The organism is Citrobacter sp. RHB35-C21 (assembly GCF_013816515.1).
GTDB classification, from domain to species: domain Bacteria; phylum Pseudomonadota; class Gammaproteobacteria; order Enterobacterales; family Enterobacteriaceae; genus Citrobacter; species Citrobacter braakii.
In genome coordinates this window covers 5,057,260-5,152,141 of record NZ_CP057147.1, presented here as the reverse complement: position 1 = coordinate 5,152,141, position 94,882 = coordinate 5,057,260, and the positions used below count along the sequence as shown (strand labels likewise).

General features: G+C 52.4%; 81 protein-coding genes, 7 tRNA genes and 3 rRNA genes (1 of these 91 cut by a window edge). 54 read left to right on the top strand and 37 right to left on the bottom strand.

All coding sequences use genetic code 11. From position 1 onward, the window contains the following. The first annotated feature begins 606 nt into the window (after positions 1 to 606). The 9 genes from rpmH (at position 607) to HVZ39_RS24835 (ending at position 8,295) form a co-directional block, all read left to right on the top strand. On the top strand, positions 607 to 747 hold the full coding sequence (gene rpmH, locus HVZ39_RS24875; protein WP_003023858.1) for a 50S ribosomal protein L34: 141 nt from the start codon (positions 607 to 609) through the stop codon (positions 745 to 747). A gap of 17 nt (positions 748 to 764) precedes the next feature. Continuing rightward, positions 765 to 1,124 carry a ribonuclease P protein component gene (gene rnpA, locus HVZ39_RS24870; RefSeq protein WP_003844432.1) on the top strand — a complete coding sequence of 120 codons (360 nt, stop codon included), beginning with the start codon at positions 765 to 767 and terminating at the stop codon, positions 1,122 to 1,124. Continuing rightward, entirely contained in the window at positions 1,088 to 1,345 is a 258-nt protein-coding gene (gene yidD / locus HVZ39_RS24865; protein ID WP_003023846.1) for a membrane protein insertion efficiency factor YidD, read from the top strand. Before rnpA ends, yidD begins: the two co-directional genes overlap by 37 nt. A 2-nt stretch (positions 1,346 to 1,347) precedes the next feature. Beyond that, positions 1,348 to 2,994 (top strand): membrane protein insertase YidC, encoded by a 1,647-nt coding sequence (gene yidC, locus HVZ39_RS24860; protein ID WP_181547000.1) that lies wholly within the window; start codon positions 1,348 to 1,350, stop codon positions 2,992 to 2,994. 136 nt (positions 2,995 to 3,130) lie between these two features. Continuing rightward, positions 3,131 to 4,495, top strand: a complete 1,365-nt coding sequence (mnmE, locus tag HVZ39_RS24855; protein ID WP_016155071.1) for a tRNA uridine-5-carboxymethylaminomethyl(34) synthesis GTPase MnmE — start codon at positions 3,131 to 3,133, stop codon at positions 4,493 to 4,495. A 180-nt stretch (positions 4,496 to 4,675) separates the two neighbouring features. Continuing rightward, positions 4,676 to 5,857, top strand: a complete 1,182-nt coding sequence (locus tag HVZ39_RS24850; RefSeq protein WP_181633080.1) for an MFS transporter — start codon at positions 4,676 to 4,678, stop codon at positions 5,855 to 5,857. After that, a complete protein-coding gene (gene yidZ, locus HVZ39_RS24845; RefSeq protein WP_016155073.1) occupies positions 5,826 to 6,785 on the top strand; it encodes an HTH-type transcriptional regulator YidZ in 960 nt (319 codons plus the stop codon). The genes HVZ39_RS24850 and yidZ overlap by 32 nt, the downstream gene beginning before the upstream one ends. Positions 6,786 to 6,951: 166 nt before the next feature. Beyond that, positions 6,952 to 7,698 carry a 4'-phosphopantetheinyl transferase superfamily protein gene (locus HVZ39_RS24840; protein ID WP_016155074.1) on the top strand — a complete coding sequence of 249 codons (747 nt, stop codon included), beginning with the start codon at positions 6,952 to 6,954 and terminating at the stop codon, positions 7,696 to 7,698. Positions 7,699 to 7,728: 30 nt separating this feature from the next. Next, positions 7,729 to 8,295: an NADPH-dependent FMN reductase gene (locus HVZ39_RS24835; protein ID WP_003827046.1), complete on the top strand. Its 567-nt coding sequence runs from the start codon at positions 7,729 to 7,731 to the stop codon at positions 8,293 to 8,295. Positions 8,296 to 8,410: 115 nt separating this feature from the next. On the opposite strand, the gene adeP is transcribed toward HVZ39_RS24835, so the two are convergent. After that, positions 8,411 to 9,748: an adenine permease AdeP gene (gene adeP / locus HVZ39_RS24830; RefSeq protein WP_016155075.1), complete on the bottom strand. Its 1,338-nt coding sequence runs from the start codon at positions 9,746 to 9,748 to the stop codon at positions 8,411 to 8,413. Positions 9,749 to 9,915: 167 nt separating this feature from the next. Between adeP and yieH the strand changes: the two genes are divergently transcribed. Then, positions 9,916 to 10,581, top strand: a complete 666-nt coding sequence (gene yieH, locus HVZ39_RS24825; protein WP_016155076.1) for a 6-phosphogluconate phosphatase — start codon at positions 9,916 to 9,918, stop codon at positions 10,579 to 10,581. A gap of 83 nt (positions 10,582 to 10,664) precedes the next feature. Here yieH and phoU read toward each other — a convergent pair whose 3' ends face one another. The 20 genes from phoU to asnC all read right to left on the bottom strand — a co-directional run bounded on the left by phoU (position 10,665) and on the right by asnC (position 31,266). After that, positions 10,665 to 11,390: a phosphate signaling complex protein PhoU gene (gene phoU / locus HVZ39_RS24820; RefSeq protein ID WP_047498806.1), complete on the bottom strand. Its 726-nt coding sequence runs from the start codon at positions 11,388 to 11,390 to the stop codon at positions 10,665 to 10,667. 14 nt (positions 11,391 to 11,404) lie between these two features. Then, complete coding sequence (gene pstB, locus HVZ39_RS24815) at positions 11,405 to 12,178, bottom strand: phosphate ABC transporter ATP-binding protein PstB (protein ID WP_003023821.1); 774 nt, start codon at positions 12,176 to 12,178, stop codon at positions 11,405 to 11,407. Between the two features lie 106 nt (positions 12,179 to 12,284). Then, entirely contained in the window at positions 12,285 to 13,175 is an 891-nt protein-coding gene (pstA, locus tag HVZ39_RS24810) for a phosphate ABC transporter permease PstA (RefSeq protein ID WP_016155077.1), read from the bottom strand. After that, positions 13,175 to 14,134, bottom strand: a complete 960-nt coding sequence (gene pstC, locus HVZ39_RS24805; protein ID WP_016155078.1) for a phosphate ABC transporter permease PstC — start codon at positions 14,132 to 14,134, stop codon at positions 13,175 to 13,177. Before pstC ends, pstA begins: the two co-directional genes overlap by 1 nt. Before the next feature lie 192 nt (positions 14,135 to 14,326). Continuing rightward, complete coding sequence (pstS, locus tag HVZ39_RS24800) at positions 14,327 to 15,367, bottom strand: phosphate ABC transporter substrate-binding protein PstS (RefSeq protein WP_016155079.1); 1,041 nt, start codon at positions 15,365 to 15,367, stop codon at positions 14,327 to 14,329. A 333-nt stretch (positions 15,368 to 15,700) separates the two neighbouring features. Beyond that, positions 15,701 to 17,530, bottom strand: coding sequence for a glutamine--fructose-6-phosphate transaminase (isomerizing) (glmS, locus tag HVZ39_RS24795; protein ID WP_016155081.1), 1,830 nt, complete (start codon positions 17,528 to 17,530; stop codon positions 15,701 to 15,703). Between the two features lie 223 nt (positions 17,531 to 17,753). Further along, on the bottom strand, positions 17,754 to 19,124 hold the full coding sequence (gene glmU / locus HVZ39_RS24790; RefSeq protein ID WP_181633079.1) for a bifunctional UDP-N-acetylglucosamine diphosphorylase/glucosamine-1-phosphate N-acetyltransferase GlmU: 1,371 nt from the start codon (positions 19,122 to 19,124) through the stop codon (positions 17,754 to 17,756). Positions 19,125 to 19,781: 657 nt separating this feature from the next. Next, complete coding sequence (locus HVZ39_RS24785; RefSeq protein ID WP_003023809.1) at positions 19,782 to 20,201, bottom strand: F0F1 ATP synthase subunit epsilon; 420 nt, start codon at positions 20,199 to 20,201, stop codon at positions 19,782 to 19,784. A 20-nt stretch (positions 20,202 to 20,221) separates the two neighbouring features. Further along, complete coding sequence (gene atpD / locus HVZ39_RS24780; protein ID WP_003023806.1) at positions 20,222 to 21,604, bottom strand: F0F1 ATP synthase subunit beta; 1,383 nt, start codon at positions 21,602 to 21,604, stop codon at positions 20,222 to 20,224. Positions 21,605 to 21,630: 26 nt separating this feature from the next. Then, entirely contained in the window at positions 21,631 to 22,494 is an 864-nt protein-coding gene (gene atpG / locus HVZ39_RS24775; RefSeq protein ID WP_016155083.1) for a F0F1 ATP synthase subunit gamma, read from the bottom strand. A 50-nt stretch (positions 22,495 to 22,544) separates the two neighbouring features. Continuing rightward, complete coding sequence (atpA, locus tag HVZ39_RS24770; protein ID WP_003023802.1) at positions 22,545 to 24,086, bottom strand: F0F1 ATP synthase subunit alpha; 1,542 nt, start codon at positions 24,084 to 24,086, stop codon at positions 22,545 to 22,547. A 12-nt stretch (positions 24,087 to 24,098) separates the two neighbouring features. Continuing rightward, positions 24,099 to 24,632: a F0F1 ATP synthase subunit delta gene (atpH, locus tag HVZ39_RS24765; RefSeq protein ID WP_006687767.1), complete on the bottom strand. Its 534-nt coding sequence runs from the start codon at positions 24,630 to 24,632 to the stop codon at positions 24,099 to 24,101. 14 nt (positions 24,633 to 24,646) lie between these two features. Further along, positions 24,647 to 25,117 (bottom strand): F0F1 ATP synthase subunit B, encoded by a 471-nt coding sequence (gene atpF, locus HVZ39_RS24760; protein WP_003827022.1) that lies wholly within the window; start codon positions 25,115 to 25,117, stop codon positions 24,647 to 24,649. A 59-nt stretch (positions 25,118 to 25,176) separates the two neighbouring features. After that, positions 25,177 to 25,416 (bottom strand): F0F1 ATP synthase subunit C, encoded by a 240-nt coding sequence (gene atpE, locus HVZ39_RS24755; protein ID WP_003023794.1) that lies wholly within the window; start codon positions 25,414 to 25,416, stop codon positions 25,177 to 25,179. A 46-nt stretch (positions 25,417 to 25,462) separates the two neighbouring features. Continuing rightward, positions 25,463 to 26,278 carry a F0F1 ATP synthase subunit A gene (gene atpB / locus HVZ39_RS24750; protein ID WP_003023792.1) on the bottom strand — a complete coding sequence of 272 codons (816 nt, stop codon included), beginning with the start codon at positions 26,276 to 26,278 and terminating at the stop codon, positions 25,463 to 25,465. 7 nt (positions 26,279 to 26,285) lie between these two features. After that, a complete protein-coding gene (gene atpI / locus HVZ39_RS24745) occupies positions 26,286 to 26,666 on the bottom strand; it encodes a F0F1 ATP synthase subunit I (protein ID WP_181633078.1) in 381 nt (126 codons plus the stop codon). A gap of 614 nt (positions 26,667 to 27,280) precedes the next feature. Continuing rightward, complete coding sequence (gene rsmG / locus HVZ39_RS24740) at positions 27,281 to 27,904, bottom strand: 16S rRNA (guanine(527)-N(7))-methyltransferase RsmG (protein ID WP_019077993.1); 624 nt, start codon at positions 27,902 to 27,904, stop codon at positions 27,281 to 27,283. 103 nt (positions 27,905 to 28,007) lie between these two features. After that, positions 28,008 to 29,897, bottom strand: coding sequence for a tRNA uridine-5-carboxymethylaminomethyl(34) synthesis enzyme MnmG (gene mnmG / locus HVZ39_RS24735; protein WP_016155085.1), 1,890 nt, complete (start codon positions 29,895 to 29,897; stop codon positions 28,008 to 28,010). Positions 29,898 to 30,269: 372 nt separating this feature from the next. Beyond that, positions 30,270 to 30,719, bottom strand: coding sequence for an FMN-binding protein MioC (gene mioC / locus HVZ39_RS24730; RefSeq protein ID WP_181633077.1), 450 nt, complete (start codon positions 30,717 to 30,719; stop codon positions 30,270 to 30,272). An 88-nt stretch (positions 30,720 to 30,807) separates the two neighbouring features. Then, positions 30,808 to 31,266, bottom strand: coding sequence for a transcriptional regulator AsnC (asnC, locus tag HVZ39_RS24725; protein ID WP_003023780.1), 459 nt, complete (start codon positions 31,264 to 31,266; stop codon positions 30,808 to 30,810). A gap of 151 nt (positions 31,267 to 31,417) precedes the next feature. Between asnC and asnA the strand changes: the two genes are divergently transcribed. Further along, the gene (gene asnA, locus HVZ39_RS24720) at positions 31,418 to 32,410 is read left to right on the top strand and encodes an aspartate--ammonia ligase (RefSeq protein ID WP_181633076.1); all 993 of its coding nucleotides are present in this window, start codon (positions 31,418 to 31,420) and stop codon (positions 32,408 to 32,410) included. Between the two features lie 3 nt (positions 32,411 to 32,413). Here asnA and viaA read toward each other — a convergent pair whose 3' ends face one another. Both viaA and ravA read right to left on the bottom strand, forming a co-directional pair. Further along, the gene (viaA, locus tag HVZ39_RS24715; RefSeq protein WP_181633075.1) at positions 32,414 to 33,865 is read right to left on the bottom strand and encodes an ATPase RavA stimulator ViaA; all 1,452 of its coding nucleotides are present in this window, start codon (positions 33,863 to 33,865) and stop codon (positions 32,414 to 32,416) included. After that, positions 33,859 to 35,355: an ATPase RavA gene (gene ravA, locus HVZ39_RS24710; RefSeq protein ID WP_181633074.1), complete on the bottom strand. Its 1,497-nt coding sequence runs from the start codon at positions 35,353 to 35,355 to the stop codon at positions 33,859 to 33,861. The genes viaA and ravA overlap by 7 nt, the downstream gene beginning before the upstream one ends. Before the next feature lie 330 nt (positions 35,356 to 35,685). Here ravA and kup point away from each other — a divergent pair, with 330 nt between their 5' ends. The 7 genes from kup (at position 35,686) to rbsR (ending at position 43,632) form a co-directional block, all read left to right on the top strand. Next, positions 35,686 to 37,554, top strand: coding sequence for a low affinity potassium transporter Kup (kup, locus tag HVZ39_RS24705; RefSeq protein WP_003023768.1), 1,869 nt, complete (start codon positions 35,686 to 35,688; stop codon positions 37,552 to 37,554). Positions 37,555 to 37,746: 192 nt separating this feature from the next. Continuing rightward, positions 37,747 to 38,166, top strand: a complete 420-nt coding sequence (gene rbsD / locus HVZ39_RS24700; RefSeq protein WP_016155090.1) for a D-ribose pyranase — start codon at positions 37,747 to 37,749, stop codon at positions 38,164 to 38,166. A gap of 7 nt (positions 38,167 to 38,173) precedes the next feature. Further along, entirely contained in the window at positions 38,174 to 39,679 is a 1,506-nt protein-coding gene (gene rbsA / locus HVZ39_RS24695; RefSeq protein ID WP_181629525.1) for a ribose ABC transporter ATP-binding protein RbsA, read from the top strand. A gap of 5 nt (positions 39,680 to 39,684) precedes the next feature. Beyond that, on the top strand, positions 39,685 to 40,650 hold the full coding sequence (gene rbsC / locus HVZ39_RS24690; protein WP_003023762.1) for a ribose ABC transporter permease: 966 nt from the start codon (positions 39,685 to 39,687) through the stop codon (positions 40,648 to 40,650). Positions 40,651 to 40,674: 24 nt separating this feature from the next. Continuing rightward, positions 40,675 to 41,565, top strand: a complete 891-nt coding sequence (rbsB, locus tag HVZ39_RS24685; RefSeq protein ID WP_003023760.1) for a ribose ABC transporter substrate-binding protein RbsB — start codon at positions 40,675 to 40,677, stop codon at positions 41,563 to 41,565. 141 nt (positions 41,566 to 41,706) lie between these two features. Continuing rightward, positions 41,707 to 42,636, top strand: coding sequence for a ribokinase (rbsK, locus tag HVZ39_RS24680; RefSeq protein ID WP_016157826.1), 930 nt, complete (start codon positions 41,707 to 41,709; stop codon positions 42,634 to 42,636). A 3-nt stretch (positions 42,637 to 42,639) separates the two neighbouring features. Beyond that, a complete protein-coding gene (gene rbsR / locus HVZ39_RS24675) occupies positions 42,640 to 43,632 on the top strand; it encodes a ribose operon transcriptional repressor RbsR (protein WP_094761515.1) in 993 nt (330 codons plus the stop codon). On the opposite strand, the gene mdtD is transcribed toward rbsR, so the two are convergent. Together mdtD and HVZ39_RS24665 are read right to left on the bottom strand one after the other, a co-directional pair. Beyond that, positions 43,598 to 45,025: a multidrug transporter subunit MdtD gene (gene mdtD, locus HVZ39_RS24670; RefSeq protein WP_181633073.1), complete on the bottom strand. Its 1,428-nt coding sequence runs from the start codon at positions 45,023 to 45,025 to the stop codon at positions 43,598 to 43,600. The two genes, rbsR and mdtD, sit on opposite strands and share 35 nt — an antisense overlap. Position 45,026: 1 nt before the next feature. After that, positions 45,027 to 45,731: a FadR/GntR family transcriptional regulator gene (locus tag HVZ39_RS24665; protein WP_016157828.1), complete on the bottom strand. Its 705-nt coding sequence runs from the start codon at positions 45,729 to 45,731 to the stop codon at positions 45,027 to 45,029. Between the two features lie 454 nt (positions 45,732 to 46,185). Here HVZ39_RS24665 and HVZ39_RS24660 point away from each other — a divergent pair. From HVZ39_RS24660 to HVZ39_RS24635, 6 genes are all read left to right on the top strand, one after another. After that, a 16S ribosomal RNA gene (locus tag HVZ39_RS24660) occupies positions 46,186 to 47,727 on the top strand. Positions 47,728 to 47,812: 85 nt separating this feature from the next. Continuing rightward, positions 47,813 to 47,888, top strand: a tRNA-Glu gene (locus HVZ39_RS24655). A gap of 220 nt (positions 47,889 to 48,108) precedes the next feature. Continuing rightward, positions 48,109 to 51,015 (top strand): 23S ribosomal RNA (locus HVZ39_RS24650). Between the two features lie 94 nt (positions 51,016 to 51,109). After that, positions 51,110 to 51,225, top strand: a 5S ribosomal RNA gene (rrf, locus tag HVZ39_RS24645). The 16S, 23S and 5S rRNA genes sit together here with 3 tRNA genes alongside, the layout of an rRNA operon. Before the next feature lie 55 nt (positions 51,226 to 51,280). Further along, positions 51,281 to 51,357, top strand: a tRNA-Asp gene (locus tag HVZ39_RS24640). A 52-nt stretch (positions 51,358 to 51,409) separates the two neighbouring features. After that, positions 51,410 to 51,485, top strand: a tRNA-Trp gene (locus HVZ39_RS24635). Positions 51,486 to 51,585: 100 nt separating this feature from the next. On the opposite strand, the gene hdfR is transcribed toward HVZ39_RS24635, so the two are convergent. Then, positions 51,586 to 52,431, bottom strand: coding sequence for an HTH-type transcriptional regulator HdfR (gene hdfR, locus HVZ39_RS24630; RefSeq protein ID WP_094761725.1), 846 nt, complete (start codon positions 52,429 to 52,431; stop codon positions 51,586 to 51,588). Between the two features lie 106 nt (positions 52,432 to 52,537). On the opposite strand from hdfR, the gene maoP reads away from it, so the two are divergent. Continuing rightward, on the top strand, positions 52,538 to 52,876 hold the full coding sequence (gene maoP / locus HVZ39_RS24625; RefSeq protein WP_003018025.1) for a macrodomain Ori organization protein MaoP: 339 nt from the start codon (positions 52,538 to 52,540) through the stop codon (positions 52,874 to 52,876). A gap of 25 nt (positions 52,877 to 52,901) precedes the next feature. Here the strand turns inward: maoP and HVZ39_RS24620 are convergent, their stop codons facing one another. Next, entirely contained in the window at positions 52,902 to 54,422 is a 1,521-nt protein-coding gene (locus HVZ39_RS24620) for a YifB family Mg chelatase-like AAA ATPase (RefSeq protein WP_181633072.1), read from the bottom strand. A gap of 353 nt (positions 54,423 to 54,775) precedes the next feature. Here HVZ39_RS24620 and ilvL point away from each other — a divergent pair, with 353 nt between their 5' ends. The 6 genes from ilvL (at position 54,776) to ilvA (ending at position 61,425) form a co-directional block, all read left to right on the top strand. Then, the gene (ilvL, locus tag HVZ39_RS24615; protein ID WP_001311244.1) at positions 54,776 to 54,874 is read left to right on the top strand and encodes an ilv operon leader peptide; all 99 of its coding nucleotides are present in this window, start codon (positions 54,776 to 54,778) and stop codon (positions 54,872 to 54,874) included. A 139-nt stretch (positions 54,875 to 55,013) separates the two neighbouring features. Beyond that, positions 55,014 to 56,660, top strand: coding sequence for an acetolactate synthase 2 catalytic subunit (ilvG, locus tag HVZ39_RS24610; RefSeq protein ID WP_016157831.1), 1,647 nt, complete (start codon positions 55,014 to 55,016; stop codon positions 56,658 to 56,660). Beyond that, entirely contained in the window at positions 56,657 to 56,920 is a 264-nt protein-coding gene (gene ilvM, locus HVZ39_RS24605) for an acetolactate synthase 2 small subunit (protein ID WP_003018017.1), read from the top strand. The genes ilvG and ilvM overlap by 4 nt, the downstream gene beginning before the upstream one ends. A gap of 17 nt (positions 56,921 to 56,937) precedes the next feature. Then, complete coding sequence (locus HVZ39_RS24600) at positions 56,938 to 57,867, top strand: branched-chain amino acid transaminase (protein ID WP_003829030.1); 930 nt, start codon at positions 56,938 to 56,940, stop codon at positions 57,865 to 57,867. 157 nt (positions 57,868 to 58,024) lie between these two features. After that, positions 58,025 to 59,875, top strand: coding sequence for a dihydroxy-acid dehydratase (ilvD, locus tag HVZ39_RS24595; RefSeq protein WP_016157832.1), 1,851 nt, complete (start codon positions 58,025 to 58,027; stop codon positions 59,873 to 59,875). Between the two features lie 5 nt (positions 59,876 to 59,880). After that, complete coding sequence (gene ilvA, locus HVZ39_RS24590) at positions 59,881 to 61,425, top strand: threonine ammonia-lyase, biosynthetic (protein ID WP_016157833.1); 1,545 nt, start codon at positions 59,881 to 59,883, stop codon at positions 61,423 to 61,425. 63 nt (positions 61,426 to 61,488) lie between these two features. Here ilvA and fabV read toward each other — a convergent pair whose 3' ends face one another. Both fabV and ilvY read right to left on the bottom strand, forming a co-directional pair. After that, on the bottom strand, positions 61,489 to 62,682 hold the full coding sequence (gene fabV, locus HVZ39_RS24585) for an enoyl-ACP reductase FabV (protein WP_016155101.1): 1,194 nt from the start codon (positions 62,680 to 62,682) through the stop codon (positions 61,489 to 61,491). Between the two features lie 175 nt (positions 62,683 to 62,857). After that, positions 62,858 to 63,760: an HTH-type transcriptional activator IlvY gene (ilvY, locus tag HVZ39_RS24580; RefSeq protein ID WP_016155102.1), complete on the bottom strand. Its 903-nt coding sequence runs from the start codon at positions 63,758 to 63,760 to the stop codon at positions 62,858 to 62,860. A gap of 152 nt (positions 63,761 to 63,912) precedes the next feature. Here ilvY and ilvC point away from each other — a divergent pair, with 152 nt between their 5' ends. Further along, the gene (gene ilvC / locus HVZ39_RS24575) at positions 63,913 to 65,388 is read left to right on the top strand and encodes a ketol-acid reductoisomerase (RefSeq protein ID WP_003844614.1); all 1,476 of its coding nucleotides are present in this window, start codon (positions 63,913 to 63,915) and stop codon (positions 65,386 to 65,388) included. A 54-nt stretch (positions 65,389 to 65,442) separates the two neighbouring features. On the opposite strand, the gene ppiC is transcribed toward ilvC, so the two are convergent. After that, positions 65,443 to 65,724, bottom strand: a complete 282-nt coding sequence (gene ppiC / locus HVZ39_RS24570; protein ID WP_016155104.1) for a peptidylprolyl isomerase PpiC — start codon at positions 65,722 to 65,724, stop codon at positions 65,443 to 65,445. Between the two features lie 145 nt (positions 65,725 to 65,869). Here ppiC and rep point away from each other — a divergent pair, with 145 nt between their 5' ends. Then, positions 65,870 to 67,891 (top strand): DNA helicase Rep, encoded by a 2,022-nt coding sequence (rep, locus tag HVZ39_RS24565; protein WP_016157836.1) that lies wholly within the window; start codon positions 65,870 to 65,872, stop codon positions 67,889 to 67,891. 47 nt (positions 67,892 to 67,938) lie between these two features. On the opposite strand, the gene gppA is transcribed toward rep, so the two are convergent. Beyond that, entirely contained in the window at positions 67,939 to 69,423 is a 1,485-nt protein-coding gene (gppA, locus tag HVZ39_RS24560) for a guanosine-5'-triphosphate,3'-diphosphate diphosphatase (protein WP_016157837.1), read from the bottom strand. An 8-nt stretch (positions 69,424 to 69,431) separates the two neighbouring features. Then, entirely contained in the window at positions 69,432 to 70,700 is a 1,269-nt protein-coding gene (gene rhlB / locus HVZ39_RS24555; protein ID WP_003829013.1) for an ATP-dependent RNA helicase RhlB, read from the bottom strand. A 143-nt stretch (positions 70,701 to 70,843) separates the two neighbouring features. Between rhlB and trxA the strand changes: the two genes are divergently transcribed. The 18 genes from trxA (at position 70,844) to HVZ39_RS24465 (ending at position 86,045) form a co-directional block, all read left to right on the top strand. Next, positions 70,844 to 71,173 (top strand): thioredoxin TrxA, encoded by a 330-nt coding sequence (trxA, locus tag HVZ39_RS24550; protein WP_181633071.1) that lies wholly within the window; start codon positions 70,844 to 70,846, stop codon positions 71,171 to 71,173. 130 nt (positions 71,174 to 71,303) lie between these two features. Next, a complete protein-coding gene (locus HVZ39_RS24545) occupies positions 71,304 to 71,423 on the top strand; it encodes a rho operon leader peptide (RefSeq protein WP_049259789.1) in 120 nt (39 codons plus the stop codon). Between the two features lie 87 nt (positions 71,424 to 71,510). Further along, the gene (rho, locus tag HVZ39_RS24540; RefSeq protein WP_002437993.1) at positions 71,511 to 72,770 is read left to right on the top strand and encodes a transcription termination factor Rho; all 1,260 of its coding nucleotides are present in this window, start codon (positions 71,511 to 71,513) and stop codon (positions 72,768 to 72,770) included. A gap of 239 nt (positions 72,771 to 73,009) precedes the next feature. Continuing rightward, positions 73,010 to 74,113 (top strand): UDP-N-acetylglucosamine--undecaprenyl-phosphate N-acetylglucosaminephosphotransferase, encoded by a 1,104-nt coding sequence (gene wecA / locus HVZ39_RS24535; protein WP_016155107.1) that lies wholly within the window; start codon positions 73,010 to 73,012, stop codon positions 74,111 to 74,113. A gap of 12 nt (positions 74,114 to 74,125) precedes the next feature. After that, complete coding sequence (gene wzzE, locus HVZ39_RS24530) at positions 74,126 to 75,172, top strand: ECA polysaccharide chain length modulation protein (RefSeq protein ID WP_181633070.1); 1,047 nt, start codon at positions 74,126 to 74,128, stop codon at positions 75,170 to 75,172. Positions 75,173 to 75,227: 55 nt separating this feature from the next. Further along, positions 75,228 to 76,358, top strand: coding sequence for a UDP-N-acetylglucosamine 2-epimerase (non-hydrolyzing) (gene wecB / locus HVZ39_RS24525; protein ID WP_029139774.1), 1,131 nt, complete (start codon positions 75,228 to 75,230; stop codon positions 76,356 to 76,358). Next, entirely contained in the window at positions 76,355 to 77,617 is a 1,263-nt protein-coding gene (wecC, locus tag HVZ39_RS24520) for a UDP-N-acetyl-D-mannosamine dehydrogenase (protein ID WP_047358756.1), read from the top strand. Before wecB ends, wecC begins: the two co-directional genes overlap by 4 nt. Further along, entirely contained in the window at positions 77,614 to 78,291 is a 678-nt protein-coding gene (gene rffC / locus HVZ39_RS24515; protein WP_181633069.1) for a dTDP-4-amino-4,6-dideoxy-D-galactose acyltransferase, read from the top strand. The genes wecC and rffC overlap by 4 nt, the downstream gene beginning before the upstream one ends. Positions 78,292 to 78,295: 4 nt before the next feature. Then, the gene (gene rffA / locus HVZ39_RS24510; RefSeq protein WP_016155114.1) at positions 78,296 to 79,426 is read left to right on the top strand and encodes a dTDP-4-amino-4,6-dideoxygalactose transaminase; all 1,131 of its coding nucleotides are present in this window, start codon (positions 78,296 to 78,298) and stop codon (positions 79,424 to 79,426) included. Position 79,427: 1 nt separating this feature from the next. Next, the gene (wzxE, locus tag HVZ39_RS24505) at positions 79,428 to 80,678 is read left to right on the top strand and encodes a lipid III flippase WzxE (protein ID WP_019078442.1); all 1,251 of its coding nucleotides are present in this window, start codon (positions 79,428 to 79,430) and stop codon (positions 80,676 to 80,678) included. Continuing rightward, positions 80,675 to 81,754, top strand: coding sequence for a TDP-N-acetylfucosamine:lipid II N-acetylfucosaminyltransferase (locus HVZ39_RS24500; protein WP_181633068.1), 1,080 nt, complete (start codon positions 80,675 to 80,677; stop codon positions 81,752 to 81,754). The genes wzxE and HVZ39_RS24500 overlap by 4 nt, the downstream gene beginning before the upstream one ends. After that, on the top strand, positions 81,751 to 83,106 hold the full coding sequence (gene wzyE, locus HVZ39_RS24495) for an ECA oligosaccharide polymerase (RefSeq protein ID WP_016155117.1): 1,356 nt from the start codon (positions 81,751 to 81,753) through the stop codon (positions 83,104 to 83,106). Before HVZ39_RS24500 ends, wzyE begins: the two co-directional genes overlap by 4 nt. Then, positions 83,106 to 83,846 (top strand): lipopolysaccharide N-acetylmannosaminouronosyltransferase, encoded by a 741-nt coding sequence (wecG, locus tag HVZ39_RS24490; RefSeq protein ID WP_101701053.1) that lies wholly within the window; start codon positions 83,106 to 83,108, stop codon positions 83,844 to 83,846. Before wzyE ends, wecG begins: the two co-directional genes overlap by 1 nt. 278 nt (positions 83,847 to 84,124) lie before the next feature. Then, positions 84,125 to 85,510 (top strand): amino acid permease, encoded by a 1,386-nt coding sequence (locus HVZ39_RS24485; protein ID WP_181633067.1) that lies wholly within the window; start codon positions 84,125 to 84,127, stop codon positions 85,508 to 85,510. Positions 85,511 to 85,612: 102 nt separating this feature from the next. Further along, positions 85,613 to 85,689, top strand: a tRNA-Arg gene (locus tag HVZ39_RS24480). Between the two features lie 56 nt (positions 85,690 to 85,745). Then, positions 85,746 to 85,821: transfer RNA gene (locus tag HVZ39_RS24475), tRNA-His, on the top strand. Between the two features lie 20 nt (positions 85,822 to 85,841). Beyond that, positions 85,842 to 85,927: transfer RNA gene (locus tag HVZ39_RS24470), tRNA-Leu, on the top strand. 41 nt (positions 85,928 to 85,968) lie between these two features. Next, positions 85,969 to 86,045 (top strand) — tRNA-Pro (locus tag HVZ39_RS24465). Positions 86,046 to 86,504: 459 nt separating this feature from the next. Here the strand turns inward: HVZ39_RS24465 and hemY are convergent. Genes hemY through hemC form a run of 4 tightly spaced genes read right to left on the bottom strand, consistent with a single transcriptional unit; the run spans position 86,505 to position 90,582 of the window. Next, positions 86,505 to 87,704 (bottom strand): protoheme IX biogenesis protein HemY, encoded by a 1,200-nt coding sequence (gene hemY / locus HVZ39_RS24460; protein ID WP_016155120.1) that lies wholly within the window; start codon positions 87,702 to 87,704, stop codon positions 86,505 to 86,507. Between the two features lie 2 nt (positions 87,705 to 87,706). After that, positions 87,707 to 88,882: a uroporphyrinogen-III C-methyltransferase gene (gene hemX / locus HVZ39_RS24455; RefSeq protein ID WP_019078439.1), complete on the bottom strand. Its 1,176-nt coding sequence runs from the start codon at positions 88,880 to 88,882 to the stop codon at positions 87,707 to 87,709. 21 nt (positions 88,883 to 88,903) lie between these two features. Next, positions 88,904 to 89,644 carry a uroporphyrinogen-III synthase gene (hemD, locus tag HVZ39_RS24450; protein ID WP_016155122.1) on the bottom strand — a complete coding sequence of 247 codons (741 nt, stop codon included), beginning with the start codon at positions 89,642 to 89,644 and terminating at the stop codon, positions 88,904 to 88,906. Continuing rightward, a complete protein-coding gene (gene hemC, locus HVZ39_RS24445; RefSeq protein ID WP_181633066.1) occupies positions 89,641 to 90,582 on the bottom strand; it encodes a hydroxymethylbilane synthase in 942 nt (313 codons plus the stop codon). Before hemC ends, hemD begins: the two co-directional genes overlap by 4 nt. Before the next feature lie 395 nt (positions 90,583 to 90,977). Between hemC and cyaA the strand changes: the two genes are divergently transcribed. Next, positions 90,978 to 93,524, top strand: coding sequence for a class I adenylate cyclase (gene cyaA, locus HVZ39_RS24440; RefSeq protein ID WP_019078435.1), 2,547 nt, complete (start codon positions 90,978 to 90,980; stop codon positions 93,522 to 93,524). 40 nt (positions 93,525 to 93,564) lie between these two features. Here cyaA and cyaY read toward each other — a convergent pair whose 3' ends face one another. Next, positions 93,565 to 93,885, bottom strand: coding sequence for an iron donor protein CyaY (gene cyaY / locus HVZ39_RS24435; RefSeq protein ID WP_181633065.1), 321 nt, complete (start codon positions 93,883 to 93,885; stop codon positions 93,565 to 93,567). A 138-nt stretch (positions 93,886 to 94,023) separates the two neighbouring features. On the opposite strand from cyaY, the gene HVZ39_RS24430 reads away from it, so the two are divergent. Continuing rightward, positions 94,024 to 94,227, top strand: a complete 204-nt coding sequence (locus HVZ39_RS24430; protein ID WP_003017937.1) for a lipoprotein — start codon at positions 94,024 to 94,026, stop codon at positions 94,225 to 94,227. Between the two features lie 48 nt (positions 94,228 to 94,275). Beyond that, positions 94,276 to 94,882: the 5' portion of a diaminopimelate epimerase gene (gene dapF / locus HVZ39_RS24425; RefSeq protein WP_016155126.1), read on the top strand. Its footprint extends 218 nt past the window's final position; only the first 607 of its 825 coding nucleotides appear in the window; the start codon lies at positions 94,276 to 94,278; its stop codon lies beyond the right edge, outside the window.

The following is a 94,882-nucleotide window of genomic DNA, read 5'->3' as shown; positions in this document are numbered from 1 at the left end:
GGCGGACTCCACTCGAACAAAAGTCGATAAATGACAAAGGCTGAAACATTCATGATTGTTGACGCACATCGACAAGACCCTATGCAAAGGGTGACGTGCGAATTGCTATCTGCAATTTTTACCCGATCAGGATCCATTGAAACGATCAGGACCGCGGATCATAGCGTAAACTGAGAAAGAGATCTTCTGTTTCTCACAGATTCTTCCCGATTTATCCACAGGATGATCCAGAATCGGCTAAGTGTAAACGATCCTGGAGAAGTGCTGCAGGTTTTAGCGCGCATATTGAAAAAATTAATGAGTAAAGATGCTTTACTGCTTAAACGATCTAATAAAGATCCCGAGCGATCCTTGCGCTTTATCCGCCAGCCCGTATAATTCTTACCCCCAGCGAGTAACGGTCGCCTTACGGCGTCAACGCTGCCTGTTTTATACGCGAAACCATGCGGAAAAAAGCGGGAAATAAGGAAAGAGAATTGACTCCGGAGTGTACAATTATTACAATCCGGCCTCTTTAATCACCCACACTGTGGCGTAAGTCGTTCGAAATTCGTTCGGGTATACGCAAAAGTCAGTGAATTTATTCAAGTTTAGGTAGAAATCGCCATGAAACGCACTTTTCAACCGTCTGTACTGAAGCGCAACCGTTCTCACGGCTTCCGTGCTCGTATGGCTAATAAAAATGGTCGTCAGGTTCTGGCACGTCGTCGTGCTAAAGGCCGTTCTCGTCTGACCGTTTCTAAGTAATAAAAGCTAGCCCCTGAGTGGTTAAGCTCGCATTTCCCAGGGAGTTACGTTTGTTAACTCCCACTCATTTCACATTCGTCTTCCAGCAGCCACAACGGGCTGGCACGCCGCAAATCACCATCCTCGGCCGCCTGAATTCGCTGGGGCATCCCCGCATCGGTCTTACCGTCGCCAAGAAAAACGTTAAACGCGCGCATGAACGCAATCGGATTAAACGTCTGACACGTGAAAGCTTTCGTTTACGTCAGCACGAACTTCCAGCAATGGATTTCGTGGTGGTGGCGAAAAAAGGGGTTGCTGACCTCGATAACCGTGCTCTCTCGGAAGCGTTGGAAAAATTATGGCGTCGCCATTGTCGCCTGGCTCGCGGGTCCTGATAGCCCTTATTCGGGTCTATCAACGCCTGATCAGTCCGCTGCTTGGGCCGCATTGCCGTTTCACTCCAACCTGTTCGAGCTACGGAATTGAGGCATTGCGCAGGTTTGGAGTGATAAAAGGCAGTTGGTTGACGGTGAAACGCGTATTAAAATGCCACCCTTTACACCCTGGTGGTGACGATCCCGTCCCGCCCGGACCATTTGATACCAGAGAACACTAACGATGGATTCGCAACGCAATCTTTTAGTCATCGCTTTGCTGTTCGTGTCTTTCATGATCTGGCAAGCCTGGGAGCAGGATAAAAACCCGCAACCTCAGGCCCAACAGACCACGCAGACAACGACCACCGCAGCGGGTAGCGCCGCAGACCAGGGCGTACCGGCCAGTGGCCAGGGGAAACTGATTACGGTTAAAACTGACGTGCTTGATCTGACCATCAACACCCGTGGTGGTGATGTGGAACAGGCTTCACTGCCAGCTTACCCGAAAGAACTCGGTTCTACCGAACCGTTCCAGTTACTGGAAACCACGCCACAGTTCATCTACCAGGCACAGAGTGGCCTGACAGGTCGTGACGGCCCGGATAACCCGGCTAACGGCCCGCGTCCGCTGTACAACGTCGAAAAAGACGCGTTTGTACTGGCTGACGGTCAGAACGAACTGCAGATCCCGATGACCTATACTGACGCAGCGGGTAACACATTCACTAAAACGTTTGTACTCAAGCGCGGTGAATATGCTGTCAACGTTAACTACAGCGTGCAGAACTCCGGCGAAAAACCGCTGGAAGTCTCCACCTTTGGTCAGCTGAAGCAATCCATCAATCTGCCATCTCATCGCGACACCGGTAGCAGCAACTTTGCGCTGCACACCTTCCGTGGCGCGGCGTACTCCACGCCGGATGAGAAGTATGAGAAATACAAATTCGACACCATTGCTGAAAACGAAAACCTGAACGTCAATGCTAAAGACGGCTGGGTCGCAATGCTGCAACAGTATTTCGCAACGGCATGGGTTCCGCGTAACGACGGCACCAACAACTTCTATACCGCTAACCTGGGTAACGGCATTGCCGCTATCGGCTATAAATCACAGCCGGTGCTGGTTCAGCCTGGCCAGACTGGTGCGATGACCAGCACCCTGTGGGTCGGCCCGGAAATTCAGGATAAAATGGCGGCAGTTGCACCGCACCTGGATCTGACCGTGGATTACGGCTGGTTGTGGTTCATCTCTCAGCCGCTGTTCAAACTGCTGAAGTGGATCCATAGCTTCCTGGGTAACTGGGGCTTCTCCATCATCGTTATCACCTTTATCGTTCGTGGCATCATGTACCCGCTGACTAAAGCGCAGTACACCTCCATGGCGAAGATGCGTATGCTGCAGCCGAAGATTCAGGCTATGCGTGAGCGTCTGGGCGATGACAAACAGCGTCAGAGCCAGGAAATGATGGCCCTGTACAAAGCTGAGAAGGTTAACCCGCTGGGCGGCTGCTTCCCGCTGATCATCCAGATGCCAATCTTCCTGGCGTTGTACTACATGCTGATGGGCTCCATTGAACTGCGTCATGCGCCGTTCGCTCTGTGGATCCATGACCTGTCTGCACAGGACCCGTACTACATCCTGCCGATCCTGATGGGCGTGACGATGTTCTTCATTCAGAAGATGTCTCCGACCACCGTGACCGACCCGATGCAGCAGAAGATCATGACCTTTATGCCGGTCATCTTCACCGTGTTCTTCCTGTGGTTCCCGTCAGGTCTGGTGCTGTACTATATCGTCAGCAACCTGGTAACCATTATTCAGCAGCAGCTGATTTACCGTGGTCTGGAGAAACGTGGCCTGCATAGCCGCGAGAAGAAAAACTCCTGATACTAGTCGCAGGTGCGTTGGCTGCATTTGCTTGCCGCCTTCCTGCAACTTGAATTATTTCGAGTATTCACGGTAAAGTTAATGCCAGAGAAGGCGGTCATTAGACCGCCTTTTTTACATTTACAAGAGAGCTATCATGAACCATAACGACACCATCGTCGCTCAGGCCACCCCACCGGGACGTGGTGGCGTGGGTATCCTGCGCATCTCCGGCCTGAAGGCGCGCGAGGTTGCAGAAACCGTACTGGGGAAACTACCAAAACCGCGCTATGCCGACTATCTGCCGTTTAAAGACGCGGATGGCAGCACGCTGGATCAAGGAATTGCCCTGTGGTTCCCAGGCCCGAACTCCTTTACCGGTGAAGATGTTTTAGAGCTTCAGGGCCACGGCGGTCCGGTGATTCTCGATCTGCTGCTCAAACGTATTCTGACCATTCCCGGGCTGCGCATTGCCAGACCGGGTGAATTCTCCGAGCGTGCGTTTCTCAATGATAAGCTTGATCTGGCCCAGGCAGAGGCAATTGCCGACCTGATCGATGCCAGCTCAGAGCAAGCCGCTCGCTCGGCGCTGAACTCGTTGCAGGGCGCATTTTCTGCACGGGTAAATCATCTTGTGGAAGCGCTCACTCACCTGCGCATCTACGTGGAAGCGGCGATCGACTTTCCGGATGAAGAAATCGACTTCCTGTCTGATGGCAAGATTGAAGCACAGCTCAACAACGTTATCAGCGATCTCGATGCCGTTCGTGCCGAAGCGCGTCAGGGCAGCCTGCTGCGCGAAGGGATGAAGGTGGTCATTGCCGGTCGCCCAAATGCCGGGAAATCAAGCCTACTGAACGCGCTGGCAGGTCGTGAGGCGGCCATTGTGACCGACATTGCGGGTACGACTCGCGACGTACTGCGTGAGCATATTCATATCGACGGTATGCCGCTGCACATCATCGACACTGCCGGTCTGCGCGATGCCAGCGATGAAGTTGAACGCATTGGTATCGAACGCGCGTGGCAGGAAATTGAACAGGCCGACCGCGTTCTGTTTATGGTTGATGGCACCACCACCGACGCCGTGGACCCGGCTGACATCTGGCCAGACTTTATTGCCCGTCTGCCAGCCAAACTGCCGATTACCGTGGTGCGTAACAAAGCGGATATTACCGGTGAGACGCTGGGCCTTAGCGAAGTAAATGGCCACTCACTGGTTCGCCTATCCGCGCGTACCGGTGAAGGCGTTGACGTGCTGCGTAACCATCTCAAACAGAGCATGGGCTTTGAAACCAATATGGAAGGCGGCTTCCTGGCGCGCCGTCGTCACCTGCAGGCGCTGGCAGAAGCGGCGGAGCATCTCGAGCAGGGTAAAGCCCAACTGCTCGGAGCATGGGCCGGAGAATTGCTGGCAGAGGAACTACGTCTGGCGCAGCAGAACCTCAGTGAGATCACCGGGGAATTTACCTCCGACGATCTGCTGGGAAGGATTTTCTCCAGCTTCTGTATTGGCAAATAACGTTGTGTTGCCCGGTGGTGCGATGCCTACCGGGCCTACAGTACCCGTAGGTCGGATAAAGCAAATCGGCTATCCGGCTACAAGTAATTTCCCATATGGAAATCACTGTTGTCCAAATGGCAACTCGTGCAGTTGACTCTCTGCCCGTATGCTTAGCGCCACATTCCTCATGAGGTCGCTATGACACGCTTTCTAATCTGCAGTTTCGCCCTGGTGTTACTCTATCCCGCGGGTATTGATATGTATCTGGTGGGGCTGCCCCGTATTGCTGCCGATTTACAGGCCAGCGAGGCGCAACTGCATATCGCGTTTTCGGTTTATCTGGCGGGAATGGCGACGGCGATGCTGTTTGCCGGGAAAATTGCCGACCAGTCAGGACGCAAACCCGTCGCTATTGTCGGCGCCCTCATCTTTATTTTCGCCTCTGCGCTGTGTTCATTCGCCGAAAGCGGTACGCCGTTTCTCACAGGCCGCTTTATTCAGGGCGTAGGCGCAGGCTGCTGCTATGTGGTGGCTTTCGCCATCCTGCGCGATACGCTCGACGATCGCCGCCGGGCGAAGGTACTGTCGCTGTTGAACGGTATCACCTGTATCGTGCCGGTACTGGCACCGGTGATGGGGCATCTGATTATGCTCAAATACCCGTGGCAGAGCCTGTTCTACACGATGATCGGTATGGGGGTGGCCGTTTGCTTGCTGTCAGTGTTTATCCTGCGAGAATCGCGCCCAGAGACGCTCCCGGCATCTGCAGAGAAGAACCACCTTTCTGAATCGCTGGTGAACCGTTTTTTCTTAAGCCGTCTGGCCATCACCACTCTCAGCGTGTCGGTGATCCTGACCTTCGTGAATACTTCGCCGGTGCTGTTGATGGAAGTGATGGGCTTTGACCGTGGAGAATACGCCACCACGATGGCCATGACCGCAGGCATCAGTATGGCGGTCTCGTTCTCTACGCCATTCGCCCTGAGCGTGTTTAAACCTCGTGTTCTGATGCTGACCTCACAAGTGCTGTTTCTGTCTGCTGGTGTGGTGTTAACCCTGGCCAGTACGCACATGGTGACGCTGTTTGGGCTGACTTTAATCTGTGCCGGGTTCTCCGTCGGCTTCGGTGTCGCGATGAGCCAGGCGCTGGGACCTTTCTCGCTGCGTGCGGGCGTTGCCAGCTCGGCGTTAGGTATTGCGCAGGTTTGCGGTTCCTCGCTGTGGATATGGCTGGCGGCGGTGCTCGGTCTTGATGCGCTGAATATGCTGATCGGGATTCTGATTGGCTGTAGCATAGTGAGTATCATGCTGATTATCACTGTTGCCCCTAACCGGTCCACGCCAACTCATGAAGAAATCCCTCAGCAGTCTCGATCTTAATTTATTGCTCTGCCTGCAGCTGTTGATGCAGGAACGCAGTGTTACCAAAACTGCCAAACGGATGAACGTCACGCCGTCGGCGGTCAGCAAGTCGCTGTCGAAACTGCGGGCCTGGTTTGACGATCCACTGTTTGTAAACACCCCGCTGGGGCTAACGCCAACACCGCTGATGGTCAGCATGGAACAGAATCTGGCAGAGTGGATGCAGATGAGCAACCAGTTGCTGGATAAACCACACCATGAAGCGCCGCGCGGGCTGAAGTTTGATCTGGTGGCCGAAACGCCGCTGGTGATGATCATGTTCAACGCGCTCTCCCGACAGATCTATCAGCGTTATCCCCAGGCGACGATCAAAATACGCAACTGGGACTATGATTCGCTGGATGCAATTATTCGCGGCGAAGTGGATATCGGCTTTACTGGCCGGGAAAGCCATCCGCGTTCGCGTGAACTGTTGAGTTTGCTGCCGTTGTCGATCGACCATGAAGTGCTGTTTTCCGATCTCCCCTGTGTCTGGCTACGTGAAGATCATCCGGCATTGCAGGAAGAGTGGAATCTGGACACATTTCTACGCTATCCGCACATCAGCATTAGCTGGGAGCAAAGTGATACCTGGGCACTGGATGAAGTCCTGCAAGAGATGGGGCGTGCGCGCAATATTGCGTTATGTCTGCCCGGTTTTGAGCAGTCGCTGTTTATGGCCGCCCAGCCGGATCACGCGCTGATAGCCACAGCTCCGGTTTATTGCCAGCGTTATAACCAACTCCACCAGCTTCCGCTCGTGGCGCGTCCTATGCCTTTTGATGCCGCGCAGCTGGAAAAAATGCGCGTACCGTTCACCCTTCTTTGGCACAAACGTAACAGTCATAATCCTAAGATCGTCTGGTTGAAAGACACCATCAAGGCGCTTTATCGCGACATGTCCTGACGTTGCACCGCCACTTTGTTGCTAAATCGACTATTCTGGCAACAGAAATGTAAATATCGCGTAATGTATTCTATTTCAGCTTACTTTTTGGGCAGCAAAGCCTGCCTGGATGCCGCGTAAATGTTACTCTGGTAATTATCACGGACCATTAATCACGGAGCGAAAAATGGCGACACATTTTGCCAGAGGGATTCTTACGGAGGGACACCTGGTTTCAGCTCGCCTCCCTTCTCCATGTCATATCGAAGCAAGAGATCTCCCCGCTCATCGCCGAACACGTTTCCTGGCTTCCCGAAGTTTACTCGCTGAACTGATGTTTATGCTTTACGGCACCAGTACGCTGCCCGAGATTGTTACTCAGGCCAAAGGTAAGCCCATTTTTCGCGATAAGAACCTGCCGGGATTTTCGATTTCTTATGCCGGGAATATCGTTGGCGTTGCGCTAACAACTGAAGGAACGTGCGGGCTGGATATGGAACTGCAGCGAGCTACCCGCAGCTTTCACCATCCGCATTCAACGGAAACATGGCGCTTCTCCAGCAACGAAAATCTGTGGATCAATAACCAAAACGACCCCAACGAAGCACGCGCGCAGCTCATTACGTTGCGCCAGAGCGTACTCAAACTCACCGGCGATGTAAGCAATGATGATCCGCACGAACTCCAGCTTTTACCCGGCGCAGGACGTCTGAAATGTGCCCATGTTGCGCAGGTTGAAGCCATTTGCGATGCGGAAGATGTTCTGGTGTGGTCGGTTGCGGTTACGCCAACCATTGAAAAACTCAAGGTTTGGGAGTTTGATGGTAAACAGGACTGGAAAAGTTTGCCTGATATCCAGACCCGCGCCAATGAGCCTACGGGTCGTCTGATCCGGTTCTCTCAATTATGCGCAGCGAAGAGCCATACGCTTTGATTTAACCTTTATGATGAAACAGGAGTCACCATGTCAGAAACATTGAATGTTGTTACGTTACTGGGAAGTCTACGCAAAGGTTCGTTTAATGGAATGGTTGCCCGTACGCTGCCCAAGATTGCTCCAGCAGGAATGGAAGTCAACGCGTTGCCATCAATTGGTGATATCCCACTGTACGATGCCGACCTCCAGCAGGAAGAAGGTTTTCCGGCAAGCGTAGAAGCGCTGGCAGAGCAAATCAGGAAGGCTGACGGTGTCGTCATCGTGACACCGGAATATAACTATTCCGTGCCTGGCGGACTGAAGAACGCCATCGACTGGCTGTCCCGCCTGCCGGATCAGCCATTATCGGGTAAGCCGGTGCTGATCCAGACCAGCTCCATGGGCGCCATTGGCGGCGCGCGCTGCCAGTACCATCTGCGTCAGATCCTGGTGTTCCTCGACGCCATGGTAATGAATAAACCGGAATTTATGGGCGGCGTGATTCAGAACAAAGTGGACCCGCAGACAGGTGAAGTGATCGACCAAAGTACGCTGGACCATCTAACCGGCCAACTGACCGCATTTGGCGACTACATCCAGCGTGTGAAAGCCTAAAAGAAAAAGCCCGCTGGCTGCAATGCCTGGCGGGCCGTATCCGGTTATCAAATTTGCCTGATGGCGCTGCGCTTATCAGGTCTACACGCCTCGCGCAGCACCGTCTCAGCGGCAATTAATGCGCGTCGATAAACACAATCTTCAACACAAACAGCAGTGCGACAACGATGACGCATGGGCTGAGATCGCGGAAACGTCCGGTACCGATTTTCATCACACAGTAGGAAATAAAGCCCAGCGCGATACCTTCGGTAATCGAGAAGCTAAACGGCATCATCACGGCGGTAATAAACGCCGGAACGGCTTCAGTCAGGTCATCCCACTTCACGCGTGACAGGCTTGATGTCATCAGGACGCCAACGTAAATCAGCGCACCAGCGGCCGCATATCCCGGTACCATTCCCGCCAGCGGCGACAGGAAGATAACCAACAGGAACAGCAGGCCGACAACTACCGCGGTCAGGCCAGTACGTCCACCGACAGAAACCCCGGAAGAAGACTCGATATACGCGGTAACGGAAGAAGTACCGATAAACGCACCAGCAACCGATGACACGCTATCCACATACAGCGCCTGCTTCATACGCGGAAACTTACCCTTCGCATCCGCCAGACCGGCTTTATCCGTGACGCCAATTAGCGTACCGGAGGAGTCGAACAGGTTGACCAGCATGAACGAGAAAATTACGCCCGCAAGACCAATGTTAAACGAACCAGCCAGATCAACATGCCCGATAACGGACATTACGCTCGGCGGCGCGGAGACGATCCCGTTGTAATGGACATCGCCCAGCATCCAACCCAGCAGCGTGGTCACAATGATAGAGATCAGTACCGCCGCATGGATGTTACGTGAAGCCAGAATCGCGATGATAAAGAAGCCCAGAATACCGAGCAGTACGCTGTGGGACGTCAGGTTGCCAATAGACACCAGGGTGTCTTGGTTGGCGACGATAACACCAGCGTTTTTCAGCCCCATCATGCCGATGAACAGACCAATACCGCTGGTGATCCCCACGCGCAAACTAACCGGGATGTTGGCAATCATCCAGTAACGTACGCGGAAAATCGTCAGTAGCAGCAGACCTACCGCGCCCCAGAAGATTGCGCCCATACCGATCTGCCATGACAGGCCCATCGCGCCAACGACCACGAAGGCGAAGAACGCATTCAGACCCATAGCAGGCGCAAGTGCGACCGGCAGGTTGGCAAACAGGCCCATCAGGATGCTACCAAATGCAGCAATCAGGCAGGTGGTCACAAAGACGGCGCTGGTATCCATGCCAGCCACGCCAAGAATTTGTGGGTTAACAAAAACGATATACACCATCGTCAGGAAGGTGGTTAAACCGGCGATCACTTCGGTCCGTGCCGTCGTGCCATGTTCGCGCAGTTTGAACACGCGTTCCAGCATCCCCTGGCCAGAAGCCTGGGTTGTGTGTTGTTGACTCATTATCAATTTCCGAACAAGGAGGGAAAATTCGTCGCTATCCTATACCAAAATGCGACAATAGGGTTGGGTTATGAGCAACTTTTTTCATTGATTTTGCTTATACGGCAACGATTGCGTCGCCCAATAATGCATTACGAAAACGTTAAACTTGTTAAAACGGAAATGACATGTCCCAGATAGAAGCCGTATTTTTTGACTGTGACGGTACCCTTGTCGACAGTGAAGTGATTTGTTCTCGCGCGTATGTCAGCATGTTCCAGGCGTTCGGCATTACGCTCGATCTTGAAGAAACTTTTAAACGCTTCAAGGGGGTAAAGCTGTACGAGATCATCGACATTATCAACGAAGAGCACGGTGTCGAACTGGCAAAAGCCGAATTAGAACCGGTTTACCGCGCAGAGGTCGCACGTCTGTTCGATACGGAACTGGAGGTGATTGCCGGAGCCAATGCGCTGCTGGACAGCATGACCGTCCCTATGAGCGTGGTATCTAACGGTCCGGTCAGCAAAATGCAGCACTCGCTGGGTAAGCTGGGTATGTTGCACCATTTCCCTGATTTACTGTTCAGCGGCTACGATATTCAACGCTGGAAACCCGATCCGGCCCTGATGTTCCATGCGGCGAAAGCGATGGACGTTAACGTTGAGAACTGCATTCTGGTTGATGACTCCAGCGCAGGTGCGCAGGCGGGGATTGCTGCAGGGATGGAAGTGTTTTACTTCTGCGCCGATCCGCATAACAAACCAATCGATCATCCTAAAGTGACGACGTTTACCGATCTGGCGCAGTTGCCAGCGTTATGGAAGGCGCGGGGTTGGAATATTACGCGATAACTGAAAGGCCGGATGGCGCTAACGCTGATCCGGCCTGCATGTCTCGTAGAGCGGGTAAACGTTAGCGCCACCCGCCACAAAAATCACTCTTTCGGATCTTTGCCCGCCAGCAGCTTATCCAGCTCATCACCGCCCACGTGACGGAAGTCTTGTCCCTTCACGAAGTAGAAGATGTATTCGCAGATATTCTGGCAACGGTCACCGATACGCTCGATGGAGCGCGCGCAGAGCAGCGCGGTCAGCACGCTTGGAATGGTACGCGGGTCTTCCATCATGTAGGTCATCAGCTGACGCACGATACCTTCATACTCCTGGTCGACTTTCTTATCTTCGCGATAAATACGTACCGCTTCGTCAAGATCCATACGCGCAAACGCATCCAGCACGTCATGCAGCATTTGTACGGTGTGGCGACCCAGTGATTCCAGGCTTACCAGCAACGGCTGATGCTGTTGAGAAAATTTCTCCAGCGCGGTGCGGCAAATTTTATCCGCAACGTCGCCAATACGTTCCAGCTCAGCGATCGTTTTGATAATCGCCATCACCAGACGCAAGTCACTGGCGGTCGGCTGACGCTTGGCAATGATACGCACGCAGGCCTCGTCGATCGCCACTTCCATCATATTGACGTTCTTATCGCCCTCAATGACGCGCTTCGCCAGCTCACTGTCCTGATTGTGCATGGCGGTAATCGCATCAGAAAGCTGCTGCTCGACCATGCCGCCCATGGTCATCACCTGGGTACGGATGCTTTCCAGCTCTGCATTGAACTGGCCGGAAATATGTTTATTAAGGTTAAGATTATCCACAACAAGCTCCTGAATCAGCCGTAACGACCGGTGATGTAGTCTTCAGTTTGTTTCTTCGCGGGCTTGGTGAACAGATCGTCCGTGTTACTGAACTCAATCAACTCGCCCAGGTACATAAATGCCGTGTGATCGGAACAACGCGCAGCCTGCTGCATGTTGTGGGTAACGATAACGACGGTGTAATCCTCTTTCAGCTCAGTGATCAGCTCTTCGATACGCCCGGTAGAAATAGGGTCGAGCGCTGAGCACGGCTCATCAAGCAGAAGCACTTCCGGGCGAATGGCGATCCCACGCGCAATACACAGACGCTGCTGCTGACCACCGGAGAGAGAGTACCCGCTCTGGTGTAATTTATCTTTGGTTTCGTTCCACAGCGCGGCCTTGGTCAATGCCCACTGCACACGCTCGTCCATATCCGCACGAGAGAGTTTCTCAAACAGACGCACGCCAAAAGCGATGTTGTCGTAGATGGACATCGGGAACGGCGTCGGCTTCTGGAATACCATGCCCACTTTGGCACGCAGCAGAGCGATATCCTGAGTGTTGGTGAGAATATTGTCGCCATCCAGCAGGATTTCGCCTTCCGCACGCTGTTCCGGGTACAGTTCAAACATTTTATTGAACGTACGCAGCAACGTCGATTTACCACAGCCTGACGGCCCGATAAACGCCGTTACCTGGTTTTTGGCAATATCCAGGTTGATGTTCTTCAGGGCATGGAACTTGCCATAGTAGAAGTTCAAATCACGAACCTGAATCTTACCCGGGGCAGTATCAACCATACTCATTTCTATCTTTTCCTCATCATGCCTGATGGCGCGCAGCTTTCAGGCCTACAAATGTCTTCAATCGTAGGCCGGATAAGGCGTTTACGCCGCCATCCGGCACTTCGTCTTAACCGTGTTTCTTCTTCGCGAAAATGACGCGCGCCAGAATGTTCAGCAGCAGTACGCACAGGGTAATAATCAGTACCCCGGCCCAGGCCAGTTGCTGCCACTCAGCAAACGGGCTCATCGCAAACTTAAAGATAGTGACCGGCAGGTTGGCGATAGGCTGCATCATGTCGGTGCTCCAGAACTGATTGGAGAGCGACGTAAACAGCAGCGGAGCCGTTTCACCTGCGATACGTGCAATAGCCAGTAAAACGCCTGTAATGATGCCTGAGACAGAGGCCTTCAGGGTGATCGCAGAAATCATCTTCCATTTCGGCGTACCCAGCGCATAGGCGGCTTCACGCAGGCTATCCGGTACCAGCTTGAGCATGTTCTCCGTGGTACGAATAACAATGGGCACCTGCAGCAGCGCCAGCGCGATAACGCCCGCCCAGCCGGAGAAGTGCTCCATTTTTGCTACCACGATGGTGTAAACGAACAGACCGACCACGATTGATGGCGCAGAAAGCAGGATGTCGTTGATAAAGCGGATCACCTCAGCCAGCCAGGACTTACGTCCGTACTCTGCCAGGTAGATACCCGCCATAATACCAAGCGGTGTACCAAACACGGTCGCCCACAGAATTAACAGTCCGCTACCGGCCAGGGCATTCGCCAGACCACCACCAGCCGTATTCGGCGGAGGTGTCATTTCGGTGAACAGCGCCAGTGACATACCGTCAATACCGCGGGTGATCGTGGACATCAGGATCCAGATAAGCCAGAACAGACCAAATGCCATGGTCGCCATAGAGAGCGTCAGCGCGATGCGGTTCTTCAGACGACGACGCGCCTGCATTTTACGGCGGGATTCCGCAAGCGCAGCGGTGTTTTGCATTTCAAGCGTAGCCATTAGCGTGCCCCCTCGTTCTTCGCAAGGCGCATGATCATGAACTTAGACGCCGCCAGCACGATGAAGGTAATCACAAACAGAATCAGGCCCAGTTCCATCAACGCGGCAACGTGCAGTCCTGATTCCGCTTCGGCGAATTCATTCGCCAGCGCAGAAGTAATACTGTTGCCCGGCATGTACAGCGAGGCACTATCGAGCTGGTAGGTGTTACCGATGATGAACGTCACCGCCATGGTTTCACCCAGCGCGCGGCCCAGACCGAGCATCACGCCGCCGATCACGCCGTTTTTGGTGAACGGCAGGACGATGCGCCAGATAACTTCCCAGGTAGTACAACCGATGCCGTAGGCTGACTCTTTCATCAGCACCGGCGTTTGTTCGAACACATCGCGCATAACCGCCGCAATGTACGGGATGATCATGATGGCGAGGATCACGCCAGCGGCCAGAATACCGATACCAAACGCCGGACCCGCAAACAGCGCGCCAACAAACGGAATGTTGGAAAGGATGTTCCCGACCGGCTCCTGGAAGTAAGTCGCAAACAGCGGGGCAAAGATAAACAGGCCCCACATGCCGTACACGATACTCGGAATTGCCGCCAGCAATTCAATAGCGATACCCAGCGGGCGACGCAGCCAACCAGGAGCAAGTTCAGTCAGGAATAAGGCAATGCCAAAACTCACCGGAACGGCGATCAGCAGTGCGATAAGCGAGGTGACCAGCGTACCGTAAATCGGTACTAATGCACCGTAGATATCGTTTGGCGCATCCCATTCTTTAGTCCACAGAAAGGAGAAGCCAAATTTCTGAATGCTTGGCCAGGAGGAGATAACCAGAGAGACAATAATGCCACCCAACATCAATAGCACAATCAGCGCAGCCAGTTTTACCAGCGCGCTGAATATCATGTCACCTTTTTTACCCGGTGGGTTCAAAGCAGGCTTGGTTGCAGCCATAAATCACTCTTTAAGTTTGGGCCAGGAAGCACGCATTTTATCGTGCTTCCCGGCTAACGTAATGCCATACCCTAAATAATTCGAGTTGCAGCAAGGCGGCAAGCTTGTGAATACCCAGGAGCATAGATTCACTATGTGACTGGGGTGAACAAGCACAGCCAACACAGCTGCGGCTCGAAGTATGACGGGTATTTAGTACAGCGCTTTACCGCTGCTGTCCTTCACGTTGGTCTTCCATGCAGCACGAATCTGCTCAACCACGCTGTCCGGCAGGCTGGCGTAATCCAGGTCATTAGCCTGTTTGCCGCCATTTTTGTACGCCCAATCGAAGAACTTCAGCACTTCAGCGCCCTGCTCAGGTTTCTTCTGCTCTTTATGCACCAGGATGAAGGTGGTGGAAGTGATCGGCCACGCATCGTCACCTTTCTGGTTAGTCAGATCCTGAGCGAAGGTTTTGCTCCAGTCAGCGCCTTTTGCAGCGTTGGCAAAGTTTTCTTCGGTCGGACTTACCGGTTTGCCATCAGCAGAGACCAGCTTGGTGTACGCCAGGTTGTTCTGCTTAGCGTAAGCGTACTCAACGTAGCCGATAGAACCCGGCAGACGCTGTACGAACGCAGCGATACCGTCGTTACCTTTACCGCCCAGACCGGTCGGCCAGTTAACGGTAGAGCCGGAACCAATTTTAGATTTCCACTCTTCGTTCACTTTCGCCAGGTAGCTGGTGAAAACGAAGGAAGTACCGGAACCGTCAGCACGACGCACAACGGCGATATTCTGAGAAGGCAGCTTCAGACCCGGGTTCAGTTTGGTGATGGCTTCATCATCCCACTTCTTAATTTTACCGAGGTAGATGTCGCCCAGCGTTTTACCGTCCAGCACCAGTTCGCCGGATTTCAGGCCAGGGATGTTCACCGCCAGCACCACACCACCGATAACAGTCGGGAACTGGAACAGGCCTTCTTGCGCCAGTTTCTCGTCAGACAACGGTGCGTCAGAGGCGCCGAAATCAACGGTATTGGCCGTAATTTGTTTTACACCACCGGAGGAGCCGATACCCTGGTAGTTTACTTTGCTACCAGTCTCTTTCTGATAGGTATCTGCCCATTTGGCATACACTGGCGCAGGGAAGGTTGCACCTGCACCTGTCAGGCTCGCTGCTGCAAACGCAGAAAACGCGCTCATGGATAAGGTCGCGGCGACAACAGTTGCGACAGTGGTACGCATAACTTTCATAATGTCTCCTGCACGGTTTTCGTAAATCGTTGTTTGAGTTGCTACTGTGAGCAAAATAGGACAAACAGGTGACAGTTAAATGTACGAAATATGACAGTTTTATGACAATGAAAAACTTGGGAAGTTTTTTATCTAAAAATACATTTAAAACAGAATGTTAATCACCATGATGACAATAACATTTCGCTGAAATTTTCTTTTTATGACACTGAAAACAGTAGTTGAAGATGACGGTTTGTCACATAAAACAGGCGGGATAATTGATTAAAAACAGAACAAGCTAAAAAAATGCCCCGCTTGCAGCAGGGCATTTTCAGTTCAGTTAAGTGCGGATTACTCTACGGTAACCGACTTTGCCAGGTTACGCGGCTGGTCCACGTCGGTGCCTTTAATCAGCGCCACGTGATACGCCAGCAACTGCAGCGGAACGGTGTAGAAGATCGGTGCAATCACCTCTTCCACATGCGGCATCTCAATGATGTGCATGTTTTCGCTGCTGGTAAAGCCAGCATCCTGGTCCGCAAAGACGTACAACTGACCGCCACGAGCGCGAACTTCTTCAATGTTGGATTTCAGTTTTTCCAACAGTTCGTTGTTCGGTGCAACTACGATAACCGGCATATCGGCATCAATCAGCGCCAGCGGACCGTGTTTCAGTTCGCCTGCAGCATAAGCTTCAGCGTGAATATAAGAGATCTCTTTCAGCTTCAGCGCGCCTTCCAGCGCAATCGGGTACTGATCGCCACGGCCCAGGAACAGCGCATGGTGTTTGTCTGAGAAACCTTCCGCCAGAGCGGCAATGCGTTTGTCCTGAGACAGCATCTGCTCAATACGGCTAGGCAGCGCCTGCAGACCGTGAACGATCTCCTGCTCAATAGACGCATCCAGGCCTTTCAGACGAGACAGTTTCGCCACCAGCATCAGCAGAACGGTCAGTTGGGTGGTAAATGCTTTCGTCGAGGCCACACCGATTTCGGTACCGGCATTGGTCATCATCGCCAGGTCGGATTCGCGCACCAGAGAAGATCCCGGTACGTTACAAATAGCCAGCGAGCCCAGATAGCCCAGCTCTTTAGATAAGCGCAGACCCGCCAGGGTATCCGCCGTTTCACCGGACTGGGAAAGGGTAATCATCAGGCTGTTACGACGCACGGCGGATTTGCGATAGCGGAACTCGGAAGCGATTTCGACATCACAAGGAATACCAGCCAGCGATTCAAACCAGTAGCGGGACACCATACCGGAGTTGTAGGACGTACCACAGGCGATAATCTGGATATGCTCAACCTGAGACAGCAACTCGTTGGCACGTGAACCCAGCTCGCTTAAATCCACTTCACCGTGACTAATGCGACCGGTCAGCGTATTTTTAATTGCGTTCGGCTGTTCGTAGATCTCTTTCTGCATGTAGTGGCGATAAATACCTTTTTCGCCCGCGTCATACTGCAGATTCGATTCGATATCCTGACGCTTCACTTGTGCGCCAGACTTGTCGAAAATAGAGACAGAACGACGGGTCACTTCTGCGATGTCACCTTCTTCCAGGAAGATAAAGCGACGGGTTACCGGCAGCAACGCCAGCTGATCGGAAGCGATAAAGTTTTCCCCCATCCCCAGACCAATCACCAGCGGGCTACCTGAACGGGCCGCCAGCAGAGTTTCCGGGTTACGGGTATCCATGATCACCGTGCCATAGGCACCGCGCAACTGTGGAATAGTACGCAGTACGGCTTCACGCAGCGTACCACCCTGTTCCAGTTCCCAATGCACCAGGTGAGCAATCACTTCGGTGTCGGTTTCAGAAACAAAGGTGTAACCACGGGTTTTCAGTAGTTCACGCAGAGGTTCATGGTTTTCAATGATGCCGTTATGCACCACAACAATGTGTTCAGAAACATGGGGATGCGCGTTCGCTTCTGAAGGTTCACCGTGTGTCGCCCAACGGGTATGAGCGATACCTGTACCACCATGCAGCGGATGTTCTTCCGCAGCAGCAGTCAGCATCTGCACTTTACCCAGACGACGCAGACGGGTCATGTTGCCTTCAGCATCGACAACGGCCAGACCAGCAGAGTCATAACCACGATATTCCAGACGACGTAAACCTTCGAGAAGGATTTCAGCTACATCACGCTGCGCGATAGCGCCAACAATTCCACACATATTTTTTGATTCCGAATTTAGGCATTTGCCTGTCGTTGTCGCTGACCTGTATTTGCCCTTTCCGGGCGCCCCGAGCCTTGTAGAGAGTGGGGTTATTTTTATGGTACTGCTTGTTGAGCGGAGGATTATGTTATCCCCTCATCTCTTGTCTGCCTGATGGCGCTTACGCTTATCAGGCCTACAGAACGTCACCGCACGTAGGCCGCCATCCGGCAAAAATCACTTACTTCTTCTTCACCGGACGCTGCCAGCCCTGTTTATGGACCTGAGGTACACGGCTTAATACCAGTTCGTTATCGGCGACATTACGCGTTACGGTGGTTCCGGCGGCAATCGTCGCACCTTTACCCACGGTGACAGGCGCCACCAACTGAGTATCAGAACCCACAAACACATCATCACCAATAATGGTTTTAAACTTATTGGCACCATCGTAGTTGCAGGTAATCGTACCCGCGCCGATATTCACGTTATCGCCGATTTCCGCATCGCCCAGATAGGTCAGATGACCGGCTTTAGAACCTTTACCCAGACGCGCTTTTTTCATTTCGACGAAGTTACCCACGTGCGCGCCTTCCTGCAGCTCAGCACCCGGGCGCAGACGCGCGAATGGACCGATGGTGCAAGCGGCTTCCAGATGGGCATCTTCCACCACACTGTATGGGCTAAGCTCACAACCTTCACCAATCACGCTGTTTTTGATGATACAGCCAGCACCAATCTTGACGCGATCCCCAACGGTTACGTTACCTTCAATGATAACGTTAGTATCAATTTCAACATCGCGCCCGTGAATAAGCGTACCGCGAAGATCAAAACGTGCAGGATCGCGCAGCATCACGCCCGCCAACAACAGTTTCTCTGCTTGCTCAGACTGATAAACACGCTCCAGACGGGATAACTGAAGACGGTTATTCACCCCTTCCGTTTCGCTAATACGTGCCGGATGTACCGCAGCAATTTCGCGTCCTTCCTGATACGCCATCGCAATGATATCGGTGATGTAGTATTCACCCTGCGCATTGTTATTGGTGAGTTTGGACAGCCAGCGCTTCATATCAGCACCATTGGAAATCAGAATACCGGTGTTGATTTCCTGGATTTGGCGCTGCTCGTCAGTTGCATCTTTATGCTCGACGATACCGGTAACGTTACCGTTCTCACGCGTAATACGCCCATAGCCGGATGGATCATCCAGTTTTACCGTTAACAGGCCGATGCCGCCCTGCGGTTTAGCATCACGCAGGCTACGTAAGGTATCGGTAGAGATCAGCGGCACATCGCCATAGAGCATTAAAATGTCTTCGTCATCACCAAAGAATGGCGCTGCCTGCTGCATTGCATGGCCGGTCCCCAACTGCTCTGCCTGCAGAATCCAGTTTAGATTGCCATCTTTCAGCGTCTGCTTAAGCAAATCACCACCGTGCCCGTAGACCAGATGTACGTGAGTCGCACCTAATTCATTAGCGGCATCAATGACATGCTGAACCATCGGCTTTCCTGCGAGGGTATGCAGCACTTTAGGGAGATCGGAATACATACGCGTGCCTTTGCCTGCGGCAAGGATCACGACGCTCATAGCATTATTCAACATACACGTCCTGACTGTAATTTGAGAACGAATTTATACCGTTTCACATTGAAAATACTACATTTTTTTCATCGTGAAATGGACCGAAAATAAAACGTTCAATCGGGAAAATTTCCCCTCTGATAACACTCTATTTTCGTCTATTTCGGCGTCTTTTGTCTCCCAAAACCAGGAGTCTGCTCTTATTAAAGCCTTAGGTTAATGTTTTTGCTATTTTTTTACTGCATGAATAAAGAGTTACAAAAGAAAAGTACAATATTATTAATGTGATCAGCTAGAAGCAGAAAAATACTGTTTTAAAAGGGAAGAGGACAAACGATCAAGCGGAGGAGTGGGATTTAATAACAGCTGGCGCGTGCTGATAACCGTATGAAGCATCGCGCCACAGAGCAGGTCGGGAAGACTAAACTTCCATGCTGCTGAAAAGGGCGATGATTTTATTAATCAGTTTCATGTTGGTATCCTGTTTTTATCTGAGTTAATTATGTGACACACATCACACAAAAAAGAGTCTACGCCTCATTTTTTAACCGATCAATATTTTTGTGACACAAATCACAAAAATATAAAACAGCTTTTTAGTTCCACTTTCACTGAAACAAAACCATAAAAAAAGCCAGCCTGGCAACCAGACTGGCTTTTGTGCTTTTCAAGCCGGTGTTACATCGCTTTTTTGGTCAACTCGATAACGCGCAGTTTCGCGATCGCTTTGGCCAGTTCCGCAGATGCCTGAGCGTAATCCACGTCACCATGAGAGCTCTTAATGTGCTCTTCAGCCTTACGCTTCGCTTCCAGGGCTCTCGCTTCATCGAGATCCTGTCCGCGAATCGCGGTATCAGCCAGAACGGTCACGCTGCCAGGCTGCACTTCGAGAATGCCGCCGGACAGATAGATAAACTCTTCATGACCGAACTGTTTAACGATGCGGATCATACCAGGCTTAATGGCGGTGAGCAGCGGTGCGTGACCCGGGAAAATACCCAGTTCACCTTCACTACCCGTTACCTGGATTTTTTCGACCAGACCAGAGAACATTTGCTGCTCTGCGCTGACGACGTCCAGGTGGTAAGTCATTGCCATATCACCCTCCGATTAAGGCGTTAAAGTTTTTTGGCTTTTTCCACGGCTTCGTCGATAGAACCAACCATGTAGAACGCCTGCTCTGGCAGGTGGTCGTATTCGCCTTCCATGATGCCTTTAAAGCCACGGATGGTGTCTTTCAGGGATACGTATTTACCCGGAGAACCGGTGAATACTTCCGCAACGAAGAACGGCTGGGACAGGAAGCGCTGAATTTTACGTGCGCGTGCTACCACCAGTTTGTCTTCTTCAGACAGTTCATCCATACCCAGGATGGCGATGATGTCTTTCAGTTCCTGATAACGCTGCAGCAGAGACTGTACGCCACGCGCGGTGTCGTAGTGTTCCTGACCAACAACCAGCGGATCCAGCTGACGGCTGGTGGAGTCCAGCGGGTCAACTGCCGGGTAGATACCCAGAGAGGCGATCTGACGGCTCAGTACCACGGTTGCATCTAAGTGAGCAAAGGTGGTTGCTGGGGATGGGTCAGTCAAGTCATCCGCAGGTACGTATACCGCCTGAACGGAGGTGATAGAACCGGTTTTGGTAGAGGTGATACGTTCCTGAAGAACACCCATCTCTTCCGCCAGGGTCGGCTGGTAGCCTACCGCTGATGGCATACGACCCAGCAGTGCGGATACTTCTGTACCGGCCAGGGTGTAACGATAGATGTTATCAACGAACAGCAGAACGTCACGACCTTCGTCACGGAACTTCTCTGCCATGGTCAGACCGGTCAGAGCAACGCGCAGACGGTTTCCCGGCGGCTCATTCATCTGGCCATATACCAGGGATACTTTGTCCAGAACGTTGGAGTCAGTCATTTCGTGGTAGAAGTCGTTACCCTCACGAGTACGTTCACCCACGCCCGCAAACACGGAGTAACCGGAGTGTTCGATCGCGATGTTACGGATCAGCTCCATCATGTTTACGGTTTTACCTACACCCGCACCACCGAACAGACCAACTTTACCGCCCTTAGCGAACGGACACATCAGGTCGATAACTTTAATGCCGGTTTCCAGCAGTTCCTGAGAGCTGGACAGCTCTTCATAGGAAGGTGCCGCGCGGTGGATAGCCCAACGCTCTTCTTCACCGATATCGCCTTTCATGTCGATCGGGTGACCCAGGACGTTCATGATACGACCCAGAGTTGCTTTACCTACCGGGACTTCGATCGGGTGCTCGAGATCTTTAACTTCCAGACCACGACGCAGACCGTCGGAAGAACCCATGGCGATGGTACGTACGATACCGCCGCCGAGCTGCTGCTGAACTTCCAGCACCAGGCTCTCTTTACCATTCATAACCTCAAGAGCATCGTACACGCGCGGTACGGCATCCTGAGGGAATTCGACGTCAACCACGGCGCCGATTACCTGGACAATTTTTCCAGTAGCCATCTTGAATCCTCTACGAATTAACCTGGTTATACCGCGGATGCACCACCGACGATTTCGGTGAGTTCCTGAGTAATGCTGGCCTGACGAGCTTTGTTGTATACCAACTGCAGCTCTTTAATCAGGCTGCCGCCATTGTCGGTCGCGGCTTTCATCGCCACCATACGTGCGGCCTGCTCGCTGGCCAGGTTTTCTACCACGCCCTGATAAACCTGAGACTCGACATAACGACGCAGCAGGGTATCCAGCAGCGCTTTCGGGTCTGGCTCATACAGGTAATCCCAGGATTTACGCTTCAATTCATCATCATCTGATGCCGGCAGAGGCAGCAGTTGGGTGATGGTTGGCGTCTGAGACATGGTGTTAATAAATTTGTTGCTGACAACGTACAGTCTGTCCAGACGACCTTCATCGTAGGCCTGCAGCATCACTTTAACCGGACCGATCAGTTCGGACAGGGAAGGGTTATCCCCCATACCGGTTACCTGAGCAATCACATTACCGCCAACGGAGTTAAAGAAAGACACGCCCTTAGAGCCGATCATTGCGATATCGCACTGAACGCCTTTATCGGACCATGCTTTCATATCCGCCAGCAGCTTTTTGAACAGGTTAATGTTCAAGCCACCGCACAGACCACGGTCGGTCGACACCACCAGGTAGCCCACGCGCTTAACGTCGCGTTCTTCCAGGTAAGGGTGCTTATATTCCAGATTACCATTCGCAAGGTGACCAATCACTTTGCGCATGGTCTCTGCATAAGGACGGCTGGCCGCCATGCGATCCTGCGATTTACGCATTTTGGAAGCGGCGACCATCTCCATCGCTTTAGTGATCTTCTGCGTGTTCTGGACGCTTGCGATCTTACTACGTATCTCTTTTGCGCCGGCCATGAGCTTCTCCTCAATGCCTTGCGGTCCGCCCTAAAGCAGACCGCCAGACGTTACCAGGACTGGGTTGCCTTGAAGGAATCGAGGATAGCTTTCAGCTTACCTTCGATTTCATCGTTATAGCCACCGGACTGGTTGATCTCTTGCATCAGCGGAGCGTGGTCACGGTCAACGTAAGCCAGCAGAGCGGCTTCGAAGCTACCGATTTTCGCCAGTTCCACATCTTCGAGGTAACCGCGTTCAGCCGCAAACAGCACCACACCCTGCTGTGCTACAGACATTGGGGCGTACTGTTTCTGCTTCAGCAGTTCAGTTACTTTCTGACCGTGGCTCAGCTGCTTACGAGTAGCTTCGTCCAGGTCGGAAGCGAACTGAGAAAACGCTGCCAGTTCACGATACTGCGCCAGTGCGGTACGAATACCACCGGACAGTTTCTTGATGATCTTGGTCTGCGCTGCGCCACCTACACGAGATACGGAGATACCCGGGTTAACTGCCGGACGAATACCGGAGTTGAACAGGTTGGTTTCCAGGAAGATCTGACCATCTGTAATGGAAATTACGTTGGTCGGAACGAACGCAGAAACGTCACCCGCCTGGGTTTCGATAATCGGCAGAGCGGTCAGGGAGCCGGTTTTACCTTTAACTTCACCATTGGTGAACTTCTCAACGTATTCCGCGTTTACGCGGGATGCGCGCTCCAGCAGACGGGAGTGGAGGTAAAATACGTCGCCCGGGAATGCTTCACGTCCTGGTGGACGACGGAGCAGCAGGGAAACCTGACGGTAAGCAACAGCCTGTTTAGACAGGTCATCGTAAACGATCAGCGCGTCTTCACCGCGGTCACGGAAGTATTCGCCCATTGCGCAACCGGCATATGGCGCCAGGTATTGCAGAGCAGCAGATTCAGACGCGGTCGCCACAACAACGATGGTGTTGGACAGTGCGCCGTGTTCTTCCAGTTTACGAACCACGTTAGAAATGGTGGACGCTTTCTGGCCGATAGCCACGTACACACATTTGATACCGGAATCACGCTGGTTGATGATGGCGTCGATTGCCATCGCGGTTTTACCTGTCTGACGGTCACCGATGATCAGCTCACGCTGGCCACGACCGATTGGGATCATGGCATCAACAGATTTATAACCTGTCTGTACTGGCTGGTCGACGGACTGACGTTCGATTACGCCTGGTGCGATAACTTCGATTGGCGAGAAGCCATCGTTATCAACCGGACCTTTACCGTCAATTGGGGAACCCAGAGTGTTCACCACACGACCCAGCAGGCCACGGCCAACCGGAACTTCCAGAATACGACCCGTACACTTAACCTTCATGCCTTCGGCGAGGTCAGCGTATGGACCCATCACAACGGCACCTACGGAGTCGCGCTCCAGGTTCAGTGCGATAGCGTAACGGTTACCCGGCAGGGAAATCATCTCACCCTGCATACAATCGGCCAGGCCGTGAATGCGGATAACACCGTCACTTACAGAAACAATAGTACCTTCGTTGTGAGCTTCGCTCACAACATTGAACTGAGCAATGCGCTGCTTGATCAGTTCGCTGATTTCGGTGGAATTCAGTTGCATGCTCCAGTCCCCTTAAGACTGCAAGACGTCTGCAAGGCGCTCAAGACGGCCGCGTACGCTGCCATCAATGACCATATCACCCGCTCGGATGATTACGCCAGCCATTACAGACTTATCGATTTTGCAATTCAGCTTAACTTTGCGTGACAGACGTTTTTCCATCGCTGCACTAATCTTCGTAAGCTGTTCATCACTCAGTGCATTGGCAGAAGTGACTTCTACCTCAGAGATAGCCTCACTGGCTGCACGCAGATGAATAAACTGCTCAAGAACATCCGGGAGCGCATTCAGACGGTTATTTTCAGCCATTACCCTAATCAGGTTTTGGCCGCTTTCGTCCAGCTGCTCACCGCACACGGCGATAAACGACTCAGCGAGCGTTTCCGGCGCCAGCGCGCCAGAGAGAAGCTCTGCCATTTGTTCGTTTTTCGTCACCTCAGCGGCAAACGTCAGCATATCCTGCCAACGGTCAACGCTTTGGTGCTCAACGGCAAAGTCAAAAGCTGCTTTGGCGTAGGGGCGAGCTACCGTAATAAATTCAGACATCAGCCCCTCCCTCCTTACAGTTCAGCGACAAGTTTGTCCACGATGTCGCTATTAGCAGCTTCATCCACGGAACGTTCGATGATCTTCTCGGCGCCAGCAACAGCCAGGATAGCAACTTGCTTACGCAGTTCTTCGCGAGCACGTTTACGCTCGGCGTCAATTTCCGCCTGCGCCTGTGCCACGATTTTAGTACGTTCCTGCTCTGCTTCAGTTTTAGCTTCGTCCAGGATCTGAGCACGGCGTTTGTTCGCCTGCTCGATGATTACCTGAGCTTCCGCCTTCGCTTTTTTCAGCTGGTCGGTCGCGCTGGCCTTTGCAAGGTCAAGATCCTTATGTGCTCGTTCTGCAGAAGCAAGGCCGTCAGCAATTTCTTTTTGACGTTTTTCGATGGCAGCCATTAAAGGCGGCCATACGTACTTCATGCAGAACAGAACGAACAGGACAAACGCGATGGCCTGGCCGAGGATTGTTGCGTTAAGATTCACAGCACAATGCCTCTATCTAGTTAACGTTCTGATATTGCTCTTAATTCAAGCAACGCTTACTACGCGACAGCAAACATCACGTACAGACCCAGACCTACAGCGATCATTGGGATTGCATCCACCAGACCCATAACGATAAAGAACTGAGTACGCAGCAGAGGAATCAGATCCGGTTGACGCGCTGCGCCTTCCAGGAATTTACCCCCGAGGATGCCGATACCGATCGCAGCACCGATTGCCGCCAGACCCATCATCACAGCGGCAGCAATGTACAGCAGATCCATATTCAGGTTTTCCATGACAGTCTCCAGTTTGTTTCAGTTAAAACGTAGTAGTGTTGGTAAATTAATGCTCTTCAGATGCCATCGACAGATAGACAATCGTCAGAACCATAAATATGAAGGCTTGCAGCGTGATAATCAGTATGTGGAAAATGGCCCATGGCACATTCAGGATCCACTGTGACCACCACGGCAACAGACCAGCAATCAGAATGAAAATCAGCTCACCGGCATACATGTTGCCGAACAGTCGCAGACCAAGAGAAATTGGTTTGGACAGCAGGCTTACCCCTTCAAGGATTAAGTTGACAGGGATGAACGCCCAGTGATTGAACGGCTGCAGCGTCAACTCTTTCGCGAAGCCGCCGATGCCTTTCATTTTGATGCTGTAGAACAGAATGAGGATAAATACGCCCAGCGCCATCGACAGGGTGATGTTCACGTCAGCAGACGGAACCACACGCAGAGCCGGCAGGCCAAAGATATGCTCACCGATGTACGGCAGCAGGTCGATAGGCAGTAAATCCATCAAGTTCATCAGGAATACCCAGACGAAAATCGTCAGGGCCAGCGGAGCAATCAGCTTGCTTTTGCCATGGTACATGTCTTTCACGCTACCATGCACAAAGCCGATTACCAGCTCAATCGCGGTCTGAAATTTACCTGGTACGCCGCTGGTCGCCTTTTTAGCTACGCTACGGAACATAAGCAGGAACAACAGACCCAGAACCACCGAGAAGAAAATGGAGTCAATATTGAGCGTCCAGAAGGTGGCTGGGGGGTTGTGCGGATCCACCAGCGAGAATGTACGTAGGTCCAACTGAAGGTTATTCAGATGGTGTCCTATGTAATCCTGCGGCGTCATATTTTCTGAAGCCATGATGCCTTTACCCTTTGTTGTTAATTACAGCCGGCGCCAGTATCTGAACCACCAGCACCAAAACCCACGTAACGATCAGCGGCATGAATACCGCTTTCAAAACAGCCAACGCCACCACCAGCAAAACCAGCATAGCTAACACCTTGAAGGCTTCGCCGAAGGCGAACGTCCAGGCTACTCGGCCTTTAGCTGGTGTATGCGCCAGGTGACGCCAGGCAAATATCATAAACAACACATTAGGCAGTAACACTGCCAATCCACCGCACAATGCGGAGATGCCCCAGAAAGGGTCTTTGAGGCTAAACAGCAATCCACTTGCTATTACCGCCAGAAACTGTGTGAGCAAAAGCTTACGAGCAACGTTTCGACTCAAGAGCGACATAGACATCACGTTTTTACTCCTGCTCCCTTCGAGGTATGCCGCGTGTCGTATAAAACGTTCTTTATGGCTTAGAGTCAAGCATCAAAAAGCGGTCAAATTATACGGTGCGCCTTCGTGATTTCAAACAATAAGTAGCTAAAAAGTGAATAAATGTTTAAATATTTTTCGCTACCCCACATTTATCACTTTTAAGCAAACTGTGAACGATCATGCAAAACTGCAAATGCCGCGTAAATACTGGCGGCAAAGCGTGCACCAGATCACATATTGAACATATTCACCTTCGCATAATTTATTTACGTGGCAAATGATGCCTTTTCATCTTTTTGATATTTAAGCGTAAAAATAGCCACTATTTCAAAAACAACAGCTAACAACAAAAAAACCACGCATTGACATTTATAATAAAAAATTAACACAACGGGTGGTTCTTACGTTCTATTTTTAGCAGACTGATATTTTCACAGCTGACTTGTTTCGCTTTTAACAAAAAACGGTACGTTATAGTTATGATACAAAACCGTAAGGCGCTAGTGAATTGTAACGACATTTAACCACACTATTCCCTATGACTTTTAACACCTGAATAGCCGTTTTTTTTCTATTTTTTTTGATAAAAATTAAATTTTGTTTGGCTTAATAACCACCAGATGACGTTCACCATCCAGTTGCGGAACGCGTAATTTTTCGACCGACTCGACGCTGAATTCTGCAGGCAACGAAGCAATTTCGTCTTCTGGCAACAGCCCTTTTAGAGCATAAAAACGCCCATCCTGGCCAGGCAAATGATGGCACCAACTCACCATATCAGTAAGTGACGCGAACGCACGGCTAATGACCCCATCGAACGGCGGCTCTGAAGGGAATTCTTCAACGCGACTTTGCACAGGAGTGATGTTAGTAAGCGCAAGCTCATGCTGCACCTGACGCAAGAAACGGACGCGTTTTCCCAGACTATCCAGCAGTGTGAAATGCGCTTCTGGGCGCACGATAGAGAGAGGAATACCCGGCAGGCCCGGTCCCGTACCCACGTCGATAAAACGCTCCCCCTTCAGATACGGCGCGACGACAATACTGTCCAGAATATGGCGCACCAGCATTTCGTTGGGATCCCGTACCGACGTCAAGTTGTACGCTTTGTTCCATTTGTGCAGCATATCGACATACGCAATCAGCTGATTTTTCTGGTGATCGGTAAGAGAAATACCAGCATCAGCCAGCAGACGAGAGAGTTTGTTGAGCACGGTCGTTACCTGTTCATAATCAATTTCCCGATGCGCTATAGCTTATCGGAACTACAAATTTGTAGGGCGGGCAGGCGAAGCACCCGCCGCCAAAATAGTGTTATCAAGCGCTGCGGCGCAGCATACCTTGTTTCTTCAGCCATACCAGCAGAATGGAGATGGCGGCAGGCGTAACGCCAGAAATACGCGATGCCTGGCCGATCGATACCGGTTTGTGATCGTTCAGCTTGGCGATAACTTCATTCGACAAGCCTGAGACCTGACGATAATCCAGCGTTGCAGGCAACAGGGTGTTCTCATTACGCTGTTGTCTTTCGATTTCTTCCTGCTGACGGGCGATATACCCTTCGTATTTCACCTGAATCTCAACCTGTTCCGCGGCCTGAGCATCGTCGAGCGCTGGTGCGAACGCAGATAAAGAGGTCAACTGAGCATAGGTCATATCCGGGCGGCGCAGGAGATCTTCACCGCTGGCTTCACGTGACAAAGGCGTAGCCAGGTGAGCATTCACTTCTGCTGCAGATTCCGCTAACGGATTTACCCAGGTTGATTTGAGACGCTGACGTTCCTGTTCGATACGCTCCAGCTTCTCGTTGAAACGAGCCCAGCGCTCGTCGTCCACCAGACCCAGTTCACGACCAATTTCGGTCAGACGCAGGTCGGCGTTATCTTCGCGCAGCATCAAACGGTATTCTGCGCGTGAGGTGAACATACGGTACGGTTCTTTGGTGCCAAGCGTACACAGATCGTCCACCAGTACACCAAGATAAGCCTGATCGCGACGCGGTGCCCAACCGTCTTTCTCAGCAGACAAGCGTGCGGCGTTCAGACCTGCTAGCATCCCTTGCGCGGCAGCTTCTTCGTAACCGGTAGTACCGTTAATCTGGCCCGCAAAGAACAGACCTTGGATGAATTTGCTTTCCAGAGTGGGTTTCAGGTCGCGCGGATCGAAGAAATCATACTCAATCGCGTAGCCAGGACGGACGATTCTGGCATTTTCCATTCCCTGCATAGAGCGGACAATTTGCATCTGCACATCGAACGGCAAGCTGGTGGAGATACCATTCGGATAAATTTCATTAGACGTCAGTCCTTCCGGTTCGAGGAAGATCTGATGCTGATTACGATCGGCAAAGCGCATCACTTTGTCTTCGATCGACGGGCAGTAGCGCGGACCGATACCTTCGATCACGCCTGCGTACATCGGGCTACGATCGAGGTTATTGCGGATCACGTCATGGGTTCTCTCATTGGTATGCGTGATGTAACACGGCATCTGACGCGGATGTTGAGAAGCATCGCCCAGGAATGAGAAGACCGGCATCGGGTTATCGCTGTTTTGTTGGCCGAGCACGCTGAAATCAATAGTGCGTGCATCGATACGCGGCGGCGTACCGGTTTTCAGGCGGCTGACGCGTAACGGCAGTTCACGCAGACGGCGTGACAGCGGGATAGACGGCGGATCGCCAGCACGGCCGCCGCTGTAGTTGTCCAGACCAATATGAATTTTGCCGTCAAGAAAAGTCCCTACGGTTAACACAACCGCTTTGGCACGGAACTTCAGTCCCATTTGGGTCACTGCACCCACAACACGATCGTTTTCAACAATCAGATCTTCAACCGCCTGTTGGAAGATCATCAGATTGGGTTGATTCTCGAGTGCGGTGCGTACAGCCTGGCGATAGAGCACACGGTCGGCCTGAGCTCGGGTAGCACGAACGGCTGGCCCTTTGCTGGCGTTTAGTATCCTAAACTGGATACCTGCATGGTCGATCGCTTTTGCCATCAACCCACCAAGCGCATCCACTTCTTTTACCAGGTGTCCCTTCCCAATACCGCCGATCGCCGGGTTGCAGCTCATCTGTCCCAGAGTGTCGATATTGTGTGTCAAAAGCAGAGTCTGTTGACCCATTCGCGCCGCGGCCATTGCGGCCTCGGTGCCTGCATGACCCCCGCCAATGATGATGACGTCAAAAGGATCCTGATAAAACATGGTAATTGCCTCGCATAACGCGGTGTGAAAGTGGATTGAAGCCCGGGCCGTGGATTCTACTCAACTTTAGTCGATCGAGAAAGCCCTGGGATCCTGGGTATTAAAAAGAAGATCTTTTTATTTAGAGATCTGTTTTATTGTGATCTCTTATTAGGATCGCAACTTTCTGTGGATAAGGGCGATCCTTTGAATAAGATCAACAGGTTGTTGAGGATCATTAGCTGTGAATGATCGGTGATCCTGGCCCGTATAAGCTGGGAGCAGAATGAAGGGTTATACACAACTCAAAAACTGAACAACGGTTGTTCTTGGGATAACTACCGGTTGATCCAAGCTTTTAACCAGAGTTATCCACATAAAAAAGTACGATCTTTACAAATCTCTGAGCAATGGATGCCAGGATCCCAGCCAAATTTCAGCCGGATCTTCCGGAATTTCATGTTCCAGTACGTTGATCCTGAGCGTTTCGCCGATCTGTTTTGCCCCGCAGGCTTTCAGTTCGGCTTCCAGCTTGTCGATTGCGCCGCAAAAGGTGTCATACTCACGACTGCCGATCCCGATTGCACCAAAGTGCACTTGTGAAAGGTCCGGTTTTTGCTCGCATAAGGCATCATATAAAGGCTGCAGGTTGTCAGGAATGTCTCCCGCACCGTGTGTGGAGCTAATAATCAGCCAGATCCCATTCGTCGGGACCTCTTCAAGCGTTGGCCCATGCAGTATTTCGCTGGAAAAACCCGCGTCGTCCAGTTTTTCAGCCAGATGCTCTGCTACATATTCCGCACTGCCAAGCGTGCTGCCGCTGATAAGAGTGATTTCTGCCATGATCGCCCACCTTTATAAAGAGGGCGTATTGTACGCTGTGAGCGAGCTGGGATCTACCTGTGGAAAAATAGGGGATTAAAAAAAGCGATCATGGCTTGATGGTACGCATGATCGGGTTTTGCAGGACGATCAGGGTCTCCGTGGACTGAATTTCATCAATTGTTTGGATCTTGTTGATAAGTACCTGCTGTAACGCGTCGATCGACTTGCACATCACCTTTATAAAGATGCTGTAGTGCCCGGTGGTGTAATACGCTTCGGTCACCTCATCGAGGCTTTCCAGTCTGGCCAACGCTGACGGATAGTCTTTCGCACTTTTCAGGATGATGCCGATAAAGCAGCCGACGTCATAGCCCAACTGTTTGGGACTAACATCAATCCGTGCGCCGGTAATAATCCCGGCCTGCTTCATCTTCTCTACGCGAACGTGAATTGTCCCCGGGCTAACGCCGAACTGTTTGGCCAATTCGGCATAGGCCGTTCGGGCATTTTCCATCAGGGCGTCAAGAATGCCGCGGTCCAGATTGTCGATCTGATAATTTTCCATAGGTTTTTCTTATGTAGATTAATGATTCCCTCTATTTTAGACGTTAATTTTAACGAATCAAAATCGAAGACGGCTTTTTGTTTGTTGATTATTGAATATTACCTACATTCTGTTGCTTAATCATAGGCAACAGGACACAGGAGTACACATAATGAAAACCGCTTACATTGCCAAACAACGTCAAATTAGCTTCGTAAAATCTCATTTTTCTCGTCAGCTGGAAGAGCGTTTAGGTCTGATCGAAGTTCAGGCTCCGATCCTCAGCCGCGTAGGAGATGGCACGCAAGATAACTTGTCGGGCTGTGAAAAAGCGGTGCAGGTGAAGGTTAAAGCATTGCCAGACGCTCAATTCGAAGTGGTTCATTCACTGGCGAAGTGGAAGCGTCAAACATTAGGACAACACGACTTTAGCGCAGGCGAAGGGCTGTACACGCATATGAAGGCCCTGCGTCCTGATGAAGATCGCCTTTCCCCGCTGCACTCCGTGTATGTTGACCAGTGGGACTGGGAGCGCGTGATGGGCGACGGCGAGCGTCAATTCTCCACTCTGAAAAGCACGGTAGAGGCTATCTGGGCGGGAATTAAGGCTACTGAAGCTTCGGTGAGCAAAGAGTTTGGTCTGGCACCGTTCCTGCCAGAGCAGATCCACTTTGTTCATAGCCAGGAACTGTTATCTCGTTATCCTGGTCTTGACGCAAAAGGTCGTGAACGTGCGATCGCTAAAGAGCTGGGCGCGGTATTCCTGGTGGGGATCGGCGGCAAGCTCAGCGACGGTCACCGCCATGATGTACGTGCGCCGGATTATGATGACTGGAGTTCAGCGTCCGAGCTGGGTCACGCCGGTCTGAACGGTGATATTCTGGTCTGGAACCCGGTACTGGAAGATGCGTTTGAGCTGTCTTCTATGGGGATCCGTGTGGATGCTGACGCTCTGAAACATCAGCTGTCTCTGACCGGAGATGAAGATCGTCTGAGTCTGGAATGGCACCAGGCGCTGCTGCGCGGTGAAATGCCACAGACGATTGGTGGAGGAATTGGGCAGTCGCGTCTGACCATGCTGTTGCTGCAATTACCACACATTGGTCAGGTTCAGTGTGGCGTATGGCCGGCACAGGTACGTGAAAGCGTCGCCTCTCTGTTGTAAGAATTAACGCCGCCAGCGTCTGAGCAGGCGGCTTCGCATCCCGGTATCAAAGCGCCAGATATGATCGAAAATGCGCATGATACCGGGTTTACCATGTGCTGACATCGCCACCGCGTGAAAACGGTGTTGGTGCACCCGCTGTAATTCCCCCACTTTGCTGACAACCTCATCGGGCAATCGCTGAGCGATAAAATCTGAGATCACCACCGCATCAGCATCAAACCATTCCCGACCCTGCATGCGCTCAGTAATGGCGCGAAAACAGCTGGCAATATCGGTACCGCCGCGAAAGCGCTGACTTAAAAAACGGATCGCCTGTTCGATGCCCTCCGGGCCGGATAGCTCATAGCGCACTACTTCTGTTGAAAACAGCATGATGAAACAGCGTCGGTTATCGGCAAGGGCGACGCGCATTAGCGCCAGGCAAAAGGCTTTCGCACACTGCTCATTAAAGCCGCCCATCGATCCCGAAGTATCAACGCAGACGATAAACGGTCCGCGCGGTTGCTCGTCAAAATCCTGATGCACCACAGGGCGTTCCGTGACTTTCTCACGCCATGCTTCGCCGTGCAGGCGATAGGTCAACAGCTGCTTTTCCACCAGTCGTCGGTAGAACTCGTATTCCAGTTCGGTAATGCCCAGCGTGGCCAGTTCCGGCGGCAGCAGGCGCAGGATATCGTCGCTTTGCTGGATGCCATCTACTTGCTCCGGGACGGTTGCCGGTTCGCGCACCAGGGTACGGAAGGTTTCCATTGGCGCATCTTTTCGCGGTACGGATTTCGCTTCTCTGGAACGTCCTAACTGCTCAGCCAGACGCTGGAGTTCAGGTTGTTGCGTCAGGAATTCGCCATATTTCACCATCAACTGATAATCACCGCGCTTGATTTGACCTGCGCTCATATCCCACAACCGGCCTGCGGCGTTGTCATTTTCTGCCAGTACGGGTTCCAGTTGCCCGCTAAGGGTCATCCGTTCCTGTACTTCACTGAGCAAATGCTCGCGCTCTTCTTCCAGCAGTTGCTGATTCAGCGTTGTGGTTTGCACCACCAGGCTGAGGCGCCAGCGCTGGAGAAAAAGCGTATGTAGGGCAGGCGTAAACGCGCTGTTGTCATTGACCAACTGCTGCGCTTGTCCGGCCCATGGCGAATGGAGGTGGTGCAATAGCGACAATATTTGCGGTAGCTGGACGATAAACTGCGCATGAGAGAGGAGCTGGCTTTGTTGATAGCATATAACCTCTTCCGCTAACTCCGGCGGTACATGGGTATCTTTGAGGCGGCTACGCAAAGATTCACGCCAGCGGGGAATATCGTCAGTGATCGCTTTTTTAAGGCGAGGGAATTTGTTAAAAAATACCACCATCTTTGGAGAAGTCAGCAGGGCGACGATCATCTCTTCGATCATCGCTTCTTCACTGACTGCCAGCATGATGTTGAGTGTATCAAGGGTCAGCATTGTTGCGCCTGGCGGATTTGCGCCCCGACATCCTGCAGGCTGGCCTCAATGCGGCCTAACCAGTCGCTATGAATAAACAGACATTTTTGCTGCTCGCTAAATGCGCTGTGCTGCTGATGCCACTCGTTATCGAGCGCTTCAAGCTCCTGTTTTATTTCAGCGGGCATACTCTCTTGTGATGTACCGGGCAATGCCAGACGAGAGCCTTGTAAGCTGACGTCGCGTACAACCAGGTGCTGCGCGCTATCCACTTCCATGTTCAGCGTCTGGGCAAAACCGATGCCGTTTAATTTTCCGCGGATCTCACCACCTTTGGTTAACCACAGTTCCAGCGCGCTACGTTCGAAAGCAATATGGATTACTTCCATATCATGCAGCTTTAAGGGCTTTTGCAGTAGTAATGTCACGACGGATGACGTGGCCTCCGGCGGTAAATCATAATGAGGACGACGGCTGAACATGCCGCCCTGACGGATCACGGTGAATGCTGTTTTATCGCTTTGCTGCTGCTGGAGCTGAATGCGGCGCTGCACAATACTGGCCAGACGGGTCAGCATGGCTTGCTGTTGCCATGCGTGTCCGGTCATCAATATTTCCAGCTGCTGCTGCATCAGATTCAGACTTTGTGCGTCGTACCACAGGCAGTCTTTCAGCAGGATCAGGTCGATGGGAACTACCGCATCACGTCCGCTAAAGAAGGCGCTGGCCTGGAGCAAGCGAATGGCTTTTTTCCAGCGACGATCGGACACATAGGGGGCATTCGGTAGCGTGTCCAACTGCTGGCGCAGCATGAAAATAAGCTCAAACACGCGATCGGGAAGCGTGATGGCGCCAATGTCCTTTTGCCACTGGTAATATTCTTCATCCGTTACCTGTAACGATGCCGGGACCGGATTGTCGCTTTCATCCTGCTGACTTAACAGCATCGAGCGGAAGTTGGCCTTGTCCTGGACTTTATCCAGCCACAGACGAATCAGCATACGGTCGTACAGCGCTTCCAGGCTGCTGTCTGCTTCAGGCAGTTCGTTGGAGGCTGCCACCAGCAGGCGCATCGGGATTTTCTCTTCATGCGCGCCGTTGCGGAAGTGGCGTTCGTTGATGGCGGTCAGCAGGGTGTTAAGAATCGCCGGTCCCGCCTTCCAGATTTCATCGAGAAAGACGATTTCAGCTTCAGGGAGATAGCCTGCCGTTAAGCGTTCATAGCGACCTTCGTCTTTTAACGCCTGAATGGACAGCGGGCCGAAAACCTCTTCCGGCGTAGAGAAGCGCGTCATCAGATATTCGAAGGCGCGAGCATTTTGAAAGGCAAATTTCAGTCTGCGGGCAATTAAGCTTTTCGCGATCCCGGGAGGACCTAATAAGAAAACGCTCTCGCCGCTAAGCGCAGCCAGCAGACACAGACGAATGGCGTGGCTACGTTCATAAAGTCCCTTTTCCAGCGCATTGCTCAGACGGGAAATTCTTTCCGCTAATAAATGTGGGTGAGCCATAATGAAGTGGCGTCCTTTCGCCAAATGTACTGCATAAACAGCGAGTATAGATGCTTCACACCAGTGCAGTAATAGACTGAAGGTGCGCTTATTTTTCTTTGAGCCAGATTAATCTGGTCTCATTTAGGGGTACGATTTTGCGATTAATCGTGCATACTGTGCGCCTTTTTGTGGGCCAAGGGACGACGCACACATTTCTTATATATACACCAAATCAATCAAGCTGCACCAAGGCGGCAATGGAGTTTTCTTCTGGGATGGGGGGAATAACGAATGCAGCCCACGCGGAGGTGGCTTGAAAGATGATGTGTATAAACGAAAGACGAGTCTATGAGCACTGATAATAAACAATCATTGTCTGCGATTACCCTTGCGGCCATTGGGGTTGTCTACGGTGATATTGGTACCAGCCCACTTTATACGCTTCGTGAATGTTTGTCCGGCCAGTTTGGTTTTGGCGTTGAACGTGACGCCGTATTTGGCTTTCTCTCGCTGATTTTCTGGCTGCTGATCTTTGTTGTCTCCATTAAATACCTGACGTTTGTCATGCGCGCGGATAACGCCGGAGAAGGCGGGATCCTGACGCTGATGTCATTGGCCGGGCGTAATACTTCAGCACGAACAACCTCCATGCTGGTGATTATGGGGTTGATTGGCGGCAGCTTCTTCTATGGAGAAGTGGTGATAACGCCTGCTATCTCGGTAATGTCGGCGATTGAAGGTCTGGAGATCATTGCTCCGCAACTGGATACCTGGATTGTTCCGCTCTCGATAATCGTACTGACCCTGCTGTTTTTGATTCAAAAACACGGTACCGGCATGGTCGGTAAGCTGTTTGCGCCGATTATGCTGTTGTGGTTCCTGACGCTGGCGGTGTTAGGCGTGCGCAGTATTATTGGCAATCCGGAAGTGCTGCAGGCGCTCAATCCGTATTGGGCGGTGCATTTCTTCCTCGAATTCAAAACGTTGTCCTTTATTGCGCTGGGTGCGGTGGTGTTGTCGATTACCGGTGTTGAAGCGCTGTATGCGGATATGGGCCACTTCGGTAAGTTGCCGATTCGCCTGGCATGGTTCTCCGTGGTATTGCCTTCGCTGGTACTGAACTATTTTGGTCAGGGGGCGTTGCTGTTAAAGCATCCTGAAGCGATTAAAAACCCGTTCTTCCTGCTGGCGCCGGACTGGGCGCTGATACCGCTCCTGATCCTCGCCGCGCTGGCAACGGTTATCGCTTCACAGGCGGTTATCTCCGGCGTCTTCTCACTGACGCGTCAGGCCGTGCGTCTGGGGTATTTATCGCCGATGCGTATCATCCATACCTCGGAAATGGAATCGGGCCAGATCTACATTCCTTTCGTTAACTGGATGCTCTATTTTGCAGTGGTTATTGTGATTGTGAGCTTTGAACACTCCAGCAATCTGGCTGCGGCGTACGGGATTGCGGTGACGGGGACGATGGTGCTGACCTCAATTCTGTCGACCACCGTGGCGCGCAAAAACTGGCACTGGAATAAATACTTCGTCTTCCTGATCCTGGTGGCGTTCTTGTGCGTCGATGTTCCGCTGTTCTCCGCGAACCTCGATAAACTGATTTCCGGCGGTTGGCTGCCTCTGACGCTGGGTCTGGTGATGTTCACCATCATGACCACCTGGAAAAGCGAGCGTTTCCGTCTGCTGCGTCGCATGCATGAGCACGGCAACTCTCTGGAGGCGATGATTGCCTCTCTGGAGAAATCACCACCGGTACGCGTGCCGGGAACGGCGGTGTACATGTCTCGTGCATTGAACGTCATCCCGTTTGCGCTACTGCATAACCTCAAACATAACAAGGTCCTGCATGAACGCGTTATTCTGCTGACGCTGCGCACGGAAGATGCGCCATATGTTCACAATGTGCGTAGGGTGCAGATTGAGCAGTTATCGCCCACCTTCTGGCGCGTGGTGGCCAGCTACGGTTGGCGCGAAACGCCGAACGTTGAAGAAGTGTTCCATCGCTGCGGTCTGGAGGGCTTAAGCTGTCGGATGATGGAAACCTCGTTCTTCATGTCGCACGAGTCGTTGATTGTTGGCAAACGACCATGGTATCTGCGTTTGCGCGGCAAGCTGTATCTGCTACTACAACGCAATGCGCTGCGCGCCCCGGACCAGTTTGAAATCCCACCGAACCGGGTTATTGAGCTCGGTACTCAGGTCGAGATTTAATCTCATCGACGCCCTCTTTCATCGCGAAAGGGGGCGTTTTGTTTTGTCCCTCCCAGTTTTCATTTCATCGAATGATAATCCTTGCGAAACGTTTCGATGACGATCACATTTTCGTAACTTCGCGGTGGTTTTATCTCCACTCTTCGCTCTACACTTATCTTCAGCGAAACGTTTCGCTAGTGGGGAAAGAAAATGAAGAAAGGCACGGTACTCAACTCTGAAATTTCATCGGTGATCTCCCGTCTGGGGCATACCGATACGCTGGTGGTGTGTGATGCAGGTTTACCCATCCCGAATAGCACAACGCGTATCGATATGGCATTAACCCAGGGCGTACCTTCTTTTATGCAGGTACTGGATGTGGTGACACGTGAAATGCAGGTCGAGGCAGCCATTCTCGCGACGGAAATTAAACAACATAATCCGCAACTCCACGAAACGTTGCTCAGCCACATTGAGCAACTGCAACAACACCAGGGAAACACCATAGAAATTCGTTACACCACGCATGAACAATTCAAAAAACAAACCGCAGACAGTCAGGCGGTAATTCGCAGCGGAGAGTGTTCTCCGTATGCGAATATCATTCTCTGTGCTGGCGTCACGTTCTGAGGCCATCATGAACGCATTACTGCAACTCAAAGGGATCGATAAAGCGTTCCCGGGCGTAAAAGCGCTATCCGGCGCCGCGCTGAATGTCTACCCAGGCCGCGTAATGGCGCTGGTGGGCGAAAACGGCGCGGGCAAATCCACCATGATGAAAGTGCTGACCGGGATCTATACCCGTGATGCCGGTTCTTTATTGTGGTTGGGAAAAGAGACCACCTTTAACGGCCCTAAATCCTCCCAGGAAGCCGGAATCGGTATCATCCACCAGGAGCTGAATTTGATCCCGCAACTCACTATCGCCGAGAACATTTTTCTTGGCCGTGAGTTCGTTAATCGCTTTGGCAAAATTGACTGGAAGAAGATGTACGCCGAAGCCGATCTGCTGCTTGCCAAACTGAATCTGCGCTTTAAAAGCGACAGACTGGTCGGTGAACTGTCGATTGGCGATCAGCAGATGGTTGAAATTGCCAAAGTGCTGAGCTTTGAATCGAAGGTCATCATTATGGATGAACCGACGGATGCGCTCACCGATACCGAAACCGAATCCCTGTTCCGCGTCATTCGCGAACTGAAATCCCAGGGACGCGGTATTGTCTATATTTCTCACCGCATGAAAGAGATCTTCGAGATTTGTGACGACGTGACCGTTTTTCGCGACGGGCAGTTTATTGCCGAGCGTGAAGTCGCCTCGCTGACCGAAGACTCGCTGATTGAAATGATGGTGGGACGTAAGCTGGAAGATCAATACCCGCGCCTGGAAAAAGCGCCGGGTGATATTCGCCTGAAGGTCGATAACCTGTGCGGCCCTGGCGTAAACGATGTTTCATTCACGCTACGTAAAGGCGAGATCCTTGGCGTATCGGGGCTGATGGGTGCCGGACGTACCGAGCTGATGAAAGTGTTGTACGGCGCATTGCCGCGCATCAGCGGTTACGTCACGCTTGATGGCCATGAAGTGGTCACCCGTTCGCCGCAGGATGGGTTGGCTAACGGCATCGTCTATATTTCTGAAGACCGTAAACGCGATGGTTTAGTGCTGGGCATGTCGGTGAAAGAGAACATGTCACTAACCGCGCTGCGTTATTTCAGTCGCGCTGGTGGAAGCCTTAAACATAAAGACGAGCAGCAGGCGGTAGGTGATTTTATTCGTCTGTTCAATGTTAAAACGCCATCGATGGAACAGGCTATCGGCCTGCTTTCTGGCGGTAATCAGCAGAAAGTGGCGATTGCGCGCGGTCTGATGACCCGACCAAAAGTCCTGATCCTCGATGAACCGACGCGCGGTGTTGACGTTGGGGCTAAGAAAGAAATCTATCAGCTTATCAACCAGTTTAAGGCCGATGGGCTGAGCATCATTCTGGTCTCCTCTGAGATGCCAGAAGTATTGGGCATGAGCGATCGAATTATCGTTATGCATGAAGGGCATCTCGGCGGTGAGTTCACTCGCGAGCAGGCCACTCAGGAAGTATTAATGGCTGCCGCTGTGGGCAAGCTTAATCGCGTGAATCAGGAGTAAAAAAGATGACTACCCAGGCTGTTTCTGGTCGCCGTTATTTCACTAAAGCATGGCTTCTGGAGCAAAAGTCGCTCATCGCTCTGTTAGTGCTGATCGCGATTGTTTCCACCATGAGCCCTAACTTTTTTACCGTTAATAACCTGTTCAACATCCTCCAGCAAACGTCGGTGAACGCCATCATGGCCGTTGGCATGACGCTGGTTATCCTGACGTCGGGGATCGATCTGTCTGTCGGTTCTTTGCTGGCGCTTACCGGTGCGGTTGCGGCTTCCATTGTAGGGATTGAAGTCAATGCGCTGGTGGCTGTCGCTGCGGCTCTGGCGCTTGGTGCTGCTATTGGCGCGGTAACCGGGGTGATTGTCGCGAAAGGCCGGGTACAGGCGTTTATCGCGACCCTGGTGATGATGCTGCTGCTGCGTGGTGTGACCATGGTATACACCAACGGCAGTCCGGTTAATACCGGGTTTACTGACAATGCCGATCTGTTTGGCTGGTTTGGTATTGGTCGTCCGTTAGGCGTCCCTACGCCTGTGTGGATTATGGGGATTGTCTTCCTCGCGGCGTGGTACATGCTGCACCACACTCGTCTGGGTCGTTATATCTATGCGCTGGGCGGTAACGAAGCGGCAACGCGCCTGTCCGGTATCAGCGTAAGTAAAATCAAAATTATCGTTTACTCCCTGTGTGGGCTGCTGGCATCGCTGGCGGGCATCATTGAAGTAGCGCGCCTCTCCTCTGCGCAACCGACGGCAGGTACTGGCTATGAGCTGGATGCTATCGCCGCGGTGGTGTTAGGTGGTACCAGCCTGGCGGGTGGTAAAGGACGTATTGTTGGGACGCTGATCGGCGCATTGATTCTTGGTTTCCTCAATAATGGTTTGAATTTGTTAGGTGTATCCTCCTATTACCAGATGATCGTCAAAGCGGTGGTGATTTTGCTGGCGGTACTGGTAGACAACAAAAAGCAGTAACAACGATTACAGGACATCTTAAATATGAACATGAAAAAACTAGCTACCCTGGTTTCTGCTGTTGCGCTGAGCGCCACCGTGAGCGCGAATGCGATGGCGAAAGATACCATTGCGCTGGTGGTCTCCACCCTCAACAACCCGTTCTTTGTTTCTTTGAAGGACGGGGCGCAAAAAGAGGCTGATAAGCTGGGCTACAACCTGGTGATTCTGGACTCACAGAACAACCCGGCGAAAGAGCTGGCTAACGTTCAGGATTTAACGGTTCGTGGAACTAAAATTCTGTTGATTAACCCGACAGACTCCGATGCTGTTGGTAACGCTGTGAAGATGGCTAACCAGGCGAAAATTCCGGTTATCACCCTTGACCGCGTTGCGTCCAAAGGCGAAGTGGTAAGCCATATTGCATCTGATAACGTGCTGGGCGGTAAGATTGCGGGCGATTACATCGCGAAGAAAGCGGGTGAAGGCGCGAAAGTTATCGAACTGCAGGGTATTGCCGGTACTTCAGCGGCGCGTGAGCGTGGCGAAGGTTTCCAGCAGGCTGTTGCGGCACACAAATTTAACGTACTGGCCAGCCAGCCGGCCGACTTCGACCGCACCAAAGGTCTGAACGTCATGCAGAACCTGCTGACCGCGCATCCTGACGTGCAGGCCGTATTTGCCCAGAACGATGAAATGGCGTTGGGTGCGCTGCGCGCACTGCAAACTGCGGGTAAATCTGATGTGATGGTGGTTGGATTTGACGGTACTCCAGATGGCGAAAAAGCAGTAAATGATGGCAAACTGGCTGCGACCATTGCTCAGCTGCCGGATCAGATCGGCGCGAAAGGCGTTGAGACTGCGGATAAAGTCCTGAAAGGCGAGAAGGTTCAGGCTAAATATCCGGTTGACCTGAAGCTGGTCATCAAGCAGTAATACCGATTCAGGTCGCTCGCGGCCTGATGGAGACATAAAGACGCCATCCCCGTATCGGGTTTTGGGGATGAAAGCGTAAAAAGAAAAGCAGGGCACGCGCCACCCTAATCCGGTGGCGCACTTTGACTTGGAACACCAAATATGAAAACCGCAGGCAACCTCGTTGTTCTTGGCAGTATCAATGCCGATCACATCCTCAACCTTAACTCTTTCCCGACACCTGGTGAAACCGTAACCGGTAACCATTATCAGGTCGCATTTGGTGGTAAAGGCGCGAATCAGGCTGTTGCTGCGGGGCGTAGTGGCGCGAATATCGCATTTATTGCCTGTACGGGTGATGATGATATTGGCGAAAGTGTTCGTAAACAGTTAGCCAAAGATAATATCGATATTGCGCCGATTAGCGTAATTTCGGGGGAATCGACCGGTGTGGCGTTGATTTTTGTGAATGGTGAAGGTGAGAACGTCATCGGCATTCATGCTGGTGCGAACGCGGCACTTTCGCCTGCGCTGGTGGAAGCTCAGCATGAGCGTATTGCTCAGGCGTCTGCCTTACTGATGCAGTTAGAGTCGCCGATCGAAAGCGTACTGGCTGCGGCAAAGATTGCACATCAAAATAAGACCACGGTAGCCCTTAACCCGGCCCCGGCACGTGAGCTTTCTGACGAACTGCTGGCGCTGGTGGATATTATTACCCCGAATGAAACCGAGGCTGAAAAGCTCACGGGGATCCGGGTTGAAAACGATGAAGACGCGGCCAAAGCTGCGCAGGCATTGCACGCGAAGGGGATCCATACTGTACTGATTACCTTAGGCAGTCGCGGGGTGTGGGCTAGCGTAAATGGTGAAGGTCAGCGTGTGCCTGGGTTTAAAGTGGATGCCGTTGATACCATCGCCGCTGGGGATACCTTTAACGGCGCGTTAATTACAGCGTTACTGGAAGAGACTCCGCTGCCTGAAGCGATCCGATTTGCACATGCCGCTGCGGCGATTGCTGTCACCCGTAAGGGCGCACAGCCTTCCGTTCCATGGCGCGAAGAAATAGAAGCGTTTTTAAGTCAACAGAGGTAACGCTTGGCTACAATGAAGGACGTCGCCCGCCTGGCGGGGGTTTCCACGTCGACGGTTTCTCACGTCATTAATAAAGATCGCTTTGTCAGTGAGTCTGTCACTGACAAAGTTGAAGCGGCGATTAAAGAGCTTAACTACGCGCCCTCAGCGCTGGCGCGTAGTCTCAAGTTAAACCAGACCCACACTATTGGCATGTTAATCACTGCCAGTACCAACCCCTTTTATTCCGAGCTGGTGCGCGGCGTTGAACGTAGTTGTTTTGAACGCGGTTACAGCCTGGTGCTGTGCAATACCGAAGGTGATGAACAGCGCATGAACCGTAATCTGGAAACGTTAATGCAAAAACGGGTGGACGGCTTGCTGCTGCTCTGCACGGAAACACATCAACCTTCCAGGGAGATCATGCAACGCTATCCTTCTATACCGACCGTCATGATGGACTGGTCGCCTTTTGATGGTGAAAGCGATCTGATCCAGGATAACTCCCTGTTGGGCGGGGATTTAGCCACTCAACATCTTATCGAAAAAGGTTTTACGCGCATTGCCTGCATCACCGGGCCGCTGGATAAAACCCCGGCGCGTTTACGTCTGGAAGGATATCGGGCGGCAATGAAGCGGGCGGGGCTGCCGGTCCCGGAAGGTTACGAGATTACCGGTGACTTTGAGTTCGGCGGCGGCTTTGAAGCTATGCAAACGTTGCTGTCGCATAAACAGCGACCGCAGGCCGTTTTTACCGGCAATGATGCCATGGCGGTTGGCGCGTATCAGGCTCTGTACCAATCGGGATTGCGCATTCCGCAGGATATGGCGGTGGTGGGTTATGATGATATCGAGCTGGCGCGCTATATGACGCCGCCGCTGACGACCATCCATCAACCAAAAGATGAACTGGGCGAACTGGCCATCGATGTATTAATCCACCGGATGGCGCAGCCCACATTACAGCAACAGCGCCTGCAACTTACTCCTGTTTTGATGGAGCGGGGGTCGGTTTAGGATTATGTCTCTCTTTAATCAGGTTACGTCCATCTTTTGCTTTTAGCAGCATGAACATCAGCGCAGACACTACCGTGATAGCGCCCATCGTCATAAAGGTGTAGTGGAACTGCTCGACCGTATTGGTTCCTTCTATACCTTCATAGATACGCAGAACGGCAGCGCTGATGGCGACCCCTAAACTGATTGATAACTGCTGAGTAACGGCCAGCACACTGTTGCCGCTGCTGGCGTTTTCATCGGTCAGGTCTGCCAGAGTGATGGTATTCATGGAGGTAAACTGGGTGGACATCGCCATACCCAAAATGAACAACGGCAGGATCAACATCCAGACCGGCATGGCGGGAGATTGCAATGCGAACTGCGCAATCATCAGGCCGATAAATACCGTAACACCCACCAGTGTGGTTCTGTAGCCGAGCCGGCGCAGCACCTGCGTCACCATTGATTTCGCCAGTATTGATCCCAGCGCCGTTGGCGCCATCATGCAACCGGCTATCAGCGCCGGGTATCCAAAGCCTACCTGCAACATCAGCGGCATTAAGAAGGGCACGCACCCTGTACCCAGACGAGTGGCAAGGTTTCCGGCGATCCCGACGGAAAAAGTTCGGGTCTTAAATATAGGAAGCGATATTAGCGGCGTTGGGTGACGACGCGCGTGGCGAATGTAGGCGAGCAGTAACAGAATACTGGCAAGAATAATGCTGAGTGCTATCCAGGTCTCGACAAGCTTCTCACCGAACAGCTCTACCCCGCTGGAAAACAACACCAGGCTCAAACCAAACAGAAAGAAACCGGTCATATCAAAACCGCGGCGCGGCGTGGTGAAGTTCGGCATATATTTGCGGGCATAGAAGATACCGGCAACCCCAATTGGAATATTAATCAGGAAGATCCAGTGCCAACTGGCCCACGTGACCAGTACACCGCCCAATACTGGACCTAAAATCGGCCCCACAAGTCCAGGCATGGTTACGAAGTTAAGCACCGGAAGCAGTTCGCTGCGGGGGTAAGCACGTAATAATGCCAGACGGGCAACGGGCATCATCATAGCGCCGCCAATGCCCTGAATGATGCGGAAAATCACCAGTTCGCTTAGGGAGCTGGACAGCGCACAGGCCAGCGAACCCAGCGTAAACAGGCTAACAGCTATCATAAAGACGCGCCGGGTACCGAACCTGTCTGCCAGCCATCCACTCACCGGGATCAGCATCGCGACCGTCAGGGTGTAGCTGATAATGGCCGACTGCATGGCGAGCGGAGAGCGGTTAAGGCTGTGTGCTATTGCGGGTAAGGCGGTATTGAGGATCGTGGCGTCTAGTGCCTGCATAAAAAAGGCCATGGCTGCTATCCACGGTAGCCCGGCCATACTGCGTGATTTCTTTTCTGACATATTATTTATCCGGTAGCACGTTCGGTGCTATCAGCAATGCCTGACAGGCAGCGAAGGCGCGATCGCCATCACTCTCATCTATTGCGTCGACAATGGCCTGGTGTAAATCCAGCTTGACCACGTCGTTATAGGTAATAGAGGTAAAGTAGGTCTGGTAAACGGAATGGAAGAGTGACGCGAAGGAGATAAGGAACGGGTTCGCACTCATTTCATAGATGTGTTCATGCCAGGCGATATCAACCTCAATCCAACGCTCGCGTCTGAAGTTTCTTTTCAGCTCGACCATTTCTTCCATCAGCGTGTTGAGATGCGCTTTCTGTTCTGCCGTACCTATAGTCGCCGCCAGTAAACACGCCTGAGGCTCCAGGCTGATACGCATCACCAGAAAATGTTTAATGACCTGAGAGAAATTATCTTCTGTCATCCACCAGGTGAGCAGCTCCTGGTCGAGGAAGTTCCAGTTTGCCTGCGGCATGACGCGTGTACCAATACGCGGGCGCGGTAATACCATACCTTTTGCCGTTAACGTCTTTACCGCTTCTCTTACCGCGGTACGACTCACGCCAAACTGATCACCCAGCTCTATTTCGCCAGGCAATATAGCGCCCGGTGCGTATTCACCTTTTAATATTCGCTGAGCCAGCTTTTCGGCCAGAACGTAGGACAGGTTTTTCTGTGCGGCTAGCTGTTGGGCATTTAACGGCATGAATGGTTTTCCTTACTTTATTTCTTATTCATTAGTATGCCACCTGGAAGTGTTATTGCGGCTGCAAAAACGGCAATTTGCTTATTTTATGGCATGTTAATGGTGGTTTTGCTGAAAAAACACGCACTCGGAAAGTTATTTTAAATTTCCCCTTGTCAGCCTGAAATAACTCCCTATAATGCGCCTCCACTGACACGGAACAACGGATTACAAACCGCCGGGTCAGCGGAGAAAAGCGAAAATAAACGCTTGACTCTGTAGCGGGATGGCGTAATATGCACACCCCGCGCCGCTGAGAAAAAGCGAAGCGGCACTGCTCTTTAACAATTTATCAGACAATCTGTGTGGGCACTCGAAGATACGGATTCTTAACGTCGCAAGACGAAAAATGAATACCAAGTCTCTGAGTGAACACGTAATTCATTACGAAGTTTAATTCACGAGCATCAAACTTAAATTGAAGAGTTTGATCATGGCTCAGATTGAACGCTGGCGGCAGGCCTAACACATGCAAGTCGAACGGTAGCACAGAGGAGCTTGCTCCTTGGGTGACGAGTGGCGGACGGGTGAGTAATGTCTGGGAAACTGCCCGATGGAGGGGGATAACTACTGGAAACGGTAGCTAATACCGCATAACGTCGCAAGACCAAAGAGGGGGACCTTCGGGCCTCTTGCCATCGGATGTGCCCAGATGGGATTAGCTAGTAGGTGGGGTAACGGCTCACCTAGGCGACGATCCCTAGCTGGTCTGAGAGGATGACCAGCCACACTGGAACTGAGACACGGTCCAGACTCCTACGGGAGGCAGCAGTGGGGAATATTGCACAATGGGCGCAAGCCTGATGCAGCCATGCCGCGTGTATGAAGAAGGCCTTCGGGTTGTAAAGTACTTTCAGCGAGGAGGAAGGTGTTGTGGTTAATAACCGCAGCAATTGACGTTACTCGCAGAAGAAGCACCGGCTAACTCCGTGCCAGCAGCCGCGGTAATACGGAGGGTGCAAGCGTTAATCGGAATTACTGGGCGTAAAGCGCACGCAGGCGGTCTGTCAAGTCGGATGTGAAATCCCCGGGCTCAACCTGGGAACTGCATCCGAAACTGGCAGGCTAGAGTCTTGTAGAGGGGGGTAGAATTCCAGGTGTAGCGGTGAAATGCGTAGAGATCTGGAGGAATACCGGTGGCGAAGGCGGCCCCCTGGACAAAGACTGACGCTCAGGTGCGAAAGCGTGGGGAGCAAACAGGATTAGATACCCTGGTAGTCCACGCCGTAAACGATGTCGACTTGGAGGTTGTGCCCTTGAGGCGTGGCTTCCGGAGCTAACGCGTTAAGTCGACCGCCTGGGGAGTACGGCCGCAAGGTTAAAACTCAAATGAATTGACGGGGGCCCGCACAAGCGGTGGAGCATGTGGTTTAATTCGATGCAACGCGAAGAACCTTACCTACTCTTGACATCCAGAGAAGTTTGCAGAGATGCGAACGTGCCTTCGGGAACTCTGAGACAGGTGCTGCATGGCTGTCGTCAGCTCGTGTTGTGAAATGTTGGGTTAAGTCCCGCAACGAGCGCAACCCTTATCCTTTGTTGCCAGCGGTTCGGCCGGGAACTCAAAGGAGACTGCCAGTGATAAACTGGAGGAAGGTGGGGATGACGTCAAGTCATCATGGCCCTTACGAGTAGGGCTACACACGTGCTACAATGGCATATACAAAGAGAAGCGACCTCGCGAGAGCAAGCGGACCTCATAAAGTATGTCGTAGTCCGGATTGGAGTCTGCAACTCGACTCCATGAAGTCGGAATCGCTAGTAATCGTGGATCAGAATGCCACGGTGAATACGTTCCCGGGCCTTGTACACACCGCCCGTCACACCATGGGAGTGGGTTGCAAAAGAAGTAGGTAGCTTAACCTTCGGGAGGGCGCTTACCACTTTGTGATTCATGACTGGGGTGAAGTCGTAACAAGGTAACCGTAGGGGAACCTGCGGTTGGATCACCTCCTTACCTTAAAGAAACGTTCTTTGTAGTGCTCACACAGATTGTCTGATGAAAAGTAAATAGCAAGGCGTCTTGCGATTGAGACTTCAGTGTCCCCTTCGTCTAGAGGCCCAGGACACCGCCCTTTCACGGCGGTAACAGGGGTTCGAATCCCCTAGGGGACGCCACTTGCTGGTATGTGTGAGTGAAAGTCGCCGACCGAAGTATCTCAAAACAGACTTTCGAGTCTCGTTTGAGATATTTGCTCTTTAAAAATCTGGATCAAGCTGAAAATTGAAACGACACACTGTTTCATTTCTCCGTAAACAAGAAATGAAAAGCGGTGTGTTCGAGTCTCTCAAATTTTCGCAACACTGAAGTGTTTTACGAAACATCTTCGGGTTGTGAGGTTAAGCGACTAAGCGTACACGGTGGATGCCCTGGCAGTCAGAGGCGATGAAGGACGTGCTAATCTGCGATAAGCGTCGGTAAGGTGATATGAACCGTTATAACCGGCGATTTCCGAATGGGGAAACCCAGTGTGATTCGTCACACTATCATTGCGTGAATACATAGCGTAATGAAGCGAACCGGGGGAACTGAAACATCTAAGTACCCCGAGGAAAAGAAATCAACCGAGATTCCCCCAGTAGCGGCGAGCGAACGGGGAGCAGCCCAGAGTCTGAATCAGCATGTGTGGTAGTGGAACGGTCTGGAAAGTCCGACGGTACAGGGTGATAGTCCCGTACACAAAAGTGCATGTGTTGTGAACTCGAAGAGTAGGGCGGGACACGTGGTATCCTGTCTGAATATGGGGGGACCATCCTCCAAGGCTAAATACTCCTGACTGACCGATAGTGAACCAGTACCGTGAGGGAAAGGCGAAAAGAACCCCGGCGAGGGGAGTGAAAAAGAACCTGAAACCGTGTACGTACAAGCAGTGGGAGCCTCTTTATGGGGTGACTGCGTACCTTTTGTATAATGGGTCAGCGACTTATATTCTGTAGCAAGGTTAACCGAATAGGGGAGCCGAAGGGAAACCGAGTCTTAACTGGGCGTTAAGTTGCAGGGTATAGACCCGAAACCCGGTGATCTAGCCATGGGCAGGTTGAAGGTTGGGTAACACTAACTGGAGGACCGAACCGACTAATGTTGAAAAATTAGCGGATGACTTGTGGCTGGGGGTGAAAGGCCAATCAAACCGGGAGATAGCTGGTTCTCCCCGAAAGCTATTTAGGTAGCGCCTCGTGAACTCATCTTCGGGGGTAGAGCACTGTTTCGGCTAGGGGGTCATCCCGACTTACCAACCCGATGCAAACTGCGAATACCGAAGAATGTTATCACGGGAGACACACGGCGGGTGCTAACGTCCGTCGTGAAGAGGGAAACAACCCAGACCGCCAGCTAAGGTCCCAAAGTCATGGTTAAGTGGGAAACGATGTGGGAAGGCACAGACAGCCAGGATGTTGGCTTAGAAGCAGCCATCATTTAAAGAAAGCGTAATAGCTCACTGGTCGAGTCGGCCTGCGCGGAAGATGTAACGGGGCTAAACCATGCACCGAAGCTGCGGCAGCGACACTATGTGTTGTTGGGTAGGGGAGCGTTCTGTAAGCCGTTGAAGGTGTGCTGTGAGGCATGCTGGAGGTATCAGAAGTGCGAATGCTGACATAAGTAACGATAATGCGGGTGAAAAACCCGCACGCCGGAAGACCAAGGGTTCCTGTCCAACGTTAATCGGGGCAGGGTGAGTCGACCCCTAAGGCGAGGCCGAAAGGCGTAGTCGATGGGAAACAGGTTAATATTCCTGTACTTGGTGTTACTGCGAAGGGGGGACGGAGAAGGCTATGTTAGCCGGGCGACGGTTGTCCCGGTTTAAGCATGTAGGCGGAGATTCCAGGTAAATCCGGAGTCTTGTTAACGCTGAGGTGTGATGACGAGGCACTACGGTGCTGAAGTAACAAATGCCCTGCTTCCAGGAAAAGCCTCTAAGCATCAGGTAACACAAAATCGTACCCCAAACCGACACAGGTGGTCAGGTAGAGAATACCAAGGCGCTTGAGAGAACTCGGGTGAAGGAACTAGGCAAAATGGTGCCGTAACTTCGGGAGAAGGCACGCTGATATGTAGGTGAAGTGATTTACTCATGGAGCTGAAATCAGTCGAAGATACCAGCTGGCTGCAACTGTTTATTAAAAACACAGCACTGTGCAAACACGAAAGTGGACGTATACGGTGTGACGCCTGCCCGGTGCCGGAAGGTTAATTGATGGGGTTATCCGTAAGGAGAAGCTCTTGATCGAAGCCCCGGTAAACGGCGGCCGTAACTATAACGGTCCTAAGGTAGCGAAATTCCTTGTCGGGTAAGTTCCGACCTGCACGAATGGCGTAATGATGGCCAGGCTGTCTCCACCCGAGACTCAGTGAAATTGAACTCGCTGTGAAGATGCAGTGTACCCGCGGCAAGACGGAAAGACCCCGTGAACCTTTACTATAGCTTGACACTGAACACTGGTCCTTGATGTGTAGGATAGGTGGGAGGCTTTGAAGTGTGGACGCCAGTCTGCATGGAGCCAACCTTGAAATACCACCCTTTAATGGCTGGTGTTCTAACGTAGACCCGTGATCCGGGTTGCGGACAGTGTCTGGTGGGTAGTTTGACTGGGGCGGTCTCCTCCTAAAGAGTAACGGAGGAGCACGAAGGTTAGCTAATCCTGGTCGGACATCAGGAGGTTAGTGCAAAGGCATAAGCTAGCTTGACTGCGAGAGTGACGGCTCGAGCAGGTGCGAAAGCAGGTCTTAGTGATCCGGTGGTTCTGAATGGAAGGGCCATCGCTCAACGGATAAAAGGTACTCCGGGGATAACAGGCTGATACCGCCCAAGAGTTCATATCGACGGCGGTGTTTGGCACCTCGATGTCGGCTCATCACATCCTGGGGCTGAAGTAGGTCCCAAGGGTATGGCTGTTCGCCATTTAAAGTGGTACGCGAGCTGGGTTTAGAACGTCGTGAGACAGTTCGGTCCCTATCTGCCGTGGGCGCTGGAGAATTGAGGGGGGCTGCTCCTAGTACGAGAGGACCGGAGTGGACGCATCACTGGTGTTCGGGTTGTCATGCCAATGGCATTGCCCGGTAGCTAAATGCGGAAGAGATAAGTGCTGAAAGCATCTAAGCACGAAACTTGCCCCGAGATGAGTTCTCCCTGACCCTTTAAGGGTCCTGAAGGAACGTTGAAGACGACGACGTTGATAGGTCGGGTGTGTAAGCGTAGCGATACGTTGAGCTAACCGATACTAATGAACCGTGAGGCTTAACCTTACAACGCCGAAGGTGTTTTGGCGAAAGAGACATCATTTTCAGTTTGATACAGATTGCATCGACATGCGAAAAGCGTGTTGATAAACAGAATTTGCCTGGCGGCTGTAGCGCGGTGGTCCCACCTGACCCCATGCCGAACTCAGAAGTGAAACGCCGTAGCGCCGATGGTAGTGTGGGGTCTCCCCATGCGAGAGTAGGGAACTGCCAGGCATCAAATTGCAGTAAACCGGGATGAATAATCCGGGTAGTGACAAAGAAATTCGGTGGAGCGGTAGTTCAGTTGGTTAGAATACCTGCCTGTCACGCAGGGGGTCGCGGGTTCGAGTCCCGTCCGTTCCGCCACTTATTAGAAAATTAAGCCTGCTACCAAGCAGGCTTAATGATAAGAAAATTTAGGGGCGTAGCTCAGTTGGTAGAGCACCGGTCTCCAAAACCGGGTGTCGCGAGTTCGAGTCTCTCCGCCCCTGCCAGAAATAATCCTTAGCATTTTTGCTAAGGATTTTTTTTTACCTGCAATTTGAATTGTGCCTTCCTGCTGTTTTACTCCCGGCATCCTTGCCTATATTTTCTTTAATTTTCCAGAATATTTGTTCTCAGCAGATCGCAAATTAGTCCATTTTTATCGCTGTTTTGCAGCCAAACTGCATATAAAGGACGTGAAAGCGTTGTACTGTCGGTAACCGTATGGAGATCGCTTTTGGTTTTGGCCCAGTTGACGGGAAGCCAGCTAAAGCCCTTAATCACTGAAAGTTGCTGCCTGGCCAATTCTGCCGAACTGGTGGTGAGTACCGGCACTTCATCTCCCGCTATTAGTCCCGCTTCGTGTTGTTGAAAATCGGGTCCCCATTCCAGGCGTAAATAATTCAGCTCATCTTTGGTTTGCGACGGAGAGCTGCAATAGAGCGCCAGCGTGAAATATCCCAACAGTTGGCTGCTAAATTCGTCCATTTTGGGTGTTTCGGTAGTAATCAGTAGATCAAGCTGTCGTTCATGAAGCTGTTTTACTAACGATTGGCGTTGAGCGATCCTCGCTTCAAACTGCAGGCTGGATTGTGGCTCCTGAGATTGATACAAACGCTTCAACCAGTCATTAAGCATGCACTCCCAGAGAGATGCGCTGGCACCGATAGAAAACTCGTTATGCCGCGAGGTATTCGCGACTTCCTTACGTGCTGCCTGCCACGTATTCATCAACGTTTCGGCGTAAGGCAATAATTTTTCACCTGCAGCGGTTAAACGGATATTGTTTCTGTGTCGGGTGAACAGGTTTACACCCAATTGATTTTCCAGTTGTCTGATCCGGAAACTAACCGCTGATTGGGTCAGGTAGAGCGCTTCAGCAGCCCTGCCAAAGTGGCGTGTCCGGCTAACTTCCAGGAAAGTTTTTAACAATTCCGTATCCACAACTCGCTCCATAAAATTATTTGTCGTTATGATTTAAATCTTTTGTTTGACGCTCTGTCAAGCGTAACTAATACTCCGCGCCATAAATAGCTCGGCCAAAGAATTAGGAGCGTGCAGGATGGCGGAAAGCTTTACGACGACTAATCGATATTTCGATAATAAATATTATCCCCGCGGATTCTCCCGTCATGGTGATTTCACCATTAAAGAAGCACAACTGCTTGAGCGTCACGGTTATGCTTTCAACGAGCTGGATCTGGGCAAGCGTGAGCCGGTAACTGAAGAAGAAAAACTGTTTGTTGCGGTATGCCGTGGTGAACGTGAGCCGGTTACCGAAGCTGAACGTGTGTGGTCTAAATACATGACGCGTATTAAGCGTCCAAAACGCTTCCACACCTTATCGGGTGGGAAACCTCAGGTGGAAGGCGCAGAAGACTACACCGAATCTGATGATTAATAAAAAAAGGGCGAAAGCCCTTTTTTTATGTCAGTAGTTTCTGCAGATGAATGAGTAACCTGTCTATCGCTCGGTACCCAACGGCCTCCTGTAAATGCTGGCGAGAGATGTGATCACATTGTTCGATATCCGCAATCGTTCGAGCGACCTTAATCAGGCGCAGCCAGGCGCGGATAGACAATCCGAGATGCGCGAGCGTTTCTTCAAGCCACTGTGCATCGTCGCTACGCAGTAGGCAGTATTTATGAATATCCTGACTGTCCAGATGTGCGTTTAACTTATTTTGCCGCTGATACTGACGCTCTCGCGCTGCCATAACACGTTGCTTCACCGTTGCGCTATTTTCCCCTTTCATTGCGCTCTGGCTGAGTATACCGGGCGGCGGTAAGGGAATTTCGAGGGAGAGGTCGAAGCGGTCAAGAAATGGACCTGACAATCGATTTAGGTAGCGCAGCGTCTGTTCTGGGGTACAGCGGTTATGGTTCCCCTGATAATGGCCCGTCGGGCTGGGATTCATCGCAGCTATGAGTTGAAAGCGTGCGGGATAGGTTATTTTTGCTCTGGTGCGGGATAGATGGATCTGCCCGGACTCGATGGGTTCGCGCAGTGCATCCAGCGTGCGCCGCTCAAACTCGGGTAGTTCATCCAGAAACAGTATGCCGTTGTGCGCTAAAGAGATCTCTCCTGGCGCAGGAATAGAGCCTCCACCGACCATGGCGGTTAATGAAGCACTGTGATGTGGCGAGCGAAAAGGGCGTTGCTTCCACTGTTTTTGTATCGTGTCGGAATGGATCAGACTGAGTATCGCGGCACTTTCCAGCGCTTCATCGTTGCTAAGTGGAGGGAGCAGCCCTCTGAGTCGACTGGCTAGCATAGTCTTTCCCGTACCCGGCGGGCCGATGAGCAAGAGATTGTGGCCGCCTGCTGCGGTAAGCTCCAGCCCGCGTTTACCCTGTTCCTGGCCGATAACATCGCTCAGATCATCAGCTAATGCGTTAGGCGTAAAATCTGCGGATGATGGCCTGTCTAAATCATGCTTACCTTCGAGAAATGCGCATACGGTCTGCAGGTGATCGGCGATCAGGCACCCTTCGCCGTGTATCAGTCCAACTTCAGCGGCATTCTCTTTTGCGACAATAATTCGCCTGCCTGCACGAATGGCCTCGGTTGCGCTTGATATCACGCCGGGAACGCCGCGTAGCGCGCCTGTAAGCGCTAATTCACCTACCAGCTCGTAGGTGTCGAGATTGTGGGGTGTAAGCTGCTCAGAAGCGGCCAGAAGCGCAACCGCGATAGGTAAATCATATCGCCCCCCTTCTTTCGGGAGATCGGCCGGAGCGAGGTTTATAGTTATCTTCTTTGCCGGGAATTCATAACCGCTATTAATAATCGCACTGCGTACCCGATCGCGAGCCTCTTTCACCGTCGTTTCGGGCAGCCCCACCATGGTTAAACCAGGCAGACCGTTGCTGATATGTACCTCGATGGTAATGGCTGGCGCATTCACGCCTAGCGCGGCGCGTGTGTGAACAATCGATAGTGACATAATCCCTCCTGATAAAAGTATTATGTCGTAATACATCGCGGCAAGATTTCATATAATTACGGTTTTTAGATGCTGATTCCCGTATTTTTGCGCAACGTATAACTGCTTACATTAAGCCTGGAATGACGCCCGCAAATGCTTTTGAATGGTGTTTGTATTGGGGATCGGGTTACCGATGATCGCCTGAAGCGTGAAATATTTTCATTTTTGATTTTTTTGTATAAAAAACAACGGTATTTATCTAAACCGTTAACGACGTCAGAAAAACGAATAAAAAAATATCTTGTGTCATTTGCAAATTCTATGGTAACTCTTTAGGTATTCCTTCGAACAAGATGCAAGAAAATACAAAAATGACAGCCCTTCTACGAGTGATTAGCCTGGTCGTGATTAGCGTGGTGGTGATTATTATCCCACCGTGCGGGGCTGCACTTGGACGAGGAAAGGCTTAGAAAACAAGCCTTAACGAACTAAGACCCCCGCACCGAAAGGTCCGGGGGTTTTTTTTGACCTTAAAAACATACTCGAGGAGCAGAAAGTGAACGGTAGCATAAAATTCTGTTTCTCAAGATTTACGGCGGGGATGTAACTATGAATGGGGCACAGTGGGTGGTACATGCGTTGCGTGCACAAGGGGTTCAAACCGTCTTTGGTTATCCTGGCGGCGCAATTATGCCGGTTTACGATGCGTTGTATGACGGCGGCGTAGAGCACCTGTTGTGCCGACACGAGCAGGGTGCGGCAATGGCGGCGATTGGCTATGCCCGTGCGACCGGTAAAACCGGCGTTTGTATCGCTACCTCCGGCCCTGGCGCAACCAACCTGATCACGGGCCTTGCCGATGCGCTGTTAGATTCTGTTCCAGTGGTGGCGATCACCGGTCAGGTGGCATCACCTTTCATCGGAACGGATGCGTTCCAGGAAGTGGACGTGCTGGGGATGTCTCTGTCCTGCACCAAACACAGCTTCCTGGTACAGTCACTCGAAGAACTGCCGCGTATCATGGCTGAGGCTTTCGCCGTGGCGAATTCCGGTCGTCCGGGTCCGGTTCTGGTTGATATCCCGAAAGACATCCAATTAGCCAGCGGTACGCTGGAGCCATATTTTACGACCGTCGAAAACGTAGAGACGTTTCCGCACGCTGACGTTGAGCAGGCACGTAAAATGCTGGCGCAGGCGCAAAAGCCCATCCTGTACGTAGGTGGTGGCGTAGGTATGGCGCAGGCGGTCCCGGCCCTGCGTGAATTTATCGCGATAACCCAAATGCCGGTCGCCTGCACGCTGAAAGGTCTGGGCGCAGTAGATGCTGACTACCCGTACTATTTGGGGATGTTGGGAATGCACGGTACTAAAGCCGCGAATTTCGCGGTGCAAGAGTGCGATTTACTGATTGCGGTTGGCGCACGTTTTGATGACCGGGTGACTGGCAAGCTGAATACCTTCGCACCGAACGCCAGCGTAATCCACATGGATATCGACCCAGCGGAAATGAACAAACTGCGCCAGGCACACGTGGCGCTGCAGGGGGATTTAAATTCTCTTCTGCCAGCATTACAGCAATTGATGAAGATTGACGAATGGCGTCAGCACAGCGCTGAACTGCGCGCAGAACATACCTGGCGCTACGACCATCCGGGGGAAGCTATCTATGCGCCACTGTTGTTAAAGCAGTTATCCGATCGCAAACCTGCGGATAGCGTAGTGACAACGGATGTTGGCCAGCATCAGATGTGGTCGGCACAGCATATGACCTACACTCGCCCTGAAAACTTCATCACGTCGAGCGGTCTGGGGACGATGGGCTTTGGCCTGCCAGCAGCGGTTGGCGCGCAGGTTGCTCGCCCGAATGATACGGTAATCTGTATCTCCGGTGACGGTTCCTTCATGATGAATGTACAGGAATTGGGCACCGTAAAACGCAAGCAGTTGCCGCTGAAGATAGTTTTACTCGACAACCAGCGGTTAGGCATGGTGCGACAATGGCAGCAGCTGTTTTTCCAGGAACGTTATAGCGAAACCACCCTTACCGATAACCCCGATTTCCTCATGTTGGCCAGAGCCTTCGGCATTCCTGGTCAACACATCACCCGTAAAGACCAGGTTGAAGCGGCACTCGACACCATGCTGAACAGCGAGGGGCCATACTTGCTTCATGTCTCAATCGACGAACTTGAGAATGTCTGGCCTCTGGTGCCACCTGGCGCCAGTAACTCAGAAATGCTGGAGAAATTATCATGATGCAACATCAGGTCGCCGTTGAGGCTCGTTTCAATCCGGAAACGTTAGAACGTGTTTTACGCGTGGTACGCCATCGTGGTTTTCAGGTGTGCTCCATGAATATGGAAGCCGCCAGCGATGCGCAGAATATAAATATCGAATTGACCGTTGCCAGCCCCCGGTCGGTCGACTTACTGTTTAGTCAGTTAAGTAAACTGGTAGATGTTGCACATGTTGCTATCTGCCAGAGCACAACCACATCACAACAAATCCGCGCCTGAGCGCAAAAGGAAGAAAAATGACGACGAAAAAAGCTGATTACATTTGGTCTAATGGCGAGATGATTCGTTGGGAAGACGCGAAGGTCCACGTGATGTCCCACGCGCTGCACTACGGTACTTCTGTATTTGAAGGGATCCGTTGCTACGATTCTCACAAAGGGCCGGTAGTGTTCCGTCATCGCGAACATATGCAGCGTCTGCGTGATTCAGCCAAGATCTATCGTTTTCCCGTATCTCAGAGCGTTGATGAGCTGATGGAAGCTTGCCGTGAGGTGATTCGTAAAAACAACCTGACCAGCGCCTATATCCGTCCGCTGGTGTTTGTTGGCGACGTAGGGATGGGCGTTAACCCGCCTGCGGGATATACCACTGATGTGATAATCGCCGCGTTCCCATGGGGGGCTTACCTCGGTGCTGAAGCGCTGGAGCAGGGGATCGACGCGATGGTTTCTTCCTGGAACCGCGTTGCGCCGAACACGATTCCTACCGCTGCTAAAGCAGGTGGTAACTATCTGTCTTCGCTGCTGGTGGGTAGTGAAGCGCGTCGTCATGGCTACCAGGAAGGCATTGCGCTGGATGTGAATGGCTACATCTCCGAAGGCGCGGGCGAAAACCTGTTTGAAGTAAAAGACGGCATTCTGTTTACCCCGCCGTTTACCTCTTCCGCGCTGCCGGGTATCACCCGTGACGCGATCATTAAGCTGGCGAAAGATCTCGATATCGAAGTGCGTGAGCAGGTGCTGTCTCGTGAATCGCTGTACCTGGCCGACGAAGTGTTCATGTCCGGTACCGCGGCCGAAATCACCCCAGTACGCAGCGTCGATGGTATTCAGGTGGGCGAAGGCCGCTGCGGTCCGGTCACCAAACGCATCCAGCAGGCCTTCTTTGGCCTCTTCACCGGTGAAACGGAAGATAAATACGGCTGGTTGGATTCAGTAAACCAATAACAAAATTAATATTTCCCCAAAATAGTTCACGTTGCAGGAAGACGGCAACGCAGCGAGTCCCCAGGAGCTTACTTTAGTAGGTGACTGGGGGGAGCGAGGCAGTCCTCAGCTGCGGCGTGAAATATGCAGGGGAAAGACAGACGGGAGTTAATCAAGCATGCCTAAGTATCGTTCTGCCACCACCACCCACGGCCGCAATATGGCGGGTGCCCGCGCACTGTGGCGCGCCACCGGGATGACCGATGATGACTTCGGTAAACCGATTATCGCTGTGGTGAACTCCTTTACCCAGTTTGTGCCGGGCCACGTCCACCTGCGCGATCTCGGTAAGCTGGTTGCCGAACAAATCGAAGCCTCAGGCGGCGTGGCGAAAGAGTTCAACACCATTGCCGTGGATGATGGTATCGCCATGGGTCATGGCGGCATGCTTTATTCACTGCCGTCGCGTGAGCTGATCGCCGATTCAGTGGAATATATGGTTAACGCCCACTGCGCCGATGCGATGGTCTGCATCTCTAACTGCGATAAAATCACCCCCGGGATGTTAATGGCCTCTCTGCGGCTGAATATTCCGGTGATCTTTGTTTCCGGCGGCCCAATGGAAGCCGGGAAAACCAAGCTCTCTGACCAAATCATCAAGCTTGATCTGGTTGATGCGATGATTCAGGGGGCAGACCCGAAAGTCTCCGACTCGCAGAGCGAGCAGGTTGAACGTTCGGCCTGTCCGACCTGCGGCTCGTGCTCCGGGATGTTCACCGCCAACTCGATGAATTGCCTGACCGAAGCGCTGGGTCTGTCGCAGCCGGGTAACGGTTCGCTGTTGGCGACTCACGCCGACCGTAAAGAGCTGTTCCTCAACGCAGGTAAACGCATCGTTGAGCTGACCAAACGCTACTACGAGCAGGATGACGCTTCAGCCCTGCCGCGCAACATTGCCAGCAAGGCGGCGTTTGAGAACGCCATGACGCTGGATATCGCGATGGGCGGCTCCACCAACACCGTTCTGCACCTGCTGGCGGCCGCGCAGGAAGCGGAAATCGACTTCACCATGAGTGATATTGATAAGTTGTCCCGCAAAGTCCCGCAGCTGTGTAAAGTTGCGCCGAGTACGCAGAAATACCATATGGAAGACGTGCATCGAGCGGGCGGCGTACTGGGCATTTTAGGCGAGCTGGATCGCGCCGGGCTTCTGAACCGCGACGTGAAAAACGTGCTGGGGCTGACTCTGCCGCAAACGCTCGATAGTTATGACGTTATGCTGACCAAAGACGACGCGGTGAAAAAAATGTTCCGCGCAGGTCCGGCTGGCATCCGTACCACCCAGGCGTTCTCACAGGATTGTCGTTGGGACACCCTGGATGATGACCGCGCAGAAGGTTGCATTCGCTCGTTGGAACATGCTTACAGCAAAGACGGCGGCCTGGCAGTCTTGTACGGTAACTTCGCGGAAAACGGCTGTATCGTAAAAACTGCTGGTGTGGATGACAGCATCCTGAAATTCACCGGCCCGGCAAAAGTGTATGAAAGCCAGGACGATGCGGTTGAAGCTATCCTCGGCGGTAAAGTGGTTGCCGGCGACGTGGTGGTGATTCGCTACGAAGGGCCGAAGGGCGGGCCAGGCATGCAGGAAATGCTCTACCCAACCACCTTCCTGAAATCGATGGGTCTCGGTAAGGCCTGCGCGCTGATTACCGACGGTCGTTTCTCTGGCGGTACTTCGGGGCTTTCCATTGGTCACGTTTCTCCTGAAGCGGCCAGCGGCGGTAATATCGCAATTATCGAAGATGGCGACATGATTGCTATCGATATCCCGAATCGTGGCATTCAACTGCAACTGAGCGATGCGGAAATCGCTGCGCGCCGTGAAGCGCAAGAAGCTCGTGGTGACAAAGCCTGGACGCCAAAAGATCGTCAGCGTCAGGTCTCCTTTGCGCTGCGCGCTTACGCCAGCCTGGCAACCAGCGCCGACAAAGGTGCGGTGCGCGATAAGTCGAAACTAGGGGGATAATGACCATGGCGGATTCTCAACCCCTCTCCGGCGCTCCAGAAGGCGCCGAGTATCTCAGAGCAGTGCTGCGTGCGCCGGTATACGAAGCGGCGCAGGTCACACCGCTACAAAAAATGGAAAAACTCTCTTCGCGCCTCGATAACGTGATTCTGGTGAAGCGCGAAGACCGTCAACCCGTTCACAGCTTCAAGCTGCGCGGTGCCTATGCCATGATGGCCGGTCTGACCGAAGAGCAAAAAGCGCATGGCGTAATCACCGCATCGGCAGGTAATCATGCTCAGGGCGTAGCTTTCTCTTCTGCGCGATTAGGCGTGAAGGCGCTGATTGTCATGCCTACGGCTACCGCCGATATCAAAGTCGATGCCGTTCGCGGTTTCGGTGGTGAAGTACTGCTACACGGCGCGAATTTTGATGAAGCCAAAGCCAAAGCGATTGAGCTGTCGCAGCAGCAGGGTTTTACCTGGGTTCCTCCGTTCGACCATCCGATGGTGATTGCCGGGCAGGGCACGCTGGCACTGGAGTTATTGCAGCAGGATGCCCACCTTGATCGTGTATTCGTGCCTGTGGGTGGTGGCGGATTAGCGGCAGGTGTGGCGGTGCTGATCAAACAGTTGATGCCGCAGATCAAAGTGATTGCCGTTGAAGCTGAAGACTCAGCCTGCCTGAAAGCGGCGCTGGATGCCGGTCAACCGGTCGATCTTCCGCGTGTTGGCCTCTTTGCTGAAGGCGTGGCGGTGAAACGTATCGGCGACGAAACCTTCCGTTTGTGCCAGGAGTATCTCGACGACATCATCACTGTCGATAGCGACGCTATCTGCGCGGCAATGAAAGATCTGTTCGAGGATGTGCGCGCGGTGGCGGAACCATCCGGTGCGCTGGCGCTGGCGGGGATGAAAAAGTACATTGCCCAGCACAACATTCGCGGCGAACGTCTGGCGCATATCCTTTCCGGCGCTAACGTTAACTTCCATGGCCTACGTTATGTTTCCGAACGTTGCGAGCTGGGCGAACAGCGCGAAGCGTTGCTGGCCGTAACTATTCCGGAAGAAAAGGGCAGCTTCCTGAAGTTTTGCCAGCTGTTGGGAGGACGCTCGGTTACCGAGTTTAACTACCGATTTGCTGATGCGAAAGACGCCTGTATTTTTGTTGGCGTCCGTCTGAGCCGTGGGCTGGAAGAGCGTAAGGAAATCCTCCAGTTGCTTAACGAGGGTGGCTACAGCGTAGTGGATTTGTCCGACGACGAAATGGCGAAGCTGCACGTGCGCTACATGGTCGGTGGGCGCCCGTCGAAACCCTTGCAGGAGCGGCTGTACAGCTTCGAATTCCCGGAATCTCCGGGGGCGTTGCTCAAATTCCTGCATACCCTGGGGACGCACTGGAATATTTCGTTGTTCCACTATCGTAGTCACGGAACCGATTATGGTCGCGTACTGGCGGCGTTTGAGTTGGGTGAGCACGAACCTGATTTCGAAACGCGACTGAACGAACTGGGTTATGACTGTCATGATGAAACGCATAACCCGGCGTTCAGGTTCTTCCTGGCGGGTTAGCGGCAGCCATTAAAAAAGGGTTCATGTAAAAAAATGAACCCTTTTTGCAACTGTATCAGCAGATTACAGCGTGATGACTTCGAATTCGACTTCGGTGTTTACATCCGCATCGTAATCCACTTCGTCGAGACCAAAACCGAACAGATTCAGGAATTCCTGCTTATATCCTGCATAGTCCGTTTTTTGCGCCAGGTTTTCGGTGGTGATCAGCGGCCACAGATCGCGGCATGCCTGCTGAATGTCTTCACGCAGTTCCCAGTCATCCATACGGATACGCTGGTTGTCATCAAGCGCCACTTTATCGCCGTACAGGCTGGTGGTCATCAGACGGTTGATCTGCTCGATGCAGCCTTCATGAATGCCTTGTTCTTTCATCAGCTTGAAGACCATGGAGATGTACAGCGGCATCACCGGAATAGCAGAAGAGGCCTGCGTGATAACGGATTTCAGTACAGCAACGTTAGCGGAACCGTTCAGCGGAGCCAGTTGATTACGCAGCGCGCCTGCCGCGCGGTCGAGATCTTCTTTTGCTTTGCCCAGCGCGCCGTGCCAGTAGATTGGCCAGGTCAGGTCAGTACCGATGTAGGAGTAGGCAACGGTTTTCACGCCGTCAGCCAGCACGCCTGCTTCGCTCAGCGCGCCCATCCACAGTTCCCAGTCTTCGCCGCCCATGACGGTGACGGTGTTCTGAACTTCTTCTTCGGTTGCCGGCTCAATGCTGGCGGTTATGATCTGATCTTTGTTGGTATCGATCGCTTTAGAGGTATAAACCTCACCGATTGGCTTCAGCGCAGAACGGACGATTTCACCGGTTTTCGGCATTTTACGTACCGGAGATGCCAGTGAGTAAACCACCAGGTCAATCTGACCCAGGTCTTCTTTGATCAGTTTGATAACTTCGTCGCGACACTCGTCGGAGAACGCGTCGCCGTTGATGCTTTTGGAATACAGACCTTCACGTTTTGCGGCCTCATCGAAGGCTGCAGAGTTATACCAGCCCGCGGAACCTGGCTTGGTTTCCGTGCCTGGTTTTTCGAAAAATACGCCGATAGTGGCGGCTCCGCTGCCAAACGCGGCGGAAATTCTGGAAGCAAGGCCGTAACCGGTGGAAGCACCGATGACCAGCACGCGGGAAGGGCCGTTAGCGATTTTCCCGTTTTTCTTCACATAATCGATCTGTTTTTCCACATTGACTTTGCAGCCAGTCGGATGGGTCGTTGTACAGATGAATCCACGAATTTTTGGTTTGATTATCATAATGATGGCTAATTAAGTTTGTATTTTCGCTGTCAAGTGCGCAATGACACCGTCTGTTCTGGCTTGCTAAACGTGATGGTTAACAAGCCCCCCACATCTATTATGGCACGGGACATTATACAGAAAAGGAGTGCCAATACTGAATCTACCACTGATTTTAGGCCTGATGCTGGCGCTACTCGGCGGATTTACGCTCCAGAACAATCTTCCAGAACGCGTCTATGAGCGGCTCATGCAGCCGTTTTTTCGGCGCGCAGACACCCAGCTCGAACGGTGTTTTTTCGTCGCTGCGTTCTAAAATCATCACGCGATTCCGTACCGGCTCCGGGCTATTTTCCAGCACCACTTCCGGCAGCAGAGCCACGCCGCAACCCAGCGCCACCATCGAGACCATCGCTTCGTGCCCCCCGACCGTGGCGTAAATCGATGGGTTGCTGATTTTGTGACGGCGGAACCACAACTCGATGCGGCGGCGTACCGGCCCCTGGTCGGCCATGATAAACGGCACCGTCGACCAGTCCGGCTTATCGACCGAAACCTGATTCCGTACCGGGCAAGGCAATGCTGGTGCGATCAACACTACCGTTAAATTCTCCAGCATCGAGAATGCTACTGCGCCGGGCAGCGTCTCCGGCTTACCCGCTATTGCCAGATCGGCCTCTCCGGTGACCACTTTGTCCATTGCGTCAGCGGCATCGCCGGTGGTGAGCTTAATTTCAACCGAGGGGTGCTCGGCGCGAAAGCGGTCGAGAATTGGCGGCAGGTGGCTGTAGGCGGCGGTAACCGAGCAGAAGATATGCAGCTCACCCGACAGCGACGGTCCCTGTTGATCGAGGGTGTGGCGCAATTGTTGATACTGCAACAGCGTCTGCTGGGCAAACACTCGCAGCTCTTCGCCTGCTTCGGTCAGCGTGACCGTACGGTTATCGCGCACAAACAGCGCCTGGCCGAGATCTTCTTCCAGCCGTTGGATCTGGCGTGAGAGTGTGGAGGGGCTGACGTGCATTGCCCGCGCACTGCGGCCAAAGTGGCGGCTTTCCGCCAGATGCAGGAACATTTTCAGATCGCGTAAATCCACGGACGAGCCTCCGATTTTCTACGTTGCAGATATTGCAATGTGATGTTGTGAATATATCAATTTCCGCAATAAATTTCCTGTTGTAATGTGGGTTCATTCTCGCTGAAACGCGAACCGAACAATAAGACAGTACAACATCACGAGGTATCACCATGGCTAACTACTTTAATACACTGAACCTGCGTCAGCAGCTGGCGCAGCTGGGCAAATGTCGCTTTATGGGTCGCGACGAATTCGCCGATGGCGCAAGCTACCTTCAGGGTAAAAAAGTGGTCATCGTCGGGTGTGGTGCTCAGGGGCTTAACCAAGGCCTGAACATGCGCGACTCCGGTCTGGATATCTCCTACGCCCTGCGTAAAGAAGCGATTGCTGAGAAGCGCGCTTCGTGGCGCAAAGCGACCGAAAATGGCTTCAAAGTAGGTACTTATGAAGAACTGATCCCGCAGGCAGATCTGGTGGTTAACCTGACTCCGGACAAACAGCACTCCGACGTTGTACGTTCCGTACAGCCGCTGATGAAAGATGGCGCGGCGCTGGGCTACTCCCACGGTTTCAACATCGTCGAAGTAGGCGAGCAGATCCGTAAAGATATCACTGTGGTGATGGTTGCGCCGAAGTGTCCGGGTACCGAAGTGCGTGAAGAGTACAAACGTGGTTTTGGTGTTCCAACCCTGATCGCCGTTCACCCGGAAAACGATCCGAAAGGCGAAGGCATGGCGATTGCCAAAGCATGGGCTGCGGCCACTGGCGGTCACCGTGCAGGCGTGCTGGAATCGTCCTTCGTTGCGGAAGTGAAATCTGACCTGATGGGCGAGCAGACAATTCTGTGCGGTATGCTGCAGGCTGGCTCTCTGCTGTGCTTCGACAAGCTGGTGGAAGAGGGTACTGACCCGGCTTACGCCGAAAAACTGATTCAGTTCGGCTGGGAAACCATCACCGAAGCGCTGAAGCAGGGCGGTATCACCCTGATGATGGATCGTCTGTCTAACCCAGCGAAACTGCGTGCTTATGCGCTGTCCGAACAGCTGAAAGAGATCATGGCGCCACTGTTCCAGAAACACATGGATGACATTATCTCCGGTGAATTCTCTTCAGGCATGATGGCTGACTGGGCCAACGACGATAAGAAACTGCTGACCTGGCGTGAAGAGACCGGCAAAACCGCGTTCGAAACCGCGCCGCAGTTTGAAGGTAAAATTGGCGAGCAGGAGTACTTCGATAAAGGCGTGCTGATGATCGCGATGGTGAAGGCTGGCGTTGAGCTGGCGTTTGAAACCATGGTGGATTCCGGCATCATCGAAGAGTCTGCTTACTACGAATCACTGCACGAACTGCCGCTGATCGCGAACACCATCGCCCGTAAGCGCCTGTACGAAATGAACGTTGTCATTTCCGATACCGCAGAATACGGTAACTACCTGTTCTCTTACGCATGCGTACCGCTGCTGAAAGAGTTCATGACCACCCTGCAAACCGGGGATCTGGGCAAAGCGATTGCCGAAGGTGCGGTAGACAACGCGCAGCTGCGCGACGTAAACGATGCTATTCGCAGCCATGCTATCGAGAAAGTGGGCCAGAAATTGCGTGGCTATATGACTGATATGAAACGCATTGCTGTAGCTGGCTAAGAGGCTGCAATTTGGCAAAAAAAAGCCCGGTGTTTTAACACACCGGGCTTTCTATTAGTTACGGTACAGCACTTTAATGATGTGGTAACCGAACTGAGTGTGCAGTGGGCCGGTTGGCTCCAGCACCGGGCAGGAGAACACCACTTTATCAAACGCCGGAACCATCTGGCCCTGACGGAATTCGCCTAAATCGCCGCCGCGTTTGCCCGACGGGCAGATAGAGTGTTTCTTCGCCAGTTTACCAAAATCGGCGCCATTTTTGATTTGTTCCAGAAGATCGAGAGCCAGTTTCTCTTCTTTAACAAGGATATGCACTGCTGATGCTGTTTTTGCCATGGTTTGTGCTCTGAGTTGAGTGATAAATCAGGGCGCAATAGTAGCATGTAATCCATGGTCTTCGGCGATGGGCTATGACCGATCCCCCTGGCGTCACTTTCTGCTACAATCCACATCCCCGTGTTTACAGATTGAGCAATCCTCTATGCGTTTGAACCCCGGACAACAACAAGCCGTCGAATTCGTCACCGGACCTTGCCTGGTGCTGGCGGGAGCGGGTTCCGGTAAGACGCGTGTTATCACTAACAAAATCGCACATCTGATCCGTGAATGTGGCTATCAGGCACGACATATTGCGGCAGTAACCTTTACCAATAAGGCTGCGCGCGAGATGAAAGAGCGTGTGGCGCAAACGTTGGGTCGTAAAGAAGCGCGCGGGTTGATGATCTCTACTTTCCACACTCTGGGACTGGATGTCATTAAGCGTGAATACGCCGCGCTAGGGATGAAGTCGAACTTCTCGTTGTTTGATGATACTGACCAGGTGGCCCTGCTTAAGGAATTGACCGAAGGGCTAATTGAAGACGATAAGCTTATCCTTCAACAGTTGATTTCAACGATCTCCAACTGGAAAAACGATCTGATGACCCCAGCGCAGGCGGCAGCCAGTGCAAAGGGTGAACGCGATCGTATTTTTGCCCACTGCTATGGTCTGTATGACGCGCATATGAAGGCGTGTAACGTCCTCGATTTTGACGATCTGATCCTGCTCCCCACGCTGCTGTTGCAGCGCAATGAAGAAGTACGTGAGCGTTGGCAAAATCGAATCCGCTACCTGCTGGTGGATGAATATCAGGATACCAACACCAGCCAGTACGAGTTGGTGAAGTTGCTGGTGGGGAAACGCGCGCGCTTTACCGTCGTGGGTGATGACGATCAGTCGATCTACTCCTGGCGCGGTGCACGTCCGCAGAACCTGGTGCTGTTAAGCAAAGATTTTCCGGCGCTGCAGGTGGTGAAGCTGGAGCAAAACTATCGTTCATCAGGGCGTATCCTGAAGGCGGCGAACATCCTTATTGCTAACAACCCACACGTCTTTGAAAAACGGCTCTTTTCTGAGCTGGGCTACGGCGCTGAGCTGAAGGTGTTGAGTGCGAATAATGAAGAGCACGAAGCGGAACGCGTGACCGGGGAACTGATTGCCCATCACTTTGTGAACAAGACGCAGTATAAAGACTACGCCATCCTGTACCGCGGTAATCATCAGTCGCGAGTGTTCGAAAAGTTTCTGATGCAGAACCGCATCCCATACAAAATTTCCGGCGGGACGTCGTTCTTCTCACGTCCGGAGATTAAAGATCTGCTGGCCTATCTGCGCGTGCTCAGCAACCCGGATGATGACAGTGCATTTTTGCGCATCGTAAACACCCCTAAGCGTGAAATCGGTCCGGCCACGCTGCAAAAGCTGGGGGAATGGGCGATGACGCGTAATAAAAGCCTGTTTACCGCCAGCTTTGATATGGGACTTAGCCAGACGCTAACCGGGCGCGGATATGATTCTCTGACCCGCTTTACGCACTGGCTGGGTGAAATTCAACGTCTGGCGGAGCGCGAGCCGGTTGCCGCCGTGCGCGATCTGATCCACGGCATTGATTACGAATCCTGGCTGTATGAAACCTCGCCGAGCCCGAAAGCGGCCGAAATGCGTATGAAAAACGTCAACACGCTGTTCAGCTGGATGACGGAGATGCTGGAAGGTAGTGAGCTGGAAGAGCCAATGACCCTGACTCAGGTCGTTACCCGCTTTACCCTGCGCGACATGATGGAGCGCGGAGAGAGCGAAGAAGAGTTGGATCAGGTGCAGTTAATGACGCTGCATGCTTCAAAAGGACTGGAGTTCCCGTACGTATTTATGGTGGGAATGGAAGAAGGATTTTTGCCGCACCAGAGCAGCATCGATGAAGACAACATCGACGAAGAGCGTCGTCTGGCTTACGTCGGGATTACACGTGCGCAGAAAGAACTTATCTTCACGCTGTGTAAAGAGCGCCGTCAGTACGGTGAACTGGTACGACCGGAACCGAGCCGTTTCCTGTTGGAACTACCACAGGATGACGTTATCTGGGAACAGGAGCGTAAAGTGGTGAGTGCCGAGGAGCGGATGCAAAAAGGGCAGGCCAGCATTGCTAATATTCGGGCAATGATGGCGAAAGCCAAAGAGAAATAAGTATTTTGTAGGCCGGATAAGTGTAAGCGCTATCCGGCAGCCAGCATCTAATGCACTTCCAGCGGCCAGTGGACATAGCTTTGCCACTGTATTTCCTGATCGATTAACTCTGTACCTAATGGATGATGTTCCAGCCAGCCTTCCGGTAGCGTTAACGTCAGATTCTCATCCTGAGCTTGCAGGGTGATATGTGGCACTAAATCGTCGCGACGGCGAGCGGCGAAAATGATCGCCAGGCGTAGCAAACGGCAAAGGTGCTCCGCGATGCGTGGTGGCACAGCGTTTTGCTGGTGGAGTGAAGAGAGATCGACCGGATTAGTTTGGTTGAGCAACAGCGTGGCTAACAGTTTTTTCTGCGCGGGAGTAAAGCCCGGGAGATCGAGATTACGTACCAGCCAGGCGGCATGCAGCGGCGCCTGCTTATACTCTACGCTCAGTCCTATTTCATGCAACTGACAGGCACTTTGCAGCAGTTCACGACTAATGGCTTCAAGATGCCACTCATCTTTCACCTGTTCGAGTAAATGTACAGCCAATTGCGTGACGCGATTCGCCTGATCGGTGTCGACCATAAATCGACGCTGAATATTACGCAGCGTACGGCTGCGAATGTCCTGATCAACCGGCAAGTGCAGCATGCCGTAGACCAGACCTTCGCGTAGTGCGCCGCCGGCCAGAGTCATGCATTGAATATTCAGTTCGGTGAAAATGGCGATCAGAATGGCCAGTCCGCTGGGAAAAACCAGTGCGCGTTCCAGCGTTAACCCTTCTATTTCCAGCTCTTCCAGACGACCACAATGAATGGCGCGCTGTTTAAGCTGCTGAAGCTTGGCCAACGTAATGCGCTCATCCATGCCTTGCGCCATCATGATTTCCTGTAACGCCTGGACGGTGCCAGAGGCACCAACGCAAACTTTCCAGCCATGAAAACGCAGTTTGTCGGCGACTGGGCGCAGAACTTCGCGAGCCGCTTTCTCTGCTTCGTCAAAGTTTTCCTGTGCCAGATTACGATTGGTGAAATACCTTTCGAGCCAGGTGACGCAGCCCATTGACAGGCTGAACAGAGAGGTGGTTTGCGCGCCGGAGCCGGTAACCAGTTCAGTGCTGGCTCCGCCAATATCAACGACCAGACGCTGATCGGCGCCGCCGGTGGTGTGGGCAACACCTTGATAAATCAGCCGCGCTTCTTCTTCGCCGCTGATGACCTGGACAGGACAGCCGAGGATCTCTTGCGCTTTGGCGATAAACTCATCGGCGTTTACCGCGATGCGTAATGTTGCCGTGGCGACCACGCGGATTTGCGGCTGAGGGATATCCTGCAGACGTTCAGCAAACAGGCGCAGGCATTGCCAGCCGCGCTCCATAGCTTCAGCGGAAAGAACGTTGTCGCTGTTGAGACCAGCGGCCAGACGCACCTTGCGTTTAATACGCGTGAGCGTCTGAATGCTTCCCGCCACCTCGCGTACAACCAGCATATGAAAACTATTCGAGCCTAAATCAATTGCGGCGTACAGCGAAGTGGTTGTGAGCATATCTAACGTTAACCTGAACGACGACGATTACGCGGAGCACCACCGGTACGGCGTGGGCCATTGCCTGTGCGCGGACGCGTTAAGCGTAACGGCTTCGGCAGATCGGTCATCAGTGCATCCGGGTTGTACTTGCTGACCGGGATCGAGTGACCGATATAGGTCTCGATTGCTGGTAAATTCAGCGCATATTCTTCACACGCCAGGCTGATAGAGTGACCGCTTGCTCCGGCGCGACCGGTACGACCGATACGGTGAACGTAATCTTCACAGTCATCCGGCAGGTCATAGTTAAATACGTGCGTTACGGCTGGGATATGCAGACCACGCGCGGCGACATCCGTCGCAACGAGAATGTCGAGATCGCCACGGGTGAACTCATCAAGGATACGCAGACGTTTTTTCTGCGCCACGTCACCGGTCAGCAGACCGACGCGATGACCGTCAGCGGCAAGACTACCCCAGATATCTTCACAACGATGCTTGGTGTTAGCAAAGACGATGGCGCGATCTGGCCACTCTTCTTCAATCAGCGTTTGCAGCAAACGCATTTTCTCTTCGTTGGAAGGATAGAAGAGCTCTTCTTTAATACGGTGACCTGTCTTCTGTTCCGGTTCGACTTCAACGTACTCGGCGTTATTCATCTGTTCGAACGCCAGTTCGCGAACGCGGTAAGAGAGGGTAGCAGAAAACAGCATGTTCAGACGTTGGGTGGTTGGCGGCATACGACGGAACAGCCAACGGATATCTTTGATAAAGCCCAGATCGTACATACGATCGGCTTCATCCAGCACCACGACCTGAATCGCGCCCAGGTTAATGTGGTTCTGTTTTGCATAGTCGATGAGACGACCGGTCGTGCCGATAAGAATATCGACGCCGCTTTCCAGCACTTTCAGCTGTTTGTCATAACCGTCGCCGCCATAAGCCAGGCCTAATTTCAAACCGGTGGTCTGTGCCAGCGGCTCGGCGTCAGCGTGGATCTGCACGGCTAACTCACGCGTTGGCGCCATAATTAACGCACGCGGTTGGTTCACCTTGCGATCGGCAATCGCGGGATGAGAGAGAAGATAATGAAACGTTGACGTCAGGAACGCCATCGTTTTTCCGGTACCGGTTTGCGCCTGCCCTGCAACATCACGACCTGCCAGCGTTAGCGGCAGCGCGAGGGCCTGAATGGGCGTGCAGTTATGAAAGCCTTTATTTTCAAGGGCTTCTATCACCTTTGGGTGCAGGGCGAAGTCGGAAAACTTCTGTTCTGTTAAATGTGTTTTGCTCATAGTGTGGTAGAATATCAGCTTACTATTGCTTTACGAAAGCGTATCCGGTGAAATAAAGTCAACCTTTAGTTGGTTAATGCTACATCAACACGTCGTTGATTAAGAGTACACCAACGCACCAGGCTTATTCCTGTGGAGTTAATATGAGCGATAAAATTATTCACCTGACTGACGACAGTTTTGACACGGATGTACTCATAGCGGACGGAGCTATCCTCGTTGATTTCTGGGCAGAGTGGTGCGGTCCGTGCAAAATGATCGCTCCAATTCTGGATGAAATCGCTGACGAATATCAGGGCAAATTGACGGTTGCTAAACTGAACATTGACCAAAACCCAGGCACCGCGCCGAAGTATGGTATCCGTGGCATCCCGACCCTGCTGCTGTTTAAAAACGGCGAAGTTGCGGCGACTAAAGTCGGCGCGCTATCCAAAGGTCAGTTGAAAGAATTCCTCGACGCTAATTTAGCGTAAGGAAGTCTCATGATCGGGCGACCATACTTCGAAATGATTCGGATGACTGGACGCCCGACTTGAGTCGTGCTAAGTTAGTGTTGACTTCGTATTAAACATACCTTATTAAGTTTGAATCTAGTTATATCCAATACTTCCCGTTGTTTCTCGCGCGAGAAGTGGACAGATTCCTGGCTTGTCACTCAATCCGTCTTGTCGTTTCAGTTCTGCGTACTTTCCTGTGACCAGACAGCGAACAGACATGAGTTGATGGCCGTAAACAGGCATGGATGACCCTGCCATACCATTCACAACATTAAGTTCGAGATTTACCCCAAGTTTAAGAACTCACACCATTATGAATCTTACCGAATTAAAGAATACGCCGGTTTCTGAGCTGATCACTCTCGGCGAAAATATGGGCCTTGAAAACCTGGCTCGTATGCGCAAGCAGGACATTATTTTTGCCATCCTGAAGCAGCACGCAAAGAGTGGCGAAGATATCTTTGGTGACGGTGTGCTGGAGATATTGCAGGATGGATTTGGTTTCCTCCGCTCTGCAGACAGCTCCTACCTCGCCGGTCCTGATGACATCTACGTTTCTCCCAGCCAAATCCGCCGTTTCAACCTCCGCACTGGTGATACCATCTCTGGTAAGATTCGCCCGCCGAAAGAAGGTGAACGCTACTTTGCGCTGTTGAAAGTTAACGAAGTTAACTACGACAAACCAGAAAACGCCCGTAACAAAATCCTCTTTGAGAACTTAACACCGCTGCACGCAAACTCTCGTCTGCGTATGGAACGTGGTAACGGTTCTACTGAAGACTTAACGGCGCGTGTACTGGATCTGGCATCACCGATCGGTCGTGGCCAACGTGGTCTGATTGTTGCTCCGCCGAAAGCAGGTAAAACCATGCTGCTGCAGAACATCGCGCAGAGCATTGCTTACAACCATCCGGACTGCGTGCTGATGGTGCTGCTGATTGACGAACGTCCGGAAGAAGTTACCGAGATGCAGCGTCTGGTAAAAGGTGAAGTGGTTGCGTCTACCTTTGACGAACCAGCCTCCCGCCACGTTCAGGTTGCGGAAATGGTTATCGAGAAGGCGAAACGTCTGGTTGAACACAAGAAAGACGTTATCATTCTGCTCGATTCCATCACCCGTCTGGCGCGTGCTTACAACACCGTGGTTCCGGCTTCCGGTAAAGTTCTGACCGGTGGTGTTGATGCCAACGCCTTGCATCGTCCGAAGCGTTTCTTCGGTGCGGCGCGTAACGTGGAAGAGGGCGGTAGCCTGACCATCATCGCGACTGCCCTGATCGATACCGGCTCTAAAATGGATGAAGTTATCTACGAAGAGTTTAAAGGTACCGGCAACATGGAACTGCATCTCTCTCGTAAGATTGCTGAAAAACGCGTCTTCCCGGCTATCGACTACAACCGTTCCGGTACCCGTAAAGAAGAGCTGCTCACCACTCAGGAAGAGCTGCAGAAAATGTGGATCCTGCGCAAAATCATCCATCCGATGGGTGAAATTGATGCCATGGAATTCCTCATTAACAAGCTGGCGATGACCAAGACTAACGACGACTTCTTCGATATGATGAAGCGTTCGTAATTCAGGTCTCATCCGAAAACGCCACGTTTTTACGTGGCGTTTTGCTTTTGTGGCTGTAATCTTAACGACACAATAACGATAATACGGTATGAAGTACCAACAAGTAGAAAAAGATTCGTAATCTGTTTCTTGTGGTTGATAATTATACAAAACCATTGGGTATGAAGTCGGGTTTCCCTTCTGAATATAGGTCTTCGTGGTTATACTTCTGCTATTAATATTCTCTGAGAGCATGCATTGTGAATTTACTGACAGTAAGCACTGATCTCATCAGTATTTTCTTATTCACAACACTGTTTCTTTTCTTTGCCCGCAAGGTCGCAAAAAAGATTGGTTTAGTGGATAAACCCAACTTCCGTAAACGGCATCAGGGATTGATTCCGTTGGTTGGAGGGATTTCGGCTTACGCAGGTGTATGTTTTACGTTTGCCATTGCTGACTACTACATCCCGCATGCTTCTCTCTTTCTGGCCTGTGCTGGTGTATTAGTTTTGGTCGGCGCGTTAGACGATCGCTTTGATATCAGTGTAAAAATCCGTGCGATTATCCAGGCCGCGATCGGCATTATTATGATGTCGGTTGGCAAACTCTATCTTCTTAGCCTTGGGTATATTTTTGGCCCCTGGGAGATGGTGCTCGGTCCGTTCGGTTATTTACTCACCCTGTTTGCCGTCTGGGCGGCAATAAATGCCTTCAATATGGTGGATGGGATTGATGGTCTGCTAGGTGGGTTGTCCAGCGTTTCATTTGCGGCGATGGGATTCATTTTGTGGTTTGATGGTCAGACGAGTCTGGCTATCTGGTGTTTTGCCATGATCGCCGCCATTCTGCCTTATATCCTGCTAAATTTGGGCATCCTTGGACGTCGCTATAAAGTTTTTATGGGTGACGCGGGCAGTACACTGATTGGCTTCACCATTATTTGGATCCTGCTGGAGACTACGCAGGGCAAAACTCACCCCATTAGCCCGGTAACTGCACTGTGGATTATTGCCATTCCATTGATGGATATGGTGGCAATCATGTACCGACGTTTGCGAAAAGGCATGAGCCCTTTCTCCGCGGATCGTCAACACATACATCATTTGGTGATGCGGGCAGGGTTTACTTCCCGACAAGCATTTGTTCTGATTACGCTGGCTGCGGCGGTACTGGCGTCTATCGGCGTGTTGGCTGAATATTTTCGCTTAGTCCCTGAATGGGCCATGTTGTTGCTTTTTTTACTGGCCTTTGGCCTCTACGGTTACTGTATCAAGCGTGCCTGGAAGGTAGCGAGATTTATCAAGCGAGTGAAGCGCAGATTGCGAAGAATTCGTGAAGGCAAACCAAACTTAACCAAGTAAATTGAGGATGCGATGAGACAACCATTACCGGGGGAAGACGCCGTGAGCGCTGAAAATGAACTGGATATCCGTGGGTTGTTTCGTACCTTGTGGTCAGGGAAGGTGTGGATCGTCGGTATGGCTCTCGCCTTCGCGATAGCGGCCCTCGCCTATACGTTTTTTGCGCGTCAGGAGTGGAGCGCCACGGCGATTACTGACAGGCCAACGGTCAATATGTTGGGTGGCTTTTACTCTCAACAACAGTTTTTACGCAACCTGGATATTAAGGCCAGTCTTGCGTCCACGGACCAACCGTCAGTAATGGATGAGGCCTATAAAGAATTCATTATGCAGCTTGCCTCCTGGGATACACGCCGAGAATTCTGGCAGCAGACTGATTACTATAAGCAGCGTATGGTCGGTAATAGCAAAGCCGATGCGGCGATGCTGGATGAACTGATCAATAACATTCAGTTTTTACCTGGCGATGCGCTGCGTAATACCAATGACAACGTGAAGCTGATTGCCGAGACGGCTCCTGATGCCAACAATTTGCTGCGCCAGTACGTCGCGTTTGCCAGCCAACGCGCGGCACGTCATCTGAACGATGAGTTAAAAGGCGCATGGGCTGCACGCACTGTGCAGATGAAAGCGCAGGTCAAACGTCAGGAAGAAGTGGCAAAATCCATTTTCTCTCGCCGCGTCCACAGCATTGAACAAGCGCTTAAAATTGCTGAGCAGCATAATATTTCGCGTACTTCCACAGATGTTCCAGCTGATGAATTACCGGATTCAGAATTGTTCTTACTCGGACGTCCTATGTTGCAGGCGCGACTCGAGAATCTGCAGTCAATTGGTCCGGATTTCGATCTGGACTATTTCCAGAACAGGGCAATGCTGAACACCCTGAACGTTGGACCAACTTTAGATCCGCGTTTTCAGACCTATCGTTATTTGAGAACGCCGGAAGAGCCGGTAAAACGTGACAGCCCTCGTCGCGCCTTCCTGATGATTATGTGGGGTATCGTTGGGGCTCTGATCGGTGCTGGTGTCGCGTTAACCCGTCGCCGTACGATTTAGCAATGCCGTTGCAGTGAGGGGCTGGGCCCTCGCTGCCAATCCGAAGAGAATCGATGTGAAAGTACTGACTGTATTTGGTACGCGACCGGAGGCCATTAAGATGGCTCCTCTGGTCCATGCGCTGGAAAAAGATCCTGATTTTGAGGCGAAAGTTTGCGTTACGGCGCAGCATCGGGAGATGCTCGATCAGGTGTTGAATCTTTTTTCCATTGTACCTGACTACGATCTCAATATTATGCAGCCAGGTCAGGGACTAACAGAAATAACCTGCCGCATCCTAGAAGGGTTAAAGCCTATTTTGGCTGAATTCAAACCCGATGTGGTGTTGGTTCATGGTGATACCACAACCACGATTGCTACCAGTCTGGCCGCTTTCTATCAGCGCATCCCGGTGGGGCATGTAGAGGCTGGTTTACGTACAGGCGATCTCTATTCACCATGGCCGGAAGAGGCTAATCGTACGCTGACCGGGCGTCTGGCAATGTATCATTTTGCCCCAACAGAAAACTCGCGGCAAAATCTGTTACGAGAAGCTATCCCTGATGATCGTATTTTCGTCACGGGTAATACGGTTATTGACGCGTTGATCTGGGTTCGGGATCGCGTACTGGGAAATGAGACGCTGCGTGCGGATCTGGCCGAACGTTATCCTTTCCTGGATGCTGATAAAAAGATGATCCTGGTGACCGGTCATCGTCGGGAAAGCTTCGGTCGCGGTTTTGAGCAAATCTGTCATGCCCTGGCGGAAATAGCCGCGTCTAACCAAAATGTGCAGATTGTCTATCCGGTACACCTGAACCCTAACGTCAGTGAGCCGGTCAATCGCATCCTGGGTCACGTTGAAAACGTGGTGTTGATTGAACCGCAGGACTACCTGCCATTCGTATGGCTGATGAATCACGCCTGGCTGATCCTTACTGATTCCGGCGGGATTCAGGAAGAAGCGCCGTCTCTGGGGAAACCTGTGCTGGTGATGCGTGAAACAACGGAGCGCCCGGAAGCTATTACCGCAGGGACTGTACGTCTGGTAGGTACAGACCCACAGCGGATTGTTGAAGAAGTCACGCGTTTACTGCATGACGACAATGAATATCAGATCATGAGCCGCGCCCATAATCCGTATGGAGACGGGCTGGCATGTGACCGCATTTTAGATGCATTAAAAAATAATCGGATATCGCTATGAGTTTTACGACCATTTCTGTCATTGGGCTGGGTTATATCGGACTGCCAACGGCGGCTGCCTTTGCTTCCCGTCAAAAACACGTAATTGGCGTAGATATAAATCAACATGCGGTGGATACCATTAATCGCGGTGAAATTCACATCGTTGAGCCCGATCTGGGTGCGGTGGTGAAAACGGCGGTCGAAAATGGGTTTTTACGTGCTAGCGCGACACCCGTAGATGCTGATGCGTATCTGATTGCAGTGCCTACCCCGTTCAAGGGAGATCATGAACCCGATATGGTCTACGTAGAAGCCGCGGCGAAATCTATTGCGCCAGTTTTGAAAAAAGGCGCATTGGTGATTCTGGAATCCACTTCACCTGTCGGGGCAACTGAACAGATGGCCGCATGGCTTGCAGAAATGCGGGCTGACCTGACTTTCCCGCAGCAGGTCGGTGAACAGGCGGACGTTAACATTGCTTATTGCCCAGAGCGCGTACTGCCGGGTCAGGTAATGGTCGAACTGATTAAAAACGATCGGGTGATTGGAGGAATGACCTCCGTCTGTTCCGCGCGCGCCAGCGAGTTGTACAACATCTTTCTCGAAGGCGAATGTGTGGTAACCAACGCCCGCACCGCAGAAATGTGTAAGCTGACGGAAAATAGCTTTCGCGATGTCAATATCGCCTTCGCCAATGAACTGTCGCTGATTTGCGCCGATCAGGGGATCAACGTCTGGGAACTGATTCGCCTGGCAAACCGCCATCCACGCGTGAATATTTTGCAGCCCGGCCCTGGCGTAGGTGGACACTGTATCGCGGTCGATCCGTGGTTTATCGTGGCGCAGAACCCGCAGCAGGCGAAATTGATCCGTACTGCACGTGAGGTAAACGATGGTAAACCGCATTGGGTGGTCGATCGGGTGAAGGCTGCCGTAGCCGACTGTCTGGCGGATACCAACAAACGGGCTAGCGAAGTGAAAATTGCCTGTTTTGGTCTGGCATTCAAACCCAATATTGACGATTTGCGTGAAAGCCCGGCGATGGGAATTGCGCAGAATATTGCGCAATGGCACAAAGGCGAAATGCTGGTGGTGGAACCGAACATCCATCAACTGCCGAAAAAACTGGATGGTCTTTGCCAACTGGCGACGCTGGACGATGCTCTGGCACGTGCTGATGTGTTGGTCATGTTGGTTGACCATAATGAATTTAAAGGCATCAAAGGCGATGCGGTTCAACAGCAGTACATCGTTGATACCAAAGGGGTCTGGCGGTGAAAATCCGCGCCAGTATTGAGCCGCTTAGCTGGGAAAATACGTTCTTTGGCGTGAATAGCGCCATTGTCCGTTTTGACCAACGCGCGCCGGTTCTAACCGCGGATGCGTTGCTGCCCTGGTCGCGTGTACAAGCAAAAATACTTGCCGCAAATAGCCATGAATTAGATGCTCTGCAGCATTTGGGGTTCTCACTGGTAGAAGGTGAAGTCGATTTTGTACTGCCGGTAACGTGTGCCAGCGGCGACCCCGGTGCGCAGGTTGCGCAAACTACGGATATCCCGGTATTACGCCATCTGGCAGGACAGGCATTTGCGCAAAGCCGTTTTCGCGTCCCATGGTATGCCGAAGATGCCAGCGCGCGTTTCTACGCACAGTGGATTGAAAACGCGGTGCTGGGGACGTTTGATCATCAATGCCTCATTTTTCGTAAACCGACTGGTGAGATTCGTGGCTATGTCTCGCTGCGTGAACTGAATGCGACCGAGGCGCGAATTGGCCTGCTGGCCGGGCGTGGTGCGGGTGCAGAACTGATGCAGGCCGCGCTTTGTTGGGCACAGGCCCGCGGTAAAACAACATTGCGCGTGGCGACCCAAATGGGTAACACCGCCGCGCTTAAACGTTATATACACAGTGGTGCGAATGTGGAAAGCACCGCGTATTGGTTATACAGGTGACACGATGATTCCATTTAATGCACCGCCGGTGGTGGGAACTGAACTCGATTACATGCAGTCTGCGATGAATAGCGGCAAACTGTGTGGTGACGGTGGCTTTACCCGTCGCTGTCAGCAGTGGCTGGAGCAGCATTTTGGCAGCGAGAAAGTGCTGCTGACGCCTTCCTGCACCGCATCGCTTGAGATGGCGGCATTGTTGCTGGACATCCAGCCTGGCGATGAAGTCATTATGCCGAGCTACACGTTTGTCTCTACGGCCAATGCCTTCGTGTTGCGCGGCGCGAAAATCGTCTTTGTTGATATCCGCCCGGATACCATGAACATTGACGAAACGCTGATTGAAGCGGCGATCACCGATAAAACCCGCGCTATTGTGCCGGTACATTACGCGGGCGTGGCCTGCGAAATGGATACCATCATGGGGCTGGCCACTAAACATAACCTGTATGTGGTGGAAGATGCCGCCCAGGGCGTCATGTCGACCTACAAGGGGCGTGCGCTGGGTACGATAGGTCACATCGGCTGCTTTAGCTTCCATGAGACCAAAAACTATACCGCAGGCGGGGAAGGTGGAGCGACGCTGATTAATGATAAAAAATTAGTCGAGCGTGCAGAAATCATCCGTGAAAAAGGGACTAACCGTAGTCAGTTTTTCCGCGGCCAGGTAGATAAGTATACCTGGCGTGATATCGGTTCCAGCTATTTGATGTCCGATCTGCAGGCGGCTTATCTGTGGGCGCAGTTGGAAGCGGCTGATCGTATTAACCAGCAGCGTCTGGCGCTGTGGCAAAAGTATTACGATGCCCTGGAACCGCTGGCGCGTGCCGGACGTATTGAGCTGCCTTCGATACCGGAGGGTTGCGTACAGAATGCCCATATGTTTTACATCAAACTGCGTGATATCGACGATCGCACGGCGTTGATTAACTTCCTGAAAGAAGCTGAAATTATGGCGGTGTTCCACTATATCCCGCTGCATGATTGCCCGGCTGGCGATAAATTCGGCGTGTTTGCCGGTGTTGATCGTTACACCACCAAAGAGAGCGAACGCCTGCTGCGTTTACCGCTGTTCTACAATCTGTCGCCGGTGAACCAGCGAACAGTCATTACGACCTTACTCAACTACTTCGCCTGATATGTCGCTTGCAAAAGCGTCCTTATGGACGGCGGCCAGTACGCTGGTAAAAATTGGTGCAGGTTTGCTGGTTGTGAAGTTGCTGGCGGTGTCGTTTGGACCGGCAGGCGTGGGGCAGGCGGGTAACTTCCGCCAGATGGTCACCGTGCTTGGCGTGTTGGCGGGGGCCGGCATTTTCAATGGCGTCACGAAATACGTTGCGCAGCATCATGACGATCCGGCCCGGCTCCGTAAGGTGGTCGGTACATCTTCCGCGATGGTGCTGGGATTCTCTACGCTGATGGCGGTGATTTTTTTGCTGGCGGCCGCACCTATCAGTCAGGGATTATTTGGTCATACTCATTATCAGGGGCTGGTTCGACTGGTTGCGCTGGTGCAGATGGGCATTGCCTGGGCGAACCTGCTGCTGGCGCTGATGAAGGGCTTCCGCGATGCGGCGGGTAACGCGCTGTCGTTGATTGTGGGGAGCCTGGTGGGCGTAGCGGCTTATTATGGCTGTTATCGCCTGGGAGGGTATGAAGGCGCCTTGCTGGGCCTGGCGCTGGTACCTGCGCTGGTCGTTATCCCTGCCGCTATAATGCTGATTAAGCGTGGGACTATCCCCCTGCATTACCTGAAACCCTCGTGGGATAACGGTCTGGCAGGGCAGTTAAGCAAGTTTACGCTGATGGCGCTGATTACCTCCGTAACGCTGCCAGTGGCATATGTGATGATGCGAAACCTGTTGGCGGCGCAGTACAGCTGGGATGATGTGGGGATCTGGCAGGGGGTGAGCAGTATCTCCGATGCTTATCTGCAATTTATCACCGCCTCATTCAGCGTTTACTTGCTGCCGACGTTGTCGCGTTTGACTGAAAAGCGCGACATTACACGCGAAGTGATCAAGTCGTTGAAATTCGTGCTGCCGGCGGTTGCTGCCGCAAGCTTTACCGTCTGGCTACTGCGCGATTTTGCTATCTGGCTGCTTTTCTCCGCTAAATTCACCGCCATGCGCGACCTGTTCGCCTGGCAACTGGTCGGTGATGTGCTGAAAGTCGGCGCCTATGTTTTCGGTTATCTGGTGATCGCGAAAGCGTCGCTGCGGTTTTATATCTTGGCAGAAATTAGCCAGTTCATGTTATTGACGGCGTTTGCACATTGGCTGATCCCTGCACATGGTGCGCTGGGCGCGGCGCAGGCTTACATGGCAACGTACATTGTCTATTTCTCTCTTTGTTGTGGCGTGTTTTTACTCTGGCGTAGGCGGGTATGACTGTACTGATTCACGTTCTGGGATCGGATATCCCTCACCATAACCAAACCGTGCTGCGGTTTTTCAACGACTCGCTGGCCGCGACGAGCGAGCACGCGCGCACGTTTATGGTTGCAGGTCAGGATGCCGGATTCAGTGAGAACTGCCCGGCGTTATCGCTAAGCTTCTATGGTGGGAAAAAGGCGCTGGCTGAAGCGGTTATCGCGAAAGCAAAAGCGGATCGCCAACAGCGTTTTTTCTTCCACGGTCAGTTCAACACCAGCCTGTGGTTAGCGCTGCTGAGCGGGGGAATTAAACCGGAGCAGTTTTACTGGCATATCTGGGGCGCGGATTTATATGAAGTCTCCAGTGGACTGAAATTTCGCCTGTTTTACCCCATTCGCCGTATGGCGCAGAATCGTGTGGGCTGCGTATTTGCCACGCGGGGTGATTTGAGCTATTTCGCCGAACAGCATCCGCGCGTGCGTGGCGAGTTGCTCTATTTCCCAACGCGGATGGATCCCTCGCTCAATAATATGAGCAATGCGTGTCAGCGCAGCGGCAAGATGACGGTGCTGGTTGGCAACTCTGGCGATCGCAGCAATGAGCATATTGCCGCGCTACGCGCCGTCCATCAGCAGTTCGGCGACACGGTGAATGTGATTGTGCCGATGGGGTACCCCGCCAATAATACGGCTTATATCGACGAGGTTCGTCAGGCCGGCCTGGCATTGTTTAGCGCTGAGAATCTGCAAATTTTAAGTGAAAAGCTGGAATTTGATGCCTATCTGACATTATTACGTCAGTGTGATTTGGGTTACTTTATTTTTGCCCGTCAGCAGGGGATCGGTACCCTGTGTTTGCTGATTCAGGCCGGTATCCCGTGTGTGCTCAACCGTGAAAATCCCTTCTGGCAGGATATGGTGGAACAGAATCTCCCGGTGTTATTTACCACTGATGAACTCAATGAAGGCGTCGTACGCGAAGCGCAGCGCCAGTTGGCATCGGTAGATAAAAATACAATCACCTTCTTTAGCCCGAATTATCTGCAGCCGTGGCACAACGCGCTGCGCATTGCTTCAGGAGAAACCATATGAGCCTGATGCAATTTAGCGGTCTGCTGGTGGTATGGCTGCTCTCCACCTTGTTTATCGCCACGCTGACCTGGTTTGAATTCCGCCGCGTACGTTTTAACTTCAATGTTTTCTTCTCACTGCTGTTTTTGCTGACGTTCTTCTTCGGGTTCCCGTTGACCAGCATACTGGTGTTCCGTTTTGATGTGGCAGTGGCTCCGCCGGAGATCCTACTGCAGGCCTTGCTGTCAGCCGCCTGTTTCTATGCCGTCTACTACGTGACGTATAAAACACGCCTTCGCAAGCGAGTCGAGGATAAGCCACGCAGGCCGCTATTTACCATCAATCGCGTTGAAGCGCATTTGACCTGGGTTATCCTGATGGCGATTGCATTGGTGAGCGTGGGCGTCTTCTTTATGCACAACGGATTCCTGCTGTTCAGACTGCAATCCTACAGCCAAATTTTTTCCAGTGAAGTCTCTGGCGTCGCTCTGAAGCGTTTCTTCTACTTCTTCATTCCGGCAATGCTGGTGGTCTATTTCCTGCGTCAGGACAGCAAAGCGTGGTTATTCTTCCTGGTGAGTACCGTCGCGTTTGGTTTGCTGACTTATATGATTGTTGGCGGGACGCGCGCCAATATCATCATTGCGTTTGCCATCTTCTTGTTTATCGGCATCATTCGCGGCTGGATTTCGCTGTGGATGTTGGCCGCCGCGGGCGTGCTGGGTATCGTCGGGATGTTCTGGCTGGCGCTGAAGCGCTATGGGATGAACGTTAGCGGCGACGAGGCGTTCTATACCTTCCTGTACCTCACGCGCGACACCTTCTCGCCGTGGGAGAATCTGGCGCTGTTGCTGCAAAATTACCACAATATTGAGTTTCAGGGGCTGGCGCCGATTGTCCGTGACTTCTACGTCTTTATCCCCTCCTGGCTGTGGCCTGGGCGGCCGAGTATTGTCCTCAACTCAGCGAACTACTTTACCTGGGAAGTGTTGAACAACCACTCAGGTCTGGCGATTTCGCCGACGTTAATTGGTTCACTGGTGGTGATGGGCGGGGCGCTGTTTATCCCGTTAGGCGCGATTGTCGTTGGACTCATCATCAAGTGGTTTGACTGGCTGTATGAGTTAGGCAACCGCGAAACCAATCGCTACAAGGCGGCGATTCTGCACAGTTTCTGTTTTGGCGCTATTTTCAATATGATCGTGTTGGCACGTGAAGGGCTGGATTCGTTTGTCTCGCGAGTGGTCTTTTTCCTCGTGATTTTCGGCGTGTGTCTGCTGGTGGCAAAACTGCTGTTTTGGCTATTCGATAGTGCGGGACTCATCCATAAACGAATCAAATCGCTGCCCCGGACACAGATTGAAGGATCGTAATGACAGATAACACAACTGCGCCACTCTACTCGCTGCGCGGGCTACAATTGATTGGCTGGCGCGATATGCAGCATGCGCTAAATTACCTGTTTGCCGAGGGACATCTCAGGTCAGGAACGCTGGTGGCAATCAACGCTGAGAAGATGCTGACGGCAGAAGATAACCCTGAAGTGCGGGATCTGATCAACGCCGCTGACTTCAAATATGCGGATGGGATTAGTGTGGTGCGCTCAGTGCGCAAAAAATTCCCGCAGGCGCAGGTTTCACGCGTGGCAGGGGCTGATCTTTGGGAAGCGCTTATGGCGCGAGCCGGGCAGGAAGGAACGCCTGTCTTCCTGATTGGTGGCAAGCCTGAAGTTCTGGCGCAAACGGAAGCCAAACTGCGTGCCCAGTGGCGCGTGAACATTGTAGGCAGTCAGGACGGTTATTTTACCCCGGACCAGCGTCAGGCATTGTTTGAACGTATCCACGACAGCGGTGCGCAGATTGTGACGGTGGCGATGGGCTCGCCGAAACAAGAGATCTTTATGCGTGACTGCCGGAAGATTCACCCTGAAGCGCTTTATATGGGCGTGGGTGGTACCTACGACGTCTTTACCGGTCACGTTAAGCGTGCGCCGCGAATCTGGCAGAGTCTGGGGCTGGAGTGGCTGTATCGCTTATTGTCGCAGCCAAGCCGTATCACTCGTCAACTTCGCTTATTACGCTATCTCCGCTGGCACTATACCGGCAATCTCTGACGCCCTCCCTCCTTTGATAAGTAGCGTGATCTGCTAATTACGCTACTTATTCACAACATAATCGCTGCTTTCTCGCACAATCTATTTATTTTTTGAATGCTTTAATTGCCATTTAAGCGATTTTAGGAAACCATTCGCAACAATCATTGCAGTGCCGTGGTGTTTTTGACGCCAACCGTTAAGCGGTCGGTGCCGTATGGCCTGTTATGGCATAACAAGATGTACCCATAACGAGAACCGGTAATACCGGACAGTATGCAAACACAACAAGAGGATTTATGGCCGAGAACAAACCTGAGCTACAGCGTGGGCTGGAGGCTCGTCACATCGAATTAATTGCCCTTGGGGGGACTATTGGCGTCGGGCTATTTATGGGGGCCGCCAGTACCCTGAAATGGGCGGGACCTTCGGTTCTGCTGGCATACATCGTCGCCGGGCTGTTCGTCTTTTTCATTATGCGTTCTATGGGGGAGATGTTATTCCTCGAGCCGGTTGCCGGTTCATTTGCTGTTTACGCCCATCGTTACATGAGCCCCTTCTTTGGTTATCTCACTGCCTGGTCATACTGGTTTATGTGGATGGCGGTGGGGATATCAGAGATTACCGCCATCGGGGTGTACGTCCAGTTCTGGTTCCCGGAAATGGCACAATGGATACCCGCACTGATAGCTGTCGGACTGGTTGCGTTGGCAAATCTCGCCGCGGTTCGCCTGTATGGTGAAATTGAGTTCTGGTTTGCCATGATTAAAGTGACCACCATCATTGTGATGATCGTCATTGGATTAGGGGTGATTTTCTTCGGTTTTGGCAATGGCGGTCAGGCGATCGGCTTTGGCAACCTGACCGAGCACGGCGGCTTCTTTGCTGGTGGTTGGAAGGGCTTCCTGACGGCATTGTGTATTGTCGTGGCTTCTTACCAGGGCGTGGAGCTGATCGGCATTACTGCGGGTGAAGCGAAGAATCCGCAGGTCACGCTGCGGAGTGCAGTAGGGAAAGTGCTGTGGCGTATTCTGATTTTCTACGTCGGTGCGATTTTTGTTATCGTCACTATTTTCCCGTGGAATGAGATTGGCAGTAACGGTAGCCCGTTTGTTCTCACCTTTGCCAAGATTGGTATTACCGCCGCGGCAGGGATTATTAACTTTGTGGTCCTGACGGCGGCGCTGTCGGGCTGTAACAGTGGGATGTACAGTTGTGGGCGTATGCTTTACGCGCTGGCAAAGAATCGCCAGCTACCTGCCGCTGCTGGAAAAGTTTCGCGCCAGGGCGTGCCGGTTGCCGGCGTGGCTATTTCTATCGCGATCCTGCTGGTTGGTTCGTGCCTGAACTACATCATTCCCAACCCGCAGCGTGTGTTCGTTTATGTCTATAGCGCCAGCGTGCTGCCGGGGATGGTGCCGTGGTTTGTGATCCTGATAAGCCAGATACGTTTCCGTCAGGCGCATAAAGCGGCGATCGCCAGTCATCCCTTCCGCTCGATTCTGTTCCCGTGGGCGAACTATTTGACGATGGCGTTCCTGATTTGCGTATTAATCGGCATGTACTTTAATGAAGATACCCGAATGTCGCTGTTTGTTGGCATTATCTTCTTACTGGCCGTGACGCTCATTTATAAGGTTTTTGGCCTGAATCGTCATGGCATAGCCCAAAAATTGCAGGAATAAGCGACAAAACGCACAAACCATGACCAAACGATAATTTATTTTAAAAAAGCACTAGACAGCAGACCGAGACCTCCGTAATATCCAGCCCCGCAACGGCGCTAAGCGCCCGTAGCTCAGCTGGATAGAGCGCTGCCCTCCGGAGGCAGAGGTCTCAGGTTCGAATCCTGTCGGGCGCACCATTTAGTAAGGTGCCGGAGCTGCGGTGGTTTTAATACCGCGTAAAAGATTTGCAGTGGTGGCTATAGCTCAGTTGGTAGAGCCCTGGATTGTGATTCCAGTTGTCGTGGGTTCGAATCCCATTAGCCACCCCATTAATTTAAAGTTGTGAAATGCGAAGGTGGCGGAATTGGTAGACGCGCTAGCTTCAGGTGTTAGTGTCCTTAGGATGTGGGGGTTCGAGTCCCCCCCCTCGCACCACGACTTAAAGAATTGAACTAAAAATTCAAAAAGCAGTAAAACGGCGAGTAGCGCAGCTTGGTAGCGCAACTGGTTTGGGACCAGTGGGTCGGAGGTTCGAATCCTCTCTCGCCGACCAATTTTGAACCCCGCTTCGGCGGGGTTTTTTGTTTTCTGATTTTCCCTTCTCAGCCTTTATTTCCCCGAATTTCCTGATGTCTTAAAAAGTCCGGTTCCATTGTTTTTGCAGTGCAATCGTGGCATGCCTTGTGCAATAATATACGGGTAGATGCTCATTCCATCTCTTATGTTCGCCATCTGGCCTCATAAACTCAGGAATGATGCAGAGCCGTTTACGGTGCTTATCGTCCACAGACAGATGTCGCTCTGGCCTCATCAAACACCATGGACATAACGTTGAGTGAAGCACCCATTTATGTTGTCATACAGACCTGTTTAACGCCTGCTCCAAAAGAGCGGGCGTTTTTTTATGCATATACACCTCATCCTTCAAGTCGCCTCGAAGCATCTCGAATGATTTGATGTATATGAAATAACGGTAGGCCCGGTAAGCGAAGCGTCACCGGGCAAGAGGGAATTACTGCGGGGGATTGTTGTTCTGCAGCGTCAACATCAGGCCATCACGACGCATGGTGGCGGCTTCTTCCGGCTGATGCAGTCTGTCCAGCGCGTCAGCAAGCCAGGCGTAGTCATAGGCATCTGGACGCTGTTTGAGAGCGGCACGGAAGGCGAACGTGGCTTCCTGCCATTCGCCGTGCTTCATTAGCGACTGGCCCAGCGTGCTCCACAGTAATGGGCGATCGCCGACGGCTTTAATCTGCTGGCGCAACACTTTTTCTATCTGTTCCGGGTTGTTGGTTTTCAGACGCGGGATCGGCAGCACCAGGCGGTCGTCATACTGGCGTTTAAGACCATCAATGATGACCTGCTGTGCCGTATCGTGATCGTCACACTCAATCAGATGTTCAGCCATTGCCACCTGCAGGGCAACCTGGTGACGGGTTTTACGGTTCTGGTTTTTCCACCATGCACGTAGCCCCTCGCTGCCCTGATCGGCGCGAACCTGATCCATCAGACCAACCCATGCTTGTTGTTCCAGCATCGCACGGTGCTCGTCATCACCCACGTGCGCTTTTGCCATGGATGGAATGATATCCAGTAACGAACTCCATGCACCGGTACGAATGTAGGCCTGTTCAGCCAGACGCAGCACTTCCGGATGACGTGGCGTCACTTCCAGCAGTTTATCTACGCTGTGGCGCGCGGCGTGATTTTCATTACGCGCCAGCTGCAGGCGAACGCGAGTGATTTCTACCGGGATCGTATCATTTCCGGCCAGTTCGGCAGCACGCTCAAGGTGTTGGTTGGCACGAGCTTCGTCACCGCGCTGTTGAGCAGCTTCTGCCGCCAGCAGGTAATTCACTACCGGCTGTTCTGCATGATCGGCGTTTTTCGACATCAGCTTTTCAACCTGCTGATAATCGCCTTCTGCCAGCTTGAGCAGCGCCTGCTCGGTCTGCTTACGGGCGCGACGACGCTTCCGACCGACAAACCATCCGCGGGTATGCGCGCCAGTGCGGAAAATTCGGCGCAGCAGCCATTCAATCGCAAACAGGACGACCATTGCGACGATCAGAATGATCACCAGACCCGTCACGCTGGTTTCGATATTGTAATTATCCGTCTGGATCAGTACGTAGCCCTGATGACCGGCAATCATTGGACCGACAACGATCCCGGCGATCAATAGCACAAAGAGCAATAATACTTTTAGCATCATTATTCTCCTTGCGGCGCAGTTGCCGGAGTTTCAGCTGAAGGCGCAGGAGCTGCTGCAACCGGCGCTGTGGCAGGCTGTGCCAGTAAATTACGTACGCGGGTCTGCATGAGCTTGTCGAGAAGCGCCTGGCTCTGCAGCGTTTCCGGTACGTCCATGCTGATGCTTTGTTGGCTCAGTTGGTCTACCTCTTCAAGGAAAGCTTTGGTGGCTGCATCGTCGGTGTCGTAGTAGGCGCGCACCCAGGTGGAGACGTTTTCCAGCGCCTGGCGATATGTTTCCTCCTGATGACGCGGCACGGCCTGGGCGGCCACTAACAGGCGAGAACGGATGTTTTCACGTAAGTAAACGTCCTGGTTCGGTGCCAGCAGCGGGACGGCGGTTTCATCGCGACGGCGAACGGTGATAAAGCTGTCCATAAAGTTCTGCCAGCTTTTTTGCAGATTGACGCGCCATTCGCTGATCGAGCTGGAAAGCTCGCTGCTGTCGGAATCCATCGGCGAATCATCGGTGTCGTTGTCGGCCAGACGCAGGTTATCAATCTGGTTAGAGAGCTGATTCACTTTCAGGATAATGCCGTCATAGTCGACCTGAGTCACCGCAGAGAGGCTCGCGATATCGTCGGTAATCGCACGACGGGCGGTAATCAGGCTTGGGTCATTCATATCCGCCAGGCTGGCGTCCGCGCTTTTTAGCAGCGCCGCGGCGGTAGTAACGTCCTGATCGCTCCATAATTTGCGACCGGCCAGTTTCACCAGAAAATCAGCCTGCGCCAGCAGCCATGTCCCGGCATCGCTGCCGGAGATAGTGGCGACTTTTTGCTGGACTTCGTCAAGCTGTTTGACCAGCGCGGCCTGCTGGCGAGCGGCTTCATCCAGCTGCGTTGCCTGCTGCTTAATAATGCCTTCCAGCTCAGCTTTTTGGCTTTCTTGCGCTTTTTGCAACGCCGTAAGCTGGTTCGCCAGCGCATCGCTGGTTGCTGTCTGCGTTGTTGCCTGCTGTTTCCCCCAACCGTACAGCCCAACGCCTGCAGCCAGCGCAATAGCAATCGCCACTGCGCTCAGAATCAGCGCCGTGCTGTTCTTACTCTTTTTTTCAGTATTGACTGGCTGTGACGTGGTTTCCACGGCCTCCCTGGTCTCTTCAACCACGGCGGAGGATTTTTCTTGTTCCGTCATTATGGCATCCCATTATGAGAGTTATTGTAATGCGCGTAGTAGCGCATCGTTGTCGGCGTTATCAGCGACCTTAATATCTTGCCAGCCCAGTTCCCGGGCGAGGTGCGCCAGACGCTCACTGACGACCAGCAGCCGACAGCGTAGTAACCAGTGCTCACGATACCACTGCGGAATGAGCGACCAGAGCTGTTGTAGCATCTCTCCGCTGGTGACAACCACCGTGGTCACACCACGAGATTGCCAGCGCATCGCTTCTTCTGCACCATCGTAATATTTTGCACTGCGTTGATAACATTCACAAAAATCGACATCAGCTCCGCGTGCTGTCAGGGTTTCACCTATCAGCTCACGGCCACCATTGCCGCGTAATATAAGCGCGCGTTTTCCCGCAATATTTTGTAATTCAGGTAATTGTAGCAAGACTTCGCTAATTTCCCGATCCAGAGGGTAGTGAATATTGAAACCGCTAACGGTATGCAGCGCCAGCGCCGTTGTGCGACCAATGGCAAAATAACGCGGAAGGGAGGGCCAGCTTTTCCCCTGTTGCTGAAGCTCGGCATCTGCAAAGGTGACGGCGTGCTGCGAGAGGGCGAAGACCAGATCGTTTTCCGTCAGCGCCGACAGTCGGGAAGCAAGCGTTGCCAGTTCCCGACCGGGCGAAAACTCGATGAGCGGAAAGCTCCAGGCCACCTGCCCCAGTGTGCGCAGACGGCTCACTAACTCTTCCCCTGCGGGAGACGGGCGGGTGACCAGAATACTCATGCGGGGGCTTCTCCGTTGTAAACTTCAGCCAGAATGGTGCGCGCGCCGTTCTCCAGCAGCTCTTCAGCCAGAGAGATGCCCATCTGTTCAGCTTCCTGCGCGGCGCCGCGACGTTCTCCGCATACCATCTGCGAACCGTCAGGCGCGCCGACCAGCGCCCGCAGCCAAATCTCACCGTTAATGAGTTCTGCATAACTGCCGATAGGGACCTGACATCCCCCTTCCAGGCGGGTATTCATGGCGCGTTCGGCTTTGACGCGCAGCGCCGTCTCTTCATGGTTGAGCGGCGCTAACAGCGCCTGAGTGCGCATATCATCCAGTCGACATTCTATGCCAACTGCGCCTTGCCCGACAGCGGGTAGGGAGACTTCCGGCGGCAGAGCGGTGCGGACTCGCGACTCAAGACCTAAACGTTTTAATCCGGCGACCGCCAGAATAATGGCGTCATAATCGCCGCTATCCAGTTTGCTCAGACGCGTACCTACGTTGCCGCGCAGCGAACGGATGACGAGATCCGGGCGACGCTTTGCCAACTGGCACTGGCGACGCAAACTGGATGTCCCGACGATACTGCCTGCCGGGAGTTCATCCAGCGTGTTGTACTTATTTGAGACGAAAGCATCACGCGGATCCTCTCGCTCGCAAATGGTGACCAGTCCAAGACCGTCAGGGAACTCAACCGGCACATCCTTCATGGAATGCACGGCGATATCGGCGCGTTTTTCCAGCAGCGCGACTTCCAGCTCTTTAACAAACAACCCTTTCCCCCCGACTTTCGCCAGCGGGGTATCAAGGATCACATCGCCACGGGTTACCATCGGAACCAGTTCCACGATCAGACCGGGGTGGTTTGCCATTAAGGCGTCTTTGACATAATGTGCCTGCCAGAGCGCAAGGGGGCTTTGGCGTGTGGCAATTCTCAAAACATTGTCTAACATGCTTGTTACCGTCATTATCAATCATTGACCATCCTAACATCCTTATCAAAGGGATGTCAGCGTTACGCTCAAACGTGAGTGAGAGGAAAAGGCGCTGCATCATCACTGGCAGTGAATAATGACGAGAAACCTCCCGACCGTATGAAGGAATTTACACGTAACGAACGGTGCTACACTTGTATGTAGCGCATCTTTCTTTACGGTCAATGAGCAAGGTGTTAAATTGATCACGTTTTAGACCATTTTTTCGGCTGTACAGCATAAAAAAATATGGGCGAAAAAACAGGTAACGGTTATTTTTGACATACGGTTTATCCGAATTGATGACGATTATTGTGAGCGCTTGTGCCGCAGCAATCGACAACATGACGGATAGCAACATCAGGCGATACGTCTTGTACCTCTATATTGAGACTCTGAAACAGAGACTGGATGCCATAAATCAACTGCGTGTGGATCGCGCGCTTGCTGCCATGGGACCTGCCTTCCAGCAGGTATACAGTCTGCTGCCGACATTATTGCACTACCACCATCCGCTGATGCCGGGTTACCTTGATGGTAACGTTCCCAAAGGCATATGCCTTTACACGCCTGATGAAACCCAACGCCACTACCTGAACGAACTGGAACTGTACCGCGGTATGTCACCGCAGGATCCTCCCAAGGGCGAACTGCCTATCACCGGCGTTTACTCAATGGGCAGCACCTCTTCGGTAGGGCAAAGCTGTTCCTCTGACCTTGATATTTGGGTCTGCCATCAATCCTGGCTGGATAGCGAAGAGCGCCAGCTGCTGCAGCGTAAATGTAGCCTGCTGGAAAGCTGGGCCGCCTCGCTGGGCGTGGAAGTCAGCTTCTTCCTGATTGATGAAAACCGTTTCCGCCACAATGAAAGCGGCAGTTTGGGTGGTGAAGACTGTGGCTCGACGCAGCATATCCTGTTGCTTGATGAATTCTATCGCACCGCTGTGCGTCTCGCGGGTAAACGTATTCTGTGGAATATGGTGCCGGGCGACGAAGAAGAGCATTACGACGATTACGTCATGACGCTTTACGCACAGGGTGTGTTAACGCCAAACGAATGGCTGGATCTCGGCGGACTCAGTTCGCTCTCCGCCGAAGAGTACTTTGGCGCCAGCCTCTGGCAGCTGTACAAGAGTATCGACTCCCCGTACAAAGCGGTATTGAAAACGCTGCTGCTGGAAGCTTATTCCTGGGAATACCCCAATCCACGCCTGTTGGCGAAAGATATTAAACAGCGCCTGCACGATGGTGAGATCGTCTCTTTTGGTCTCGACCCTTACTGCATGATGCTGGAGCGCGTTACCGAGTACCTCACGGCGATCGAAGACCCGACTCGTCTGGATTTAGTGCGTCGATGTTTCTACTTAAAAGTGTGTGAGAAACTGAGCCGCGAGCGCGCCTGCGTGGGCTGGCGTCGTGAAGTATTAAGTCAGTTAGTGAAAGAGTGGGGCTGGGATGACGCCCGTCTGACCATGCTGGATAACCGCGCTAACTGGAAGATTGACCAGGTACGCGAAGCGCATAACGAACTGCTTGATGCGATGATGCAGAGCTATCGTAACCTGATCCGTTTTGCCCGCCGAAATAACCTCAGCGTGAGCGCCAGCCCGCAGGATATCGGCGTGCTGACCCGTAAGCTGTATGCCGCGTTTGAAGCATTACCAGGTAAAGTAACGCTGGTGAACCCGCAGATATCTCCGGATCTCTCGGAACCGAATCTGACCTTTATCCATGTGCCGCCGGGCCGTGCCAACCGTTCGGGTTGGTATCTCTATAACCGCGCGCCTAACATGGACTCGATCATCAGCCATCAGCCGCTTGAATATAACCGCTACCTCAATAAACTGGTGGCGTGGGCCTGGTTCAACGGCCTGCTGACCTCGCGTACGCATTTATTTATTAAGGGCAACGGCATTGTTGATTTGCCGAAGCTGCAAGAAATGGTCGCCGACGTGTCGCATCATTTCCCGCTGCGACTGCCAGCGCCAACGCCGAAGGCGCTCTATAGCCCGTGCGAGATTCGCCACCTGGCGATTATCGTTAACCTTGAATATGACCCGACGGCAGCATTTCGCAATCAGGTGGTACATTTTGATTTCCGTAAGCTGGACGTCTTCAGCTTTGGTGAAGAACAAAATTGCCTGGTGGGTAGCGTCGACCTGCTGTACCGCAACTCGTGGAATGAAGTGCGTACGCTGCACTTCAACGGTGAGCAGGCGATGATTGAAGCGTTAAAAACGATTCTGGGCAAAATGCACCAGGATGCCGCGCCGCCGGATAGCGTCGAGGTTTTCTGCTATAGCCAGCATCTGCGCGGTTTAATTCGCACCCGCGTGCAGCAACTGGTGTCTGAGTGCATCGAGTTGCGCCTCTCCAGCACCCGTCAGGAAACCGGACGCTTCAAAGCGCTGCGCGTTTCTGGTCAGACGTGGGGTCTGTTCTTCGAGCGCCTGAACGTTTCGGTACAGAAGCTGGAAAACGCGATTGAATTTTATGGCGCGATTTCACATAACAAACTGCACGGGCTTTCCGTTCAGGTTGAGACCAATCATGTGAAACTCCCGTCAGTGGTTGACGGTTTTGCCAGCGAAGGGATCATTCAGTTCTTTTTCGAAGAAACGGGTGATGAGCAGGGCTTTAATATCTACATTCTGGATGAGAGTAATCGGGCTGAGGTGTATCACCACTGCGAAGGCAGCAAAGAGGAGCTGGTACGCGATGTCAGCCGTTTCTACTCGTCGTCGCACGATCGCTTTACCTACGGCTCCAGCTTCATCAACTTTAACCTGCCGCAGTTCTATCAGATTGTGAAAACCGATGGGCGCGCGCAGGTGATCCCGTTCCGTACCCAGCCGATTAGCGCCGTGCCGCCCGTCAGTCAGGAAAACGACACTCCGCTGTTGCAGCAGTATTTCTCGTGAGCATGATGCCGGATAAGCGAAGCGTATCCGGCAATAAAACTTAACGGAAGCTCACCTCTTCACCCGCCTGCTGTGTCGCCGCCTGTTCTAGCAGATCCCAGAACGTTTCGCCGCTACGATCGCAGATCCACTCGTCGCCTTTCAGGTCAAAGTGGTAGCCGCCCTGTTTGGTCGCCAGCCACACCTGATGCAGCGGCTCCTGACGGTTAATAATAATTTTGCTGCCGTTTTCGAAGCTGATGGTCAGCACGCCGCCGTTGATCTCACAATCGATATCGCTGCCGCCGTCCCAGTCATCCAGACGCTCTTCAATGGTCATCCACAGGGTGTCAGCAAGGCGATGAAATTCACTGTCGTTCATTTTCTTATCCTGTTTTTCGTGATGACGGCAGTATAACCTGAAACAAAACGCGTTGCAGATTACAGGCTAACTCTTGCTTTTACGCCTTCTCCTGCGATGATAGAAAACAGAAAGCATGAACTTTACAGGCAATCGATAATGAAAAACGTGTTAAAGCCACTCGCTGTCATTTTTACTCTGTTCAGCCTGACGGGCTGTGGGCTAAAAGGCCCGCTCTATTTCCCGCCAGCAGATAAAACCGCGCCGCCTCCGACCAAGAGCGTTCAGCCGCAATCACAATCCACCACGCCAGAGAAAAACGATCGTGGGATTAGTGACGGGCCTTCTCAGGTGAATTACTGACGGCAGGAATAGATGTATATTTCTGTACCCGCGTGAACGGAGTGAATGATGCAATTCTCTAAAATGCATGGCCTTGGCAACGATTTTATGGTCGTCGACGCGGTAACGCAGAATGTCTTTTTCTCACCAGAGCTGATCCGCCGCTTGTCCGACAGGCATCTCGGCGTTGGATTTGATCAACTGCTGGTGGTTGAACCTCCGTATGATCCGGAGCTGGATTTCCACTACCGTATTTTTAATGCTGACGGTAGTGAAGTGTCACAGTGTGGCAATGGCGCCCGCTGTTTTGCCCGCTTTGTTCGCCTGAAAGGGCTGACCAATAAGCGTGATATTCGCGTCAGTACCGCTAATGGTCGTATGGTATTAACCGTAACCGACGACGAGCTGGTACGGGTGAATATGGGTGAACCCAATTTTGAACCCGCGCAGGTTCCGTTTCGCGCCAACAAAGCAGAGAAGACCTATATTATGCGCGTGGCTGAACAGACAGTATTGTGCGGCGTGGTTTCAATGGGGAACCCGCACTGCGTAATTCAGGTTGATGATGTTGATACGGCCACGGTAGAAACGTTGGGGCCGGTTCTGGAAAGTCACGAACGCTTTCCTGAACGCGCCAATATCGGATTTATGCAGGTGGTAAAGCGCGAGCATATCC

What these genes read in the sequence shown, in the direction of transcription:
- HVZ39_RS24835 (WP_003827046.1), top strand. Translation starts at nt 7,729, where the DNA reads ATGTCAGAAACATTGAATGTTGTTACGTTACTGGGAAGTCTACGCAAA.
- maoP (WP_003018025.1), top strand. Translation starts at nt 52,538, where the DNA reads ATGGCGGAAAGCTTTACGACGACTAATCGATATTTCGATAATAAATAT.
- yidC (WP_181547000.1), top strand. Translation starts at nt 1,348, where the DNA reads ATGGATTCGCAACGCAATCTTTTAGTCATCGCTTTGCTGTTCGTGTCT.
- ravA (WP_181633074.1), bottom strand. Translation starts at nt 35,355, where the DNA reads ATGGCTCACCCACATTTATTAGCGGAAAGAATTTCCCGTCTGAGCAAT.
- HVZ39_RS24500 (WP_181633068.1), top strand. Translation starts at nt 80,675, where the DNA reads ATGACTGTACTGATTCACGTTCTGGGATCGGATATCCCTCACCATAAC.
- glmS (WP_016155081.1), bottom strand. Translation starts at nt 17,530, where the DNA reads ATGTGTGGAATTGTTGGCGCTATCGCGCAGCGTGATGTAGCTGAAATC.
- HVZ39_RS24850 (WP_181633080.1), top strand. Translation starts at nt 4,676, where the DNA reads ATGACACGCTTTCTAATCTGCAGTTTCGCCCTGGTGTTACTCTATCCC.
- trxA (WP_181633071.1), top strand. Translation starts at nt 70,844, where the DNA reads ATGAGCGATAAAATTATTCACCTGACTGACGACAGTTTTGACACGGAT.
- HVZ39_RS24620 (WP_181633072.1), bottom strand. Translation starts at nt 54,422, where the DNA reads ATGTCACTATCGATTGTTCACACACGCGCCGCGCTAGGCGTGAATGCG.
- cyaY (WP_181633065.1), bottom strand. Translation starts at nt 93,885, where the DNA reads ATGAACGACAGTGAATTTCATCGCCTTGCTGACACCCTGTGGATGACC.
- hemY (WP_016155120.1), bottom strand. Translation starts at nt 87,704, where the DNA reads ATGCTAAAAGTATTATTGCTCTTTGTGCTATTGATCGCCGGGATCGTT.
- atpI (WP_181633078.1), bottom strand. Translation starts at nt 26,666, where the DNA reads ATGTCTATGTCGCTCTTGAGTCGAAACGTTGCTCGTAAGCTTTTGCTC.
- HVZ39_RS24600 (WP_003829030.1), top strand. Translation starts at nt 56,938, where the DNA reads ATGACGACGAAAAAAGCTGATTACATTTGGTCTAATGGCGAGATGATT.
- viaA (WP_181633075.1), bottom strand. Translation starts at nt 33,865, where the DNA reads ATGCTGACCCTTGATACACTCAACATCATGCTGGCAGTCAGTGAAGAA.
- pstB (WP_003023821.1), bottom strand. Translation starts at nt 12,178, where the DNA reads ATGAGTATGGTTGATACTGCCCCGGGTAAGATTCAGGTTCGTGATTTG.
- rpmH (WP_003023858.1), top strand. Translation starts at nt 607, where the DNA reads ATGAAACGCACTTTTCAACCGTCTGTACTGAAGCGCAACCGTTCTCAC.
- rhlB (WP_003829013.1), bottom strand. Translation starts at nt 70,700, where the DNA reads ATGAGCAAAACACATTTAACAGAACAGAAGTTTTCCGACTTCGCCCTG.
- pstC (WP_016155078.1), bottom strand. Translation starts at nt 14,134, where the DNA reads ATGGCTGCAACCAAGCCTGCTTTGAACCCACCGGGTAAAAAAGGTGAC.
- HVZ39_RS24840 (WP_016155074.1), top strand. Translation starts at nt 6,952, where the DNA reads ATGGCGACACATTTTGCCAGAGGGATTCTTACGGAGGGACACCTGGTT.
- HVZ39_RS24485 (WP_181633067.1), top strand. Translation starts at nt 84,125, where the DNA reads ATGGCCGAGAACAAACCTGAGCTACAGCGTGGGCTGGAGGCTCGTCAC.
- mdtD (WP_181633073.1), bottom strand. Translation starts at nt 45,025, where the DNA reads ATGTCAGAAAAGAAATCACGCAGTATGGCCGGGCTACCGTGGATAGCA.
- ilvG (WP_016157831.1), top strand. Translation starts at nt 55,014, where the DNA reads ATGAATGGGGCACAGTGGGTGGTACATGCGTTGCGTGCACAAGGGGTT.
- hemX (WP_019078439.1), bottom strand. Translation starts at nt 88,882, where the DNA reads ATGACGGAACAAGAAAAATCCTCCGCCGTGGTTGAAGAGACCAGGGAG.
- ilvC (WP_003844614.1), top strand. Translation starts at nt 63,913, where the DNA reads ATGGCTAACTACTTTAATACACTGAACCTGCGTCAGCAGCTGGCGCAG.
- atpH (WP_006687767.1), bottom strand. Translation starts at nt 24,632, where the DNA reads ATGTCTGAATTTATTACGGTAGCTCGCCCCTACGCCAAAGCAGCTTTT.
- mnmG (WP_016155085.1), bottom strand. Translation starts at nt 29,897, where the DNA reads ATGTTTTATCAGGATCCTTTTGACGTCATCATCATTGGCGGGGGTCAT.
- asnA (WP_181633076.1), top strand. Translation starts at nt 31,418, where the DNA reads ATGAAAACCGCTTACATTGCCAAACAACGTCAAATTAGCTTCGTAAAA.
- atpE (WP_003023794.1), bottom strand. Translation starts at nt 25,416, where the DNA reads ATGGAAAACCTGAATATGGATCTGCTGTACATTGCTGCCGCTGTGATG.
- hdfR (WP_094761725.1), bottom strand. Translation starts at nt 52,431, where the DNA reads ATGGAGCGAGTTGTGGATACGGAATTGTTAAAAACTTTCCTGGAAGTT.
- yieH (WP_016155076.1), top strand. Translation starts at nt 9,916, where the DNA reads ATGTCCCAGATAGAAGCCGTATTTTTTGACTGTGACGGTACCCTTGTC.
- kup (WP_003023768.1), top strand. Translation starts at nt 35,686, where the DNA reads ATGAGCACTGATAATAAACAATCATTGTCTGCGATTACCCTTGCGGCC.
- yidZ (WP_016155073.1), top strand. Translation starts at nt 5,826, where the DNA reads ATGAAGAAATCCCTCAGCAGTCTCGATCTTAATTTATTGCTCTGCCTG.
- yidD (WP_003023846.1), top strand. Translation starts at nt 1,088, where the DNA reads ATGGCGTCGCCATTGTCGCCTGGCTCGCGGGTCCTGATAGCCCTTATT.
- atpA (WP_003023802.1), bottom strand. Translation starts at nt 24,086, where the DNA reads ATGCAACTGAATTCCACCGAAATCAGCGAACTGATCAAGCAGCGCATT.
- rep (WP_016157836.1), top strand. Translation starts at nt 65,870, where the DNA reads ATGCGTTTGAACCCCGGACAACAACAAGCCGTCGAATTCGTCACCGGA.
- ilvM (WP_003018017.1), top strand. Translation starts at nt 56,657, where the DNA reads ATGATGCAACATCAGGTCGCCGTTGAGGCTCGTTTCAATCCGGAAACG.
- rbsD (WP_016155090.1), top strand. Translation starts at nt 37,747, where the DNA reads ATGAAGAAAGGCACGGTACTCAACTCTGAAATTTCATCGGTGATCTCC.
- rbsK (WP_016157826.1), top strand. Translation starts at nt 41,707, where the DNA reads ATGAAAACCGCAGGCAACCTCGTTGTTCTTGGCAGTATCAATGCCGAT.
- HVZ39_RS24430 (WP_003017937.1), top strand. Translation starts at nt 94,024, where the DNA reads ATGAAAAACGTGTTAAAGCCACTCGCTGTCATTTTTACTCTGTTCAGC.
- mnmE (WP_016155071.1), top strand. Translation starts at nt 3,131, where the DNA reads ATGAACCATAACGACACCATCGTCGCTCAGGCCACCCCACCGGGACGT.
- glmU (WP_181633079.1), bottom strand. Translation starts at nt 19,124, where the DNA reads ATGTTGAATAATGCTATGAGCGTCGTGATCCTTGCCGCAGGCAAAGGC.
- gppA (WP_016157837.1), bottom strand. Translation starts at nt 69,423, where the DNA reads ATGCTCACAACCACTTCGCTGTACGCCGCAATTGATTTAGGCTCGAAT.
- asnC (WP_003023780.1), bottom strand. Translation starts at nt 31,266, where the DNA reads ATGGAAAATTATCAGATCGACAATCTGGACCGCGGCATTCTTGACGCC.
- ilvL (WP_001311244.1), top strand. Translation starts at nt 54,776, where the DNA reads ATGACAGCCCTTCTACGAGTGATTAGCCTGGTCGTGATTAGCGTGGTG.
- pstA (WP_016155077.1), bottom strand. Translation starts at nt 13,175, where the DNA reads ATGGCTACGCTTGAAATGCAAAACACCGCTGCGCTTGCGGAATCCCGC.
- adeP (WP_016155075.1), bottom strand. Translation starts at nt 9,748, where the DNA reads ATGAGTCAACAACACACAACCCAGGCTTCTGGCCAGGGGATGCTGGAA.
- rbsB (WP_003023760.1), top strand. Translation starts at nt 40,675, where the DNA reads ATGAACATGAAAAAACTAGCTACCCTGGTTTCTGCTGTTGCGCTGAGC.
- mioC (WP_181633077.1), bottom strand. Translation starts at nt 30,719, where the DNA reads ATGGCAGAAATCACTCTTATCAGCGGCAGCACGCTTGGCAGTGCGGAA.
- atpG (WP_016155083.1), bottom strand. Translation starts at nt 22,494, where the DNA reads ATGGCCGGCGCAAAAGAGATACGTAGTAAGATCGCAAGCGTCCAGAAC.
- fabV (WP_016155101.1), bottom strand. Translation starts at nt 62,682, where the DNA reads ATGATAATCAAACCAAAAATTCGTGGATTCATCTGTACAACGACCCAT.
- rffA (WP_016155114.1), top strand. Translation starts at nt 78,296, where the DNA reads ATGATTCCATTTAATGCACCGCCGGTGGTGGGAACTGAACTCGATTAC.
- atpD (WP_003023806.1), bottom strand. Translation starts at nt 21,604, where the DNA reads ATGGCTACTGGAAAAATTGTCCAGGTAATCGGCGCCGTGGTTGACGTC.
- rho (WP_002437993.1), top strand. Translation starts at nt 71,511, where the DNA reads ATGAATCTTACCGAATTAAAGAATACGCCGGTTTCTGAGCTGATCACT.
- wzzE (WP_181633070.1), top strand. Translation starts at nt 74,126, where the DNA reads ATGAGACAACCATTACCGGGGGAAGACGCCGTGAGCGCTGAAAATGAA.
- rbsC (WP_003023762.1), top strand. Translation starts at nt 39,685, where the DNA reads ATGACTACCCAGGCTGTTTCTGGTCGCCGTTATTTCACTAAAGCATGG.
- wzyE (WP_016155117.1), top strand. Translation starts at nt 81,751, where the DNA reads ATGAGCCTGATGCAATTTAGCGGTCTGCTGGTGGTATGGCTGCTCTCC.
- ppiC (WP_016155104.1), bottom strand. Translation starts at nt 65,724, where the DNA reads ATGGCAAAAACAGCATCAGCAGTGCATATCCTTGTTAAAGAAGAGAAA.
- HVZ39_RS24785 (WP_003023809.1), bottom strand. Translation starts at nt 20,201, where the DNA reads ATGGCAATGACTTACCACCTGGACGTCGTCAGCGCAGAGCAGCAAATG.
- pstS (WP_016155079.1), bottom strand. Translation starts at nt 15,367, where the DNA reads ATGAAAGTTATGCGTACCACTGTCGCAACTGTTGTCGCCGCGACCTTA.
- rbsA (WP_181629525.1), top strand. Translation starts at nt 38,174, where the DNA reads ATGAACGCATTACTGCAACTCAAAGGGATCGATAAAGCGTTCCCGGGC.
- hemC (WP_181633066.1), bottom strand. Translation starts at nt 90,582, where the DNA reads ATGTTAGACAATGTTTTGAGAATTGCCACACGCCAAAGCCCCCTTGCG.
- wecG (WP_101701053.1), top strand. Translation starts at nt 83,106, where the DNA reads ATGACAGATAACACAACTGCGCCACTCTACTCGCTGCGCGGGCTACAA.
- ilvD (WP_016157832.1), top strand. Translation starts at nt 58,025, where the DNA reads ATGCCTAAGTATCGTTCTGCCACCACCACCCACGGCCGCAATATGGCG.
- ilvA (WP_016157833.1), top strand. Translation starts at nt 59,881, where the DNA reads ATGGCGGATTCTCAACCCCTCTCCGGCGCTCCAGAAGGCGCCGAGTAT.
- wecC (WP_047358756.1), top strand. Translation starts at nt 76,355, where the DNA reads ATGAGTTTTACGACCATTTCTGTCATTGGGCTGGGTTATATCGGACTG.
- HVZ39_RS24665 (WP_016157828.1), bottom strand. Translation starts at nt 45,731, where the DNA reads ATGCCGTTAAATGCCCAACAGCTAGCCGCACAGAAAAACCTGTCCTAC.
- atpB (WP_003023792.1), bottom strand. Translation starts at nt 26,278, where the DNA reads ATGGCTTCAGAAAATATGACGCCGCAGGATTACATAGGACACCATCTG.
- wzxE (WP_019078442.1), top strand. Translation starts at nt 79,428, where the DNA reads ATGTCGCTTGCAAAAGCGTCCTTATGGACGGCGGCCAGTACGCTGGTA.
- hemD (WP_016155122.1), bottom strand. Translation starts at nt 89,644, where the DNA reads ATGAGTATTCTGGTCACCCGCCCGTCTCCCGCAGGGGAAGAGTTAGTG.